The following is a 115,343-nucleotide window of genomic DNA, read 5'->3' as shown; positions in this document are numbered from 1 at the left end:
CACCGCGTACGCGATGAGCACGCCGACCACGACGCAGCCGACGGTGGCGATCAGGCTCATCTGGAGCGAGTTCAGGATCGGCTGGAACGCCTCCGGGTCCGAGAAGATCGTGACGAAGTTGGCCGTGGTGTAGGCGGCCGGGATCACCTCGGTGGTCCAGGAGCCGTCCTCGGAGAACGCCACCAGGGCGATGGTCGCCACCGGGGCGAGCAGCACGGCGGTGGCCAGCAGCGACGCGACCAGCGCCGCCCAGCGCCCGAACGGGTTGGTGATCTCCCGCCGGTGGCTGGCCACGCCCTTGGACTGGGAGCGGTAGCTGCGCCGTCCCTCGTACCAGCGCATGCCGAGCAGGAACAGCACCGAGACCACACCGAGCACCGAGGCGTACGTGGAGGCCATCGGCAGGTCGCCGTTGGTGCGGTTGATGTAGATCTGCATGGTCATCGTCCGGTCCACCCCGAACAGCAGCGGGGCGGTGTACGACGCCAGCGAGGTCATGAAGACCAGCAGCGAGGCGGAGACCAGCGCCGGGGTGAGCATCGGCAGCAGCACCGTACGCCAGACCCGGACCCGCCCGGCCCCCAGGTTGTACGCGGCCTCCTCCACCGACGGGTCCATCCCAGTCAGCGCGGCCGAGGTGGCCAGGTAGAAGTACGGGTACATGGTGAAGGTGTGCACCACCAGCACGCCCGCGATGCCGCTGAACGGCAGCACCGGGTTCTCGGCGCCGAAGAGCTGCTGGAGGCCACGCGGCAGGATGCCGGTCTCGCTGTAGAGCAACTGGAACGAGATCGCCCCGATCAGCGGCGGCAGGGCCGCCGGCACCAGGATGATCGCCTCGATCAGGCCACGCCCGGGGAACGAGAAGCGCTTCAGCAGGAAGGCCATCGCCACACCGACGATCCCGCAGAGCAGCACGCTCGCCGCCGAGATGATCAGCGAGGTGACCAGGGCGGACCGGGCCACCCCGTCGCCGCTGAGGAAGGCGGTGTAGTTCGCCACCCCGTTCACGCCGACGCTCTCCGCGAAGGTGGCGAACATCGGCTGGACGACGTACCCGAAGAGGATCAGCGCCAGCGGGAAGACCAGCACGTACGGGAACCAGCGCGAGCCGGCGCCGCCGCCGAAGCGGTCGGCGAGCCGGCGGCGCGGGGCGCGCGGCGGCGTCGGGTCCTCGGTGACCGGTGGGACGGTGGCCGCGCTCGGGGTAACGGGGATGGTGCTCACGGGCGCACCACCCACATCCGGTCGCGGTTGAGCCGCAGGCCGACCTGGTCACCGACGGCGATGCCCGCCGGCACGTCCACGGCGGCCACCTGCACCGGCTCGCCGGCCAGGTCGACCACCAGGTTGGTGGCCATGCCGGTGAACTCCACCTCGGTGACCCGGCCGGGCAGCGCGTCCGGGTCGGTGGTCGTGGTCAGGGCGATGTGCTCGGGGCGGACCGAGACCAGGGCGGTCCCGCCCGCCGTCCGCCCGTGGCCGGTGGGCGCGCCGACGGTGACCTCGCCGCCGCCGGGCAGCCGGACCGTGACGGTCTGCTCGGCCGCGCCGACCACCGGCAGGTCGAGCACGTTGCTGCGGCCGATGAACCGGGCCACGAAGGCGTTCGCCGGCCGGTGGTAGATCTCCTGCGGCGCGCCGATCTGCTGCACCCGGCCGGACTGCATCACCGCGATCCGGTCCGACATGGCCATCGCCTCGGCCTGGTCGTGGGTGACGTAGATGGCGGTGGTGCCGGCCTCCTGCTGGATGCGGCGGATCTCGGTACGGGTCTCCTCACGCAGCTTGGCGTCGAGGTTCGACAGCGGCTCGTCGAGCAGCAGGGTGCGCGGCCGGATCACCAGGGCGCGGGCCAGCGCGACCCGCTGCTGCTGGCCGCCGGAGAGCTCGTCGATGCGCCGGTCGCCGTAGCCGGCGAGGTGCACCTGGCCGAGCGCCTCCTCGACCCGCCGCCGGGACTCGGCCCGGTTCACCTTGCGGATCTTGAGGCCGTACGCGACGTTCTGCGCCACGCTCATGTGCGGGAAGAGCGCGTAGTTCTGGAAGACCATGCCGGTGTCGCGCTTGTTCGGCGGCCGGCGGGTGACGTCCTCGGTGCCGAAGCGGATCCGCCCGGAGGTGGGGAAGTAGAACCCGGCCACCATCCGCAGGGTGGTGGTCTTGCCGCAGCCGCTCGGGCCGAGCAGGGTGAAGAACTCCCCGGCGGCGATGGTGATGTCGACGTCGTCCACGGCCGCGGTGTCGCCGCCCCGGGCGAAGCGCTTGCTCACCGACTCCAGCGTGACATCGATCATGAGGCCCTCTCCTTCGTGCGGTACGCCGCCCAGCCGGGCGCACCACTGACGGGCGGGTACGCCGGACCGGGTCGGCCCCGGTCCGGCGTCCGCGCGGTCAGCCCTTGTTCTTGATCTGGCTGTTCCAGTGGTTGATCCACTCGGTCTCGTTCTTGCCGATCACGTCCCAGTCGACGTCGAGCGGCTTCAGGTCGAGCTGGGCCAGCCACTCCGGCTGCTCGGCGATCTCCACCGCCGGGATCTGGAAGTACTCCTTGGCCAGGTCACCCCGGAGCTTGTCGTCGAAAAGGAACTCGAGGAACTTCTGCGCACCCTCGGTGTTGCCGCCCTTGACCGCGGCGAGGCCGTCGACCAGCACCGGCGCGCCGGAGGCCGGCATCACGTACCCGAACGGCATGTTGGACTGGTTGGCCTGGAGCAGGACGTCCTGGAGGTTCCAGGCGCTGAGCGTGCCCTGCTGCCGGGAGAGCTTCAGGTACAGGTCGGTCGGGTTGGCGGCGTACGCGCCGGTGTTGGCGTCGAGCTTCTTCAGCCAGTCGTAGCCGGGCTGCGGGTTGCTGCCGTCGGGCGACTGCCGCACGATCATCGCGGAGTAGATCGACCGCATGGTGCCTGACGCGGCCACGTCCCGGATGATGATCTTGTCTTTCCACTCCGGCTTGAGCAGGTCGTCCCAGTCCTTCGGGGCCTGCTCCGGGGTGAGCGCCTTGTTGTTGTACATGATGACCTCGGGCAGCAGGATCTCCCCGAACCAGCGGCCCTCGGCGTCCTTGTACTTGGCGTCCATCTTGCCGGCGAAGCTCGGCTGGATGGGGGCGAGCAGGTCCTCGGACGCGCCCGCGGAGAGTCCCTGCTGGGTGCCACCCCACCAGACGTCGGCCTGCGGGTTGGCCTTCTCCGCCCGGACCCGCTCCAGGATCTCCTGCGCGCCCAGGTTGAGGATCTCGACCTTGCCCTTGTACTCCGGGTACTTGGCGGTGAACTGCTCCACCACGTAGTCGGAGACCTTCTTGTCGCGGGCCGTGTAGATGGTCAGCTTCTCGGCGGTCGCGCCGCCGCCGGCCGCGTCGTCACCGCCGCCACTACCGCACGCGGTGCCGGCGGCGAGCACGGCGGCGAGCGCCCCGGCGAGGAGAAGTCGACGTCTCATGGGGTACCTCCGAAGGGGGTGATGGAGAACTGCTGGTCAGGGACTGGGAAGCAGGTGGGGCAGGCCGGCGGCGGCCGCGGAGAGCGCGTAGCTGACCGCGCCGTGCAGCACCGCCCGGTCGCCGAGCACCGCCCGGCGTACCTCGGTCGGGCTGGGCACGGCGGCGGCGACCAGCGCCTGGAGCCGGTCGACGGCGGCGTCGTCGAGCTGGGTGGCGGCCCCGCTGAGCAGCACCCGACCCGGGTCGACGACGCAGACGCAGGAGACGATCAGCCGGGACCAGGCGGTGAGCACCTCGTCCAGGTAGGTGGCGGCCCGACGGTCGGTCCCGGCCAGCTCGACCAGGGCGGCCACCGGTGTGTCCGGCCGCCGGCCGGGGGCCAGCGCGACCACCCGCTCGGCGATGGCGTTCTCCGACCAGCGGTCCTCGAACGGACCGATCCCGTCGTGGCCCTGGTCGGTCGGGTCCAGCGGCAGGAAGCCGACCTCGCCGGCCGCGCCGCCCGCGCCCCGGCGGACCTGCCCGTCGAGCACCAGGCCGGCGCCGATGCCGTCGGCGACGTGCAACAACAGCAGGTCGGCCACGTCGCTGCCGGCCCCGGCGGCGTGCTCGCCAGCCGCCATCAGGTTGACGTCGTTGTCCACGACCACCGGCACCCCGAGCCGCCGCTGCACCGACTCCCCTATCGGGCGGCCCTCGACCACCCCCACCGAGGGGGCGAGCCGGACCGCGCCGCCGGAGGAGATCCCGGGCGCGGCGATGGCCACCCCGCGCAGCGCCGGCAGGCCGTCGCCAGCCAGCTCGGGCACCGACCGGCAGACGGTGTCGACGATGTCACCGGTGAGCCGGACGGTGCGGTGGGCGACCACCGTGCCGTCACTGTCGGCGATCTCGCAGGTCAGCCGGGACGGCTCCAGGGAGACCGCGGCGACCAGCTCGGCCCGGGGGTTGAACTCCAGCATCGCCCGGGGACGACCGGCCCGGGACGCCCCGGGTCCCCGCTCGATCAGGTAGCCCTCGGCGATCAGCTCGCGGACCAACGGGGTGAGCGTGGCCGGACTCAGCCCGGTGAGCTCGGTCAGCTCAGCGCGGGAGAGCACCCGGACCTGGCGGGCGGTGGAGATCACGGAAAGCCGCTTGATCTCCTTCGCCCGCTCCCGGCTCACCGGGCTCGTCGGTGGCGTCACCACGTCACTCACACTTCCTTCCTACGGCGAACGAATTAACGAGTCAAGTAACGAAAGGGTCTCGACTCCCGGCGGGAGCCTTCACTGCCTGGGGAAACACAGCCTTGACGAGATGTCGACCAAGCGTGGCCGAGCCGGATGCTCCGGGTGATCATGGCCCGCTTGGCCGACTTTATTTCTTCCGCAAACAAAGAAAGACCTTGCAAAGCATTGACGGGCCGACTCGCCGGTCCCTAGCGTCACCGGCGAAGGCCTTCCAGTGTGTACGGATGCCCGTACCGCTGCGTACCCCGGTGTGGACCGCGCCCTGCCGCGCCTCCCGCCGACCGTCCCCCATCAGCCGTCCGAACGCGACCCCGCGTCGGTGCCGCCGTGCGCCCGACGCCGCCGGCCGCTGCCCGGACCCGCGCCCAGCGGAAGGATCCGCATGCGATTCAAGGCGTTCCTGTTACCCACCGCGCTCGCCCTGGCCCTCTCCGGGGCACCCGCCGCCCTCGCCGCCCCCGACGGCACCACCGACGCCAAGCCGACCGACGCGGTCGACCTGGACGTGCTCTTCGTCAGCGCCCACCCCGACGACGAGGCCGGCAGCCTCGCCACCCTCGGCCAGTGGAAGGAGAACTTCGGCGTCCGCTCCGGCGTCGTCACCATCACCCGTGGTGAGGGCGGCGGCAACGCGGTCGGCCTGGAGGAGGGCCCGCCGCTGGGCATCATCCGGGAGCGCGAGGAACGCACCGCCATCGGCCGGGCCGGGGTGGAAAACCTCTACAACCTGGACCGGGTCGACTTCTGGTACACCGCCTCCGCGCCCCTGTCCGAGCAGATCTGGGGCCACGACGACACCCTGGCCCAGATCGTCCGGGTGATCCGGCAGACCCGGCCCGAGATCGTCATGACCATGAACCCGTCGCCGACCCCGGGCAACCACGGCAACCACCAGCAGGCCGCCCGGTTCGCCGCCGAGGCGTTCCACGCCGCCGCCGACCCGAAGGCGTTCCCCGAGCAGCTCAGCGAGGAGGGGCTCACGCCGTTCCGGCCGGCGAAGTTCCTCCGTACCGGCGGCACCGGCAGTTCGTCGGCCGGCCCGGCCTGCGCGACCAGCTTCACCCCGACGGTCCCCACCGACCAGGTCTTCGGCGTCTGGGAGGGCACCCTCAGCAAGACCGGCAAGTCCTGGGCCGAGATCGAGGTTGACGCCCGCCGCGACTACGTCACCCAGGGCTGGGCGAACACCGCCGCCGCCCCGACCAACCCGGCACAGCAGCGCTGCGACTTCTACACGCTGGTCGACAGCCGGGTGCCGTACGACCCGGCGGACACCTCCCCCGAGGCGATCCTGCGCGGCTCGGTGCTCCCGGCCGTCAACGGCGGTCTCCCCGAGGACACCGAGTTCCACCTGACCGCCGACCGGTTCGACCTCACCCCCGGTCAGACCGTCGAGGTCACCGCCCACGTACGGGCCGCGAAGCGGGCGCTGACCACGCCGACGGTCGCCCTGCGCCTGCCCGAGGGCTGGACCGCCACGGGCTCCGGTGCGCTGCGCGGCGCGGTCGCCCCGGGCCAGGAACGCACCACCACCTTCACCGTCACCGTGCCGGCCGATGCCGACACCAACCAGCAGTCACTGCTCGGCGCGACCCTCACCACCGGCCAGGGCGCCGGCCGCACCGACCGGGCCGTCCGGGTGGTCGCCGACGTGCGGGGCACCCTGGAGCCGCTGCCCGAGGTCGGGATGTTCCGGGACTGGGCCGGCGCGGAGGGCTACCCGCAGCTCGACACCCTGATCAAGCCGGTGCTCACCCTCGGCTCCGGCAAGAGCCGCCAGGTCCGCGTCGACCTGCGCAACCACGGCACGACCCCGCAGAGCGGCAGCGTCACCCTCGGTCTACCCGCCGGCTTCACCGCCGACGCGGCGACGAAGAGCTACACCGACCTCGCCGCCGGGGCGACCGGCGCGGTCACCTTCACCGTGACCAACAGCGACCCATCGCTGCCCACCGCCAACGAGGGGGGCGAGAACGGCGACTACGGCATCACCATCACCACCACCAGCGGCTCCGGCACCAACGTCGAGACCGGCGCCCTGGAGATCGTGCCGACCAGCGAGGTCCCGCACGCCGGGCACGACCACGCCGTCGACGGCGAGGCCGCACCGGGCGAATACCCCGGCGAGGAACTGGACTTCTCCCGGATCTGGGAGGGTCAGGCCGTCACCGGGCAGGACGCCTCGGCGAAGGGTCGGATCGCGTACACCGAGGACGCGCTGAAGGTGATCGTGCAGGTCACCGACGACGTACTCGGCAAGAAGGTGGTGCCGCAGGACTGCAAGCGGCAGCGGCGAACCGACAGCGTCGAGATCATCGTCGACCCGAAGGGCGACTCCTCGGACACCTCCACCGTGTTCAAGGCCGGCATCTTCCCGATCACCGACGACCCGGCCAACGGCAACCCGCCGTGCTGGCAGCGCGACGCCGACAACCGGCAGGGCCCGGGCGCCCAGACCGCGCCGGGGATGACCGTGGTCAGCAAGGTCAGCGAGCCGTACACCGGCTACACCATCGAGGCGAGCATCCCGTTCGCGGTGCTGCCGGACGCGGTCGACCCGGCCCGGATGGGCTTCAACGTGCTGGTCTACGACTCGGACACCCAGGACCTCAGCTCGCAGTCCCGGCTGGGCTGGTCCACCTTCACCGGGGTGCGCGCCGACCCGTACCGGTACGGCCTGATGACCCTGCCCGGCTACACCCCGGGCGACCGGGAGCCGAGCAAGCCGGTCTTCCCGGACACCGCCGCCCGCAGCGTGCACAGCCCGCAGACCATCGCGCAGTCCGCAGTGGACGGGGTGGCCCCGGCCGCCGTGGCGAAGCTGCCCGAGGGGCACTGCGGGTGACCGACCAGCAGGTGACCCGGGACGGCGTACGGGTGACCCTGCGCGCCGACCGCACCGGCACGGCGTACCTGTACACCTGGGACGGTGACCGATCCCTCGGCAGCCACACGGTCGACCTGACCGCCGGCCGGTCGGTGACCGTCGTGGTGCCGGTCGCCGGTGGCACGCCGACGTCCCTGCTGGCCGCCTTCGAGGCCGGCGACGGAGCCCGGGCCGACCAGGTCAGCGTGCGCTGACCCGACCGACCCGGCAAGCACCGGTTGAGGTGGTAGGAGGGGTCCCCTGCTCACGTTTTCTGATGAGCAGGGGACCCCTCCTCACGCTTTTTGATGAGCAGGGGACCCCTGCTACCACTACAGAAACCGGCGGCGGGGTGTCGGTGCGGATCAGCGGAGGCGGTAGACGCTCACCCGGTCGTTGCGGAAGCGCAGGTCGGCGAGGTCGGCAAGCGCGGGGTTCTCCGGGGTGACCGAGCGGTCCAGGACCAGCCAGCGGACGCCGTACCGGTCGCGCAGCCCGGCCAGCCCGGCGGCACTGGGGGCGGTGAACGCCGCGTCGTTGGCGCGCAGCCGTTCCTGGTCCCAGAACGGGGCGTACGCGCCACCGGGCAGGCCGACCATCCGGGGGGCGAAGGACCAGCCCTCCACCAGCACGGCACGCTCGGCGTACCCGCTGAGCCAGAACGAGCGGGCGTCGCACCAGCCGTCCACCACCACCCGGCAGTGCACGTTGGTGGCGAGCACGTCGTCCGGAGCACTGTGCGCCTGCACCCAGCGGGCCGCCTCGACCCGGGACGCCGGCATCGGCACCACCGCGTACGCCCCGCCGTTGGGGTACCGCCGTGCGGCGGCGGCGTCCAGCACCAGCCCCGGTGCACCGGCCACCAGCGCGCCGGTGAGCAGCACCACCGCACCCCGTCGGGCGAGCGCGGGCCAGCCACCGACCAGCGCCGGCCAGAGCAGCGCCAGCACGATCGCCACCACCACCAGCGCGACCGCCCAGCGCAGCAGCGGCAGCACCGGCCCGTACGCCGGGCCGGGCTCCACGGTCGCCGGATACCGGAGCTGGATCACGGTGAGCAGCAGCGCGAACCCGGCCGCCCCGACCGCGAGCAGCACCCGCCCGCGCACCGGCAGCCCGGCCCGCTCGACCAGTTCGGCGTACCCCCAGGCGGACAGCAGCACCCCGAAGGCGAACCCGGCCCGGACGAAGTACTGGTTGCTGCTGCCCGGGTGCCCGACCAGCAGGTAGATCGCCGGCCCGGCGAGCGCGCCGCCGAGCAGGAAGAGCTGCACCGGCTCCAGCCGGCCCCGGCGCAACCCGACCAGGGCCGCCACGCCGGCCAGCCGGAGCTGGAGGTTCAGCAGGAACGCCACGGCCACGGCGACCCAGGTCAGCGCGGTGAGCGAGCCGGTCGACGGCACGTACGGGCGCAGCCCGGAGAACGGGTCGACGGTGACCCCATGGCTGACGAACCGGAACAGCACGGCGGTGGCGAACAGTTGCGCGGCCAGCGCCAGCCCGACCGCGCCGAGCAACCGGCGGGGCAGCCGGCGACGTACCACCAACAGCAGCACGGCGGTGAAGGCGAGCGCGCCCAGCGCCACCGGCACCGAACTGGCCTTCGCACCGGTGGAGGCGGCCAGGAACAGCGCGGCGAGCACCCACGCGCCCCGGCCCAGCGCCGGCACCGCGCTGCCCCGGGCCCGGCCGACGACCTCGGCGAGCGCGGCGATCAGGGGCAGCAGCAACACCCAGGAGTACGTCATCGACGGGCTGCCCCAGACGATGAAGGTGGCCTGGGTGCCGAAGAGCTGGCGGACGCCGTTCTCGTAGCCGAACTCCCCGACCGTGAACATCAGGGCCGCCGCGCCGACGCCCGCGTACGCCCGGCCGCTGACCCGCCAGCCGACCACCGCGACCAGTACGGCGGCGAGCGCGCAGAGCGCCGGTACGGCCAGCCGGAAGAAGACCGTGGGCAGGTCTACCCCGCTGACCAGACTGGCTGCCGCCAGGTGGGCGAAGCCGAACCAGTGGTAGTGCAGCGGTTCCCCGGCCACCTGCGGCACCTCGGGCGGCATCTGGTGGGTGGCCGCACCGGCCAGCGAGAGCTGGAACGCCAGGTCGATGTACTGGGCCTGTCCCTCACCGGTGGGGAGCACCGGGTTGCGACGCAGGAACGATTCGGCCACGTACCAGGTGAAACCGGCGACCACGGCGGCCAGCGACCACGCCCAGCCGGCCGGGACCGGGGTGTACCCGGTGACCCGCCAGTGCCGGCGCAGCCGGGGCACCGCCACGAAGGGCAGCACCACGGCCAGCGGCCAGAGCCACAGCAGGCCCGGTACGCCGAGCCCGGTGAAAACCGCCCAGCCGGCCAGCTCCAGCACCAGCCCGACGGCCGCGCCGACCGCCAGATCCTCGACCAGGGTGTGCGGGCGGGCGCGCAGCGCCCGGTAGACCAGCGTGCCGGGAAGCAGTACGGCGAGCAGCGCGTACCCGGTGAACCGGGCCAGGTCCACGGCGGGCGTGCCGGTGGCGAGCAGGACGACCGCGACGACCGCGTACCCGACCAGGGCCGGGGCGACGCGGACGGCGACCGGACGGCGGGTCGGCGCGACGCCCGACGGGGCCTCGGCGGCGAGCGCGGTCACCGCAGGCTGTCGGCCAGCGGGCCGACCGCGTCACCGGCGTCCGGGGAATCGACCGGGTCGCCGGACCGGGCGGCCGGTGCGTCGGGGTCGGCAAGCCCGTCGGCGGTACGGTGCGTGGCCCGGTCGGCGGTACGGTGCGCCGGCCCGTCGGCGGCGCTGTCGGCGGCCACCACGTACGCCGGGCGGCCCTGCACCACGGTGTAGATCCGGCCGACGTACTCGCCGAGCAGGCCGAGGCAGAGCAGTTGCACCGCGCCGAGGAAGAGGATCGCCACGTAGAGGGAGGGCCAGCCGTCGACCGTGCCGCCGAGCGCCCAGGCGACGACGGTGAAGACCACCAGCAGGCCGCAGACCGCCACCCCGGCGAGCCCGAGCCAGGTGGCGAAGCGCAGCGGCGCGGCGGAGAAACTGGTGACGCTCTGCGCGGCCAGTCCGGCCATCCGGGACAGCGGGTACTTGGTCTGCCCAGCGGCCCGCCGGTGGCGTTGGTAGGTGACCTCCCCGCTGGGGAAGCCGAGCCAGGGCACCACCAGCCGGAGCACCGGGGCGGGCTCGGGCAGGTCCCGCAGCGCCTCGACGACCGCTCGGCTGAGCAGCCGGAAGTCACCGGCCTGCGCGGGCACCTGCTTGCCGACCAGGCGACGCATCAACCGGTAGTAGCCGCCGGCGGTCCACCGCTTGAAGGGGCTGTCGGTGCTGCGGTCGGCCCGGACGCCGTAGACCACGTCGAGGTCGTCGGCGCGGGCCACGCGGAGCATCTCGACGATCGTCTCGGGTGGGTCCTGGAGGTCGGCGTCGATGCTGACCACGTACCGGCCCCGGGCCCGCAGCACCCCGGCGACCAGGGCGGCCTGGTGCCCGCTGTTGCGCCGCAGTCGGAGCACCCGCAGTTGCGGCCAGTCGGCGCGCAGCGCGGTCAGGGCGGCGGGGGTGCCGTCGTCGCTGCCGTCGTCGACCGCCACCACCTCGTACGGCTCGCCGAGGTCGGCCAGGACGGCGCGGAGCCGGCCGGCCAACGCCGGCAGGACGCCCTCCTCGTTGTACATCGGCACCACCACGGAGAGGACGGGCTCCGGTCGCGTCACCGCACTCGCCCCTGTTCACCCGCTCCGTCGGCGCACGAGGCGAACGCTACCAGCCGGAACCGCCCGCCGGGCCGGGTGCGCGGGCTGCCCCACGGCCTCACCGGCGACGTGCCGGTCGAGGTCCGCCGGGCCGGGCGCGCGGGCTGCCCACCGGGTCGGGTCGCCGTCCCCGCCGCCTGCACACCGGGCCGGACGCGCAGGGGCTGCCCCGAGCGCGGGGCGGACGGTCAGCGGGAGCAGGCCGGCGGGCGCAGGCCGGTCACCGACACCGGGGCCCGCCCGGTGGGACGGGCCTTGCCGGCCAGCACGGCGGCGAGCCCGGCCATCGACGCGCGGCTCGACGACCAGGTGGCCAGCAACGTCGGCGACTTCGCCTTCGCCAGCACGTACGGGGTGTCCATGGCGACCGTGACGTCGGCGTCGGCGCGCAGGTCGGCGGTGCCGTCGCCGTAGCCGACCAGGTGCACCACCGTGCCGCCGCTGGGCACCACCCGCACCCCGGCGGCGGTCAGCGCCTCGGTCAGCGCGGCCCGGGTCCGCTCCCGCCCGCCGGAGGCGGAGACGGTGACCGGCCCGGTGACCTTCGCGGTGCAGGAGCCGCGCAGCACGGTCACCGCGGCGGCGGCCAGCGCACGGGCCGCCTGGTCGTGGGCGTCGTCGCCCAGGGTGGACAGGTCCGGGGCGGGCCGGTCGGCCAGCCGGAACTTCAGGGTCAGCACCCGGGTGACCGCCTCGACCAGCCGGGTACGGGGCAGCGAGCCGTCGCGCAGCGCGGCGAGCAGCCCGTCGTAGGCCTGGGTCACGTTCGGCGGCATGAGGATCAGGTCGTTGCCGGCGTTGAGCGCCCGCACCGCCGCCTCGCCCGGCGGGTAGCGCTTCGCCGGGGCCATGTTCATCCCGTCGGTGATCACCACCCCCTGGAAGCCGAGCTGCCCCCGGAGCACGTCGGTGAGGAGCTTGCGGGAGAAGGTGCCCGGGGTGCCCGGGTCCACGGCCTTGACGTCGAGGTGGGCCGACATGACCGCCCAGGCGCCCGCGTCGATGCCGCCGGTGAACGGGGGCAACGCCCCGGTGTCGAGAACCTTCCGGGACTGGGTGAGCGCCGGCAGTTCGGCGTGCGAGTCGGCGGCGCTGTGCCCGTGCCCGGGGAAGTGTTTGAGGCTGGCCGCCACGCCCGCGCCCTGCAACCCCCGGACCGCCCCGCCGACCTGGGCGGCGACCCGCTTCGGGTCGGCGCCGAAGGACCGCGAACCGATCACCGTGCTGCGGGTGGCGAGGACGTCGGCGACCGGGGCGAAGTCCATGTTGATCCCCATGGCGGCGAGTTCGGTGCCGGCGGCCCGCCAGGCGGCCTCGGTGAGCGCCGGGTCGTCGGCCGCTCCGGCGGCGAGGGCGCTGGGGAGTTGGGTCACCCCGTCGGTGATCCGGGTGACCACGCCGTACTCCTGGTCGGTGCCGATCAGGAAGGGCGCGCTACCGGCCGGGAGCTTCCCGGCGGCGGCCCGCAGTCCGGTGGTCAGGCCGTGGACCTGCTTCGGGTTGTCGACGTTGGTGGTCTCCTGGTTGCCCGAGGTCGGGTCGTCGGCGGAGAAGCCGACCAGGATCAGCCCGCCGAGCCGGTACTTCGCGATCATCTCGGCCGGCGTGGACACCCCGGCCAGGGCCCGGTTGCCCTGGGCCGAACCGGCCGAGACGTCGGTCGCCGAGCTGCCGTAGGCGTACGGCATGAGCACCTGCCCGACCAGGTCCTCGTCGCGCAGCGTGGCCGCCAGCGCGGCCGCCCGGGCGGCAGGGTCCCCGGCCGGCGCCGGAGCCGCCGACGGCCCGGTCGACGGGGTCGCGGCACCCGAGGTCGCCGGGGTGGTGGGACGCTCCGCCGGACCCGTGCACCCGGTCAGGACGGCCAGCAGGGCGGACGCGACGCCGACGCGACGCAGGAGACTCGACACGCCTGCCATCCCATCAAACTCGCTCCGCCCCCACCAAATCCACCCCACTCCCCCCGTACCCGCCCATCCGTCCAGGGTGTGGCCAGGGACGGAGGCCGGCAGGACGGCCGGACCGGTCAGCCGACCCGGGTGAGCAGGGTCACCGGGGCGCCGTCGCCGGCGTAGCGGTACGGCTCCAGCTCCGCGTCCCAGGCGGTGCCGAGCGCCTTGTCCAGGGCATGGGCGAGCGCTTCCGGGCCCCGGGCGGCGGCCATGATGCTGCGCAGCCGGTCCTCGCCGAGCTGGATGTCCCCGGCCGCGCCCACGCTGGCCCGGAACAGCCCCCGGCCGGGCACGTACATGAAGCGTTCGCCGTCGACTCCGGGGCTGGGCTCCTCGGTCACCTCGTAACGGATCATGGGCCACTGCCGGAGGGCAGCGGCCAGCTCGGCGCCCGTTCCGGGACGGCCGGTCCACCCGCACTCGGCCCGGCGGGCACCGGGATCGACGGGTTGGGCCGTCCACTGGAGATTGACCGGCGCGGCGAGGACGCGCGCGATCGCCCACTCGACGTGCGGGCACACGGCGAGTGGGGTCGAGTGGACGTATACGACGCCACGCGTTGGCACGGTGGACCTCCCGGAGAGCGAGGTGCGTCTTCCCCTACGACCTCGATCAACAAGTGGTACCAGGACACACATGATGACTCCTGTGGCGGATGGTGCGCCAGGGAATCGGAAAATTCGCCACCGGAATAGCGCGACGCACGCGCGTCGTTGCTCTCGGCGACGGCAACGACGCCGCTCCACGACAGCCCCACCGGCGACGACGGTCGCCCGATCCGGCCCCGACCAGCGGTCGTGTGCCGACGCCGGCCGAGCCGAAGGGGCGGTCGTGTACAGTTCGCTTGGCGGCTTGTGCCGCCGCGCATCACCTCCGTCTCGGCGGCCCGTGCCGCCGGGCAGCACCTCGCGGCCCCGTCGCCGCAGGTGACCGCGGACTCGTCTCCTCCCCGGGGCCGTCCGCACCGCCCCCGGACGTTCCGTCCTCCCGTACGTCTTGCAAGGAGTACCTCCGTGGCGAGCAACACCTCTAAGACCGCGCGCGCGTCAGTCCGGGCCGGCCAGGCTGGCCAGGGTGGCGCCCTCAGCGTGCTGGGCGAGTTCAAGTACCTCATCCCGCTCAACGGCGGCAAGCACGCCTACGTGCGGAACCTGACCAACGGCAAGACCGCGCACCTGCGCACCGACTCCGAGGCGTTCGTCGAGGAGATCCGGGTGCTGGCCGCCGCCGGTCACGCCGCCAAGATCCGGGCGGAGATCAACAGCCTCAACGCCACCCACCCGGGCGACGGCTGGGACGCGACCGAGAAGCGCCTGGTCGAGGCCGGCGTCTTCGAGGGCTGAGCACCCCACCCCGCGACACCCCAGAGCCGCCCGCCGGATTCCGGCGGGCGGCTCTGTCCGTACCCGGGCAGGCCGGTCCTGCCTGCTCCCGACCGGCGTTCAGGTGGTTGCAGGGGGCCCTTCCTACCGTTTTTTGATGAGGAGGGGACCCCTGCAACCACCCGAAGCAGGCACCTTCCGGCCGGCCGCCCGGCCGCGAACGACATTCGCATCGGTAGATTTCTCACGGGACGCAAACCAGGAACGGCGATTCTTTCCCGTCCGGTGGTTCGCGTGGTGCCATGGCGGGTAGCCGGTGGTTACCGCCGGGTACCCCCCGCGCGGGGGGGGCCGGCCTGGGGAGGTGGCGATGCCGGAGGAGTTCGAGGTGCGGCTCCCGGACGGCGTACGGCTGCACGGGGAGACGACCGGACCGGTCGACGCCGAGGTCACGGCGGTCCTGCTGCACGGCTGGACGCTGGACGGACGAAGCTGGCACCGGCAGCTCGCCGGGCTCGGCCGGCAGCTCGGCGACCGGGTACGCCTGCTCACCTACGACGCCCGGGGGCACGGCCGGTCGAGCTGCATGGCGCTGCGGACGGCGACCCTGGCGCAGCTCGGCGACGACCTGGCGACCGTGCTGGACGAGGTCGCGCCGACCGGGCCGGTGGTGCTGGTCGGGCACTCCCTGGGGGGCATGACCATCATGGAGTACGCGCACCGTCACCCGGAGCACTTCGCCGCCCGTACCGCCGGGCTGGTCTTCGTGGCCACCACCGCCGAGGGACACACCCACACCGGGTACGGGCTCCCGCCCCGGGTCGCCCGGCTGATCCGACTGGCCGAGACCACCGGGGCCGGGGTACTGGCCCGGTGCGGCTCGTGGCGACCACCGCGCGCCCTGCTGCGCGCCCTGCGGCCGTCCCTGCGCTGGCTGCTCTTCGGCGACCGGTGCGACCCGACCGACATCCGGCTGGTCACCTCGGCGGTGGCCCGCGCCTCGCTCCGCTCGATCGGCGGGTTCCGGGCCTCGATCGGCGCACAGCACCGCCTGGACACGCTCGCCGAGCTCGGGGACGTGCCGGCGGCGGCGCTGGTCGGCGACCGGGACCGGCTGACCCCGCCACCGTGCGCGGAGTCGATCGCCGGGGTTCTGCCGACCACCGAGCTGACCGTCTGCCCCGGTGCCGGCCACATGCTGATGATGGAGCGCCCGGACGAGGTCGACGCGGCCATCGTCGCCGTACTCCGGCAGGCGCTGGCCGCGCCGGCCCCCAAGGCGGCGGCCGCCCCGGAGGCGTGACCTGACCCGGCGGCGGCCACCCCGGAGCCGTGACCCGGATCCGAACGGCGGCCGTCCCGGAAGCGTGACCAAGCTCCGGACGGCGGCCACCCCGGAGGCGTGATCGGACCCGCAGGCGGCCGTTCCGGAGCTGTAGTCCGGCCCGGCGGCGGTCGCTCCGGTGGATCCGGTCGCATCAGGTAGGCGGCATAACGGGAGCAATCACCCGCGATCGGGATCGCCTGCCTGCCGGTCGAGCCGCTGCCCGTACCCTCGGCCGGGTCAGGTCGGCGCGGGTCCGCGCGCCGTCCGCCACCGACAGCACAGGAGTTCGTGCGTGACCGACCAGACCACCCTCGAGCAGGAGATGGCCGCCGAGCAGCGGCATCTCGACCGGGTGTACGCCCGGCTGGCCGAGTTGCGGCAGTCGGCCGCCCGAGCCGAACGCGAGGGCTACCGGCTGGCCAAGGTGGGCAACTTCGGGGCGCTGGTCGAGCGGGACGCGATGGTCTTCCACGCCGCCCAGCGCCGGCACCTGCTCGACGCCGAGCACGAAGGGCTGGTCTTCGGCCGGCTCGACCTGCGGGACCGGTCGGTGCTGCACGTGGGTCGACTCGGCGTACGCGGCGAGAACGCCGAAACCCTGGTGGTGGACTGGCGGGCCCCGGCCGCGGCGGCTTTCTACCAGGCCACCCCGGCGCAGCCGCTGGGCGTGGTCCGCCGCCGCACCATCCAGTCCTCGGCCGAGCGGGTCACCCGAATCGAGGACGACCTGCTCGATCCGGCGGCAGCCCCGCCGGAGATGCCGGTGGTCGGTGACGGCGCACTGCTGGCCACCCTGTCCCGGGCCACCGGACGGGGGATGCGGGACATCGTCGCCACCATCCAGCGGGAGCAGGACGAGGCGATCCGCTCCCCCGGCTCGGGCGTGACGATCGTCTCCGGCGGTCCGGGCACCGGCAAGACGGCGGTCGCCCTGCACCGGGCCGCGTACCTGCTCTACTCCGACCGCAGCCGGTACGCCGGGGGCGGGATCCTGGTCGTCGGCCCGTCGACGGTCTTCGTCGAGTACATCGCCTCGGTGCTGCCGTCCCTCGGTGAGGAGACGGCCACCCTGCACTCGCTCGGCTCGCTCTTTCCCGGCATGTCCGCCACCCGCACCGACCCGCCGGACGTGGCGGCGGTCAAGGGTTCGCTGCGGATGCGGCGGGTACTGGAACGGGCCGCCCGGGACGCGGTGCCGGACGGCCCGGAGGAGCTGCGTCTGCTCTACCGGGGGCAGTTGCTCCGATTGAGCCGTGCCGAACTGGACACGATCCGCACCCGGGCGCTGCCCCGGGGCGCCCGCCGCAACGAGGCGCGCCGGGCCGGCTTCGACGGAATCTTCGCCGCGCTCTGGGCACAGGCCCGCAAGCTGGGCGTACCCGGCCTGCCCGAGCAGCGGCTGTTCGATGACGAGCTGGTCGACCGGACGGAATTCCGCGAGTTCCTCAAGGCGTGGTGGCCGCGCCTGCACCCGCGCCACGTGCTCGGCTGGCTGGCCCGGCCGGAGCGGCTGCGCGCGTACGCCCAGGGGATCCTCTCCGGCGCGGAGATCCGCGTGCTGACGGCGGCCTGGCGGACGCTGGACCGCGATGGGCTGACCATCGCCGACATCGCGCTCCTGGACGAGCTGGACGCGCTGCTCGGCCAGCCGATGAAGCCGGCCCGCCGCCGACGCGACCCGTTCCAGCTCGCCGGTGGGGTACGCGAGCTGAGCACCTTCGCGGACCGGCAGCGCGCCGAGCGGGCGGCGGCCCGGGAGCGCCCGGCCGACTACCGCGACTACGCGCACGTGGTGGTCGACGAGGCGCAGGACGTGTCGCCGATGCAGTGGCGGATGCTGGGCCGGCGGGGCCGGTTAGCCTCCTGGACGGTGGTCGGCGACCCGGCGCAGACCGCGTGGACCGGTGATCCGGTGGAGCTGACCCGGGCCCGGGAGCAGGCGCTCGGCCGGCGCAAGCGGCACGAGTTCACGCTGACCACCAACTACCGCAACTCGGCGGAGATCTTCGCGGTCGCGGCGGCCGAGATCCGTACGGTCCACCCGGATCTGCCGCTGCCGACCGCCGTCCGCTCCACCGGCGTGCACCCGGTGGAGCTGCGGGTGCCGGCGACGGAGCTGGCGGCCCGCACCGTCGAGGCGGTCGACGCGCTGCTGGCCGAGGTGGCGGGGACGGTGGGTGTGATCACTCCGGTGCCCCGCCGGGACGAGGTCGCCTGCTGGCTGGCCCACCTCGACTCGCCGCGCCTTCAGGTGGTGACCAGCCTCCAGGCCAAGGGCATGGAGTACGACGGGGTGGCGCTGGTCGCGCCGGGTGAGATCCGCGCCGACCCGGGTTCCGGCGTACGGACCCTCTACGTAGCCCTCTCCCGGGCCACCCAACGCCTCACCACCCTCGACCCGCTCGACTGACCTGCGCTGCCCCTGCCTCCCAAGGCGTTCAGCTGGTAGCAGGGGTCCCTTGTTACTCATTGATGAGTAACAAGGGACCCCTGCTACCTCCAGCCGCATCCGTTACGGGCGCCTTGCCGGCAGTTACTTGCACATATTGCGATGTGAACATACATTGGGTCGGGAGCGCACGGGGAACGGAGGGTGGGAGCGTGGGCGCAGGTCATGACCACCACGGCGGGCTCGCACACGCTGCGGGACGACACACCGGCCGGCTCTGGGGCGCGTTCGGCCTGCTCGCCACCCTGATGGTGGTCGAGGCGGCGACCGCGCTGAGCACCGGGTCGCTCGCCCTGCTCTCGGACGCCGGCCACATGTTCACCGACGTGCTCGGCATCGGCATGGCCCTGGCCGCGATCACCGCCGCCCGGCGGGCCGGCCGGGATCCGCAGCGCACCTTCGGCCTCTACCGGCTGGAGGTGCTCGCCGCGCTGGCCAACGCGGTCCTCCTCTCCGGGGTCGCGGTCTACGTGCTCGTCGAGGCGGTCCGCCGGTTCGGCGACCCGCCGGAGGTGACCACCGGCCCGATGCTGCTGGTGGCGGTGCTCGGCCTGCTGGCGAACCTGGTCGCCTTCGCGCTGCTGCGCCAGGGCGCGCAGGAGAGCATCAACCTGCGCGGGGCGTACCTGGAGGTGGTGGCCGACCTGCTCGGGTCGGTCGGCGTAATCACGGCGGCGGCGGTCATCGCGCTGACCGACTGGTGGTGGGCCGACCCGCTGGTCGCGGTGGCGATCGGGGTCTTCATCCTGCCCCGCACCTGGCGGCTGGGCCGGGCCGCGCTGCGGATCCTGGTCCAGGCCGCCCCGGAACATCTCCAGGTGGACGCGGTGCGCGACCGACTCAGCGCCGTACCGGGCGTGGTCGAGGTGCACGACCTGCACGTCTGGACGCTCACCTCGGGGATGGAGGTCGCCTCGGCGCACCTGACCACGGACCCGGCGGCCGAGGTCGGCATGGTGCTGGCCGCCGCGCGTACGGCGCTGCACGAGGACTTCCACATCGACCACGCCACCCTCCAGGTCGAGCCCGACGAATCGCCCGGCGTCTGCGGTCGAGTGGAGTGGTAATTAGGACAAACTTAAATCTCGGAGTATATTGTCCGGCTATGTCAGGTTTGTTGGTGTCATCTCGTGGGAGCGGTGTGGTCGCCGCTGCCCGTGCGGCACCGGCTTCGGTAGTCTCGGACCCGGTCACCGCCGGGCGGCGCCCTCCGGCGCCTGCGGTGGCCGCCGCCTAATCGCCCGTGACGGCGAGCCGGGGAACCATGTTCTTGGGGTGCATCCGCGTCAGCGGTAGGGATCTTCCGTCCCGAACCCGTCAGCTAACCCGGTCGGCGGATGACGGAAGGACATGTGCATGCCAGTAGTGGCACCCGTACGACGTACCGCCGCCCGGATGGCGGCACTGATCGCCGCGACACTCGCCCTCGGCGTCGCGGGCGCGCCGATCACCGTGGTTCCCGCCACGGCGGCCCCGCCGCTGACCGCCCGGGCCCCCGGTGACGATCCCGAGGGCGGCACCCCGGCACTGCGCGCCCAACTGGAGGCGGCCAGCAAGGGGTGGCTCGACGCCAAGGACGCGCTCGCGAAGTCGACCGCCCGGCAGAAGAAGATCAACGAACAGCTCACCACCATCGAGAAGGAACTGGCCGTCCGGGACCAGAAGGTCGGCGTGATCGCCGGCCTCGCGTACCGGAGCGGTCGACTCGGACCGGCCTCGGCGCTGCTGACCAGCGACTCGCCGCAGAACTTCATGGACCGGGCCGCCGCGCTGGACGCGGTCGCCGCCAACGAGGACCGCGAACTACGCGGCCTGCTGACCACCCGGGAGCAGGCCAACCAGACCAAGACCGCGCTGACCCGGGAGATCACCGAGCAGCGCAAGCAGGTCGCGGTGATGGAGAAGCGCAAGCAGCAGGCCGAGCGGGCGCTCTCCGTCGCCAACTCCAGCTCCAGTTCGGGCGGGAGTAGCGGCGGTACGACCCGGTCCGCCACGGCGAAGCCGGCACCGCGCAACGCCGACGGTTCCTGGCCGCCCGAGTCGTGCAGCGTCAACGACCCGACGCCCGCCGACGGCTGCATCACCCCGCGTACGCTGCACGCGCTCAACCAGGCCAAGGCGGCCGGCTTCACCCGGTATGTCTCCTGCTACCGCCCCGGCGGTTCGGGCGAGCATCCCAAGGGCCGGGCCTGCGACTTCGCCGCCCAGAAGAACGGCTTCGGCGGCGACGCCACCGGCGGTGACCGGACCTACGGCAACAACCTGGCGGCGTACTTCATCAACAACGCCGACCGCCTCGGCGTGCTCTACGTGATCTGGTACCGCCAGATCTGGCTGCCGAGCAGCGGGTGGAAGTCGTACAGCGGGGCGGGCGGCGACCCGTCCAGCGATCACACCAACCACGTCCACCTGTCGGTCTACTGAGCAACCCGACGCGGCCCGCCACCCCATCCGGGGGTGGCGGGCCGCTTGCTGTTCGACGCCCTGGCCGGGGGCCGGATCAGCCGCCGGGCAGAGCGGGACGCGGGGGTTCGGAGCCCGTTGACGGCGAGCAGCGTTGCTCAGCCGCCAGAGGCGGGGCCGGAAGCAGGGTTCGGAGCCCGCTGGCGGCGGGCGGGGTGGCCGGCGGGCCGGGTCAGCCGCCGGGCAGCACCTCGGGTTCGGGCGTGCCGGCCGTACCGGCGTAGTACGGCTCGGGCGCACCGAAGAGGCCGAGCAGGCCGGTCACCCAGAGCTGCCGGTGCACGAACCGGCTGGGCTCGGTGACGACCAGCTTGATCCCGCTGACCTCGGCGGTCTGGAACCCGGCAACCATCGCGCTGATGCCCACCGAGTCGATGAAGGTAACCAACCTCATGTTGAGCTCGATCCGTGTCGGGCGCCCCTTGGCGAGCACCTCGACAACGGCTTCGCGTACCTCGTACGCGGTGTCGACGTCGATCTCACCACGGGGGGCTATCTCCATGACGCCACCGGGCAGGACCGACTTCACAATCGACAGGCTCACGCGAGCACCTCCACTCGCCCGTCTCCGGGCGCCTCATCAGTACGCGGGCCGCGACCGAGAGTATTCCTCCGACAGCCTCGGTCGCCACCCCCGAGGGTGGGAAATTCGCAGATCAGGAGCGGCAAGTCGCCCATTTCCGACTCTCCTCCCCCGTTGACCCGCCGATCTCGACTACCGCGCACCACGGCCAAGGGTAACGGTCGCCCTCCGGCGCGCCGCGCAACCACCGCTCCGGGCGTGCCCACCCAGTGAGATCCGCCCCCAGCGAGCATTGACCGACCTGCCTAGCATCAGCCGGACAGAACCTGCCGGCGCTAACGAAGGAGCCATAGATGATCAAGCGACTACTCGGGCTGGCTGGTGTCGGCGCCCTGCTCGCCCTCGTGTTGGCCTGCGGCTTCGGCGGCGCGGGCGACGATGACGATGACGACGGCGACGACGACTTCGCCCGTGGCGTCGCGGTGGTGACGCTGCGCTGACCTCCGGCGCCGTCGGCCGGGGTCGGTCCCACCCGACGGCGGCCCGCACCGTCGGTGATCGACATCACCCGGCGGGTTTGCCGCCGGGCCCGGCGGGGCACCTGGTTGCCGCGTTCATCCGGCCGGGCGACGCGGACGGGTAGGCGCGCACCGCGCCGACCCCGACGCCGTGGCCTGCCAGGACCATCGACGCCGGTACCCCGAGGAGGTAGCCACGATGATCGGATCCACCCTGCTGGAACGTCGCAGCAAGCCCGAGCGGATCGCGGACCAGGCGTGGCGGCACCTGACATCCACGGTCAACTCGGCCGGGGACAGCGTGCGCGACACCGCGCGGTCCACCCGCCGCAACGGTCTGGCCTTCGCCGACGACGCGGGCGACCTGGTCGGCGCCGCCGCCGAGGAGGCCCGCCGCCGGGCGGTGGCCGCCTTCGACGCGCTCGCCGGACGCCGGGCCGCTCTGCCCTGGGCGCTGCTCGTCGGTGCGGCCCTGGCCGGCGCCGCGATCGGCTGGGCGGCCGGATCGGCGGCGCGGGCGATCGGCAACCGGAGCGAGCGCGACCTGGACGACGTCGAGTTCGTCGACGTCAACCGGCCCAGCTCGCCGGCCAGCCTGGACACCTGAGCCGGCCCGAACCGTCGAACCCCTGGCCATCCGGCCAGGGGTTCGTGCTGTCGCGCCGGACCCCGATGGCTGGTCGCGCGGACCCAGATGACTGGTGGCAGCGGACTCCGGTGGCTGTCCCGCCGGACTCAGATGGCGGTGATGTCCGCCGGGGCCCGTTCCGCCCGGGCCAGCGCCCGCAGCACCGCCGGCTGGCCGTGTCGCCGGACGGCGAGCCGGGTGAGCAGGTCGAACACCGGGTCGTTCACCTCGGCGGGCAGCTCCGGCGGGTCGATCCCGACGCTGACCGCCAGGTCGTCGGAGTGCACGGCGATCTCCAGCAGCCGGGTGACGAGGTAGTCGTCGAGGGTCAGCCCCCACCCGCCCGGCGGCACCGCCACCACCCGGTCCGCCGGGGCGTCGGCCAGGGCCGGGGCCAGCCCCGCCAGTACCGCCGTGACCTGCGCCAACAGGGGCTCCGGCCCGGCCTCGGCCAACTCCGCCCCGATCCGCCGGACGACGACGTTCACCTCCGCGTCCGGCTCGGCCTTGACCCACGGCACCCGGCCGAAGTGGGCCAGCAGGCCGATCGGCTCCCCAGAGGGCGCGGGCTGGTCGAGCACCGCCGGCACCCGGAGGATCTGCGCGCCCAGGTGGGCGGCGAGCCCACCGACCCGGAGCCCGTCGAGCGCGCTCGGCTCGGCCCAGCGCCGCACGACCGCCGGCTCGGCGATCAGGCTCACCGCCGAGCGCGCCGCGGTCAGGTATGCCGCCCTGGTCTGATTCATCGACGTTCCCCTCTGTCGCCAGCGCCATGATCGTACCGGCGGGCGGGGGAACGAGCGGCCGGGCACGAGGGGCGGCCGGTCCCGGACGCCGAACCGGTCCGGCCGGGTCCTGACCGGGCGGGGCCAGGACGTCGCCGCCCGGTTCCGGTCAGCCCAGGTGGTACACGAACCCATCGTCGACCTGCTCCCGCCGGATGCCGAGCCCGGCCACCGGCCGGGACGCGACGTCATGCCACGGGGTGCCCGCCGCGTATTCGGGCAGCACCACCACCGTCCGGATCCCCCGCTGGCGCAGGTACGCCACCGAGGGCGCATCCGGGAAGCTGAGACTGGCCGCGCGGATCTCGGCCTGGCTGGCCGGGGTGAACGAGGCCAGCCCGTTGACCACCCGGGGGAACCCGTCGGTCGACCAGAGCATCACGTGCAGTTCCCGGATACCGTCGCTGGGCAGTACCAGCAGCGGCCCGGTCACCCCGTGCAGCGCCGCCGGCTGCTCAGGCACCGGCACGTGCGGGGTCCGGTTCACCCCCTCCAACAGCACCAACACCAGCGGTACGACCAGCACCAGCCGCCCCCAACGGGCGAACCCCCCGGCGCCCGAGGCCCCGCCCGGCCCGGCGGCTCCGGCCGCCACGACCGGCGACGCGGGCTCGGCCGACGCGACCGGCGTGGCGGAATCGACCGGCGTGCCGGAATCGGCCGGGTCGACGGACGAGGCTGGACCGCCCGGATCGGCCGGTGGAGGTGGCGGGGGTGGCGGGGCCGGGTCGGTCGGGTCGCGGCTGAGCGCCCCGGCGGCGAGGAGGCCGAGCAGCAGGGTGGTCCAGAGCACCAGCCGGCCCGGGGTCCGGATGCCGTCCCAGCCCGGCACGTGCTCGACCAGCGTGACGTAGCCCGGATCCCCGTCGCCGAGGAACGTGGTGCCGGCCGCGAGCGCCATGCTGACCAGCACTCCGGCCAGCAGCAGCAGTCGGTGGCGCAGTCGCCAGGCGGAGAGGAAGAGCCCGGCGAAGGCCAGACCGAGCAGCACCACTCCGGGCAGCAGGGTCATTTCGTTGGGGAAACCGAGGGCCGCCCGGGCGGCGGCGTGCCGGTCGCCCCACAGCCAGCTCTCCGGCGGCGCGGTCAGGAAGCCGCGCCACGGCGGGGAGAACATCGCGATGTGCTCGACCGTGCGCCGCCCCTGCGGGTGGCGGGCCACCACCTCGAAGTAGGGCGCGGCCATCAGCAGGGTCACCCCGGCGAAGAAGACCCCGCCCGCCAGGTCGGCCAGGAGCAGGCCGCGCGGAAAGGTCGGCCGGGCCCGCCGCCAGGCCACCCAGGCGTAGCGGGCCGCCGCGGTCAGGCAGACCAGCGCCAGCACGTACGCGAAGGGCAGGCCGATGCCGAAACCCAGGCTGATCTGCCAGGCGGCGACCAGCCAACCGGCCGCGGCCCAGCCGGGACGGACCCGCTCCGGCCGGTAGCCGTGCCGCAGCGACCAACCGTGTCCCCGGGCCAGCATGGCCAGCGACAGCGCGATCCCTCCCACGGAGAGCACGTGCAGGTGCCCGGCCTGGGCGAGCTTCCACGGAGCGTACGCGAAGGCCGCCCCGGCCACCGCCGACCCGGCCCGCCCCGCCCCCACCTGCCGGGCCAACGCGTACGCCCCGACGAACGCCAGCGCGTGCACCAGCACGTAGAGCAGGTTGTAGCGGACCACCGCAGCCACCGGTCCGTCGCCGACCATGCCGAACGGGGCGTAGCCGAGCAGGGTGTCGGAGTACGCGTAGGTGTACGGCTCGGGGTGGAAGGTGTTCGAGTGCCAGAGGTTCGCCGGATCGGTCAGCAGCGCGTGCCCGCCCCAGGCGACCTGCCAGGCCTGGAGGGTCGGGTCCCCGGTGTCCTGCGGGATCGTCCCGGTCAGGTCCCGCAGCGTCGGCCAGGTCAGCACGGCCGCGAACAGTAGCGAGCCGAGGACCACGAGGGTCCACTCGTGCCGGGCCAGCCGCCACAACGCCCAGCCGGCCCGGACGCGGACCGGGGTGACCATCTCCCGTTCGGTGCTCATCCCCCGCCCTCGTCGCCGACCGTGGTTCGACCGATCCAGATCGTGCCGTACCGCCGTACGGCTGTCACCCCCGTCCCGCCCCTCCGATCCGGGTGAGGGCGGCTCACCCGCCGCGCGGGCAGCATCGCGGCCGGCGGACGAGAACCCGACGTACCGGCTGCGGAGAGGAGCCTTCCGATGGGCAGCGCCACGATCATCCGTACCGACCAGGACATCCAGGCCGACGTGCTGGACGAGCTGACCTGGGAACCCCGGGTGCAGCCGCACGAGATCGGCGTGACCGTCACCGAGGGCGTGGTCACCCTGAGCGGCTGGGTGGACGGCTACGCCAAGAAATGGGCCGCCGAACGGGCCGCCCACCGCGTCGCCCGGGTCCGGGCGGTCGCCAACGACCTGGCGGTACGGCTGCCCAGCTCCGCCCAGCGCACCGACCAGGAGGTCGCCACCGCCACCGTCCGGGCCCTGGAATGGGACGCCTTCGTGCCGCTGGAGGAGGTCGACGTGACCGTCGCCGAGGGCTGGGTGACGCTGCGCGGTCAGGTCGAGTGGGAGTATCAGCGACGGGCCGCCGAGCGGGCGGTGGGTCGGCTCACCGGCGTACGTGGGGTCAGCAACGGCATCGCCGTCCGCCCCCGCGCCACCGCCCCGGGCCCGGAGATCGCCACCGGCATCCGCCGCGCGCTGGAGCGCGGCGTCGCCACCGACACCGCCCGGATCTCCGTCGGCCTGTCCGGCCACACGGTCGTCCTGGACGGGGTGGTCCGCTCCACCGAGCAGCGGGCGGCGGCGGAGCGGACCGCCTGGTCCGCGCCGGGCGTGACCGAGGTGCGGAACCGGCTCGTGGTGGGGACCACCCCGCCCGGGTGAACCGGGCTCACCCGTCCGGCCGGCAGGTTGGGAGACGTGCCGGTCCGCGCCGGCCGCGCCGACCGGGCGCGGACCACCGGGCCGGGCCGAACCGGGAGGGGGTGAGCGACGCATGACCACGTCGCTCCAGGTCACCGACGCCCGCCTGCGGGTGCCGGTCACCGAGGCCGACCACGTACGGGGGCCGGCGGACGCGCCGGTGACCCTCGTCGAGTACGCCGACTTCCAGTGCCGCCACTGCGGCGCGGCGTACCGGAACCTGCGGGACGTGCTGCGCCAGCGGGACGGCCTGGTCCGGCTGGTCTACCGGCACTTCCCCATCGCCAACATCCACCCGTACGCGGAGAGCGCCGCCGAGGTCGCCGAGGCGGTCGGCCAACGCGACCGGTTCTGGGAGATGCACGACTGGTTGTACGAGCACCAGGACCAGCTCGACCCGGTGCACCTGACGGTCGGGGTGGAGCAGCTCGGTTTCCCGGCGGACGACGAGGTCAGCGCCGAGGCCCAGCACCGGCGGCACGCCGACCGGGTCCGGCGGGACTTCGTCGGCGGCATCCGCAGCGGGGTGACCGGCGTGCCGACGATGTTCGTCAACGACGTCTGCCACGAGGGCGGGTACGCCGTCGCGGACCTGCTCGCCGCCGTCGACCAGGCGGCCGGCGACTGAGCCGTCCACCTCGTGACTGCAGGGGTCCCCTGCTCCTCATAAAACGACTGCAGGGGACCCCTGCTACCACCCGAGCGCTCAGATCAGGTGGAGTTCGCGGGCCCGGCGGACCGCCTCACGGCGCCGGGTCGCGTCGAGCTTGCGGTAGATGTTGCGGACGTGCGTCTTGACGGTGTTCACCGACAGGGACAACTCGCTGGCGATCTCCACGTTGGACAGGATGCTCTGGAGATAACGCAGGATGGTCAGCTCCCGTTCGGTGAGCGGCTCGTCCAGTCCCCGCTCGGGCGCACCACCGCGCCGCGCCGGCTCACCGGTCGGGCCACCGTCGCGGAGCAGGTCGGCGACGAGCGTCCAGTGAGCGGTGCCGGAGTCGAGGTGCTCGGCGAGCAGGTCCCGGACCCCGGGGACGGCCCGGGTGAGTACCCGCCGGTGTCCGTCCGCCTCGGCCAGCTCCAGCACCCGTTCCACCGTCCGCCCGGCCCGGCGGGGGTCCCCGGCGTGCCGGGCGAGCAGGGCGTCGAGCAGGGCGGCGTCGAGGCGTACCGGTCGGGGCCACCGGTCGGCGTCCGGGGCGTCCCACCGGGGCAGGGCACGGCCGGCGGCGGCCGGGTCACCGGCGTACAGCTCGATTCGGGCCCGCGCGACGGCCAGCTCCGGGCCGACGGTCGACTCGTCGACGGCGGCCAGCAGCTCCCGGGCCGCCCCCGGATCGCCGCGCGCCGCGCAGTGGTCGACCTCGGCGGCGAGCAGCCGGTCGGTCACCGCCCGGGCGCGGGGACGGCCGGCGAGCAGGTTCCGCGCCCGGGCCAGGGTGGGCCGGACGGTACCGGGGTCGCTGCCGAGCTGCGCCCGGCAGTACGCGGCCACCGCCGCCGTCGTCGGGTCGTACCCGGGTCCGTCGGCCAGCGCCAGGTCCGCCTCGGCCGCGCCGGGCTGGTCGCGGTAGAGCGCGACCACCGCCAGCGCCAGGTACGCGTGGCTCCGGTCGGTCGGGGTGGCCGGCCCGCCGAGCGTCTCGCGGGCGTCCCGCTCGGCCTCCCGGAGCCGGCCGTGCCAGGCGGCGGCCAGCGCGGCCCGGCTGCGGCAGAGCAGCTCGGTGCGGGGTCGACCCGCCTGCCGGGCCCCGGCGGCCAGCCGGTCGAAGGCGGCCCCCGCCCCGGTCAGGTCCCCCTCGGCAAGGTCGGCGAGCGCGTCGGCGGTGCCGGCGACCAGGTGGCCGTCGGCCCGGTCACCGGCACCGGAGCGGGGGTCGTCGGCGGGCCCGGCCGGCGCGCCGGTGAGCGTGCGGAGGCGTGCGGCGGCGGCGCGTACCCCGGCGGGGTCACCGGTCAGCCGGGCCAGCGCGACGTCCAGCGCGGCGGCCAACCACCGGAGGCGGTCCCGGCGCGGCGCGGGAAGGTCGCGGGCCGCGGCGAGCGCGGCGCGCAGGTGGTCGGCGGCGGCGCGATCGGCGGCTCGGGCGCGGTCGACGGCCAGGGCCAGGGCCAGTTCCGGGTCCCGGTCGAAGCGGTCGGCCGGCGGGACGGTGGGCGGCGGCCCGGCCGGTTCCGGGTCGTACGGGACCAGCTCCGGCCAGTCGACGAGCACCAGTTCGGTGGCGTGGTCCCAGTCGCCGGCCGCGAGCGCGTGCCGCAGCGCCTCCGCCGGCCGGCCCTGCCCGGCGTACCAGCCGGCGGCCCGGGAGTGCAGCATCGGCAACTGCCTGTCGGGCAGCCGGGCCAGGTCGGCGCGGAGCAGGTCGGCCAGGAGCGGTTGGCAGCGGTACCAGCCGGGGCGCAGCCCGTCGGGCCGGAGAAATCCGGTGGACCGGGCGAGGTCGGCGAGGGGCCCGTCCCCGCCGGCCGACCCGACCAGTGCGGCGGCCAGGTCACCGCAGACCGTCCCGGCCACCGCGAGCTGGCGCAGCAGGTCGACGTCGGCGGCGGGCAGCTCGGTGAGGATCTCGTCGCGCAGGTACCCGGCGACGTCCGGCTGTTCCCCGCCGAACCCGGTGACCACGGCGGCCGGGTCGGCGGCGGAGCGGGCGGCCAGCGCGGCGAAGCACAGCCCGGCCGGCCAGCCACCGGTCCGTTCCCGCAGCGTCGGCACGGACGCCGGGGGCACCGCGACAGCGTGCGCGGTCAGCAGGTCGGCCACCTCGTCGGTGGTGAAGGCCAGCTCGTCGGCGTCGATCTCGGTCAGTTCCCCGCGCAGCCGCCACCGGTGCAGCGGCAACGCCGGATCGGTGCGCGCCGCGACCACCAGCCGTAGCCGCTGCCCGGCGTGCCGGAGCAGGAACTCCAGGCCGGCCAGCGCCGCCGGGTCGGTCACCCGGTGCAGGTCGTCGAGGACGAGGACGACCGGCTGGTCCCGCGCGGCGAGCGCGGCGGCGAGCCGTTCGACGGACCGGTCGGCCGGCAGATCCGCCGCGTCCAGCGCGACAGCGAGGTACGACCAGAGCCGCTCGGCGGTGTCGCCCACCTCGACGGAGAGCCAGGCCGACGCCGGTTCGGTGGCCCGAACCCAGGCGGCGAGCAGCGTGGTCTTGCCCCAGCCGGCGGGCGCGCGGAGCAGGGTGACCGGCCCGCACGTGCCGGTGTCGAGCCGGCGCAGCAGCCGGGGGCGGAGCACCACCGGCTCCGGCGGCGGGGGCGCGACCAGCCGGGACGCCAGCAGCGGCACGGTCGGATACTCCTCCGGCATCTGTCGTCCTCCCCCACGCTCCCCGGTCGCGGCCGGCGGTTACCCGGCCTCACGCCGTTCACCCCTTCCGGGGGAACCGGCTTCACCCGACCGGGGCGCAGGGTGCGGTCAGGGGTGGGTGGTAGCAGGGGACCCCTGTTACCGCTTTCTGCGTAGCAGGGGACCCCTGCACACAACACAGTGCCGGCGAGGGAAAGGCGGAGACAACCGTGGTACGCGCGAGACGGCCGGTGCCGGTGGGACGCTGGCAGGTGGTGACCGTGGATCGCCCGGCAGACGAGGTGCTGCCCGGCGGGCGGCTGCCGGAACCACTGGCCCAACTCGGCAACGGGGTGCAGGTGCGGGTGCGCCCGGCTCCGGGTGACCGGGGCACCGAGCTGGCCGCCCGCGCCCCGGACGGGCGGTTCGCGGGGATGGCCGCCCACCTGGTCGGCGACGACCCGGACCAGGTGCTCCGGGCCGCGCTGCGCGAGGTGCGGCAGCGTACCGAGACCGGCGAGCCGCTGCGGTGAGGGCGCTGTGCTGGCAGGGCGACCGGCTGGCCGTCGCCGAGGTGCCCGACCCGGAGCTGCGCAACGGGCACGACGCCATCGTGCGGGTCCGGTGCAGCGCCACCTGCGGGGCCGACCTGCACCTGATCGACACCGGGGCACTGCGCCCCGGTGACGTGCTCGGGCACGAGTTCCTCGGCGAGGTGGTGGAGGTGGGTCCACGGGTGCGCCGGCACCGGGTCGGGGACCGGGTGGTGGTCGCCTCGGTGGTGGCCTGCGGCCGGTGCCGGTACTGCCGGGAAGGGCTGCACTCCTGCTGCGACAACGGCAGCGTCGACCCGGTGACTGACGAGCTGGCCTGGGGCCAGGCGCCGGCCGGCTGCTACGGCCACCCGTCGGCCGGTGGCGGCTTCGCCGGCAGCCACGCCGAGTACGTCCGGGTGCCGTACGCCGACGTCGGCGCGTTCACCGTGCCGGACGGGGTGCCCGACGAACGGGCGGTGTTCGCCTCGGACGCCGCGCCGACCGGTTGGACGGGGGTGGACGTCGGCGGCGTACGCCCCGGGGACGTGGTGGCGGTCTGGGGCGCGGGCGCGGTCGGTCAACTGGTCGCCCGGGCGGCGCTGCTGCGGGGCGCGGAGCGGGTGGTCGTCATCGACCGGTACGACGATCGGCTGCGCATGGTCGAACAGCACTCCGGCGCGGAGACGGTGCACTACCACCACGCCGATGTCACCGCCGAGCTGCGGGAACGCAGCGGCGGGCGGGGCCCGGACGTGTGCGTCGAGGCGGCTGGCTCAGTGGACGGCTCCCGGTCGCTGACCGACCGGCTGCGCCGCGCGCCCCGTACCCCGCTGGCGTTGCGCGAGGCGGTGCACGCCTGCCGTAAGGGCGGCACCGTGGTGGTGCTGGGCGACGTCACCGGCTTCGTGGACACCTTCCCGGTCGGCGCGGTGGTGCGCAAGGAGTTGACCGTACGCGGGGCACGCCCGCACGGACCCCGGCACGTCCCGACGCTGCTGGACCGGATGGCCCGGGACGAGCTGCGCACCGAGTACCTGGCCACGCACCGGCTCCCCCTCGAACAGGGGCCGGAGGGGTACGACCTGTTCCGGAACCGGACCGACGGCTGCGTCCGGGTGCTCTTCACCCCCGGCTGAGGTGCCGTTGACCTGGAGGGTTTGTGTTGCGGCGAGCGCCCTGGTCAGATGATCGAGGTTCGGCCCGGCCCGGGCAGCAGGTCAGGAGATCAGGTGATCCTCGAGAACGTGGCGTTCCCCGCTGGTCAGCACTGCGAGACCACCGCGCTCGGCGCCCTGCTACGCCACGAGGGCCTCGACCTCTCCGAGCCCATGCTGTTCGGCCTCGGCGAAGGTCTGGGCTTCGTCTACTGGGACGCCAGGAACATGGACTTTCCGTTCCTCGGCGGCCGCACCAAGCCGACCACGATCATCCGGACCGTGGCCGACCGGCTGGGCCTGACGCTGCACGTCCAGGAGACCGCCTCGCCCCGTAAAGCGTGGGAGAACGTCGCCGCCGCGCTCGCCGCCGGACGCCCGGTCGGCCTGCAACTGGACTGCTACCACCTGGACTACTTCACCACGAAAGTCCACTTCGGCGGCCACGTCGTCGCGATGTACGGCTACGACGACACCCACGCCTACCTGGTCGACACCGCCCAGCAGGGCGGCACCGTGACGACCACGCTGACGAGCCTGGCACAGGCCCGCAGCGAACGCGGACCGATGACCGCCCGCCACCTCTCCTTCACCGTCGCCAGCCCCGGCGGTCGGCCCGACCTGGGCGACGCCGTCCGGACGGCCATCCGCAACAACGCGCAGACCTTCCTCAACCCGCCGATCGCGAACCTCGGCCACCGGGGCATCGGCAAGGCGGCCCGGCAGGTGACGCGGTGGCTCGACCGCGCGAGCGACCCGTCCCGCGACCTGCCGCTGGCCGCGACGCTGATGGAACGCGGCGGAACCGGCGGCGCGCTGTTCCGCACCATGTACCGCGACTTCCTCGCCGAGTGCGCCACGATCGTCGACGACGACAACCTCCGCCTCGGGCACCAGTTGTACGCCGAGATCGCCCCGCGGTGGACCGAGGTCGCCCAGCACATCGCCGCCGCCGGGGAAACCGGCGACCCAAAGCAGCTCACCCGGGCCTCGGCGATCCTCACCGAACTCGCCGACCGGGAACGCGCCGCCATGCAGACCCTGGCCGCCGTTCGCCCCGACTGACCCGGCTGGCGCCGTTCGCCCCGACTGACCCGGCTGGCGACGGACGCCCCGCCCTGTCGGCCAGGCCCCGCCGCAAACCCCCTGTCGGCCAGGCAGCCGTCGCGGGCGGGCGCGGTGGACCGGCGGGTGGGAGACTCGTCGGATGCCCGATCCCCGCCCGTACGACCTCGTCCTGTTCGGCGCGACCGGCTTCACGGGCGCGCTGACCGCCGCGTACCTGGCCCGCGCCGTACCGGCGGGGTTCCGCTGGGCGCTGGCCGGCCGTAACCCGGCGAAGCTGGCCGGGGTACGCGACCGGCTCGCCGCCACCGACCCGGCGCTGGCCGACCTACCGCTGCTGACCGCCGACGTCACCGACCCGGACTCGCTGCGCGCGGTGGCGGAGAGCAGCCGGGTGGTGGCCAGCACCGTCGGCCCCTATCTGCGGTACGGCGAGCCGCTGGTCGCGGCGTGCGCCCGCGCCGGCACCGACTACCTGGACATCACCGGCGAGCCCGAGTTCGTCGACCTGATGTACCTGCGACACCACGCCGAGGCGGTACGCACCGGCGCCCGGCTGGTGCACACCTGCGGCTTCGACTCGATCCCGTACGACCTGGGGGTCTGGTTCACCCTCAAGCACCTGCCGACGGACGGGCCGGTCGCCGTCGACGGGTTCGTCCGGGCCGGCGGGAAGTTCTCCGCCGGGACGTACCACTCCGCGTTGACCGCGTTCGAGCGGTCCGCGCAGATGAGCCGTACGGCGCGGGAGCGCCGGGCCGCCGAACCCCGGCCCGAGGGTCGCCGGGTCCGGGCCGTACCGGGGAAGATCGGTCGCCGCGCGGACCTGGGCTTCTGGGCGGTGCCGCTGCCCACCATCGACCCGCAGGTGGTCCGCCGCTCGGCGGCGGCCCGACCGGAGTACGGCCCGGACTTCACCTACCGGCACTTCGCGGCGGTGAAGCGGCTGGCGACCGTGCTGACCAGCATGGTCGGCCTCGGCGCGGTGGTGGGCCTGGTGAAGGTGCCGCCCGCCCGGCGGTGGCTGCACGGCCGGTTCGCCTCCGGGCAGGGGCCGACGCCGGAGCAGCGGGCGAAATCCTGGTTCCGGGTGCGGTTCGTGGGCACCGGCGGCGGCCGGCGGGTGGTCACCGAGGTCTCCGGCGGCGACCCTGGGTACGACGAGACCGCCAAGATGCTCGCCGAGTCGGCGCTCTGCCTGGCGCTGGACGACCTGCCGGCCACCGCCGGGCAGGTGACCCCGGTGACCGCGATGGGCGACGCGCTGCTGGAACGCCTGGTCCGAGCCGGCATCACCGTCCGGGTCGTCGACGGCCCCACACCGGCCGGCGGCGCTGCTTCGGCCGATGGTGCCGCGCCGACCGACGGTGCCACACCTGCCGACGGTGCTGCTTCGGCCGGCGGTACCGCTTCGACCGGGGGCGCGGTCGTCGACGGCGCCGAACCGCCCGGCGGCGGGGTTTGACCCTCGACCAGGTCGAGGGACCAGCATCGGTGCCCGTGGAGAGGGAACCGCTCAGCATCGGCGAGCTGGCCCGGGCCAGTGGCCTGACGGTGAGCGCGCTGCGCTTCTACGACCGGGCCAGGGTGCTGGTGCCGGCGTGGGTCGACGCGCACACCGGGTACCGCTGGTACACCACCGACCAGGTGCGCGCGGCCCGGCTGGTCGCCGGACTGCGCCGGGTGGGGATGCCGCTGGCCGGCATCACCGCCGCCGTCGCCACCGCCGACCCGGCGGTGGTGCACGGGCTGCTCGACGCGCACCTGCGCCGGCTCGAGGACGGGCTCGCCGACGCCCGCCGTGAACTCTCCCGGATCCGTGCCCTGCTCGATCACGAGGAGACCGCCATGACCACCCGACTCACCCTGCCCCGCACCGCCCTGGCCGCCGCGTTCGACGCGATCCGGTTCGCCGTCGGCACCGACCCGGAGCTGCCCCAGCTCGCCACCGTCCTGGTCGACGTCGGGGCGGACACGCTGACCCTGGTCGCCACCGACCGGTTCCGGCTGGCGGTGGCCGGCGCGCCCGCCGTCGTCACCGGCCCGTCGGTGCGGGTGCCGGTGCCGGTCGAGGTCGCCGACCGGATCCGGGAACTGCTCGCCGCCGACCCGGCCGGGGAGGCGACGCTGACCGTCGACACCGACGGCGTCACCGTCGAGATCGACGGCGCACGGGTCACCGGGCAGCCCGTCGACGTCGAATACCCCGACCACCGGCGGCTGGTGCTGGACCGGGTCGCCGCCGCGCCGGCCCGCCGGGCGACGGTGGACGTGCCGGCGCTGCGGGCCACGCTGGGCGGTGCGCCCACCGTCGTCCGCGAGCACAACGGGACGCGGTACGAGGTGACCGTGCTGAGCGTCGACGACCGGGGCGGGCTGACCGTGGTCGGCGACGACGCCCCGGCCGGGGACGACGTGCGGATCGGGGTGAACCGGGAGTTCCTGCTCGACGCCCTGGACGCGGCGGACCGGGGCCAGCTCGTGCTGGAGCTGGACGGGCCGATCACCCCGCTGGCCGTACGCCGTCCCGACGACGAGCTGACCTTCTCCCTGCTGATGCCGATCAAGCTCTGACCGTCCTGCTTGTGCCACCGTTTTGGCGATATCGGGGTTTCCGACCGGCGTGATGCCCCGATATCGCCGATACGGCGGCGGGACGGCGGACCGTCGGCCGGGCGTGCGAGGGCGCGCCCGGCCGGTGGGGGCCGCGACGGTAGCATCTGGTGGTCCCACCTGACGTCCCGGACGGAGGCGTACGAGCAGCATGCTCGACATGGAGTTGATCCGGAAGGATCGGGAGGCGGTCGCGGTCGCGCTCGCCAAGCGGCTCGATCCGGCCGAGGTCACGCGTGCCCTCGACGAGATCCAGCAGCTCGACCAGGCTCGACGCGCCCTGATCAGTGAGATCGACGCGGAGCGGCAGCGCCGCAAGGCCGAGGCGCGGGCGTACGCGGCGGCCAAGCGCGCCGGCACCGAGCCCGAGGTCGCCGCCCCCGAGGCGGGCCGCAAGCAGCTCGCCGAGCTGGAGGCGGAACTGGACGAGGTGCAGTCCAAGCTGCGCTCCCGGATGAGCGAGCTGCCCAATCTGCCCGCCGACGACGTGGTCGCCGGGGGCAAGGAGGCCAACCAGGTCGTCAAGGTCTTCGGTGCGCCCCCGGCGATCGAGAAGGTCCGCGACCACGTCGAGCTGAGCCGGATGCTGGGCCTGGTCGACCATGAGCGCGGCGTCAAGCTGGGCGGCTCCGGCTTCTGGATGTACACCGGGCTCGGCGCCCGGCTGGAGTGGGCGCTGATCAACTGGTTGGTCGACCGGAACATCGAGGCCGGGTACGAGTTCCTGCTCCCGCCGCACCTGCTGCTGGACACCGCCGGCTTCGCCGCCGGGCAGTTCCCCAAGTTCTACGACGACGTCTACCACCTCGACCGGGAGTCCGCCCCGCGTGGACAGTTCCTGCTGCCGACGTCGGAGACGGCGATCCTCGGGGCGTACCAGGACGAGATCCTCGACCCGGCGAAGCTGCCGCTGAAGGCGTTCGCCTACACCCCCTGCTACCGGCGGGAGTCGGCCGGATCGCACTCCGACGAGCGCGGCACCGTGCGGGGCCACCAGTTCAACAAGGTGGAGATCTTCCAGTTCACCCTGCCGGAGCAGGCCGACGCGGCGCTGGAGGAGATGCTCCTGCACGCCGAGAGCCTGGTCGAGGCGCTGGGCCTGCACTACCAGCGCAGCTTCCTCGCCGCCGGGGACTCCAGCGCGTCCATGCGCAAGACCTTCGACATCGAGGTCTGGATGCCGAGCACCGGCAAGTACAAGGAGGTCTCGTCGGTCTCCTGGGGTGGCGACTACCAGGCCCGCCGCGCGGCCATCCGGTACAAGGAGCCCGGCGGCAAGCAGACCCGGTTCGTGCACACGCTGAACGGGTCGGCGCTGGCCACCAGCCGGCTCTTCCCGGCCATCCTGGAGCAGTTCCAGCAGCCCGACGGCTCGGTGCTGGTGCCCGAGGTGCTCCAGTCCAAGCTCGGCACCGACCGTCTGGTCCCGTCCGGCCGCTGACCTTCCCGACGGTCCCCTGCACCCGGCCGGGTGCAGGGGACCTCTTCGTTCACACCGAAGACGTCACTGGTTCGGTCCCAGCGACACAGCGCAGAAGAGGCACCCTCGACAGAGGGTGCCTCTTCTGGAACAGCTGACCAACGGTGCGAAGGTCAGAGGTTGCCGCCTACCAGTTGCAGTTGCCGGCCGGGATCCAGCCGTCCTGCCCCGGCGCCTCGGCCCCGTGGCCGTAGTACCAGGTCCCAATCTCACTGCCGCCGTAAATCGAGTGAACGCGGAAGCCTCGCCCGGGGCTCAGGGTGCGGAGGGGGTTGCCCCAGGGCTGGTCGCGCAGCCAGGTGGCCTGGTTGGTCACGCAGATGTCACCAGGGGCATCGCTGGCGACGGCCGGCGCGGACGCCACCGCCGACCCGGCGGCGACGACGGCCATGACCGCCAGCACGCGTACAACGTTGCGCTTCATGCGCTTCCTCTCGATCAGATGCCTTGCGAGCCAACCGATTATGCCCAGCGGCCCTGACATGACAAGTCGGAGCAGTCCCGACTGCCTGCCGTGCCCGCTGTTTGCCCGGCAGAGCGAGTCGACAAAGGACACCCGAACTGACAGTCAGGGCTGATGCTGCTCTCGCCTCGCCAAGACGAAGTCCGCATAGTCATCCCCGGCAACCCCGTGATTGACCCACCGATGCGGGGCAGCCCCAGTGCCCCGCTCCGCCAGTTCCAACGCTTCGGCCGGGTCTTCAACGTGGCCGATCATGCGGCCAACGCCCGTGTCGTCTTCGTCTTCGGGGTCCAGGGGCGGAAACACGGACAGATCGCGGTAGTGCTCGTCGTCCAGATCCTGTACGTCATGGACGGACACGTTGTAGCCGTCCTGCCAGGGCCAGACCGAGACCCAGCGGATGCCTCGGACGCCCGCCAGCGTGATGGGTCCGACGAACTGCTCAACGCCTTTCCTGCGGCCGAGAGCGCCGAAAACGGACGACCGGGTGAGGTACCGCATGCTCGGAGACTATCCGGATGCCGTGGAATCGAGATGGGTGACGAACTGGGTGACAACCGGAGCGCGCAACCACGGACGTCCGCGAACGTAGACGGATCATCTCCGCAGGCGGCGGCCAGCCGAGCAGATCCCGCGTCCACGATCGTTCTTTCGGGTGAGGAGGGTCTGGCGCCGTGGCATTCGTGCACGCGCTGAACGGGTCCGCGCTGGCCACCAGCCGGCTCTTCCCGGCCATCCTGGAGCAGTTCCAGCAGCCCGACGGCTCGGTGCTGGTGCCCGAGGTGCTCCAGTCCAAGCTCGGCACCGACCGTCTTGGTCCCGCCGGGCCGCTGACTCCCGCTGACGACCCGAGGTCCCCGGCAGGCAAGCCCTGCCGGGGACCTCGTCTGTCAACTCAGCAGTTCGGGATGTCGACGCCGTTGTTGTCCTTCGCCACGTCGTTGCCCCAGCGGGTGAGGTAGTACGCGGACACGTACTGTCGGGCCGGTCCCTCGTCGGGGTCGGTCAACAGCCACCAGTGGTTGTAGGCCGAGCCGTTGGAGACCACGCGTCCCCAGACCCGGCAGTACACGTAGTTGGTTCCGGCCCACAGGGTGCCGGTCCGGGTGGTGGAGGTCGGTGAGGCGTAGACCCCGGCGCTGGTGAAGGTGTCGACCCAGTACTTGCCCGGCGTGGTCGAGCCGCCACCGTAGAGGCGGATGGCGCCGTAGTAGTCGCCGTGGCTGTAGAGGGACGTGACCCGGACGTACCCGCCGGAGTACGGAGCCTCGACGATCTGGCCCTGGCCGAGGTAGATCGCGACATGATGGATCGTGCTCGCGCTGTAGCCGAAGAAGACCAGGTCACCCGGGAGTAGTGGCGCGGTGCCCTGGCCGGCGTTGAACCTGGCGACGGCCCTCGACGACTGGTACTGCTGGCGACTCGTCCCGTTGATGACGTCGGAGCCGACCGCGAGGTAGTAGGCGTAACGGACCATGCCGGAGCAGTCGAGGCCCCGGACGTTGCAGTCGTTCGGTGCGCCGTTGGCCGGATCGCAGATGCCGTACGAGGGACCGGGGGTCGCGCCGTGCCCGCCACCCCACGAGTACGGGGTGCCGAGCAGGCCACACGCCTTGTTCACCGCCGCCTGCGCCTGCGGGGCGGCACCTGAGGAGAGGACACCGCAGGTCGCCGCGTGCGCGGGCGGCGAGGCGGCGGTGGAGGCCAGGGAGCCGGCAGCCGCCAGCAGTACGACCACGAGCAGTCGTACGACGGCTCTGAGCCGGCGTCGATGAGCTGGAGGCGGGGGATCACGTCCATCGGGACCTCGCAGACAGGGTGGCTGGGCTGGCAAAGGCCGAAGCAATCAACTTTTATCGATGGTTAACGTTATTCGGCCCGACGCACAAGCTCCTATGGCGACACATGTCACGCGGCGTCCGCGGATTGTGTCCCAACCTGCCATTGCGATTCGCGGGCGGTCTGGGCGCCCCCGGCGCCCCAGCCACGATCACCCAGCTCGCCAACACCATCGTCAGCAGCTGAGGGAATCGCCGAGCCGTTTGAGGGAGTTCCAGGACAGAGCGCCCAGGACTTACAAGCGAGGGGTCGGTTACTCCGTTTTCGGAGGTGGTGTGAGCCAGGCGAGGGGTTGTCCGGTCAGTGCGGCGTCGACGAGGCGCTGTGCCGACGTGGTCTTGAGCGCGGCGCGGGAGCTGTCGATCCAGCGTTGGACGTTGCCGATGCCCTGGTGGCGGTATTCGACGGCTTGGACGAGGCATTCGAGTTTGTCGGCGTCGCGGGCGACGACGGCTTCGAGGGTTTCGCCGGCTTCGTATTCGGCGACAGCGGCCATGATCGTCTCCGCCACGGCGGGTGGGCAGTCGGCGACCTGGTCTGCGGTGACGGTGGTGTTGGGCGCGGTCGTGAGGTAGCGCTTGGCGATGTGGGGGATGTCGGTGACGCGGGTTTCCTGGGTGTCGTGCAGGACGCAGAGCATCGTCACCCGGGCGGGGTCGGCCCCCTCCATGGCGGCGAGGATCATCCCGATCAGGGCGGTGCGGTGGGAGTGCTCGGCGATGGATTCGGGGTGCTTGACGCCGGCGAACCACCAGCCGGTGCGGGCCGCGCGTTTGAGGACGCCAGTCTCGAAGATGAACCTCATCGCGGCGGCATCCTGGTCGTCGCTCATCTGCCCGTCCCTGTGCCGGTGATTCCTTCTGTCCGCAGGCTGTAGACGATAGACGTTAGTTCCTGCCGGGACTGTGCGGAGATCCGGTCGCTGTCGAGGATGGCGGTGGCGTGGTCGGCGAGGGTCTGTCCGGTGGTGGGGTGGTCGTGGACGAGTCCGCGTCGGGCGGTGAGTAGTGCCCACAGGTTGTGGATGTTGAGGTCTACGAAGGGGTGGTTGGCGTCCAAGCGTTCGACCAGGTGACGGAGGAGTCGGGTGCCGCGCCAGTCGGTGTTGGTGGTGGGCATGAAGGAGTCGTCGGGTTGGCGGTAGGGGATCTCGCCGACCCAGTAGGCCGAGTAGTTGAGGGCGGCCCGTTGGCAGGCGTCGTCGGGGTGCGCGCGGGCGATGAAGTCCCGCAGCGGTTCGGGGTCGCCCTGGTTGGCCAGGGACGTGACGACGGAGCGGGCGTCCGGCCACAGCGGTGACCAGGTGTGGAAGGTCGTCACCCGGTGTGTCTTGCGGGCGTTGCTCTGGGCGAGCCACGCGGCGGAGGTACCGGTGGGGTCCATGCCGGCGAGGAAGCATGCCTGCCGGTGGAGTAGCACGTTCGGGTGGCGCTGGTCTGCGGCGCGTTCGGCGAGGACGTGCAGGTTGGTGAAGAAGGCGCGTTGTTCCTCGGCGCAGAGGGTGGGGCCGGTGGCTACGGGACCGCGTCGACGGTGGGGCGTCGGGAGACTTTTGATGAAGGTGGGTGTCTGGCCGAGGACTGCCCAGAGGATCAGGTCGGACAGTCGGTGGGTGAGTACCGCGCAGCCGAGGGGCTGTCCGGTGATGTCTGCCCGCTCGATCTTCGGGTCGATCAGGGCGGCGAGGATGGCATCGGCCTCGGCGGCGTCCGTGACGGCGTCGAGCAGTATCGGGTTCGCCCCGCGACTGCCGAGCCTCTGGCGGATCCGGACGGCTTGACCGAACGGGACGGCGAGGAACGGCCGCCGTCCTGACTCCCAGCTCTGAACGGTCGCGCGGTCGACGCCGAGTTCCATGCCGAGCTGTTCCTGGGTCAGGGGGATGGATTCCCGAATCAGCTTCAGTAGGTAGCCGGTGACATCGCCGCGCGTCGGGGCGGACCGTTCGAACTGCGTCATCGACATCCCTACGTTGACCGGCAGTCGACGTTTGCCGTCTTGGACAGCGACGTGAGGGGACCCCTGAGCAGCTCATTCGTACTGCGGGTGAGTTCAACGATCGCCGCAGTGATCGTAGCGTCACGGTTACTGAATGTGCCAGGCATGGTCCGTCGGTAAGGCCGGGCTGTTGCTGAGGGAAGGGTGTTGTTCGGTGACGACGCACGAGCCCGCCCCACCATGGTGGACCTGTCGGGGCTGCGGCTGCTCCTGGCCCTGTCTTATTCGAAAACGGGAGTTGTTCGCCGAGTTCGACAAGGCTCCACTGTCCCTGTCACTTTACCTCAGTGGGCAGTTGGTGCGGGCGGCGGAAGACTTGCCCTGGGTGCCCGCCGGGGTTCTGCATCACCGATTCCTCGGGTGGGTCGGATGAGCGTGAACCGGCCGGAGGCTCTTCCGATCGGCCGGCGGGTGGCGTACTGGCGGGGGCGGCGGAAGCTGTCGCAGCAGGTGTTCGCCGATCGGCTCGGTAAGTCGAAGAGCTGGGTCGACAAGGTGGAGCGGGGCGTTCGCTCCCTCGACAAGGTGTCAACCCTTCAGGACATCGCCGCCGTACTACGGATCGACGCGGCAGTGTTGCTAGGACGCGGTGTCCAGTCCGCCAAGGTGGCCGAGCGGACCGTAGATGTGGAGCGCATCCGGGCAGCGTTGTCCCGGTACGAGATTCCGCTCGGCAGGCCGGCGGGCCGTCGTCCCGTCCTGTCCGTCGACCGGGTGGCCAGAGAGGTCGCGCACGCGTGGACGACCTTCCAGTACGCCCGCTATCCGCAGTTGATCGATCTGGTACCCGACCTGCTTGCCGACACGCAGCGCACCCACGCCCGTGATCCGGTGGCGGGTCGGGTGCCGCTGGTCGAGGCGTACCGAATCACCGCCGCACTGCTGGTCAAGCTCGGTGATGCCGACCTGGCCTGGGTGGCCGCCGACCGGGCGATGATCGCCGCCACCGGCGACCGGACCCTCGTCGCCGCCGCTGCCGTACAGCTCGGGCAGGTGCTACGCGAGTCGGGGCGGGCGAGGGAGGCGACGTCAGCGATGCGGGCCGCCGCGTACCGGATCGCCCCACCCGTCATCGAGTACGGCACCCCACCAGAGCTGTCCCTCTGCGGAACCCTGCTCGTCCAGGCCGCCCTGGCCGCCGCCCACTACGGGGACGATGCCGCCGTTGCCGAACTGCTCGACGAAGCCGCCGACCTCGCCGAACGAGTCGGCGACGGGCACGACCACCACCGGACCGGGTTCGGACCCACCGCCGTGGACCTGGCCCGTACCACCGCAGCCGTAGAGCTAGGCGACGCCCGCGACGCGGTGACCTGGCACGAGAAAGCCACCCAGCGGGACGGCTGGCGATCGCTGCCCGCCGAGCATCGCGCCGCGCACCTGATCGACGCCGCCCACGCGTACCTACAGGCCGGCGACCCGATCAACGCCGGGCGGGTCCTGGTCGACGCCGAGCGAATCGCGCCAGCCGAAATCCGCCACCGGCCAGCGGGTAGCGACCTGCTTGCCCAGGTCGCCCGCGACCCCAACGCCCCGGCCACGGTCGTCCAACTCGCCGACACCCTCGGGGTGGGCTGAACGGTGACCGGCCCGCACCTGTCCCTGGCCCAGATCCGCAACCGGATCATCCTCACCGCCCGTGCTGTACTCCGCCAGCACACACCCGGACCCGACGGCCGCTGTCCGATCTGTCGGACGACAGCTTGTGCGGTGGCCACCGCCGCCCACAATGTCCTCCGCGCCGCCGAGGACGTACGGCAGAGAAGCACAACCCCACCAGATGACCTGGGTTCGAGTCCCTGGCAGCGCAATTGATCAAGGCGCTGGCCTGGCGGTCCATGACGGACACGGGCCCCTCTTGCGTCCATTGTGGAAAGACTTCGCCGGCCGCGCTGGCGGGGTGGCCTGCCCCGACCCGTACGGATATGATCGGCGCGCATGATCGGGTTCGGGGTGCGGTATTTCATCGGGCCGATTGGCGGCAGGCAGTCGCCAAGTTTCCGACACGTCGCCGGCCCTCTACCACTGTTGGAATAGTGACGCCGGGCATCGACCTGTCGGTGCCGGGGGTTCGGCCGCGACCCGAGGAGGCCTCGTGCCGGAAGTGACCCTGTCCGCAGGCACCATCGACTACGACGACACCGGAGGCACCGGGCCCGTTGTCGTGTTGCTGCACGGAGTAGCGATGGATGCTTCCCTGTGGCGCAACGTGGTGCCGGCCCTGGCCGCGGACTACCGCTGCATCACGCCGACCCTGCCGCTCGGCGGTCACCGTCGGCCGATGCACCCCGACGCCGACCTCAGCATGCACGGCATGGTGAAGCTGGTCGCGGAGTTCCTCGACGCGCTCGACCTGCGCGACGTCGCGCTGGTCGCCAACGACTGGGGCGGGCCGCAGGTGCTCATCGCCGACGGGCTCGCGGACCGGGTCGGCCGCCTGGTGCTGTCCTCGTGCGAGGCGTACGACAACTACCCGCCCGGCGAGCCGGGCAAGTCGCTGTTCCAGATGTCGAAGGTGCCCGGCGGGCTCATGGTCGCCGCCACCGCCCTGCGCTTCCGACTGCTCCAGCGGCTGCCCACCACGTTCGGCCTGATGGCCAAGCGTCCGGTGCCGCGCGACGTCATGCGCCGCTGGTCGCAGCCGATGCAGACGGATCCCGCGATTCGCCGTGACCTGCGCAAGTACGTGCTGAGCGTCCCCGACAAGGCGGAACTCGCCGACATCGCCAAGCGCGCCGTCGCGTTCGAGGGGCCGACCCTGATCGTGTGGGCGACCGAGGACAAGGTCATGCCGGTCGAGCACGGCCGTCGCCTGGCCCGCGAGTTCCCCAACGCCGAGCTGGTCGAGATCGACGACTCGTACGCGCTCATCCCCGAGGACCAGCCGGCGGCACTGGCCGACGCGCTGCGCGAGTTCCTGCGCCGGACCGACGACGCGGACGGGCGCGGGCAGGCGCCGCAGTGACCGGCGGGTCCACTGCCGGCCGCGCGGTCAGCATCGCGGGGGTCGGCGCCTACCTGCCGGAGAAGGTGGTGGGCCTGGACTTCTTCTTCGACGGGCCGCCGCCGGACGACCCGATGCTGCACAGCCCACTGGTCGGGCCGCCACCGCTGCGCCACCACGTCGCACCCGACCAGCGGGCCAGCGACATGATCTACCGGGCGGCGACGCCGCTGCTCAAGCGCCTCGGGATCGCCGCCACCGACATCGACATCCTGCTCACCAACGTGCTGGTGCCCGACGAGCTGTTCACCGGGTGCGGAGCCGAGACCGCCGCGCTGCTCGGCTGTGCCCCGCCGTGGACGATCGACCTGCACAACACCGGCTGCGCCTCGTTCGGGTACATGATGCGGCTGGCCGGCGTGCTGATCTCCACCGGCCAGGCGCGGACCGCCCTGCTGGCCAACGTGCAGAACGCCGGCGGTCAGATCTTCAGCCAGTCGCAGGTCCGCCTCCTGCCGCAGGCCCGTACCCCGGGCGACGGGTGCGGGGTGGCGGTGCTCACCGCCGACGACCGGTCACCGCTGCTCGGCACCGCCGTGCGGAACACCCCGTCGGCCGCGGCTGACCTGCGCGTCGGCGCCGAGGGCCGCAAGTACTGGGAGCCGGGGACCGGGCAGGTCGACGTTCGGTTCGACCCGAGTCGTACCCAGGAGACCCTCGCCCTCGGCAACCGCGTGGTGCCCGAGGTGGTCCGTGAGCTGTGCGAGGACATCGGCGTCAAGGTGACCGACATCGATGTGCTCGTCACCAACCAGCCCAACCGGACCTTCCTGCGCAACTGGCGCGACGACCTCGGCATCCCGCCCGAGCGGCACGTGGACACCTACGACACCCTCGGCAACCTCTACGGCGCGGGGCTGCCGGTGAACCTGGACCACGCGCTGCGCGGCGGCCGGGTCCGTCCCGGCGACCTGGTGGTCGTGGCCGGGTTCGCCCACGCCGGGGACTTCGCCGCCGCCGCCGCGTTCCGCTGGCAGGCCAACGCCTGACCTCGCCGCCGGGTTCCGGGAGGGCGGAGCCTGACCTCGCCGCCGCGTTCCGCTGGGATGCCGCTGCCTGACCCCGCTGCCTAAGCGAGGTCAGGCAGCGGGGTCGGGCGGCGGGGTCAGCGCCGGTCCGGGCCGTCGTCCCGCCCGGTCAGCCACTCGTCGACCGCTGCGGCGGTCGCCTTCACGTCCTCCTGGAGCAGCGAGAAGTGGTCACCGGAAACGGCAGCCACCGCGCCGGCGACCTGCCAGCGGGGCCACCGGCCCGAGCCGTCGGTCGGCTCCGCGTGCACCAGCAGCGTGGGCACCGGGGCCGGTTCGGCCGTCCAGCCGTCCAGCGCCCGCAGGTAGCCGCCCATCGCGAGCACCCCGTCGTCGTCGATCGACAGGTACTCGTGGTCCAGGTTCAGGATCGCGCCCATCGCCCAGGCAAAGGTGTCCGCTTGGTCGGCCCGCCCCGGCTCGAACGTGTCGAGCATGACCAGCCCATGGGGGGCCCGGGGAGTGCCGGCAAGCCGGCCCGCCACGCCCTGCGCCAGCACTCCGCCGATCGAGTATCCGACCAGCAGGAACTCGTCCGGACCGGCGGCGTGCAGGACAGCGGCGCACAGGCTGTCCATCAGCGCGTCCCAGTCGCGGGGCAGCGGTTCCCCGGGACCGAACCCGGGTAGCTGCACCGCCGTCGTCCGCCGCCGGGTCGGCAGGGCCGCCGCGAACCGGGCGAACTGGTGCGGCCCTGACCCGGCGAGGAACGACGGCAGACACACCAGGGTGGGCCCCGGCCCGTCGGAGATCAGTACGCTCACCGGCGCCGGGCCCGCCGACGCGGTGGCGTAGCTCGGGCGGTAGCGGGCGGAGTCGCCCAGCCAGCGCACCGCGCGCGGCAGGTCGTCCGCGCCGGCGGCGGTACGCAGCATCGCGGTGAACGGCCCGGTCCCGCTCACCGGTTCCGGCCTACCGCCGAGTGCGGGCTGGCCGCCCGGCAGGAGGTCGCCGCCCAGCACAGGCCCGCTGCCCAGTGCGGACCCGCTGTCCAACACAGGCTCGCTGCTCGACGCGGGCTCGGCGCCGAGTGTGGGTCCGCCGCCCGACTCGGGTCCGGTCGGGCGGCCGAGCCGGGACCAGAGGTGGTCGGTCAGCCCGTCCAGCGTCGGGTGCTCCACGAGCGTGCGGGCCGGCAGGTCGAGGCCGGTCGCCCGGGCCAGCCGCCGGTGCAGGTTCACCGCGCCCATCGAGTCGAAGCCGAGTTCGAGCAGCCGGCGGTCGCCGGGGACCGCCGTACCCGGGGAGTGCCCGAGCACGGCGGCGGCCTGGCTGGTGACGAGCGCCGCCACCGCCGCCCGGTCCGACAGCGAGGTGGCCGGTACGAGGTCGTCCTCGGCCGGGCCGTCTTCCGAGGACAGCCCGTCGTCGGCCGAGGACAGCCCGACGCTGGCCACCCCCGCCGGCCGGGTCGCCGGCCAGAACCGCCGGTGCTGGAACGGGTAGGTGGGCACTGGCGCCGGGCGGGGCTGGTCACCGCGCAGCACCTGCGGCCAGTCCAACTCGACCCCGGCCACGTCGAGTTCGGCGGCAGCGGTCAGTACCGACTCGACCTCCGGCCGCCGGGCGCTCAGCGTCGGGACCAGCAGGGCGTCTCCGCTGTCCGGCAGACAGTCCCGCACTGCAGGGGTCAGCACGCCGTGCGGGCCGAACTCCACCCAGGTGCCCGCGCCCGCCGCGGCCAGCCAGCGCACCCCGTCCAGGAACCGGACCGTGCCACGGACCTGCCGCGCCCAGTAGCCGGCGTCCGGGTTGGTCAGCGGCAGCCCGGTCAGATTGGACACCACCGGCACCCGGCCGGCGCCCGCCGACACACCCTCGATCTCGCGCTCGAACGCGGTGAGCATGGGGTCCATCTGCGGAGAGTGGAACGCATGGCTGACGGCCAGCCGTTTCGCCCGCCGGCCCTGGGCCTTCAGCCGGTCGACGATCGGGTCGAGGGCCTCGGGGTCGCCCGACAGCACCACCGACTCCGGCCCGTTGACCGCCGCCACCGCCACCCGGTCGGCGACCCCCGCGATCAGCTCCGCCGCCTCACCGGCGTCCGCCTGCACCGCGACCATCACCCCGGCCCCGGGCAGCGCCTGCATCAGCCGCGCCCGCGCGCTGACCAGCCGGGCCGCGTCGGGCAGCGACAGCATGCCGGCGACGTGCGCGGCGACCAGTTCCCCGATCGAATGCCCGAGGGCGAAGTCGATGCGCAGGCCCCAGCTCTCCAGCAGCCGGAACAGCGCCACCTCGACCGCGAACAGCGCCCGCTGGGCGGTGCCCGTCCGGTGCAGCAGCTCCGCCCGCGCGGACCCGGGCTCGACGGCCAGCGCCAACCGAACCGGCGGGTCGTCGCCGTCGCCGTGGTGATGGGCGTCCAGCGCGGCGCACGTCTCCTCCAGCGCCTCGGCGAAGACCGGGTACCGCCGGGCCAGCTCGCGGCCCATCCCGGCCCGCTGACTGCCCTGCCCGGTGAACAGCGCCACCACCCCACGGCGGGGCGCACCGGCCACGCCGAGCGCGCCGTCCTCGGGATACCCGCCGGCGGCCACCTCGTCCAGTGTGGCCCGCAGCTCGGTCCGGTCGGCCGCGACGAGGACCGCCCGGTGCGCCATCCGGGTACGCCCGGCCGCCAGCGCGTGGGCGACGTCCACCAGTGGCGGTTCCGGCTCCTCGGCCGTTCCCGCGAGCCGTACGCGCAGCCGGGCGGCCTGCTCGCGCAGTGCGGCGGCCGAGCGGGCCGACAGCAACACCGGCACCGGGCCGTCGGCCGCCGACCGCTGCGCCGGTTCCGGCGCGGGTGGCGCCTCCTCCAGGATCAGGTGCGCGTTCGTACCGCTGATCCCGAACGACGACACGGCGGCCCGGCGCGGCCGTGGACCGGCCGGCCACGGGCGCGCCTCGCTCAGCAGGGCCACCCCGCCGGCCGACCAGTCCACCCGGCTGGTCGGCTGCTCGGCGTGCAGCGACCGGGGCATCCGACCGTGCCGCAGCGCCAGCACCGCCTTGAGCACTCCGGCGACCCCGGCGGCGGCCTGGGTGTGGCCGAGGTTGGACTTCACCGAACCGAGGTACACCGGCGCGTCGGTCGGCCGGTCCCGTCCGTAGGTGGCGAGCAGCGCCCCCAGCTCGATCGGGTCGCCGAGGCTGGTTCCCGTCCCGTGGCCCTCGACGAGGTCGACGTCGGCCGCCGTCAGGCCGGACGCGGCCAGCGCGGCCCGGATCACCCGCTCCTGGGCCGGCCCGTTCGGCGCGGTCAACCCGTTGGACGCGCCGTCGGCGTTGACCGCGCTGCCCCGGATGACGGCGAGCACCCGGTGGCCGAGCCGCTGCGCGTCGCTCAGTCGGGCCAGCGCCAGCACCGTCCCGCCCTCGGCCCAGCCGGTGCCGTCGGCGCCCTCGGCGAACGAGCGGCACCGACCGTCCCGGGACACCCCGCCCTGTCGGGAGAACTCGGTGAACACGCCGGGAGTGGCGAGGAGCGTCGCGCCGCCGACCAGGGCCAGGTCGCACTCGTCGCGGCGCAGCGCCGCCACCCCGAGGTGCGTGGCGACCAGGGACGACGAGCACGCGGTGTCCACGGTGACCGCCGGTCCGTGCAGGCCGAGGGTGTAGGCGATCCGCCCGGCCGCCACTGACGCCGCCGCCCCGATGCCCCGGTAGCCGCCCAGTTCCGCGTCCGCGGCCTGGGTCAGCCAGCCGTAGTCCTGGTACATCAGCCCGGCGAACACGGCGGTGCGCGAGCCTGCCAGCGAGTGCGGGGCGATGCCGCTGTCCTCGACCGCGCTCCAGGCCAGCTCCAGCAGCAGGCGGTGCTGCGGGTCCATCGCGAGCGCCTCGCGGGGCCCGATGCCGAAGAACTCGGCGTCGAATCCGGCGGCGTCGGCGAGGAACCCTCCGGCGTGGGCGTGCGAGCTGCCCGGCCGGTCGGGGTCCGGGTGGAACAGCGCGTCGAGGTCCCAGCCCCGGTCGGTGGGGAATTCCCCGGCCACGTCGCCGCCGGTGTCGAGCAGCCGCCACAGGTCGGCGCGGTCGTGGATCCCGCCGGGGAACCGGCAGGCGGTGCCGATGATCGCGATCGGCTCGTCGGCCCGGTCGCGTAGCTGCCGCAGACGTCGGCGGGAGTCCTGCAACTCGGCGGTGACCCGCCGGAGGTACTCCAGCAGGGTGTCGTCGTCAGTGCCGCTCACGCCAGCCCCCAGGAGTCGATCAGGTTGATCAGGTCGGCCCGGTCCGCCGTGGAGATCCGGTCGGCCAGGGCGTCGTCGGTCCCGGGTTCGGCGGGCCCGGCGGGTTCGACTGCCGTGAGCAGGCCGCGCAGCCGGGCGGCCACCCGGGGTCGGTCCGGTGCGGCCAACCCGCCGAGCAGGACGGCCAGCCGGTCCAGCTCGGCGTCGACGTCCGCCGCCCCGGCGGGCGCGTCCAGCTCGAGCCCGGCCAGCAGGAAGGCGGCGATCGCGGCGGGTGTCGGATGGTCGAACACCACGGTGGTGGCGACCCGCTGCCCGGTGACCCGGGACAGCCGGTTGCGGAACTGCACCGCGAGCAACGAGTCGTACCCCAGTTCCTTGAAGGTCAGGTCGGGGCGCAGTCCGGCGCTCGACGGGCGGCCCAGCACCGCGGCCACGGTGTCGAGCACCAGCTCCTCCACCACCGCCGCGCGGTTCTGCTCAGGCACGCCGCGCAGCCGTTCGGCGAGGCTCGGCCCGGTGTCGGCCGGCCGGACGGCGGCCGGCACCAGCCCGCGCAGCACGGACGGGAGCAGCCCGGCCGCCGCCTGGGCCCGCAGCTCCGCGCGGGTGAAGCGAGCCAGCACCACCACCGGCTCAGTGGTGCCGAGCGCCCGGTCGAACAGCCGTAGACCATCCGTGGTGGACAGTGGTGCGATCCCTGCGGCGGTGACCCTGGCGCGGTCCGCGTCGCGCGACTGCCCCGCCATCACCCCGGTCTCGCCCCACAGGCCCCACACCTGCGAACCGGCCGGCAGGCCTGCGGCGTGTCGGCGGGCCGCCACCGCGTCCAGCACGGCGTTGGCGGCGGCATAGTTGCCCTGCCCCGGCCCGCCGAGGGTGCCGGCGACCGAGGACAGCAGCACGAACGCGTCGAGGTCCAGCGACGCGGTCAGCTCGTCCAGCAGCAGCGCGGCGTCCGCCTTGGGGCGCAGCACCCGGTCGAGCCGGTCGGCGGTGAGTGCGGTGACCAGCCCGTCGTCGAGCAGGCCCGCCGCGTGCACGACCGCGCGTACCGGGCGGTCCGCCGGCACACCGGCGAGCGCGGCGCGGAGCTGTGCCCGGTCGCCGACGTCGCAGCGGACCGCGTCCACGGTGGCGCCGGCCGCGGCCAGGCGGCCGGCCAGCCCGGCGTACTCCGGGCTGTCCGGCCCGCGCCGGCTCAGCAGCAGCAGGTGACGTACGCCGTACGCGACGACGAGATGCTCGGCGACGACGGCACCCAACCCGCCGGTTCCACCGGTGACGACGACGGTGCCGTCGGTACGCAGCACCGGCCCGTCCGGTGCCGGACCGGTCACCGGCACCAGCCGGGGCACGTACACCGCCCCGGCGCGGATCGCGAGCTGCGGCTCGTCGTCGGGCAGCGCCGTCGGGAGCGGCTCGTCGACGCCCACGTCGATCAGCAGGACCCGGCCGGGATTCTCGCTCTGCGCCGACCGGACCAGGCCCCACACCGCAGCCGCAGCCGGATCCGGTGCCTCCCCGGGCGTCACGGCGACCGCGCCGGAGGTGACGACGGCCACCTGCGCGCCCACGGACTCGTGGCTCAGCAGCTTCTGGAGCACGGTCAGGGCCCAGCCGGTCGCGGCCCGGACCCGGGCCGTGGGGTCGGCGTCCGGGAAGGTGGGCAGCCGCTCGACGGATGCCGGTGGCGTCGACGGAACCGTCCCGGCAGGACCCCAGGCCAGCCGGTACACCGGGTCCGTCGGCCGGCCCAGCGCGGCGGCGGTCACCGGGCGGGCGGTCACCGAGTCCACGCTCACCACCGGCGCACCGGTGTCGTCGTAGCCGATCAGGGCGGCCCGGGTAGGCTCCGCCGCCGTCAGCCGCACCCGCAGGGCCGCCCGTCCCGGCCGGTGCACCCGCACCCCGGACCAGCGGAACGGCAGGTACGTCTGGTCGTCGCCGGGCAGCCCGACGTGGAACGCGGCGTCGAGCAGCGCCGGGTGCACCAGGTAGCGCCCGGCGGTGTCCGCGGTCTGCGGGTCGAGGGCGACCTCCGCCAGCCGCCCGGCCCCGTCGGTCCAGGCGGCCCGCAGCCCCCGGAACGCCGGACCGTACTCCAGCCCACGGTCGGCCAGCGTGTCGTAGAGCCCGTCCACCGGCAGTGGCGCTGCGGCACCGGGCCACGGTGCCGGGTCGGCGGACAGCGGTGGCCCGGCCCGGTCCACCGAGCCGGTCGCGTGGCACGTCCAGCCCTCGGGGTCGAGCGGATCCGCGTCGGCCGGTCGGGAGTGCACCGCGACCGGGTGTTCCCCGGCGTCGTTCGGGCCGCCGACGGTCACCTGCACGTGTACGGCGGAGTCGGTGCACACCAGTGGCGTCTCGATGGTCAGCTCCGCCAGCCGGTCGCAGCCGATCGCGGTGGCCGCGTACAGGGCCAGTTCGACGAACCCGGTTCCGGGCAGCAGCACCGACGAGTGCACCGCGTGATCGGTCAGCCAGCCGGGCTGCCCCGGCTCGATCCGGCCGGTGAACACCCAGCCGCCGCCGTCGGCGAGCCGCGTCGCAGCGCCGAGCATCGGGTGCGTCGACGGGCCAAGCCCGGCCGCCCCGGCGTCCCAGCCGGTTGGCCGGGCCGCCACCCAGTACCGGCGGCGCTGGAAGGGGTATCCGGGCAGCGGCACCCGGGACGGGTCCCCGGGGCCGGTCAGTGGGCTCCAGTCGACCGGCACCTGCGCCGTGTCGGCGTCGGCCAGCGAGCGGGCGAACCGGTCCAGCCCGCCGTCGTCGCGGTGCAGCGAGCCGATCAGGACCGGCCGGTCCTCGTCCGGGGCACCGACCGCGTCGAAGATCTGCTCCATCGGCACCGACAGCACCGGGTGTGGGCTGATCTCCACGAACGTCCGGTACCCGGCGTCGATCATCCGGCGGACGGTCTGCTCGGCGAGGATCGGCTCGCGCAGGTTGCGGTACCAGTACTCGCCGTTCAGGGGGGCGCTCGTCGGATCCAGCGGCCCGCCGGTGACCGTGGACCAGAACTCGGCGTCGCCGGCCGCCGACCGCAGTCCCCCGAGCGCCCCGGGGAGCCGGCCGCGCAGCGGCTCCATCCCGGCGGAGTGGGACGCGTAGTCGACCAGGATCGGGCGGGTCCAGACGTCCTGCGCCGCGCAGCCGGCGGCGAACGCCGCCACGTCGGCCGCGTCGCCGCTCACCACCGTCGACCTCGGCCCGCTGAGGCCGGCCACGGCGAGGCTGCTGCCGGCATCGGCGAGTAGCTCGCGGACCCGGTCGGCCGACTCGGCGACCGACAGCATGGCACCGCCGCCGGCGATTTCGGCGATCATCCGGCTGCGGACCGCCACCACCCGGGCGGCGTCGCGGACCGACAGCGCGCCGGACGCGCACGCGGCGGCGATCTCGCCCTGGGAGTGGCCGACAACGGCGTCCGAGACGACCCCGTACGACCGCCACAGCTCGGCGAGGGACACCGCCACCGCGAACAGCAGCGGCTGCGTCACGTCGACCCGGTCGGCGTCGGCGGCGCCCGGCTCACCGCGCAGGACGGCGTACGGCGCCCAGTCCACGTGGGGCAGCAGGGCGTCGACGCACTCGGCGAACCGGGCCGCGAACGGCGGGGCGGACTCCAGCAGGGCGAGCGCCATGCCGCGCCACTGGGCGCCCTGACCGGGGAAGACGAAGGCGGTCCGGCCGCTGCGGCGCGGCACCCCGACGACGGCGTTGTCGGTCGGCCGACCGGCGGCGACGGCCTCGAGGCCGGCGAGCAGCGTGGGGCGGTCGGCGCCGAGCACCACCGCCCGGTGCGCGAACCGGGCGGGGGCGCGCAGCAGCGCGGCGGCCACGTCCACCGGCCGGTGCTCCGGCGTGTCGGTGAGCAGGTCTCGGATGTCGCGGGCCCGGTCGCGCAGTGCTCCGGCGGACCGCCCGGCCAGTACCAGCGGCACGACGGCCGGGTCGGCGGACGCCGTCGCGGCGGGCGGACCGTCGGACGGTTCGACCGGTGGTTCGGCGACGATGACGTGGGCGTTGGTGCCGCCCACCCCGAACGCGGAGACCCCGGCCCGCCGGGGGCGTGACCCGTGCGGCCACGGCACCGGGTCGGTGAGCAGCGACACCGCCCCGCCGGACCAGTCGATCTTCGTGCTGGGACGGTCGACGTGCAGCGTTCGCGGCAGGACGCCGTGGTGCAGCGCCTGGATCAGCTTGATCAGCCCGCCGACACCGGCCGCGGCCTGGGCGTGGCCGATGTTCGACTTGAGCGACCCCAGTCGCAGCGGGCGGTCGGCGGGCCGGTCGGTGCCGAAGACCGCGATCAGCGCCTGCGCCTCGATCGGGTCCCCGAGCACCGTGCCGGTGCCGTGCCCCTCCACCGCGTCAATGTCGGCGGCGGTCAGCCTGGCGTCGGCCAGGGCCTGGCGGATCACCCGCTGCTGGGCCGGCCCGTTCGGCGCGGTCAGCCCGTTGGACGCGCCGTCGGAGTTCACCGCGCTGCCCGGGAGCAGCGCGAGTACCCGGTGGCCGTGGCGTCGCGCGTCGGAGAGTCGTTCCAGCAGTACCAGCCCGACACCCTCGGCCCAGCCCGTCCCGTCGGCGGTGTCGGCGAACGACCGGCACCGCCCGTCGGTGTTGATGGCGCCCTGCCGGGTGAACTCGACGAACAGTTCGGGGGTGGCCAGCACCGCGACCCCGCCGGCGATCGCCAGCGACGTCTCGCCGCGCAGCAGCGACCGGCGGGCCAGGTCGATGGCCACCAGCGACGACGAGCACGCCGTGTCGACGGTCATCGTCGGCCCTTCCAGGCCGAACGTGTAGGAGAGTCGGCCGCTGGCGGTCGCGCCGGCCGTCCCGATGCCCCACAGCCCCTGTAGCTCGTCCGGACCGGACTTGGCCAGCGGGGCGTAGTCGTGAGTGCTCAGGCCCACGAAGACGCCGGTCCGGGAGCCGTGCAGGGTCTTCGGGTCGATGCCGGCGTCCTCCAGCAGCGACCAGGTGCTCTCCAGGAGCAGCCTCTGCTGGGGGTCCATCGCGGTGGCCTCGCGGGCGGAGACGCCGAAGAACTCGGCGTCGAAGCCGGCCACGTCGTCCAGGAAACCACCGGCCCGGGCGATCGTCGTGCCGCGCCGGTCGGGGTCGGCGTCGGTGAGCGCGGCCAGGTCCCAGCCCCGATCGGTGGGCAGCGGCGACACCGCGTCCACCCCGTCGGCCACCAGCCGCCACAGCCCGGCGGGCCCGGTCACCCCGCCCGGGTAGCGGCAGGCCATCCCGACGACCGCGATCGGGTCGTCGACCTGGTCGGCGACGGCGGCGTGGTCGGCCGGTGCCGCCGGGGCCTCGGCGAAGCCCAGCCGGTCGAGCACGTGCGCCGCGACGGCCCTCGGGGTCGGATGGTCGTACAGCAGGGTCAGCGGCAGCGTGTCGCCCAGTTCGACGGAGAGCATCCGGGTCAGCTCGACCGCGGCCAGCGAGTTGTAGCCGTAGTCCAGGTAGGCGCGGTCGGGGTCGACCGCCGCCGCGTCCCAGCCCAGCAGGGCCCCGGTCAGCTCGCGGACCATGCTCAGGACGAGTTCGGCGCGGCGGGCCGGTGGTTGCGCACCGATCCGGGTGACGAACGGCGTGGGTTCCGGGTGCCGGTCAGCCACGGGCGCTCCTTCTTGGACGCTCACACCAGCTCAGACAGGCGCGCAGCGTAGCAGCCCGGGGCGATGGTCCTGGGGCACCGACCTGGCCGAGTGACCATGGCGGAAATCCGTTGGTGACAGACCGGCGGGCCGGGGCTACCCTCACTGTCGATATTGGCCGGTGTGCAGCGTCACCGGCGGCGACGCGAGGTGAGGGTGGCTGATGACCGTATCCACCTCAGCCGCGCCCGGACCGGCGGACGCCGTACCGGATCTGCCGCGTCAGGTCGACGTCGTCATCGTCGGCGCGCGGTGTGCCGGTGCCCCGTTGGCCACCCTGCTGGCCCGGGCCGGGCGCACGGTGGCCCTGGTCGATCGGGCCGAACGGATCGGCAACACCCTCTCGTCGCACATCATGCAGGCCGACACCCTCCGTTTCCTGGACCGGCTCGGCGTCCTGCCGGACGTCCTCGCCACCGGCGCGCCGCCGTTCGTCGCGGCCGACACCCGGCTGGAGGACTTCCACGAGCTGCTCACGTACCCGGGCGCCACGGACGGCCCCGGCGGCGGGATCTGCGTACGCCGGCAGGTGCTCGACCCGTTGCTGCTGGCCGCCGCCCGCCGGGCCGGGGTGCGACCGGTGCTCGGCGCCAAGGTGACCGACCTGCTGACCGGCGACGGCCGGGTCACCGGGGTGCGGCTGCGTACCGCGGCCGGGCCGGTGGAGATCGCCGCGAAGCTGGTGGTCGGGGCCGACGGCCGACAGTCCACCGTCGCCCGGCTGGTGGGGGCCCGCCGGTACCACGTGGTGCCCGGCACGCGTGCCTACCACTGGAGTTACTTCGCCGACGCGACGCCCGCCGGGCCACCGACGTTCGTCTTCCACCGCTGGGGCGACCAGTTCGTCCTCGGGGCGCCGGCCGACAACGGCCTCTACCTGGTCGGTACCGCGCACACCCTGCCCGCCGGCGGACCGGCCGGCCACCGCTGCACGGCCGAGGACTTCCTGGCCGACGCCACCTCCTGCCCGCCCGTGGCGCAGGCCCTCGCCGGAGCCCACCGGGTTGCCGGGATCTTCGGCCTGACCGGGTTCGAGGGATACTTCCGGGACGGCGCCGGGCCCGGGTGGGTGCTGCTCGGCGACGCCGGCCACTTCAAGGACCCGGCCGCCGGTCGGGGCATCGGGGACGCGTTCCGGCAGGTCGACGCCCTCGCCGCCGCCCTGCCCGGGGTGCTCGACGGGCCGGTGCGGGACCTCGACGCCGCCACCGCCGCCTTCGCCCGGTGGCGCGACCGGGAGTTCCTCGCCCATTACTGGGTCGGCTCGGACCTGGGCCGGGCCGGCGAGGTCCCGACCTTCCTGCCGGAGATCATCCAGCGGATGACGGCCCGGGGTCAGGGATCCGACCTGCTGGCCGTGCTCAGCCACGACGTACAACCGGACACGGTACTCAGCCCCGGTCGGGCCGTCGGCGCGGTCGGCCGGCTGCTCGCCGGTGGCCGGGTGCCACGGCGCCGGGTCCTCGCCGAGTTCGGTGCCGCCCTGGGCGACCAGTTCCACCGGGCCCGCCTGGTCCGGCGTCCCCGGCACGAAGCTGCCACCGCCCCGACGGTGGTCGCCGGGGCATCGACCGGAGGTTACCGATGATCCGCTCCGACGCGCTCGACGTGCCGGACGTCGACCTGAGTTTCAGCCAGACGGTGCCCTGCTCAATGGCCCACCGCAGGGCCCTCGGCGAGGTGTTCGTGGCCGACTCCACACAGGTCGACCGCGACGAGTTCGTCCTCGCCCTGCAGATTCCCCGGGCACACAGCCTGTGGGGCGACCGGCGGATCGACTGTCACGACCCGTTCGCGATGGGCGAGGCGGCCCGACAGGCCACCTTCGTGCTGGTCCACCGGTACCTGGGCATCCCCCGCGAGCAGCCGTTCACCCTGCGGAGCTTCACCCTGCGGGTGGTCGACCTCACCGCGTTCGCCGACGACCGGCGGACCCCGCTGGAGGGCCTGCTCCGGTACCGCGCCCGCAACCGGACCGGGCTGTCCACCGGGGTCGGCGTGCTCACCCTGCGCGGCGAGCTGTTCCTGGCCGGTCGGCTCGCGATGGAGGTCGTCGCCGAGGTCGTGGGGATGTCGCCCGACGACTACGAGGTGATGCGGGCGTTCCAGCGGGCCCGGCAGCCGGACAGTGTGCCGGCAGCGCCGGCGCCGACGGTGCCGCCCGCGCTGGTGGGCCGCTACGACGAACGCAACGTCGTGATCGGTGCCCCGACCGACGGCGAGTCGGGCGAGGTGCGCTGCCCGCTGGTCCTCGACGAGGGGCACCCGTCGTTCTTCGACCACTCCTACGACCACCTGCCCGGCCCGGTGGCGGTCGAAGGGCTACGCCAGACGGCGGTGCTGGCGGCGACCAGGGCCGGTGCGCTGCCCCATCCGGTCAGCGTGGTGACCGGCTGCGACGTGGCGTTCAGCACGTTCGGCCAGCTCGACCATCCGCTGGAGTGTGTGGCCCGGGTCAGGGGCGTGACGGTCGACGGCGCCGTCGACGTGGCGGTCGCCATGTACCAGTTCGACGAGCAACTCATCGACGGAACGATCACCCTCGTGTCCTGGCCGGTGGTCCGGTGACCGCCGGGCGGTCGGCCGGTCCGGGGCCGGGTGACGGAGAGGCAGGTGGCGGTATGACGCCCACGGCGGGAGACGGCCCGACGGTCGCGGTGGTGGGCAGCGGGGCCAGCGGGCTCGCTGCCGCGTTCCACCTGCACCGGCTCGGCCATAGGGTCGAGGTGATCGAGGCCGGTGAGGTGCCGGGTGGCCGGTTCGGGATCGACCGGCTCGGCGACAAGCCGGTGATGACCGGCGGCAAGAACATCGGCCGCCGGTACGACCTGTTCCGGGCGTTCACCGAAGCGATGGGCGACCATCCGTACATGCCGTTCGGGATCAACGCGTCCCGGGTCGAGAACGGGCGGGTGCTGACCCTCGACAGCGACCGGCGGCTGCGCAGCCTCGCGCACTTCGCCCGGATGGGTTCCCCGCGCGACATGCTGCGGCTGGTCCGGCTGGCCCGCGCGATCCGCGCGGACCGCGCCAACGGCTACCTCGGCTCGCCGCTGTTCACCGAGCTCGCCCAGGCCAACGACCACGAGCCGCTCAGCAAGCAGTTCGGGGAACGGGTGACCCGGGTGCTGCTGCGACCGATGGTCATCCGGAACAACGGGGCCGAGCCGGACGAGGTGTACCTGGGGACGTTCGGTACCAACCTGGCGATGCTGCTCGACACGTACGAGCAGCTCGACCACGGCATCGAGCCGGTGCTCGCCGCCTTCGCCGAACGGGTGCCCGTCCGGCTGAACACCACCGCCGTGGCCCCGGTGGTGCGGGACGGTGACGTGGTGGGGCTGCGGCTGAGCGAGCGCGGCGGGCCGGTGCAGACCCGGGAGTACGCCGCCGTGGTCCTGGCCACCACCGCCCATGCGGCGGCGGACATCCTGCGCGGCGAGTTCCCGGCGTTGGCCAAGCGGCTCGCCGAGCCGACGTACTTCCCGTCCACCGTGGTGCTGGTGGAGTACGACCGGCCGTTCTTCCGCACCGACGTGCGGGCCCTGGCGATGGACGACGGCCCGTGCACCAACGCCGGGTCGTACGGCATGGACGAGCGGCACATCGTGCGGTACACGTTCAGCGGGCGGCAGGGTCGGGCGCGGGAGCTGACCGACGACCTGGTCGCCGCGTGGGTGGACGACGCGGAGCGGCGGGTCAGCGGGCACCTCGGGCTGACCCCGGGACGCCGGGTCCGGTCCGTCGTCCGGCACTGGCCGGCCGCCTACTGCGGCTACACGCCGTTCCACGGGGAGTTCCTGGCCGGCGTGCACCAACTGGTCGGCGACGTGCCGAGCCTGGCGCTGGCGGGTGACTACCTGCGGGGCGTGTCGATCGAGGGCTGTTTCCGGGCCGGGCACGAGGCCGGCGCGCGGATCGCGGCGCGGCTCGCCGAGGGGCGGCCGTGACCCGACCGGCGGGGTCGGCCGTGGTGACCGGTGCCTCGTCGGGCATCGGCACCGCGCTGGCGCGCCGGCTGGCGGGGCAGGGGTACGACCTGGTGCTCGTCGCCCGCCGCGCCGACCGGCTGGCGGCGCTGGCGGCCGAGCTGCGCGAGACGTACCGGGTGGCCGTGGACGTGCGCCCGGTCGACCTCGCCGACCGGGCGGCGCGCGGCGCCCTGGCGACGGAGCTGACCGAACGGGACATCGCCGTGCTGTGCGCCAACGCCGGCTTCTCCAGCTGCGGTCACCTTCGCGACCACGATCCGGCGCAGCTGGCCCGCGAGGTGGAGGTGAACGTCGTCGCGGTGCACGAGCTGACCACCGCCGTCCTGCCGGGCATGCTGGCCCGCGACCGGGGTGGCATCCTGGTCACCGGCTCGACCGCTGGCGAGCAGCCGGTGCCGATGGCGGCGACCTACGGCGCGACCAAGGCGTTCCTCAACTCGTTCACCCAGGCGTTGCACGAGGAGCTGCGGGGCACCGGGGTGCGCTGCACCCTGCTGGCGCCCGGGCCGGTGCGCACCGAGCTGTACGACGTGGCCGGCGTGCCGGGCATCCGGAAGCACCGCTGGCTGCGCTGGCTGACTGCGGACCAGGTGGCGGCGGCGGGCCTGGCGGGCCTGGCCGCCGGCCGGCGGGCGGTTGTCCCCGGGGTGGTGGCGAAGGCGCAGGCGTGGTCCGGTCGGCACCTGCCCCGGTGGCTGCTCTTCCCGGCCATGCGCCAGTCGGTTCTGCCGCTGCTCGTCCCGGCCGACCGCCGGCCGGAGCCTCGGGACAGCGTCCTGTCCTGACCGCCCGACGCCCTGGTCATGGCGTCGTTGGCCGATGAGCCGCGCTCACCTTCACCCGCCGACGGCCGGCAGGTCTTGCAATCGTTGCAACCACAGTGGACAGCAGAGATGCATGTCCATGCGTTGACGCCCACTGCAAGGCGCTTGTAACATTTCCGAAACCTTTCAGAGCCGCTGCAAGAAGCGGCACCGCAATCCTGGCGCGTCCACCATCCGTCCCCCCGTACCCCCGTCAGGAGTTCAGGATGCTTCGACGTCGACGCCGTTCGGCGCTGCTGGCCGTGGGCCTGCTCGCCGGCCTGCTCGCGCCGGTCACCGTGGCGGCTCCCCCGGCCACCGCGACCCCGTCCGGCAGCAAGAAGGTCATCGCCAATCTCTGGGAGTGGAACTGGCCCTCGGTGGCCAGCGAGTGCACCACCGTGCTCGGCCCCAAGGGCTACGGGTACGTCCAGGTCTCCCCGCCCCAGGAGCATGTCCGGGGCAACCAGTGGTGGGTGGCCTACCAGCCGGTCAGCTACCGGATCGAGTCGCGCAAGGGCACCCGCGCGCAGTTCCAGTCCATGGTGAACACCTGCCACGCCGCCGGGGTCAAGGTGATCGTGGACGCGGTAATCAACCACATGTCCGGCCAGGACGCGGGCGGCACCGGCTGGGCCGGCTCGTCGTACCAGCACTACACCTACCCGGGCAACTACCAGTCCCAGGACTTCCACTACTGCGGGCGCAACGGCAACAACGACATCGCCAACTACGGCGACCGGTACGAGGTGCAGAACTGCGAGCTGGTCAACCTCGCCGACCTGAAGACCGAGTCGGACTACGTCCGGACGCGGCTCGCCACGTACCTCAACGACCTGCTCTCCCTCGGCGTGGACGGCTTCCGGATGGACGCCAGCAAGCACATGCCGGCCGCCGACATCGCCGCCATCAAGGGCAAGCTCTCCCGCTCGACGTACATCGTGCAGGAGGTCATCTACGGCGCGGGTGAGCCGGTCCTGCCCACCGAGTACACCGGCAACGGCGACGTGCACGAGTTCCGCTACGGCAAGGACCTGGCCCGGGTGTTCCGCTCCGAGCGGCTGGCGTACCTGAGCAACTTCGGCGAGGGCTGGGGTCACCTGCCCAGCAACGTCTCGTCGGTCTTCGTCGACAACCACGACACCCAGCGGGACGTCGGCGGCGTGCTGACGTACCGGGACCGGGGCATCTACGCGCTGGCCAACGCCTTCATGCTCGCCTGGCCGTACGGGTCGCCGACGGTGATGTCCAGCTACACCTACACCAACCGGGACGCCGGCCCGCCCTCGGACGGCAACAACAAGACCCTGAACACCACCTGTTACTCCGGTTGGGAGTGCGAGCACCGCTGGCCGGTGATCGCCAACATGGTCGGCTTCCGCAACGCCACCGAGGGCGCCGGCGTCTCGAACTGGTGGGACAACGGCTACCAGCACATCGCGTTCAGCCGGACCGGCAAGGGCTTCATCACGATCAACGACGAGGACTTCGCCGTCAACGGCCGCTCCTACTACACCGGGCTGCCGGCCGGCCGGTACTGCGACGTCATCCACGGCACGTACGACAACGGCTCGTGCAGCGGTCCGGTGATCACGGTCGACGCCAACGGTTGGTTCGCCGCGAACGTCCCGGCCCACGACGCGATCGCCATCCACGTCGGCGCACGCCTGTCGTAGCGATCCCGCGCCTGTCGTAGCGGTCCCGTCTCTGGACGGGCCCGCAGACTCCCTCCCCAGCGCCAGCCCGGGAGGGAGTCTTCGCGTTCCGGACCGGGTGCGGGGGCATGCTCCGGGGCTGGTCGGGTAACAGTCGCCCATGAGGGCGAGTTTCCGGCTCGGCCGGGTCGCCGGCGTGCCCGTCGGCGTCAACTGGAGCGTCCTGGTCATCTTCGCGTTGATCGCCTGGGCACTGGCCGCGCGACAGTTCCCGCGCGCCTACCCCGGCGAGCCGGGGTGGGCGTACGTGTTCGCCGGGCTGGCCGCGGCGGTGGTCTTCTTCGTCGGTCTGCTCGCCCACGAGGTCGCCCACGCGGTGGTCGCGAAGCGCAACGGGCTGGGCGTCGAGGGCATCACCCTCTGGCTGTTCGGCGGGGTGTCCGAGCTGAAGGGCGACGCGCCGAACCCCGGCGCGGAACTGCGGATCGCCGGCATCGGGCCACTGGTCAGTCTGGTCATCGGCGTCGTCTTCGGCGGCGTCGCGGGCGTGCTCGCCCTCGCCGGGCTGCGGGGGCTGCCGGTGGGCGCGCTCTCCTGGCTGGCCGGCATCAACCTCCTGCTCGCCGTCTTCAACGTGCTGCCGGCCGCACCACTGGACGGCGGACGGCTCCTGCGGGCGGCGGTCTGGAAGGCCACCGGTGACCGGACCCGAGCCTCGGTGGTGGCGGCCCGCGCCGGCTGGGCGCTGGGCGTGGTGCTGATCGGGCTGGGCCTCTGGCAGTTCCTGGTCGGTGCCGGCATCGGCGGACTCTGGCTGGTGCTGATCGGCTGGTTCCTGATCGGGGCCGCCAGCATGGAGGAACGGCAGGCCAAGGTCGGTTCGGCGCTGCGCGGCGTACGGGTCGCCGACGTGATGACCCCGCAGCCGCAGACCGCCTCGGCGGAGATGACCGTCAGCGACTTCGTCGACCACCACCTCTTCGCGTACCGGCACTCGACGTTGCCGCTGACCGAGGAGGGGCGACCGGTCGGCCTGGTCACCCTGGACCGGGTCCGGCACGTCCCGGCCGGCAGCCGGGGCGCGACCACCCTCGCCGAGGTGGCCTGCCGGGCCGACGACCTGGTGCTGGCCCGACCGGAGGAGCAGTTGACCGACCTGCTCCCCCGGCTGGGCGAGTGCACGGACGGCCGGGCGTTGGTGGTGACCGACGGACACCTGGTCGGGATCGTCTCACCGAGCGACATCAGCCGGGCGGTGCAGCGCAGCAGCATGCGCGAGCAGCTCACCGGCCGGCGCTGACCCCGCTGGCGGGTCAAGCAGTCCGGACGGGTTGGGGGCGGCGGTCCAGCCACCACTGCGCGGCCAGCAGCGGCAGGGTCCAGCCGAGCCAGGCGGTCGCCCCGGCGACCAGCCAGCTCATCAGCTTCTCGTCGCCGTAAAAGGTCGTCTCCAGTTGCGGGTAGAGCAGCAGGAAGAAGACCACACCCCAGATCCGGTTCGTGATGATCGAGACGGTCAGCGCGAAGCTGCGGACCATCCACCGGCGGTGGTCGGCGAACCGGCGCTGCCGTGCCCGCCGCCAGCCGACCATCGTGCAGATCAGCCAGAGCGGGGCCATGATCATGCCGCTGGCCTGGGCAACCGGCCCGAACGGGGTGACCACGCCGAGGTAGAAGCCGATCACGCCGGCCGGGAGCACCCCGGCGAAGACGTAGAGCCGGCCGATCCGCCGGTGGGCGGCCGGGAAGCGCTGCCGGAACCACGGCCACACCTGGAACCAGCAGGCCAGCGTGGCCACCGAGGCGAACAGGACGTGCGCGACCAGCAGCGGGTGGTAGAGGGGCGCGCCCTCCGGGGGCGTCACCCGCGACTGCGCCGGGTCGAGGCTCAGGTACGGGGGCAGGGAGAAGGCCACGAACAGCACCAGCACCACCCCCAGCGGCGCCATCCAGGGGCGACGCCACCACCGGCGGGGTCGGGTGACGGGTGCCCGGCTGGCCCGGCTGGTCCGGCTGGTCCGGCGTGAGCCGGGATCCGGCCCGGCCGGCGTCGTACCGGCGGGCGGAACGGTTCGCGTCGTACCGGCGGGCGGATCTGTCCGCGTCGTGCCGGCGGGTGGGGCGGTTTGCGTCGTGGCAGCGGCCGTGCCGGACGCGGTGGTCCGCGCCGTGTCGGCGACGGTGGTCGGCGCGGGGGTACGCGTCGTATCGGTATCGGCCACGGTGGGCTCCTCGTCGACAGGAAGAAGGGGTGCTACCGCCGAGGGTGGGCGTCCGCGCTGACCGGCCGCGCACCGGACGCTGACCGCCAACCACTGCTGCGGTCAGCGGCACCCGGTCAGGCTGTCGGTCAGTGGCACCCGGTCAGCGGTGTGCCGCCACCGGGTCAGGTCCCCAGCAGATCGCGGAGGACGGCGCTGCCCTCCTCGTAACGCAGGGCGGCCCCCCGGGCGAAGGCGGCGTGGTAGCCGTCCTCGCCGAGCGCCGTCCGGGCCCCGTCGACCACCACCGCGACGTCCCGGCTGGCGGTCACCCGCAGACCGCGTACCGCCGTGGCGACCCCGAGCAGCCACGCGGCCCGTTCGGCCGCCCCGTCGTCCAGCAGCGCACCCGCCAGGCCCTCGGCCGCCTCGGCGATGTCGAGCCCGTTGTGCTGGTGAAGCGCGACGCCGAGCGCCTCCCGGTGTCGGCGGTGGGCCTCGGCGAGGTCTCCCCCGGCCTGCGCCACCCGGCCCAGCGCGGTCAGGGCGGCGGCCCTGACCCCGGCCCACATCCAGCCCTCCGACGCCAACCGGGCCAGTGCCTCCGCCTGCCGGCGGCGGGCCTCGGCCAGGTCGCCGGTCAGCCGGGCCACCTCGCCGAGGCCCCAGAAAACCTGGGCCATCGTCGCCGACACACCACCACGGCGGGCGAGGTCGGCGGCCCGGTCGTACTCGGCGCGGGCCGCCTCGGGGTCGCCCAGGCGCAACAGCCGCTCGGCCCGCCGGCAGTGCAGGTCCGCCATTTCCTCGTACGCCCCGAGCGGCCGAAGCAGTTCCAGGGCCTCGTTACGCAGAGCCAGGCCCTCGTCTTCCGCGCCCCGCCAGGCGGCGATGGTCGCCAGCCCGTCCAACGCCTGCGACACACCCCACCGCTCCCCCACCGACCGGAACCCGGCCAGCGCCCGCCGCAGTTCCGACTCGGCCGTGTCGACGTCGGCCTCGAAGAGCGCGAGGAAGCCGTTGCCGAAGTCGCCGAGCGCCCGTGACCACGGGTCCGTGCCGATCAGCCGGCGCCGGTGGGGCAACTCCGCGCCGGGCGGCCCGGCGAACTGTGCCCAGAGCACGTTGAAGAAGGGCTGCCGGGGCGGGCCCACCATCGCGTTCGTCAGGTCGGTGGCCCGTCGTGCGTGCTCGGTCAGCCCGGCCCCGGCCTCGCCGTGCGCGGCGTGCACCACACAGAGCACGTACTCCTCGACCAGCTCGGCGGGCGGTTCCGGGCCGACCGCGCGGAGCAACTGCTCCGCCAGCGGCGCGATCTCACCGCGCAGCCCCCGCAGGTACCAGTAGGCGCTCAACGCGCCGACCAGCCGCAGCGCCAGCGGCGGCTCGGCGACGACCGCCCAGCGCAGCGCGGCGTCCAGGTTGCGGTGCTCGGCCCGGAGCCGGCCCAGCCAGTCGACCTGCTCCGCCCGATGCAGGTAGCCGTCCGCCGTACCGGCCAGCCGGAGGAAGTACCGGGCGTGCGCCCGACGGGCGGCGTCGTCCTCGCCGGCCTCGGCGAGCCGTTCGGCACCGAAGCCGCGCACCGTCTCGAGCATCCGGTACCGGCCGGCGGTGTGCTCGACCAGGGACCGGTCCACCAGCGCGCCGAGCAGTTCGGCGGTGTCCAGTTCGCACCCGCGCTGGGTGGTTGCAGGGGTCCCCTCCTCGGCAGAAAACGGTAGGAGGGGACCCCTGCTACCACCCCTGCAACCACAACCACCCCTGCAACCACAACCGCACACCTGCTCGGCGGCGGAGACGGTCGCCCCGCCGGCGAAGACGGTCAGCCGGCGCAGCAGCACCCGTTCCGCGTCGCTGAGCAGGTCCCAGCTCCAGCGGACCACCGCGTGCAGGGTCTGGTGCCGGGGCGCGGCGGTCCGGTCGCCCCGGGACAGCAACCGGAACCGGTCGTCCAGCCGGGCCGCCACCTCGGCCAGGGGCAGGGCCCGTACCCGCACCGCCGCCAACTCGATCGCCAGCGGCAGGCCGTCCAGCGCGGCACAGATCCGGCGTACCGTGTCGACGGTGCCGGCGTCGAGGACGAAGTCCGGGCGTACCGCGGCGGCCCGGTCGGCGAACAGGCGCAGCGCCGGTGCGGTCAGGGCGGCCCCGGCCGTCGCCTCCGGGGTCGGCACGGGCAGCGGGGCCAGCGGGCAGAGCAGTTCCCCGGTGAGGCCGAGCGGTTCCCGGCTGGTGGCCAGGATCCGCAGCTCGGGGCAGGCGGTGAGGAGGCGGCGTACGACCGGCGCGGCGTCGGCCAGGACGTGCTCGCAGTTGTCGAGCACGAGTAGCACCCGCCGGTCCGACAGCGCCGTGACCAACCGGGCCACCGCAGGATCGGCACCATCCGACAGCGCCATGACCAGCCGGGCCGGCGGCGGATCGGTACCACCGGCTGGCAGCCCGGTGTCTCCCGACCCGACTCCGGACTCGCGCAGGCCGGCGCCGGAGTGGTGCGGGCCGGAACGGGACGGGCCGACCCCGGAGTCGCGCAGGCCCAACCCGGGATCGCGCAGGCGGAGTCCGGAGTCGCGCAGGCCGAGCGCGTCGAGCAGGACCGGCGCGACCCGCGCCCCGGCCGGCAGTGGGGCGAGGTCGACGAAGCAGACCTCCCCGGCCCGCCGGGCGGCCGTCTCGACCGCGAGCCGGGTCTTGCCGACACCGCCCGGACCGGTGACGGTGACCAGCCGTCCCGCGTCGAGCCGCCCCGCCACCCGGGCCAGGTCGTCCTCGCGACCGACGAAACTGCTGAGCTGGGCCGGCAGCCGGGCCGGTGGCGGGGGCACCGGGTCGTCGCGCTCGTCGCGCAGCACCGCGAGGTGCACCGCGGCCAACTCGGCGCCGGGCTCGACGCCGAGTTCGTCGGCGAGGGTACGCCGCAGGTCGGCGTAGACCTGCAGCGCCTCGGCCGACCGGCCGGTGGCGTGCAGCGCCCGCATGAGCTGCCCCCGGGGGCGTTCCCGCAGCGGGTGGGCGGCGATCACCTCCCGTAACGCGGCGACCGGAGCCGTCGGTTCTCCGGCGACGAGCGCCACCTCGGCGTACTCCTCGACGATGCCCAGCCGCAGCTCGGTCAGGCGTACGACCTGCGCGGCGGCGAACGGCGCGGCGGTCACGTCGGCGAACGGCTCGCCCCGCCAGAGCGCCAGCGCCTCGCCGAGCAGGTCGACCGCGCGGGCCGGCTCCCCGGCCGCGAGGGCCTGCCGGCCGGCCCGGTGGAGTCGGGTGGCGCGGTGCAGATCGACGTCGTCCGGGTCGACGGCGAGCCGGTACCCGGCCGGGTGCGCCTCCACGGTCGGGCCGGTGCCGGCGGCGCGCAACGCCCGGCGCAGCCGGGAGACCTGGGACTGCAACGCGTTCGCCGCGCCGGCCGGCGGGTGTTCGCCGTGCAGCCCGTTAACCAGCCGGTCGGTGCCGACCACCCGCCCGGCGTCGAGCAGGAACAGGGCGAGCAGCGCCCGCAACTGCCGCCCACCCAGCGGCACTGCCGCACCGTCGGCGGTACGCGCCTCGACCGGACCCAGGATGCCGAAGAACACGGCCCGATTCTGGCCTACCCGGTCCCGTCAGCGACCGTGCCCGGTCCCGCATGGATGTCGCGGCGTCAGCGCGGGAGGTAGCGGTCCAGCAGCTCGTTGCGGAACTTGCCGGTCGGGTCGGCGGTGACCATCGCCGCGACCGCGTCGGCGAATCGGGGATACGCGGCGGCCACCGCCGCCGGAGCGAGGTCGAAGACCTTCCCCCAGTGGGGACGGGGTGCGAACGGGGCCAGCCGCTCCTCGACGGCGGCCACCACCGGGGCGACCGCCCCGGCGTCGGCGATCCAGGTGAAGTGGATCGACAGGGTGTCCCGGTCGTACTGGGGGCTCAGCCAGAGCTGGTCGGCGGCGACCGTCCGCAGCTCACAGACCTGCAACACCGGAGCGATCCGGTCGCGGACCCGGTCCAGCGCGGCCAGCGCCTCGGCCGCCGCTGCCCGGGGGACGTGGTACTCGGACTGCAACTCCGCCCCACTGCTCGGGGTGAAGCCGGGCCGGAAGTGCGGCAGCCGCTCGTGCCAGGGGCCGGACACCCCGAACTGCTCGGTGCAGGTGTCACCGGGCAGGCCGGGCACCGGGTGCCGGGGTGTGTCGGCGGCCGTCGCGCCGAGCCACCGGGCCGGCGGTGGGTCCTGGTCGGCCCGCTGCTTGCGCCAGACCTGGTGGAACCCGGTCCCCCGCCAGTCGGTGAAGAGGCTGACGCTGTACGCCGACGCGAACGCCTCGTCCATCGCCTCCCGGGGCAGGTCCAGGTGGACGTACTGGCGGACGTCGAAGGTCGGCAGCAGGGCCAGGGTCAGCCGGGTGACCACCCCGAACGCGCCGAGGCCGACCACCAACGCGGCGAAGCGCCCGTCGGTGGAGTCCACCCGGACCAGGTCGCCGGCGGCGGTGACCAGTTCCACGGCGACGACCGAGGTGGCCAGGTTGCCGTTGCGCTCGCCGGAGCCGTGGGTGGCGGTGGCGACCGCCCCGGCGACCGAGATGTGCGGCAGGGAGGCGAGGTTCGGTAGCGCGTACCCCTGCTCGTGCAGGCGCGCCGCGACCTCGCCGTACCGGAGTCCGGCCGCCACTGTGGCTGTGCCGCGCGTCCGGTCGACCTCGACGGTGGGCGGCAGGCCGTCCACCGCGACGAGGTCGCCGGTGGTGTCGGCGAGCCGGTTGAACGAGTGCCGGGTGCCGACCGGCCGGATCCGCCGGCTCGCCGCGACCAGGGCACGCAGCTCGTCGACGGAGGTGGGGCGGTGTCTGCGGGCCGCCGACCAGGTGACGTTGCCGGCCCAGTTCCGCGCCGGCACTCCGGCGTGCGGTGTGCCGACCCGGTTTTGCGCGGGCACCCCGGCGTGCGGCGTGCTCGCCCGGAACTGGGCCGGCACCCCGACGCGCGGCGCGACCCGGGGTTCGTTGTCTGCCATGACCCCTCCCCTGGGCTCAGAGCTGCGGCATGACCTCGGCGGCGACCAGGTCCAGGTGGTCCAGGTCGGCCAGGTCGAGCACCTGGAGATATATCCGCTGCGCGCCGACGCCCGCGTACCGGCCGATCTTGTCGACGATCTCGGCGGGTGAGCCGGCGAGCCCGTTCTCGCGCAGTTCGTCCGCGTCGCGGCCGATCGCGTCGGCCCGCCGTCGCACCTCCGCGTCGGTCCGGCCGCAGCACAGCACCAGCGCGTTGGACCAGCGCAGCTCCGCCGGGTCCCGTCCGATCGCCGCGCAGGCGGCGCGGACCCGGCCGAACTGGGCGGCTGTGTCGTCGACCGAGACGAACGGCAGGTTGAACTCGTCGGCGTAGCGGGCGGCGAGCCGGGGCGTACGCTTCGCGCCCATCCCCCCGATCAGGACCGGCGGCCGGGGCGACTGCGTCGGCTTCGGCAGGGCCGGGGAGTCGATCAGGGTGTAGTGCTTCCCGGAGAAGTCGAAGGTCTGCCCGGTCGGGGTCTGCCACAGGCCGGTGATGACCGCGAGCTGCTCCTCGAGCCGGTCGAACCGCTCGGCGAGCGGCGGGAACGGGATGCCGTACGCCTGGTGTTCGGTCTCGAACCAGCCGGTGCCGACGCCGAACTCGACCCGGCCGCCGCTCATCGCGTCCACTTGGGCCACGGTGATGGCGAGCGGTCCGGGCAGCCGGAAGGTGGCCGCGGTCATCATCGTGCCGAGGCGGATCCGGCTGGTGTCCCGGGCCAGGCCGGCCAGGGTCGTCCACGCGTCGGTGGGGCCCGGTTCCCCGCTCACGTCGCCCATCTTCAGGTAGTGGTCGGAGCGGAAGAAGGCGGCGTATCCGGTGTCCTCAGCGCGGCGTGCCACGGCGAGCAACTGGTCGTAGCTGGCCCCCTGCTGGGGTTCGGTGAAGACGCGCAGTTCCATGCGCCGAGCATAGAACCGGCCGCTGACCTGCCAGGCCGTACCCGAGCGGAGTTCGGTGGGCGGGCGCCGGGACCGCGCCCGCCCACCGGTCACACCGTGGCCCGCGCCGGTTGGAAGCCGCGCAACCGGAGGCTGTTGGAGACCACGAAGACCGAGGAGAGCGCCATGGCCGCGCCGGCGATCATCGGGTTGAGCATGCCCACCATGGCCAGTGGCAGGGCGCAGATGTTGTAGGCGAACGCCCAGAAGAGGTTGCCCTTGATCACCCGCAGGGTGCCCCGGGAGAGGTGCAGCGCGTCCACCGCCGCGAGCAGGTCCTCCCGGACCAGGGTGAGGTCCGACGCCTCGATGGCGACGTCGGTGCCGCTGCCCATCGCGATGCCCAGGTCGGCCTGGGCCAGCGCCGCCGCGTCGTTGACCCCGTCCCCGATCATGGCGACCGTCCGTCCCTCGGCCTGCAACTCCTTGATCACCTGGACCTTCTCGGCGGGCAGCACGTCGGCGATGACATCATCGATCCCCAGTTCGTCGGCGACGGCCTGGGCCACCCGCTCGTTGTCCCCGGTGAGCAGCACCGGCACCAGGCGCAGGGCCTTCAGCTCGGCGACCGCCTGGGCGCTGGTCGCGCGGACCGTGTCCGCCACCACGAAGACGCCCTTGACGACGCCCGCCCAGCTGACCAGGACCGCGGTACGTCCGGCCTGCTCGGCGGCCTGCCGGGCCTCGTCGAGTGCCGCCGGGATCGCCAGGCCGGCCTCGGTCAGCAGCCGGGACCGCCCGACCAGCGTCGGCCGGTCGGCGACGGTGCCCCGGACGCCGAGGCCGGGCAGGTCGGTGAAGTCGGTGACCGGCAGCAGCCCATCGGGGTCACCGGCTCCGGCCACGATCGCCCGGGCCACCGGATGGTCCGAGGCGGACTCCAGCGACGCGCCGACCCGCAGCACCTCGTCCCGGTCGGCGTCGCCGACGACCACCTCCAGCAGACTCATCCGGCCGGTGGTGACGGTGCCGGTCTTGTCCAGCACGACGGTGTCCACCTGACGGCTGTTCTCCAGGATCTGTGGACCCTTGATCAGCACCCCGAGCTGGGCGCCCCGGTTCGTCCCGACCAGCAGGGCGGTGGGGGTGGCCAGGCCGAGCGCACACGGGCAGGCGATGATCAGTACGGCCACCGCGAAGGCGAAGGACGGCGAGCCCATCCCGGTGCCCAGCCAGAAGCCCAGCGTCCCGACGGCGAGCCCGATCACCACCGGTACGAACACCCCGGCCACCTGGTCGGCCAGCCGCTGCACCGGCGCCTTGCCCGACTGCGCCTCCTCGACCAGCTTGGCCATCTGCGCGAGCTGCGTCTCCGCGCCGACCCGGGTGGCCCGTACCACCAGCCGTCCGCTCCGGTTGACCGTCGCCCCGGCGACCTCGTCCCCCGGTGCGACCTCCACCGGCACGGACTCCCCGGTGAGCATCGACGCGTCGACGGTGCCGTTGCCCTCCTCGACCACCCCGTCGGTGGCGATCTTCTCACCGGGCCGGACCACGAACCGGTGCCCGACCACCACCCGGTCGACGGGCAGGCGGACCTCCACCCCGTTCTGCAGGACGGACGCCTCCTTCGCGCCCATCTGGAGCAGCGCGCGCAGCGCGTCCCCGGCGCGGCGCTTGGCCCGCGCCTCGAAGTAGCGGCCACTGAGGATGAACATGGTGACCCCGGCGGCGACCTCCAGGTAGATGCTGGCCGCCCCGTCGGTCTGCGACACGCTGAGCGAGAACTCGTGCCGCATGCCCGGGGTGCCGGCGATGCCGAAGAAGAGCGCCCAGACCGACCAGCCGAAGGCGGCCAGCGTTCCCAGCGAGACGAGGGTGTCCATGGTGGCCGCACCGTGGCGCAGGTTCACGAACGCCGCCCGGTGCATCGGCCAGCCGCCGTACACCACGACCGGTGCGGCCAGGGTCAGCGACAGCCACTGCCAGTAGGTGAACTGCCAGGCCGGGACCATGGCCATCGCGATCACCGGTACGGAGAGCGCGATCGACACCAGCAGTCGCTTCCGCAGGTCGTCCAGCGGATCCGCCGGTGCGACGCCGCGTTCCACCTCCTCGGGTGGGGGCGGCACCTCGGCGGTGTAGCCGGCCTTCACCACGGTGGCGATGAGGTCCGCCGGGGTGAGGTCGTCGGGGAACGCCACGCTGGCCTTCTCCGTCGCGTAGTTCACCGTCGCCTGGACCCCGGGCAGCCGGTTGAGCTTCTTCTCGATCCGGCTCGCGCACGCCGCGCAGGTCATGCCGCCGATGACAAGGTCGATCCGGTTCGCTGCGGGAGACACGTCGGGGGGCGTGGCGACGCTCATCGCGCCACCCCCATCGGCGATCCGGCCGGGGCCGGCGCGAGGGAGACGGTGACCTGCCCGGCCGACATCATCATGTCGTGGCCGTCACCGCTCTCCGCCGGGGTGCTGATCGGGCCGATGAGCCGGCCGATGATCAGCGTCACCGCGAAGATCACGAGCAGGACGAGCAGGTAGGTGCCGAGTCGCCAGATCGCGTTCATCCCAGGTCCTTTCCGCGGGGGCCGTCGGCGTCGGCCGCCCGGCCGTTCGGGTCGTCGTCGGGTCGGTGTCCGCCGCGCTGCTCCGCACCCACGCCCGCGAGGGCCCGGACGTCGTCGGCGGGGGGCAGCGGTGCGACACAGACGTGCAGGCGTCCGGTCAGGGGATGGACACCGAGGTGGGCGCGGACGCCGAACACCGACGCGAGCAGGGCCGGCAGGAGCACCTCCGTCGGGGTGCCGGCGGCCCGGACCCGGCCGTGTTCGAGCAGCACCAGCCGGTCGCAGTACGACGCGGCGTGGTCCAGGTCGTGCAGGGCGGTCAGCGTGGTCAGCCCGAGCGAGCTGACCAGTTCCAGCAGTTCCAGTTGGGCCCGGACGTCGAGGTGGTTGGTGGGCTCGTCCAGGATCAGCAGTGGCGCCTGCTGGGCGAGGGCCCGGGCGAGCAGCACCCGTTGCCGTTCACCGCCGGAGAGCGTGGTGAAGACCCGCTCGGCCGCCCACCCCATCCGGACCCGGTCGAGCGCCTCGTCGACGATCCGGCGGTCCCGGCCGTCCTCCCGGTCGAGCAGCCGCTTGTGCGGCGTACGCCCCATCACCACCACGTCACGGACGAGAAAGTCCGCGTCGATCGCGTGGTCCTGGGCGACCGCGGCGCGACGGCGGGCGACCTCCTGCGGGCGGAGCTTCCACAGGTCGTCCCCGTTGAGCCGAACCGCACCGGTGGCCGGGCGCAGGACCCGGTAGAGCGTACGGAGCAGAGTGGACTTGCCGCTGCCGTTCGGGCCGATCAGACCGACGATCTGTCCCGGTTCCACGGTCAGGTCCACGTCGCTGACGATCGGCCGGCGGTCGATGTGGACCGACACGCCTTCCACTGTCACCCGCATCAGGTCACCGCCCCTCGTGCGTTACGGCGCAACAGCCACAGGAAGAAGGGCGCGCCGATGGCCGCGGTGAACACGCCGAGGGGGTACTCGTTCGGCGGGTCGACGGCCCGGGTACCCAGGTCGACCAAGACGAGGAAGAGGGCACCACCGAGCGCGCTGAGCGGCAGCACCCGGCGGTGGTCCGGGCCGATCACGAACCGGACCATGTGCGGGATCATCAGACCCACGAACCCCACCCCGCCGGCCACCGCCACGGACACCGCCGTCAGCAGCGCCGACACCGCCAGCAGCATCAGCCGGAGCCGGTGCACACCGACGCCCAGCGCCGCCGCGCTCTCGTCCCCGGTGGCCAGGGCGTTGAGGGCCCGCCCCTGGAGGATCAACCAGACCATGGTGACGGCGATCACCGCAGCGGGGATGCCGAGTTGCCCCCAGTTGGCCCCGGCGACGCTGCCGAGCAGCCAGAACATGATGCCGCGCAGCTCGTTGGGATTGGCCCGCAACTGCACGTAGCTGGTCGCTGCGGTGGCGAGGTAGGAGACCGCGACCCCGGCCAGCACGAGCCGGGTGGCGGCCAGCCGTCCGGACCGTTGGGCGAGCAGGAACACCGCCGCCAGGGTCGCCAGGGCGGAGACGAAGGCAGCCGCCGCCACGCTCGCCCCGGCCAGCGCGGCGGACCCGAAGGTGAGCACCAGGACCGCGCCGAGCGCGGCCCCGGAGGAGACCCCCAGGACGTACGGGTCGGCGAGCGGATTGCGGACCAGCGCCTGGAGGCAGACGCCGGCCACACTGAGCCCTGCTCCGGTGACGGCGGCGAGCAGCACCCGGGGGGTACGGAAGTCCCAGACGATCTGGTTGCGGATCGGATCGAGGTCGGCGGGGTCACCGAAGAGGTTGACGCCGACGATCCGCCACACCTCGTCGACCGGGACGGCGACCGTGCCGACGGAGATCGCCACCGGCACGGCCAGCACCAGGCCGACCGTCACCACCGCCAGCGCCAGGGCCGCTCGGGATCGGGCGTGGCGCCGCGACGGGAGCGGGCCGGGCGGGGTCGCCGGGTCACGGGTACGGAGGTCGGTGCTCAACCGCGCACCGCCTTGGCGATCTTCTCCACCGCGTACACGTTCGACGGCCCCGGGTACGCCCCGTCGCCGATGGCGACGAAGGACCTCGTCTTCGACGCGGACCACTGCGGGAACGCCTTGAACAGCTTCTCCGCTTCCTCTTCGGGGCGTTCGTCCCGGGTGAACAGGCCCAGGACCAGGATGTCCACCGGGGTGTCGGCCAACTCCTCACGGCTGAGCGCGGCCATCGCGGCGGTGCCCCGCCCGGCGAAGGGGCTGACGCCCCCGGCGGCGGCGACGACGTCGTCGGCCACCCCGGTGGAGAGCACGGCCGGCACTCCCTGTGCCGTCATCATCGACATGCCGGGAAACGCGACGATCATGTTCTTCCGGGGTTGACCCGCCATGCTCGTCCGGACCGCCGTCACCCGCTTGCGCAGTCCGTCGACCACCGTGGCGGCGTGCTGCGGGACGTCGAAGATCTCCCCGAGGGCAGTGAGCGTCTCGAACCCCGAGGTGATCGACTGCGCGGTGAACGCGCGCTTCTCGGCCTCGGTGGCGTCGGCCTTGCCGTAGGCGCAGTGGAACGGGGGAACCCAGGAGGCGATGCCGGCCCGACTGAGCTCCTCCCGGGTGGCGAAGCCGGATCTGGCGTCGAAGCCACCGGACCAGGCGGACACGACCAGGTCCGGCTTGAGCGCGAGAACCTGTTCCCGGGGCACGTCGAAGTTCGTGTTCATCTTCAGCCCGCCCTTGGGCAGGCCCTGCACCGCCGCGGGCATGCCGGGGTCGTCGAGCACCCCGTACGACTGGGCGTTGGCCAACACCCGGTCCTGGAGCCCGAGCAGGACAAAGTACTGCGCCTCGGCCACCGACGTGCCGTTGAGGATGAGCACCCGTTGCGGGGCTTTCTCGAAGCGGAGCTTCACGCCGCAGTTGTCGACCTCGAGCGGGTAGCTGGTCCGCCCTTCCGCAGGCACCGTCGTGTACGTGGAGGGCGCGGTCACCGCCGGCGCGTTCGGCGTGGGACCCGAGCCGTCAGGCCCGCCGGCCGCGCTGTTGCCACAGCCGGCCAGGGCGACTGCCAGTGCCACCACCCCCGCCAGGGACGGCAATTTCGCTCTCCAGATCATGATCGATGAACCCCCAAGGTCACTTTCATCGCCACATCAGCCATGACGTATGAGTTCCGGCTGTCGCCCATTGGTCGAACGGGTGCGGGGGAAAGTTCCCACGGTGGTTTCCTTCCCCCGATCAGGTGAGCCGGCCGGGCCAATCGGAACCGACCGCATTCGAGGCCGGGACGACGCCCCGTCTCGACCGGAAAAGTTCCGTCGGTTTTCTGACAGCAGGAACGGATGTCCGCTACCTCGACGAACTCCGTTCGGGCACCGGCTGCCGGCCCGGATCGACGGTGGCGGAGCGGTTTCGGGCCCTTCGCCACCAGTGCGCGCCCAACGTCAGGGCACCGCAGCCGGCGGCGAGTACGCCCACCGCCAGTGCCGTACGCATGCCGGTGTCCGAGTAACGGTCGACCGCCCAGACGGTGGTGGCGACCGCCGGCCCGAGGGCGAACCCCAGGTTCCGGGCCAGTTGGATCGTTCCGCCCGTGGTCGCGATCAGAGCACGTGGGGCAGCGGTCATCACCATCGCCTGGACCGGCCCGCCGTACAGGCCCATCCCGATCCCGGCCAGCGCGAGCCGCCAGACCACGTCGAGGGGTTCCCACCCGGGGGACAGCGGTTGGACCAGCAGGAGGCCCACGGTCACCACGACCGCGCCCACCGCGCCCGCCCGCCAGGCGCCCCAGCGGTCGGCGAGCACGCCACCGACCGGACCGGCCACGCCCATGCCGACGGCGAAGGCGAGCATGGTGAGCCCGGTCGCCTCCGGTCCGACGTCGACGACGTCGCCCAGGTAGAACGGCAGGAGGAACTGCATCACGGCGAAGCCGAGGGCGAGCAGCAGGACGGCGACGTGGCCGGCGAAGACGCCGGAGACGTTCAGCAGGGTCGTCACCGGCCGGCTGGCCGGCATCCGCCACCAGAGCCCCATGACCACCGCAGCGGGGAGCAGCAGCAGGAGCCACTCCGGGCCAGCCTCCGCGGTCCTGGTCAGGGCGACCAGCAGCACCCCCGCCCCCACCGCGAGCAACGCCGCCTCGGCGAGCCAGTGGCGGTCCGGCACGGCCAACGGCCCGTCGTCGGGCATCGCGAACACCCCGACGAGAACGATCGCGACGGCGACCGGAACCACCGCGAAGAAGACCGGTCGCCAGCCGGCCACCCCGAGCAGCAGCCCGCCCAGCGGTGGACCCGTCACCGCGCCCAGCGGTCCGAGGGTGGCCAGCACGCTCATCGCCCGTCCCCGTGCTTCGGGACGGACGGCGAGCGTGGCCAGCACCGGCATGAGGGCGAACATCACCGCCGCGCAGACGCCCTGGGCGACCCGCGCCGCCACGAGGAACCCGATGCCCGGCGCGAGCCCGGCGGCGGCGCTGGCGACGGCGAACCCGCCGACGGAGACGACGAGGGCGACCCGCTTGCCCACCCGGTCCAGCCACCGTCCGGCTGGCAGCACCAGGGCGACCACCGGCAACAGGTAGGCCAGGACCGTCCACTGGGTGAGCGCCGGATCGCTGCCGAGGTCGTCGCGGATCGCCGGCAGCGCCACGTTGACGATGCTGGTCTCGAGCATCGCGACGAACACCACCGCCCCCGCGGCGTAGACCAGCAGCCACCTGTCCCGAACCGGAGTCACGGGCTGTCCGCTGCCCCGCGATGGCACTGGTGGGCGGCTTTCCCCGTCTTCCGCATCAGTTCTCATACGGTACTGGTCGTTCCGGAGTGGCCTGCGGTTCCCGACGAATGCGACGACAGACGTCGATGATCGCCAGTTCCTTCCCCACCGGCTGTCACCGCAACTTCGCCGAGCCCGGACCAACGGCCGACATCCGGGGAACGGACGGCGTAATTGCTTGTTCGGGCGCACGGTCGCCCGGTCAGGGCAAATAGTTCCCAGCCATTTCTTCAGGACTGAGAAGATGCCGCACTACGGACCGACCGGCGGCGCGACAGGAAGATCCCGTGTCGACTCGCCGCTCGTCACCGCACCGCTCGTCGACCAAATCGACATAGATCTACATCTATCGCCGTCGATGATCCACCCGCGTCGTCCGTCGCGGCGGAAAAGTTCCCGCGTGTGATTAACTCGTCACGCATCGCTCAAGATTCACTGAGTGACCGCTCCATGATTGAGCGTTACATTCAGTCCTCCGGGCGGGCTCGCCGTGGGGTGCACCGGCCGTTGCATGGGCGATTGCCCGAAATGTCCATACCCGCCTACGCCAGAGGGGAAAACATGTGCGGAATCACCGGCTGGGTCTCCTTCGACCGCGATCTACGGTCGGAGCGCCAGGTGCTCGACGCGATGGTCGCCACCATGGCCCCCGGGGCCCGGACGCGGGTGGAACGTGGCTCGATGAACACGCCGCCATCGGCCACCGCCGGCTCGCGGTCATCGACATCGTCGGTGGACAGCAGCCGATGGCCGCCCGGGTCGCGGATGCCGAGGTGGTGCTCACCTACAGCGGCGAGGTCTACAACTTCGTGGAACTCCGGGACGAGCTGCGCCGGCTCGGCCACCCCTTCCGGACGCAGAGCGACACCGAGGTGGTGCTCCGGGCCTACCTCGAGTGGGGCGAGGCGATGGTGCACCGGCTCAACGGCATGTACGCCTTCGCCGTCTGGGACCAACGTCGCCAGTCCCTGATCCTGGTCCGCGACCGACTGGGCATCAAGCCCCTGTACTACGCCACGACCGCCGGCGGGGTGGTGTTCGGTTCCGAGCCGAAGGCGATCCTGGCGCACCCCGAGGTCGAACCCCGCGTCGACCTCGACGGCATCCGTGAGGCGTACAGCCTGCTGTTCAACACCGGGCCCTCGGTCTGGGCGGACATCCGGGAGGTGCTGCCGGGGTCGATCGTCCGGCTGGACCGCTCGGGTCTGACCCAGCGGACGTACTGGCAGCTCGAGGCCCGCCCGCACACCGACGACCTGCCCACCACCCTGGAGCAGGTGCGGCACCTGCTCACCGACAGCGCGCACCGCCAGCTCGAGGCCGACGTGCCCCGGTGCACGCTGCTCTCCGGCGGGCTGGACTCCACCGTGCTGACCGCACTGCTCAACCGGGAACTCCAGCGGACGGAAGGCGCGGAGGACCGGATCCGCTCGTTCGCCGTGGACTACCACGACCAGCAGGAACACTTCACCGCGGACGTCCTCCGCTCCAGCCCCGACGCGCCGTTCGCCCGGGAGGCGGGCGAGTTCATCGGCTCGGACCACCACACCATCCTGCTCGACCCGGACCGGCTCCTCGACCTGGAGAACCGGCAGGCCGTCGTGGTGGCCCGCGATTCGCCGATCGGCGTCGGGGACATGGACACGTCCCTCTACCTGCTCTTCGGTGAGATCAGGCGGACCTCCACGGTCGCGCTCTCCGGGGAGGCCGCGGACGAGGTCTTCGGCGGGTACCCCTGGTTCCACTCGCCGGAGACGATCGCCGCCCAGACGTTCCCCTGGCTGCTGGTCACCAACGACCGGCAGGCCATGCCCCTGCACCCGGACCTCTCCGCCAAACTGCGGCTACGTGAGTTCCAGGAGGACGCCTACCGCGACTCCATCGCGGCCGTCCCGGTGCTCGACGGGGAGACGCCGGAGGACCGGCGCATCCGGGAACTGCTCCACCTCAGCCTCACCCGCTGGCTGCGGCAGCTCCTGCACCGCAAGGACCGGCTCAGCATGGCGGTGGGCCTGGAAGTCCGGGTCCCCTACTGCGACCACCGGCTGGTGGAGTACGTCTTCAACGCGCCGTGGGCGATGAAGACCTTCGACGGTCGGGAGAAGAGCCTGCTGCGCTCGGTCGCCACGGGCCTGGTGCCCCAGTCGGTGCTCGACCGGCTCAAGAACCACTACCCCTCCACCCACGACGTCCGGTACAACCACGGCGTCCAGCAGCAGGCCGCCGATGCGCTCAAGGACCCGCACAGTGCCCTGCGGGAGATCGTCGACGTCAACGGGATCCAGCCGGCGCTGGAGGTGCCGCCGGAGAAGCTCGGCTGGGGCCACCGGCTCCGCCTGGAGCGGGTCATCGACCTCTCCCTCTGGCTCGGGTACTACAACCCCACCCTCGTCCTCTGAGCCCGCCGCCGACCTGGAGACACCGATGACGTCAGAGCAGGCCTATCCGCTCTACGGGCCGGAGTTCAAGCGCTGCCCGTACGGCACCTACCAGCAGCTACGTGACAAGGGCGAGGTCCATCCCGTCGAGTTCCCGAGCGGCGTGCGGGGTTGGCTCGTCACGGGTTACGAGGCGGCGGTGCGTACCCTGACCGATCCCCGGTTGGGCAAGAACCACGACCTGGGTAACGACGCCTGGCGCAGTCTCGCCGCCATCATGCCGGAGCCGCAGCACTCACAACTCCAGGTCCACCTGCTGCACCAGGACCCGCCCAAGCACACGTTCATGCGGCGGTTCGTCACCGAGGCGCTCAACCCCCGACGCCTCGAGGCGCTCCGGCCGCAGTTCCAGGCCATGGCCGACGAACTCCTCGACGACCTGGCCCCGGTCGGGCACGGTGACCTGGTCGAGAGCTTCAGCGCCAGGTTCCCGTTCCTGGTGCTGAGCACGGTGATCGGCCTGCCGCCCCACCTCGCGCGGAGGTTCCGGCGGGAGTGGTGCCGGGTGGTCCAGCCGGTCGGCCCCAAGTCGCCGCACCGCGCGCACTACATCGGCCTGCTGCACGGCCTCCAGGCGTACATCGCCGAGGTGGTGGCGGACCGGCGGGCCGATCCCGGCGACGACCTCCTCGCCAGGCTGGTCGAGGCCAACGACGACGGCCGGTTGAGCGACGAGGAACTCGCCTCGATGATCTTCCAGCTCCTGGTGGCCGGGCAGGAGCCGATGACCAACCAGATCAACACCGCGATGGTGGCCCTGCTGACCCATCCGGAGGCGCTGGAGCAGCTCACCGCCGATCCGTCCCTGCTGCCGCGCGCCGCCGAGGAGCTGATGCGATACGACAGTGCCTTCGAGCTGACCACCTGGCGGTTCTTCGGGGAGGACGCCGACCTGTTCGGCACCCGGATCCCCGCCGGTGACTCGGTCATCGTGTCCCTCGCCGCCGCGAACCGGGATCCGGCCCGGTTCGACCGGGCGGACGAACTCGACCTCACCCGCTCGCCCAACCCGCACATCGCCTTCGGGCACGGCATCCACTTCTGTCCGGGCGCCGGGCTGGCCCGCACCGAACTCCAGATCGCGCTGGAGACGATCCTCCGTCGCCTGCCGCACCTGAAGCTCGCCGCGGATCCGGGCGAGCTGGGTTGGATTCCGGCCGTCCTCGGTCGGGGTGTCGAACGTCTGCCGGTGACCTTCACCGCGACACCCTGAACCACCGGGTTCCTCTCCACGACCGTCCCACGCGGCCGACCCCGGTCGGCCGCGGGCGAGCGCGCGCCCTCCCGAGCCACTGGGTCACCCAGGCCTGACGGTCGTCGGCTCGGGCCCTCCCCTTCCGTAGCGTGATGTCAGCTGGGAGAAGACCATGCCACGCTCCACCCCCACCGTGTCGCAGGGCCACGCCCCGGGCAGCGACACCGCCGAACTGATCTCGAACGTGATCCTGCGCTTCCTCCTGCCCCACCGCCGGTCCGAGGCCGGCGAGCACGCGCACACCGACTGTTTCGCCGAGCAGCTCGGGGCGATCCGGCACTTCGTCGACCGGCAGGAACCGATCCTGTTCACCCTGCCGGCCTTCCCGTGCAAGTCACCCAACCGCCGCAAGGTCCTCGGTCACCTGCCCGACATGGGGGAACTGCTCTCCCTACAGTTCCTCAACCAGCTCTGCGACCAGGTCGCCAAGGTGCACACCCCCGGGGCGCGGATGCTGCTCTGCTCCGACGGGCACGTCTTCGGCGACCTGATCCGGGTGCCGGACGACCACATCACCGAGTACGGCGACGAGATCCAGGCGATGGTCGAGCGGCACGATCTGTCCCACATCGAGGCGTTCAGCCTCCAGGACGTCTACGCCGGGTACGACTACGACGGCAAGCGCAAGCTGCTGACCGAGCAGTACGCCCAGTCGCTGGAGAGCCTGCGCGACGAGGTCCGCTCCGACGAGAAGACGCTGAGCCTCTACCGGGGTATCACCCGGTTCCTGGTCGAGGACGTCAGCGAGTGGCACGACAGCAAGGCCGCGCTGCAACGGGACTGCCGCCAGCGGGCGTACGGCGTGATCCAGCGCAGCCGGGCCTGGGGCGACCTGATCGCCGACCACTATCCGGTGTCGGTCCGGCTCTCCATCCACCCGCAGCCCTGCGGGGCGGCCAAGTTCGGCATCCGGCTGCTGGAGATCCGGGACATGTGGCTGACCCCCTGGCACTCGGCAGCGGTGCTGCGGACCGACGGCCGCTTCGCGCTGCTACCCCGGGCGGAGGCCGAGAAGGCCGGCAAGCTGGTGTGCCGGGACGGCCGGCCGAGCCACTACGTGGTCGACTCCGCCGAGTGACCACTGCGGAGCCGGTGACACCTGTGGAGCCAGTGACACGTGTGGAGCCGGTGACCCCGGTGGAGCCGGGTGGCCGGGATGCCGACCGCCCACTGGTCGAGCGCTACCGCACGATGCTGTTCGACCTGGACGGGGTGGTCTATCGCGGTGCGGTCGCGGTGGACCACGCCGCACCCGCCCTCGCCGACCTGGCCCGGCGTGGACGGGACCGGATCTTCGTCACCAACAACCCCGCCCGGACGCCGTCCGAGGTCGCCGCCCTGCTGGACCGGCTCGGGGTCCCCGCGTCGGCCGCCTCGGTGGTCACCTCGGCACAGGTGGCGGCGGCGATGACGGCGGCCACCGTGCCGCCCGGCTCCCGGGTGCTCGCGGTGGGCGGGGCGGCGGTGCTGGCGGCCCTGCGCCAGGAGGGACTGACCCCGGTCCGCACGGCCGCCGACGATCCGGTGGCGGTGGTCCAGGGGTCGGCCCCCGAGGTCGACTGGCGTCAACTGGCCGAGGCGTCCTACGCCGTGGCATGGGGGCTGCCCTGGATTGCCACGAACCTGGACCTCGCGGTGCCCCGGGAGGGCGGCATGGCGCCGGGCAACGGCGCCCTCGTGCACGCCGTCACGCTGGCGACCGGACGCGTGCCGCTGGTCGCCGGCAAGCCGGAGCCGGCGATCTTCGAGTACGCCTGCCGGCGCGGACCGGGTCCACACGTGATGGTCGGTGACGGGTTGGCCACCGACGTCGAGGGGGCCCACCGCAGCGGCCTGGACAGTGTGCTCGTCCTGACCGGGGTCACCGGCGTCGACGACCTGCTCGACGCGCCACCGGCGCACCGGCCGACCCACGTCGTCACCGACCTGCGCGGCCTCTTCCGGGCTCCGCCGCCGATCCGGGGCTCGGACGACGGACACACCTGCGGCCCCTGGCACACCCGACGGGAGGGGAACGAGATCGTCCTGGCGGGCGGTCCCGGGGACCGGGCCGACGGCGTACGGGTGCTGTGCCAGACGGTGTGGGCCGCCCGGGACGAGGGCCGTCCCGCCGTCGTCGGTGCCCGCTCCCGGGACCTGCTGCGCCCCCGGCAGCGGGAGAGCCTGCGGAGGTGATGTCGACTCACGATGGAACCGGAAGGGCACCGGGAACGACTCCTACTCGAATGGCCTGAGTAGAGGAGTTCCGAATGCCCCGATGGTCCGGCCCGGCCGGCCTGGTGATCCGACAGGTGGCAGCGGCGATGGCCGCCGTGGCGGTCGCGCTCGCGGTCTCCGCGACCCCGGCCAGCGCGCACGCCCGACTGGTCGACGCCAGCCCCGCCGACGGCACCACCCTCTCGGCCCCGGTGGAGACGGTCGAGTTCACCTTCGACGACCGCGTCCGGGACCGGTTCGTCACGATCGTGGTCGCCGGGCCGGAGGGCCGGTCGTACCTGCGGGGCGGGGTCGAGGTCGACCAGTTCCGGCTCCGCCAGCCGGTGTACCCGACCGGCTCGGGGTCGTACCGGGTCGCGTGGCGGGTGGTCGGCTCCGACGGGCATCCGGTGCAGGGTGAGTTCCGGTTCCGGGTCGCCCTGCCGCCCGGTCAGGAACCGACGGTCCGGCCCCCGGCGGAACCCGCCGACGACTCGACCACCCGGTCGGGCACGCCCTGGGCGCTGGTGGCCGGCGGCGGGCTCGTGCTGCTGGCGGCGGCTGTGGCGCTGGGGACGCGGCCCCGTCGGGCGGCGCGGCGGCTCCCCCGGTGACCCGGGTCGAGCAGCGTCCGGTCGACCCGCCGGTGGCCGCCCGACGCGGCGTCCCGGTCCCCGTGCTGGTCGCCGCGACGGTTGCCGTCGCCGCCGTCGTCCTCGCCGGCGCGCTGCGGTACGGCGGCGGGACGGACCGCGAGCAGATCCTCGGCCTGCCCGACGGTGGCGCGGTCACCGCCTGGGGGCTTCCGGTCGCCCGGGCCCTGAGCTACCTCGGGGCGGTCCTGACCGTCGGTTGGACGGTCGCCGCCGCGTTCCTCCTGCCCGGGCTGGACCGGCTGGTCGGTCCGACCGGGTACCGCCTGCTCCGCCGGGCGTCCTGGTCGGCGGCGCTCTGGCTGGTGGCGACCGTGGTCGCGCTGCCGCTCACCGCCTCCAGCCTGCTCGGCCAGCCCGCCGACCAGGTCACCACGGTCACCGTGCTCAGCCTCGCCATGTCGGTGTCGCAGGGGCAGGGACTGGTCGTCGCGGCGGCCATGATCGCCATGGTGCTCGCCGCGACCCGCTGGGCGATCACCCGTACCGGCGTCGCGGTCACCGCCCTGCTGGCCGTCGCGGCGACCCTCCCGCCGGTGCTGACCGGGCACTCGGCGGGTTCCGGCAACCACGCGATCGCGGTCAGCAGCGTCGGCATACACACCGCGGCGACGGCCCTCTGGGTCGGTGGCCTGGCCGCGCTGCTCACCCTCCCCGGCACCCGGGACCTGCCCCGGGCGGCCCGCCGCTACAGCACGCTGGCGCTCTGGTGCTTCGTGCTGATGGGACTGAGCGGGGTCGCCAACACCGTGCTCCGGCTGTACCGGCCGGACGAGTTGTGGAGCACCCGGTACGGGGCGCTGGTGCTGGTCAAGGCAGTCGTGCTGGTGGCGCTGGGTGGCTTCGGGGCCGCCCACCGGTCCCGTACGCTGCCCCGGCTCGCCGTCGACGGCGCGCGGGCGTTCCGCCGGCTCGCCGCGATCGAGGTCCTGGTGTTCGCCGGGATCGTGGCCGTCGGCGTCGCGATGTCCCGGTCCCCGGCGCCGGTCACCGTCGACCCGGCCGAGCCGGACGTCTACACCGAACTGCTCGGCTTCCCGCTGCCCGCCGCCCCGACCGTGGCCCGGCTGCTGGGCCAGCCGGTTCCGGACGCGTACTTCCTGCTCGTCGCCGTGATCGGCGGGGGCCTGTACCTCGCCGGCGTCCGTCGGCTGCGGCAGGCCGGTCGGGCCTGGCCGGCGGCGCGTACGGTCAGCCTGCTGGCCGGCATGCTGGTGCTGGTCGCGGTGACCTGTCTGGGCTTCGCCCGGTACGCGGCGGTGACCCACGCCCACCACATCGGCCAGCACCTGGCCCTGCTGGTGCTCGTCCCGCTGCTGGTCAGCGGTGGAGCGCCCGGCGCGCTGGCCGGGGCGGTGCTGCGGTCCGGGCCCACGCCCGACCTCCCCGGGGCCCGCGAGTGGTGGGAGACGCTGCGCCGCAGCGGCCCCGCACGGGGCCTGGGCCATCCGGTCACCGCGGTGGTCGCGTTGGTGGCCTGTCTCTACCTGCCCTACGTCGCCCCGGTGCTGAGCTGGCTGATGCAGCGGCACGTCGGGCACCTGGGGATGCTCACCGCGTTCCTGTTCGCCGGCGGGGCGGTCGCCACCGTGCTGCGCCACCGGCCCCGGCGGGTCGTCGCGGCCGTGCTGGCGGTCACCACGGCGGCGCTGGTGCTCTTCGCCGTCCTGGTCCGGCGCAGCGACCGGCTGCGGTCGGCCGACTGGTTCGACCTGGTCCGCCCGGACTGGGCGCCGACCCCGGCCGCCGACCACAAACAGGCGGCCTGGACGGCGCTGGCGGGCGCGGTGGTGCTGGCGGTGGCCGGTCTGGTCCGGCTCACCCGAACCGCCCCCGAGCCGGCCGGCGACGTCGAGGGCCCGGCGCCGGCCAACAGAGACGAGCAGCCGACGCCGGCCAACGGAGACGAGAGCGCGGTGACGACCGGCGAGCGGCCGGGGTGAACACGACGGCTCCCCGTCGAGGGACGCGCATCCTTCGACGGGGAGCCGGTGGCAGTGCTCGGTCAGCCCGGCTTGACGGCGGTGTAGACGCCGTAGTGCATGACGTCCTTGTCGTACGCCTGCTTCATCAGCGGGACGGAGTTGAGGAAGCGGAAGATGTCCGCGCCCTTGGCCCGCACCAGCTTCCACACGTACGAGGGGTCGCGCATCAGCGGCTTGACGATGTCGGCCGACAGTGCCCAGGTGGCCCGGACGTTGTCGGTCCAGTCCGCGGTCCGCACGTCGGTGTAGCCCAACTCGCCACAGAGCTTCGCGTAGTGCTCCAGCGGCAGCACGTGCGAGATGGCGAAGTCGCGGTAGAGCCGGCGCAGCAGCTTGACCTCCTTCGGGTCGAGCTGGTCGTCGCGGCTGGTCCAGGTGGCCACCACGAGCCGGCCGCCCGGCTTGAGGATGCGCAGGTTCTCCGCGAGGTAGGCCCGCTTGTCGGGCATCAGCTCGCAGCTCTCCATCGACCAGACGACGTCGAAGGTGTCGTCCGGGTAGTCGGTGTGCATGGCGTCCAGCACCCGGAACGACGTACGGTCGGCGACGCCGGCCCCGGCGGCCTTCTCGGTGGCCCGCTTGACCTGCTCGTGGCTGAGCGTGATGCCCTCGACCGTGCAGCCGAGGTCGGCGGCGAGCATCACCGCGGACGCGCCGATGCCGCAGCCGCTGTCGAGCACCTTCGCGCCCTCCGGGATGCCGCCGAACCGCATCAGCTCCTGGCTGGTGCGCCGCTGTGCGACGTCCCGCGACACGTGGGGCGCGTCGAGGTCCCAGTAGCCGTGGTGGATGTGCTCGCCCCACAGGTCCTCGTAGAGGTCGACGAGCTTGTCGTAGTGGTCACGCACGGCCCGGTGCAGGTCCTCGACCGAACCCTCCTGGCTCAGCCCGGTGTCGGTGGTCTGGGTGCTCACGTGGCGCTCTCCTTGTCGCGAAGGGGGTGGGTCAGGCACTGGGAACCAGGCGGGCCGCGGTGCCCCGGCCGGCGAAGTCGGTGACCTGGCCGACCAGGATCGTCAGCCGGCGCATCAGCCGGGCGTCGGCACGGATCGCCGCGTCGACGTCCTCGAGGGCGGCCAGCTCGATCGAGTTGACGGCGACCGCCATCGGCGTGACCCAGCCGCGCAGCGACGTCACCGTGGTACGCAGCGCGGCGACCGCGGTCGCCGCGCCGTGCTCGCTCCAGCCCACGGCCACCGATCCGACGACCTTCCCGTCGAGGTAGGCCGGCCGGTCGGCGGCCAGGTCCTCCAGGTGGTCCAGGGCGTTCTTGACCAGGCCGGACATGCCGCCGTGGTAGGTGGGGGTCACCACGATCAGCCCGTCGGCCCGGCGCACCGCCGCCAGCAGCTCGGCGGCGGCCGGCCGGCGGTGCGGGGCACCGGGCTGGTAGAGCGGCATCTCCAGGTCCGCCGCGGTGAGCACCGTGCAGCGGGCACCGCGGTCGGCGGCGAGGTCGGCGCAGGCGCGCAGCACCCGCTCGCTCACCGACCCCGGCCGCAGCGACCCGCCGAGCAGTGCCAGCTCCACGCCGGTCACGGAATCGATCCGGCGGCCACCATCGCGGCCACCTGCGGGCGCTGCAGCTTCCCGCTGGAGGTCTTGGGCAGGGTACGGGGGGCGACCACGACCACCTTCCCGGGGCGTACGCCGGTCCGGTCGCTGACCGCGCGCTCGACGGCGCGGGCCGTCTCGGCAAGCCGCTCCGGGTCCCGGTGGTTCTTGCTCTCCACCACCAGCACCATCCGTTCGGTGCCGCTGCGCGGGTCCGGTACGCCGACCGCCACCGCCCCGCCGGCCCGCACCCCGTCGACGGTCTCGGCGGCCCGCTCGAAGGTCTGCGGCTGGTAGTTCCGGCCGGCCAGGATGATCAGGTCCTTGCTCCGCCCGGTGACGAAGAGTTCGCCGTCGAGCAGGAAGCCGAGGTCGCCGGTGTCCAGCCAGCCGTCGCGCAGTTCGAGCAGCGGGTCGGCGGGACCGTTGAGGTAGCCGGTCATCATCGAGTCGCTGGCCACCAGCAGCCGGCCGACATGCCGGTCGGGCAGGTCGACGTCGTTCGCGTCGGCGATCCGGATCTTGGTGCCCGGCACCGGGATGCCCGAGGAGACGTAGTGGTGGGTGTCCTCCGGCGACTCCGGGGCCGACGCCCGGCCCTGCTCGGCCATCGCGGTCCGGGAGACCGGCTCGCTCCGGGGCGGGGTGCCGACCGGCGAGAAGGTCGCGGCGAGGCCGAGTTCGGCCATGCCGAAGCAGGGCCGCAGGTGCTCCGGACGGAAGCCGAGCGGCTCGGCCACCGCCAGGAAGTCGCGCAGCGTCGTCGCGTCGACCACCTCCGCCCCGTTGAACGCCGCCCGCCAGCAGCTCAGGTCCACCCCGGTCAGGTCGACCTTCCGCCCCACCGCGGCGACCAGCCGGTACGCGAAGTTCGGCGCGGGCGAGAGGGTGGCCCGGTACCGGTGGATCAGCCGCAGCCAGCGGTCCGGACGGGTGCCGAAGGCCAGCGGCCGGATCAGCACCGACGGCAGGGAGAGCAGGAACGGCGTCATGGTCGCCCCCACCATGCCCATGTCGTGGTGCAGCGGCAGCCAGCTCGCCATCACGTCGCCGTCGCAGAACGGGCCGCCGAGGCCGATCGCGGAGGCCGCGGCGAGCACCGAGCGGTGGCTCAGCACGATGCCCTTCGCCGCCGAGGTGGTGCCGGAGGTGAACTGGATGAAGGCGGGCTCCTCCGGGTCGGCGTCCAGCACCGGGTCGGCGACCACCCCGTCGCCGAAGGGTGGGCTGATCACCGCGACGTCCAGCCCGGCGAGGGCCTCGACGGTGGCCTCCCGTAGCTCCTCGTCGCAGACCAGCACCGAGGGCTGGGCCACCGCCACGATGTGCCGCACCCGGTCCAGCCAGAGCTGCTTGCGGCCGGCGCTCAGCGGCGGCTCGAGTACTGACGGAACCGCGCCGAGCAGTTCCGCCCCGAACAGTCCGGCCAGCAGCGGGGCCGAGGTGTCCAGGCAGAGGCAGACCCGGCCGCCCCGGCGCAGCCCGGCCGCGGCCAGGGCCGCGCCGGCCGCGTGCGCCCGGTCGAGCATCCCGGCCACCGTGATCCGCTGGTCGGCCTCGGGCTCGTCCGGCAGGTAGTAGGCGACCGCCTCGGGCTGCCGGCGCGCCCGTTCCACGAGCGCGCCGGCCACTGTGCCGGCCGGGGTGAGCCGGGCGATCCCGGCGGCGGGGTCGGGGGTGAAACCCCGCCGGTCGGGGTGTACCGCGAGGGCGGCGCTGGTGGCGCTGTCGATGCTCATCACGGGCTCCGATCAGGGGAATAACGAACCGATCAGGGAATGACGAACGGGAAGTCGTTGCGACCCATCTCCCGGGCCGCGTCGATCACCGCGTCACAGATGGCGTCCACGTCGGCGTCGGAGTGCGCGTCGCCGGTGTAGAACATCGGCATGCTCAGCGTGTAGACGCCGCGCTTACGCAGCATCAGGGTGAGCACGGCCGGGCCGAGCGGGTTGGCCGCCGCACCGAAGTCCCGGTAGGTGTCGTAGGAGTCCCGGGCGGTGAAGCCGAAGGTGCCGGCGAAGGCGCCGAAGCCGAGCAGTCGCAACGGGATGCCGGTCTCGGCGCGGAAGTCCGCCAGCCGCGACTGCACCCGGGCCACCTTGGCCTCGGTCCGCTCGTAGAAGGCCGGGCCCGCGTCCCGCAGCATGCTCAGCGAGGCGTACGACGCGGCGATCGACAGGTGGTTGCCGGAGTGGGTGTTGACCACGAAGGTCTTGCTGCCGATGTCGGTCAGCGGCATGCCCGAGGTGTGCGCCGCCTCCAGCAGTTCCGCCTTGCCGCCGATGGCCGCCAGCGGCAGCCCGAGACCGGAGACGACCTTGCCGTAGCAGTGCAGGTCGGCGGGGATGTCGAAGTGGCCGGCCGCGCCCGCGGTGCCGAACCGGAAGCCGGTGAGCACCTCGTCCAGGATGAACGGGACCTCGAGTTCCTGGCAGCGCTGCGCGACCTCCCGCAGTTCCGGGATGGTCTGGTCGGTGAACGGCCAGGACTGGCAGGCGGCGTCGGCGATGACGCAGGCGAGATCGTCGGCGTACTTCTCGATCAGCTTGCTCGCGGCGGCGGCGTCGTGCGGCAGGATCAGCATCTCGAGCTGCGGCACGCCGGTGAAGGCGGTCAGCGGCTCGATGCCGTCCGAGCCGATCTCCGGGAACGGGTTCACCTTCGGGTGGCCGTGCGCGAAGAACGAGGTGTTGTGGGCGGCCACGTCGCCGGTGCCGTGCCAGCAGCCCTCGAACTTGGCGACCAGCCGCTTGCCGGTGTACGCCCGGGCCAGCCGGGTGGCAATGGCGATGGCGTCGGTGCCGGAGTTGAGCAGGGCGAACTTCTCGCAGTGCGGGATCAGTTCCTTGAGCAGTTCGCCGAGCTTCAGCTCCAGCGGGTTGAGGTAGCCGTTGCCGGTGCCGCGCAGCGCCTGCTCGCGGACGAACTCGACCACCTGCGGCGGGTTGTGGCCGAACAGCGACTGCCCGCCGAAGCCGAGGTGCGAGTCGATGTACGTGTTGCCGTCGACGTCGGTGAGCCGGCTGCCCTGGGCCTCGGCGACACCGAGCGGGAACATCGGCGCGTGGAAGGGCAGGAACACGTGGTTGGTGACCACGTGCTCCCGCACCTCCTCGGCCAACGCCATGGAGTTCTGCTGCCGCTCCGTCAGCTCGGCGAAGAGGTCGCCCACCCAGGGCTGGGACATGACATCGGCGAGGATCTCGGCCGGGGTACGGGTGTCAGGGGTGCTGTCGGCGATCGTCATTGGCGTTGGCCCATCCGTGTTTCGAGGAGTTGTGTGATCAGGCCGGGAGGACGAACGGGAAGCCGTGCTTGTCCAGTTCCCGGGCGGAGTCGAGGACGGCGGCGAGCACTTCCTCCACGTCCGCGTCGCTGTGCGCGTCGCCGGTGAAGAACATCGGCAGGCTGAGCGTGTAGATGCCCCGACGACGCAGCATCAGGGTCAGCAGGAACAGCCCGATCGGGTTCACCGCCGCGGCGAACTCGCGGTAGTCGTCGTACGACTCGCCGGCGACGAAGCCGAACGAGCCGATGAAGTCGCCGAAGCCGAGCAGCCGCAGCGGGATGCCGGTCTCGGTACGGAAGTCGGCGAGCCGGTTCTGCACCGTGGCGATCTTGGCCCGGGTGCGCTCGTAGTAGGCCGGGCCGGCGTCGCGGAGCTGGCTCAGCGAGGCGAACGAGGCGGCCAGCGAGAGGTGGTTGCCGGCGTGCGTGGTCTGCACGCAGGTCTTGCGGCCCAGGTCGGTCAGGGGCAGACCGGTGGTCTGCATGTGGTCGATGATGTCGGCCCGACCGGCCACCACGGACAGCGGCAGGCCGAGACCGGTGACCACCTTGCCGTAGCAGTACAGGTCGGCCGGGATGTCGAAGTGGTCGGCGGCGCCGGAGATCCCGTAGCGGAAGCCGGTGAGCACCTCGTCGAGGACGAACGGCACCCGCAGGGTCTTGCAGCGCTCCGCGACCGCCTTGATCAGCGGGACGGTGTGCTCGGCGTACGGGAACGACGAGGAGACCGCCTCGCCGAGCACGCAGGCCAGCTCGTCGCGGTGCTTCTCGATCAGCGCCAGCGCGGCAGCGGTGTCGTTGGGCAGGACGAGCAGCTCGGTCTTCGGGGCCGGCGCGACGCCGGTGAGCGAGGGCAGCGGCGCGATGCCGTCCTCGGTGACCTCCGGGAAGGGCTGCGTCGGGTGGCCGTGGTACCAGAAGGCGGTGTTGTGCGCGGCCAGGTCGTGCACGCCGTGCAGGGCGCCCTCGAACTTGGCCACCAGCCGACGGCCGGTGTGCGCCCGGCAGAGCCGGATGGCCGCGTTGGTGGCGTCGGTGCCGGAGTTCAGGAAGGCGAACTTCTGGCAGTGCGGCAGGATGTCCTCGAGCAGGTCGACCAGTTGCAGCTCGGTGAGGTTGAGGTAGCCGTTGCCGGTGGAGCGGCCCAGGTGCTCCCGGACGTGCTCGACCACTGCCGGCGGGTTGTGCCCGAACAGCGCCTGCGCGCCGAAGCCCAGGTGCGAGTCGAGGTAGGTGTTGCCGTCGATGTCGGTGATCCGGCTGCCGGCCGCCTCGGCGACGACCAGCGGGAACTGCGGCGCGTGGAACGGCCAGAAGACGTGGTTGGACGCGGCGCGCTCCCGGACCTGGCCGGAGACCTCGATCGACTGGCGCTGACGCTCCCCGATCTCGGTGAACATGTCGATCACCCAGGGCTGGGTGAGCAGTTCGGCGACCAGGTTCTCGGTCGGGTTGGGGGTGGCCATGGGCCGACTCCGTTTCTCGTGGTTCTCGGGGTGGGCGGGCAGGATCGGAAGCGGGCCGGGTCCTCAGAAGCGGACCAGGGCGGATTCCATGGTCAGGCCGGGTCCGAAGGCCATCAGGACGCCGTACTCCCCCGGCTTCGGGCGGGACTCGCGGAGGATCTGCTCGAGGATCAGCAGGACCGTCGGCGAGGAGCAGTTGCCCCAGGAGTTCAGGATCTCCAGCGACGGACGCAGCGCCGCAAGGGGCAGCTCCAGCCGGTCGCCGACGAAGTCGATGATCTTCGGGCCGCCGGGGTGGATGCCCCAGTGCGCGACGTCGCCGACCGAGAGTCCGTGCGGTTCGAGGAGCCGGCCGACGAAGGGCCGGATCGTCTCGGCGAGGTAGACCGGCACGTACGGCGAGAGCGTCATCCGGAACGCGTCGTCCATGACCTTCCAGGTCATCGCCGCCGAGGTCTCCGGGTGGGTCTCGGTGTGCGTGCCGAGGACCACCAGCCCCTCGGCCGCGTCGACGTCACCCTCCACCGCCTCCAGCAGGAGGGTGGCCGCGGCGTCACCGAAGAGGCCGGTGACCACGACCTGCTCCTTGGTCGCCTCGGGGCGCAGGTGCACCGAGCAGACCTCGGCGCAGGTGACCAGGGCGAGCTGGTCGGGGCGGCCGGCGAGGGAGTCCAGGGCGACCTTCAGGCCGTTGAAGGCCGCGTAGCAGCCCATGTGGCCGACGAAGGTGCGGCGCAGGTTCTTCCGCAGGCCGAACTCCTTGGCCAGCAGCATCTCCGGGGTCGGGCCGGCGTAGCCGGTGCAGCTCACGAAGGTGTAGCTGCCCACCCGGTCGGTCTCGACCCCGTCGAGCACCCCGCCGACGGTCTCCCGGCCCATCGCCAGGACGCCCTGTTCCCACGCCTCGATCCGGGCCTGCATGCCGGGCCAGCCGTCGCCGTAGTGCTCCTTCGGTGGCCAGAGCATCCGGCGCTGGTTGACCTGGGTGCTCATGAAGAGCTTCTCGGCGTCCGGCACCTCGGCGTAGAGGTTCTTGTAGAAGGAGTCGAACATCTCCCGTTGGGAGATGGCCGGGCCGGCCTGCGCGGTGCGTAGGCCGACGATGCGCGCGGGCCGGGTCGGGTCCGTCGCGGTGATCACCCCGACACGCTCCCCGACTCGACCGCCTGGCGGATCGCCTTGACGAAGCCCCCGGTGACCTCGTCACTCTCCTTCTGGGCGAACGGCTCGATCAGCACGATCACGACCCGGGCCACGTCGACGGACGCCTCGGAGCGGGTGTCGATCTCCAGCACCTGCTCCTCCGGCGTCGGGCCGTCGGTGATCCGGAAGGTGCCCCAGGAGCGGAAGTTGGACTCGCCCACCGGCTCCCAGGTGATCGCGTCCGGGTCGGAGGTGTCGAACTGGGCGGTGTACTCCGGGGTGAACCGGACGACCCCGTTGGAGACCTCGGCGAGCCGGTAGTGGTACAGGTTGTCGCCGACCTGGGTCAGCTCCTCCACACCCGGCATGAGCTTGCCGGTGCCGACGACGTCGAGCATCACCTTGCGCAGCTCGTCGCGGCTGGTACGGATGACCGCGTCGCGCTTGGTCTTGGTCCTGATCCAAACCATGTGTCAGCTCTCCTGGGACTTGACGGCCTGGCCGATGTAGCTCACGGCGGTGGACGTGGTGAGGTGGAAGGGACCGACCGCCCGACCGCGCAGCGTGGCGGGGACGAGCTTGTGCGGCGGCGCCACGGGCTCCAGGCCCTTGATCTCGGTGAGGTCGAGGCCGTGGTCGGCGAAGACGGCGCGCAGCTCGTCCGGGCGGATGAACATCTTCCAGTTGTGCGTGCCCGGGTAGACGATCTTGAGGATCTTCTCGGAGAGCACGATGGCCTTCAGGTAGCTGGCCGCCGTGCGGTTGATCGTGTCGAACACGACGATGCCGCCGGGGCGCAGCACCCGGGCGATCTCGGCCACCGCGCCGGGCAGGTCGTGCAGGTGCTCCAGCACGTCCGAGATGACCACCAGGTCGACCGCGCCGTCCGGCTTCGGCAGCTCGTACGCCGAGCCGACCTGGTAGTCGACGGTCACGCCGTTGGCCGTGGCGTGCCGGCGGGCGGTCTCGATCGAGCCGGCGGAGAGGTCCACGCCGGTGACCGGGTAGCCCAGCGCGGCCATCCGCTCGGAGACCAGCCCGCCACCGCAGCCGATGTCGAGCACCCGAATCTGCGAACGGTCCTCGCCGAACGCCCGCCGGGCGGCCTCGTCGAAATAGGTCACCCGGGACGGGTTCATGTCGTGCAGGGCGCGCAGCGGGCCACTCGCGTCCCACCACGAGTCGCCGACCTCGTGGTAGTACTCGTTGTCGATGGCGACCGCGTTCGGGTCGAGCGCGGTCAGGTGCCGGTCGTTGCCCGCCATCACACCCACCTCGGGGTCTCGTCCGGGTCGATGCCGACGGCGGCCTTGCCGACCAGTTCCCGGGCCAGCGATCCGGAGACCGGGGCCGGGGTCGCCTTCAGGTCGTGCCAGAGCTGGCCGATCCGGGCCGCGCCCTCGGCGTCCGCGCCGACCAGGTCGTACGCGGCGGAGACCACGGCCTCGGCCTCGGCGGCCAGGAAGATCCCGGCGGTGCACGCCTCGGCCAGCGCGGCGGCGTCCTCCCCGACGGCCCGGCCGGCCTGCCGGTCCAGCAGCGCGGTCATGGTGTCCAGCGAGCCGCGCATCCGGGCCACCGCGAACTGCGGGCCGGGCTGCCGGGCGGCGTCACCGGACTGCCGGACCCGCTCGACGGCGACCGCGTACGCCCGTTCGGCCAGGCCGAGCTGGACGGCGGCGTGGTGCAGCACCGCCTCGGCCCGCCCGGCGGCCAGCGCCGCGCCGAGGGCGAAGGCGGTCGCCCCGCAGCCCTGCGCGACGGTCCGCAGCGCCTGCCGCCGCTGCCCGCCGTCGCCGAGCGCGTCGGCGGTGACGCCGGCCGCGTCGAGGGCGGCCAGGTTCTCGGCGACCAGGTCACCGGCGTCCACCCGGCCGGCCCGGCGCTTCTCGAAGTCCACGGCCAGGTCGGCGGCCGCGCCCACACCCGCGCTCGACATTGCGGTCCCCTCGTTGGTCGTCGTGGTCATCCGGCTCACCCGACCCAGCGCGGCTCGGCGAAGATCGGCACGTCCAGGGCCAACTTGCCGGCCCACTCCAGGACGACGTCGGTGGCCGGCGGCACCAGCAGACCGGCGACGACGTCCCGGTACATCCGCTGGAGCGGGTCGCTGGTGGCCAGGCCGGAGCCGCCCTGCACCTGCATGCCGATGGTCACCACCTCGTGCGCGAGGCGGGTGACGGTGGTCTTCATGACGCTCATGTCGATGTAGTGCCGCAGCGGGTCGACGTCGTCGTGCTCGGCGTGGATCGCGGCCTCCAGGTGCGCCCGCGCGGCGGCGACCCGGGCGGCCATTTCGGCGATCTTGAACTGGATGCCGGGCAGGTGCGCGTTCGGCTTGCCGATCACGCTGATCACCCGCTGCCGCTGGGTCCGCACCACGTGGTCGAGGGCCGCGCGGGCGATGCCGACGAAGCAGGACGCGAAGCTGCACCAGGCCCAGTGCACGCCCGACATGAACAGCAGCGGCAGGTTGCCCCGCTCCCCCACCATCCACTTCTCGTCGATGAAGAGGTCCTCCAGGGCCAGCGAGTGGCTGCCGGTGGCCCGCATGCCCGCCGCGTCCCACTCGGCGGTGACCCGGACCCCCTGCTCCGGCTTGGGGATCAGGAAGGCCATCGGCTCGGGCAGGCCGCGGTCGTCGGTGATGGCGGCGGAGAGGAAGAGGTGCGTCGCGCCCGGGAAGCCGGTGAAGAAGCCCTTGCGGCCGTTGAGGACGAAGCCGCCCTCGACCTCCTCGGCCCGGGTGGTCGGGTGCCACCAGTTGCCGCCCACACCGGGCTCGCTGAACCCGCCGGAGATCACCGCGCCGTCGCGCACCGCCTGGCAGGCCCACTCGGCGCTCGGCCCGCCGAGCCGGGCGATCATGGCCAGACCGTGGACGTGCATGTTGACCGCGAAGGCGGTCGACGCGCAGCCACCGGCGAGAATCTGCTGCGCCTCGCAGAGTTCGGCCAGGCTGGCGCCGTCGCCGCCGAACTCCGGCGGCACGGTCATCGCGGTGTAGCCGGTGCGGACCAGCTCGGCCATGTTCTCGTGCGGGAAGCTGAGGTCCCGGTCGTGCTGGGCCGCGTTCTCGGCGAACGTCGGCGCCAGTTCGTGGGCCAGGGCCACGTAGTCGGTACGGGTCACGGCTGCCGTGCTCATCGCTTCTCCTCCCCGGCCGCGGCACGCGAGCGGGCCAGCAGCTCTGCCATCGATCCGACGCTGTCCACCTCGGAGGACATCGCGTCCTCGAGCCAGCGCAGCAGGTCGAAGTCCGGGTACGCGTCACGGATGCGGGCGGCCAGTTCGACCAGGTCCAACGAGTCGAAGCCGAGGTCCCGGGTGATCGACGATTCCGCGCGGATCTCCTCGCGGCGCAGGGTCGGCTTCACGGCCACCAGATCGTCGACGAGCGTGCGCACGTGTTCATCGAGGCTGATCATCGGCCCTCCCCGCCGTAGGTGATAAGGTCGCAGCGAAGATCCTGAATCTGGCAAGATCTTCCGACCACGTGTGCGTCGCTACCGAGCACGTGGATATCTCCGATCCGTAACAGGGAACGCCTGCGGAGGTCGACGCAGCGGGCGGAGCGCCCTTGGGCGTCACACTCCCGGACGGGCGACCTCGGCCGTGCTGGCCTCGCCAACGGGCTTGAATGGTTCGACTGTCCACTCGCGAATCACTCAAGGATCACTCGAGGATTCCTCAACAATCACTCAGGGTGCATCGTGTCCAGGGTGGACGGTTACCCAAAGTAGTTGTACGCTCTCGGCTTCAGCGAGTCATCACCACAACCCGAGTCAGATACGAGATCCTCCTGGGCGGCGGTCGCGTGGGTCGGTCGCCCCGTCGAGAGGGACCAGGGAGCGCAACGTCAGTGAATGCCGTCGTCCGTTTCTCCATAGCCCGTCCGAAAACCGTCATCGCGATCTGGATCGTGCTCGCCGCGATCTGCGTACCACTGATGATCGCCCTCACCGGCGCCCTGAAGGCCGGTGGCTTCGACAACCCCCGGGGCGAGGCCGCCGCCGGACAGAAGGTCATCGAGCGCAGCTTCAACGAGGCGCCGGAAAGCCTCCAGGTCGTACTGACCAAACCGGACGGCGACGTCACCGCCGACCTGGCCGAGGCGACCCGGGTGGCCGAGGAGACCCCGCACGTGGCCTCGGTGCAGGACTACCGGCAGGACCCGAAGTGGCTCTCGGCGGACCGGCACACCACGTTCCTTCAGCTCGGTTTCCGCATCGACAAGTCGACCATCCAGCACGAGATCGACGGCCTGCGTGAGCGGATGACCGAGGCGATGCGGGACCGTGGCGTCCAGGTGCGCGTCACCGGCGCCCAGGCCCTCGACTACGACCTCAGCGTGCAGTCCGAGAAGGACGCAGTCACCGCCGAGATGATCGCCTTCCCGCTGCTGATCGTCGTACTGCTGGTGGTGTTCCGCTCGGTCGGCGCGATGCTGCTACCGATCGTGGTGGCCGGCCTCGCGCTCGTGGTCGCCTCCGCGATCGGCTACCTGATCACCTTCATGACCGACCTCTCCACCCTCTACACCAACGCGGTGTCGCTGATCGGTATCGCCGTCGCGGTCGACTACTCGCTCTTCATCATCAAGCGGTACCGCGACGAGCTGGTGGCGGGCGACACGTACGTGCCGGCGCTGCGCACCGCGATGCGGACCGCCGGGCACGCGGTGCTCTTCAGCGGCCTCGCCGTGGTGGTGGCCCTGCTCGCCCTCTTCATCCCCCGGATCATGGTGTTCAGCAGCATGGCCATCGCGGGCGTGGTGGTCACCCTGGTCGCCCTGGCCATGTCCATGACCCTGCTCCCGGCCGCGCTCACCGTGATGGGCCGACGGATCAACTGGCTGTCGCTCAAGCCGCGCGCCGCCCGGACCACGCAGGGCAGCGGCCCCGGCCTGCTGACCCGGCTCCAGCGCAAGCCCGCCCTGACCCTCGCCGTCCTGGTGGCGATCTTCGGGGTGATGGCCTGGCCGATGAGCGACATCCGCCTCCAGTCGCCGGTGGCCAGCGCGACCATCCTGCCCGAGGAGACCGACTCCCGGCAGGGCATCGAACGGCTCCAGGCCGCGCTGGAGTTCCGCAACCTCTTCCCGGTCCAGATCGTGGTGAGCGCGCCGGAGAGCACGTCGCCGGCCACCCTGCTCGACGCCGTACGCAAGGTCAACGAGACGGTCCGGGAGCAGCAGGGGATCGACACGGTCACCGACGTGACCAGCATCGGGCTTCCCGCCGAGGCGGTCACCGCCGCCGTCGACGGCCAGTCCGCGGCGCTGCCGCCCGAGGCGAAGGCCGGCTTCGACCAACTCTGGGGCGCCGACGGCGACCGCCGGGTCAGCCGGGTCGTGGTCATCCCCAGCTCCGACCCGGACAGCGACGCCGCCCACGACCTGATCCACGACCTCCGCGACGAACTGCCCGGCGCCGTCCCGGACGGGGTGCGCGTCCAGGTGACCGGGGCGACCGCCACCGGCGTCGACTTCGACGAGGTCCTGATCAACACGCTGCCGGCCATCCTCATCGCGGTCGCGCTGATCACCATCGCCCTGCTGGCCCGCGCGTTCCGCTCGTGGCTGCTGCCGCTGCTGGCGCTGGCGCTCAACGCGCTGGTGGTCGCGGCCAGTCTCGGCCTGCTGACCACGATCAGCCAGAACTGGCTCGACCAGCGGATCGACAGCACCACACCGGCGCTGGTCTTCGCCATCATGTTCGGGCTGAGCATGGACTACATGGTCATCATGATCTCCCGGATGCGGGAACACTACGTCGAGCACGGCGACCACCACGCGGCGGTCACCGGCGGGTTGCGCGACACCGCCGGCCTGGTGAACGGCGCCGCCCTGATCATGGTGGCGGTCTTCGCCTCGTTCCTGGTGGCGAAGGTCAGCGTGGTCCAGCAGCTCGGCCTGGGCCTGGGCATCGCGGTCATCCTGGACGCGGTGGTCATCCGGCTGCTGGTCATGCCGGCCGCGCTGAACCTGATCGGCCCGCGCGTCTGGGGCCGCGCAGCGCAGCGCGCCACCGGCGGCGAGCGCAGCCCCGACGCGGAGCCGGTGCCGGCCACCTGACCGACTCCCGCCGGGACTGAGTCCCGACCAACCTCGCTTCACCACTGTTCGCCCGTCGCCGGTAGTTCTGGCCCACCGCCAGGACTACCGGCGACGGGCATCTCAGCGCGGCGGGAAACGCCAACGCCCGTTCCGGTGGCGCACCCCGGTGAGGTCGAGTAGCTGCCGAAGCCGGTGAGCGAGGACCGCCGCCTGCACCGTGGAAAGAACGATCTCCTGGCACCCGTCGTCCTCGCTGACCCGCATCGTCACCATGGGTGCCACGGCCATCCCCGGTACGTCCCCCGCGACCAGTGCGACGTCGGCCCGCACCACCTCGGGTCGCCCGGTATCGACAGGCAATCGCCGGGAGCGGTGCTGCCTGCGCTCCCGACAGCCATCACGGCCACACCATGACGGATGGTCAGCGGGGCTTCGGACGGCGAGGCTGCCGGTGGCGTAGCGGTAGACGTGGCCACATGGCCGCTCGATGTTGGGGGCCAGCACCACCGGGTGCGCCGACCATCCCCCACCACCCATCACGGCGATCATGGACGGGGCATGGTGCTGACACGCGTAGGCCGTTCCGTCGAGGGAGCCCTCGCTGTAGATCTCCAGGCGAACGCTGGCCGGCCCTCCACAGCCGGGCAACGGCGGCAGGATCGGCAACCCTGTCACCGCCCGTCGGTGGTGCTGCCTGGAACGAATCCCGTGATCACCATGCCTCCTCGCCAGACGTCCCCGGCATGCCCGGACTCTGCGGAATGCCAACCTGGAGCACCATCAAAGCCAAATACACGCTTACGCAGTAAGCCAAATAAAGTCAGCATGATTTGGCCAACCGTCTAGCGGATGGATTTGGCCAAGATCGATGGTGGAACGATCGGGGGGTGGCAGACGACCTGACAGCAGCGGTCAGGGCATACGAGGACGCGCGGGCAGCAGTCACCGACGCGCAGGCGGAAGCCGACCGGATCGTCGCCGCCGCGAAGACCGACGTGGTCACGGCCCGGGCACGTCTCGCCGATGCGATCGTCGCGGCGGCCCGGAACGGCATGCGCCAGGTCGACATCGTGCGGGCGACTGGATACACCCGCGAGCGGGTTCGGCAGATCCTGCGAGCCGGCGGAGTCGAGGCCGACTAACTCGGACGACCCAGGGTGCCCGCTGCGGGACCCCACCGACCCTTACAAGCAAACGGCACGGAGCACGGATGGGCTGCGACTGCGCAGGCGGCAGAGCCTCCATCGGATGGACCTCGACGTGGTGGCGGGACCAGACTTACCCGGACAGCGCGACTGGCGGGCAGTAGACCGCCAAGCCCCGACCACGCACCCCATAGACACCCATGGCCATCAACCAGAAATCAAAAATCCGGTTGCGGTCCCATTTGCGGATGGGGTTCGAAAGTATACAACCGTTGGCCGACACACACATCACCCCCGACATCACCAACCATTTTCACCTTCGCAGACATCGGAGGATTCAATAACACTGCACGCCTCACGGAAAACCAAATCGCCGAAATACGGGCCGGAACATCCGCCGCTAGGCACTCAATAGTCGTCGAGCCCGTCCCGACACGGTCCTCCGGCCTGACAACGCCCGCCATACAGCGAACAATGCACACGGTACGCCCTGAAGCACCTCTAGAATCTCCTGGACCTCCAAGGCCCCACTAGCGTCCATACGCGGACTCCTCAACGAACTGAGCGAACGGTCCGGAGACCCGACTCGTCGCACTCGCCATCAACCGAGGGATAGATCTCAAACGCCGGACTGCTCGAAGGAAAGCCTTCGGGAAAGAAGGACATTCGCAGTCCATCGACAAAGACTGCATGGAGAAATGATGCAATCCCGCCCTCGAAGCTCAACCACTCCGATCGGCTCGGATTGTTAATCGTTAGACCCCAAGAGGCCGAGTGTTCGGCTGGCATCATTACCCACGAGATGACGTCGCCGTCCTCAGTCCGAGCAACTGGCTGCAGCTGTTCAGGAGCGTGCCGAATCGTCCTTCCCGTTTCGATCTGAGCCTTGATCCGCTCGCGGTACTTTTCCCCAAAGGAGCCTATGCGGATTGGCTCGAATCGGGACTTGGGCTGCAGCACGTGCAAGAAACCATCGAAGCAGCCCGGGCCGTAGGCGTCGACGAGCCACGTGTAGTCCTGCGGCACGGCGAATCCCAGCCGGCGCTCAAGCTCGCTCCAGAGGTCGAAGCGGGAAGAGCGGCCTATTGGCGGCGGGATAACCGCCAGCAGCTCTTGAGACTTGGTCACCAGTCCTCATCTCCAACGCCAGACATTATTCCTTCCGACCATCAGCCAAGGAAGCACCTCCACTTTCAAGGCATCCCTCCGGCAGCTAAGAAGGTTAGATGTCGCACTAGGGCGATAGCGTGACCCCCGGTCAGATGGCACGCAACCCACCTTGACCCCACGCTATCGTGGATATCCATTAGGTGAGTGGATTAAAGCAAACTACCCGCCGAGGAAAGTCCTTAGGGAATATGTTCATTCGAACACGACGAGAAAGAACGGCCTCCAGCCATTCCACCATCCCGCCGTCATACTCTTCCCAGAGCGGACCGCGAGGCTCCCCCAACGCAACGCTCCACCGATCCGGCTCATCGCGCCGCCCCATCACCCAATAGGCCACATCACCGTTCTCAGAGCGACCAAAGGATAACAATTCAGCAGGCCGCCTCGGAAGCGAGCACCCCCTCTCAGTCAAGTATTCCAGCGCCCAATTAGTGCGCCCATACTGGCATTCCAAGTCCACTCCCTTACGAGAGGAATGGGGGCAGAAGACATAGAAGAATCCCCCGAATGAGCCGGGGCCGTAATTTTCGACCAACCACTTATAGTCCGACGGGAGCGAAACCCCCATTCGAGACTCGATTACACCCCAGTCCACCGCTGTTGCTGCGCGACTAGGTTGTGCCACCACCTGACGAAACGACTCAGCGTTGAACATCATTCACCGTGCCCAAAAAGTCCAGCCGGGTTGGATATGGTGTCTGGCAGGCGGCGCGGCTTCGGTCACCTGGACCACCACCCAGCGGTTCCGCCGAAATTGCGGCATCCGGGTGACGGGGATACCGCAATTTCGGCGATGGAGGGGAAGGCGCGGCCGGGAAAGGGGAACCCCCGGCCTACCCAAGCCGGGGGTTCCAGGTTTCCGCCCAAGTCGCACGTCGGACGCGTTTAAAGCCGTGGAATCAATCTAAACGTTCGTCGCCTCTACCATTGGGCTACCGCGCCATGCTGAGAGGCGCGGGCAGGATTCGAACCTGCACTGAACGAGCCCAACCACGGCTGCTCCATCCGACGATCGGCGGTAATGCTGAGTCTGGAGCGAGAGTCTGAACTTGAAGGGGCGGCCTGCCTCTACCAATTGGGCTACCCCGGCTCGGGAGCCGGGGGCAGGAGTCGAACCTGCACTGGACACGTCCCGCTCAGTCTGACGTTTCAGTCTCAGCTTCTTCGCGCTCTCGCGCGTCCCTCCGCGCTCCCACGGAGGGAGTCTTCGAGGCTACCCGAACAGGTAGCCGAACACCCGCTCACCGGCCTTCTGGTCCTCCACCTCGGTCATGTTGGCCTGCTCGCGGGCGAACTTGACGGCCTGCTGGAGCTTGGCCACCCGCTCGCGCAACTCCTTGACCCGGGTGGCGGGCAGGGCGCCGGAGAGCTTCACGGTCGTCCAATAGCCGACCGGGACGTCCTCGGTGTACACCTCCACCTGGGCGGGGTGCTTCTCGGTCGCCTCGGCCTTGACGTGGTTGCGCATCACCTTGCGGCTGCGCACCGTCTTCACCGGGTCGGAGGCGTACGCCCCGGCGGCGTCGTTGAACGTCCAGGTCTCGGCCGGGTCCAGCACGGGCAGCTTGTCGACGAAGGCGTACAGGTCGACAAGCTGCTTCTCGAGGAAGAGCAGGTACGTGACCGGCACGTCGGCGAGGATCGTCCGGCCGTCCACCACCACGTCGGCCTTGGCCCGGGTGTTCGCGACGTCCTGGGTGAGGACGAGGTCGAAGAGCCGGGTCAGCGACTTGGACACGTCGCCGATCACGTCGGTGGCCGACACCTGGACCCGGGTGGACTCCGGCGGAAGCTGCTCACCCTCCTCGTCCTTCGGCTGGTAGCTGCGGGAGATGCCGGACAGCATCGGCGCCTTCTGGATGTTGCGCTGGGCGTCGACGAACTCCCGGGTGGTCTGGGCCTTCACGCCCTTGGTGACCGCGATGATCTGGTTGAGCTTGGCCATGCCGATCTTCCCTTCAGACGGCCAGGACGCTACCAGCGAGCGTCCACGGCAGACGACCGGGTTTCGCCGCGCAACTGCCGACCGGCGGACAGCGGACAGCGGCTCGGGCAGCGTCCCTCCAGCGACGTTGCGGGCAGTCTCGGCTGTATGCCATCGCTATCTTGGTCCGGTGATCGAGATCCTGGACAGCCTCGATGTCCTTGCCCAGCCCGTCCTTGATCTCCGGACGCTGACCCTCGCCGGGATTCGCTACGGATCGAACGCAGCTGACTCCATCGACCGAGAGCGGATCGAACAGGTCACCCTCTCCCCGATCGTTCACAGGGGGAAGAGCGGCACCGGCATCGAAGCCGAATACTACGGCGCAGACGGCCAGCGGCTCACTCTCGACGAGGTAGTCGCCAGCGTCATCGACGATCACGGCATGCTGCACACTGCTGACAAAGTCAGCTACAAGATCGCGGGTGGAAGGGTGGTCGGCTTCGCGTTGTACGGCGCGGAGCGGGGCGCGCTGGCCTACTTCAGTTCGCTGCGGTCGTACGAGCAGTTCCTTACCGCGTTCGGGACACCCGACAGCGTCGAACGCCATGAGGGCTTTGGCGAACTGCTGGGATACCGCAACTACTACTGGGGCTCGAAGAAGCAGGCGTACTGGGACAGCTGGGACGGCCGGTTGTCGTCCGTGAATCTGGGCGACTACGACGGTAACCACGGGCCTAAGCCAGCGTCCTGAGCTTCGATGGCTACATGCGGTCCGGGGCGGCGATGCCCAGCAGGTACAGGCCCTGGTGCAGGACTCGGGCGGTGAGGTCGCACAGCGCCAGCCGGCTGTCCCGCACCTCGCCCTCGGCGCGCAGGACCGGGCAGTGTTCGTAGAAGCCGCTGAAGGTGGCGGCGAGGGTGTGCAGGTAGCCGGCGAGCCGGTGGAACTCCAGGTTCTGCTCGACGCCGGTGACGACGGTGCCGAACGCGGCCAGTTCGAGGGCGAGGGCGTGTTCGGCTGGGTGCACGATCGAGATCGGGGTCGCGGTGAACTGCTCGATCCCGGCGCGACGGAAGATGGACCGGATCCGGGCGTGGGCGTACTGCAGGTACGGAGCGGTGTTGCCGTCGAGGGCGAGCATCCGTTGCCAGTCGAAGACATAGTCCTTGATCCGGTCGGTGGACAGGTCGGCGTACTTGATGGCGCCGATGCCGACCGCGCGGGCAACGTCGGCGACGGTGGCTTCGGGGAGGTCGGGGTTCTTCTGCCGGGCCAGTTCGGCGGCCCTGGTCACGGCCTCGTCGAGCAGTCCGACAAGTTTGATCGAGCCACCGGCCCGGCTGCGCAGCATCTTGCCGTCGGAGCCGAGGATCGAGCCGAAGCCGATGTGTTCGGCCTTCGCTGGCGGGGTCAGCCATCCGGCCTGCCGGGCGACCGCGTACACCATCTCGAAGTGCTGCCGCTGCGGCAGCCCCACGACGTAGAGCAGTCGGGTCGCGCCAAGATCCCGGGTCCGGTGCCGGATCGCCGCGAGGTCGGTGGCGCCGTAGCCGTATCCGCCGTCGCGCTTACGCACGATGATCGGCAACGGCTGCCCGTCGCGCCCCGTGAAGCCCTCGGGGAAGACGCAGGCGGCGTCGCCGCTGTCCCGCAGCAGCCCGAGCCGGTCCAGTTCGTCGGTCACCGGAGCGAGCATGTCGTTGTAGTAGCTCTCGCCGTGGAAGTCCTCCTCGGTGAGCAGGACGCCGAGCTGGTCGTAGACGGTGAGGAAGTACTCCTCCGACTCGGCCACCAGCAGCCGCCACAGCCGTAGGGTCAGCTCGTCGCCGCTCTGCAGGGCGACCACCCGCCGCCTGGCCCGCTCCTTGAAGGCGTCGTCGGTGTCGAACTTGACCCTGGCCGCCTTGTAGAACGAGTCCAAGTCGCCGACGGACAGTTCGTGGGCGGCCTCCGACTCGCCCAGGTCGAGCAGGTGCTCGATGAGCATCCCGAAGGGGGTGCCCCAGTCGCCCAGGTGGTTGGCCTTGATCACCCGGTGTCCGAGCCACTCCAGCAGCCGTACGGCGGCGTCACCGATGACGGTCGACCGGAGGTGCCCCACGTGCATCTCCTTGGCCACGTTCGGCGCCGAGTAGTCGATGACCACCGTCTCGGCAGCGGCGCTCACCGCGACGCCGAGCCGGGTGTCGACGGCCATCCTCGACAGCAGCGCGCCGAGAGCCGGGTCGGCGACCGTCAGGTTGATGAACCCCGGACCGGACACCTCCACAGCCGAGCAGAGGTCCGCCAGCTCTGCCTGACCGAGGACCTCGGTGGCGATCTCCCGGGGCGGGCGGCCGAGCCGACGTGCCAGGGACAGGGCGGCATCGGACTGGTAGTCCGCGTGCTGCGACCGCCGCACGACCGGATCGACCGGCCCGCCGGCCACGACGGAGAACGCCTGCGCCAGCCGGTCGGCCAGCAGCTTTTCAAGATCCATGAAAGGTACGCCAATCTCGCTCCGATCCGCCTCGGGCAGGGAGGCGGATCTTCCGGAATCGTTCAGGGAGCGGATCGATCGACGACCAGTTACCGGCGGATCGATCCGCCGGACGCGAAGGGGTCAGCTGAGGCGGTCGAGTGTGGCTCGCAGGCGAGCCAAGGTTCGCTCACGTCCGAGGATCTCGATCGACTCGAACAGCGGCAGCCCGACAGTGCGGCCGGTCACTGCGACCCGCACCGGCACCTTACCGAGCTTGAACCTCCGCACGGACAACAGGCTACCGAACCACCTCCGCCCAGCCCGACCAATATCCGGGTCGGAGCTTCCGGGATGCAAGGACTGCTAGATCAAGATGATCATGACGGGTACGGGCGAGGGCCGCCGGCGTGCTCTCCCCCACCCGGCTGGCGGCGCGCAGGTGGCGCAGGAAGTGCCGGCGGGTGGTTTCCTGGCGTCAGCAGGGGAAGACCAAGATCACACGTGGCCTCTGGGCTGGTGGGGCGGACGGGACTCGAACCCGTGACCGAGGGATTATGAGCCGATCGGCTACCCCCATACTGAGCTGCGGTGACACAGATTGTCCGGGTTCATGTTGTGCGTTCCGTGACTCTGTCGACCCCAAGTGGACCCGTAAGGCTTGATCCGTGTCCCCATGGGGACGATGATCTGTCCCCATGGCGAGCATCGAGCGACGAGGGGACTCCTGGCGGGTCGTCTGGCGGTACGACGGCCAGAAGCAGTACACCTCGTGGCCTGCCGAGGAATACGCCAACGAGGCGAAATCGATCGTCGAGGGCCACCGAGGGCGCATCACCGCCGACCGCGTGTACACGGATATGGGCATTCCCACGGGGGATTCCAATTCCCCTGCCGATGATGGCATCACTCTGAAACAGTGGTGCGAGGAATGGCTACCGTCGAAGACTCGCATCTCACCTGGAACGCGAGAGCGGTACGAACAACAGCTCCGCGACAGAATATACCCCGCCTTCGGCGACACTCCCCTGCCTCAGCTCACGTCGGTCGCTATCGGCACCTGGCTAAACGAACTACGCGCCAGCGGGATGAGCCAGAAGACGGTGACCCGCTACTACTCGCTGCTGCACACCGCGCTCACCGCTGCCATGCGCCACGGGCACATCAGCGTGAACCCGTGCCACGGCACAGACTTCATCCGGGATCAACGGGCCGACGACGACACCGGTGAGCACCACGCGGTCTACCTGACGCCGCAGCAGTTCGAGCTGCTGCGTGCCCAGTTTGCCAAGCAGTGGCATTCGCTGCTGGATTGCATCGTCGAAACCGGGCTCCGCTGGTCGGAAGTGACCGCCTTGGCCGCAATGCACCTCGTGCCGGCCACTGATTCCTCGGGGCCGAGGTTGAGGGTCTGGCGGGCGTGGAAGGAGGCAAGCGGCAAGCGGTACTTGGGCACGACGAAGGGCCGGGCCAAGCGAGTTCTTCCAATCGGCGACGACCTCTACCGCACACTCACCAAACTCGTCGAGGGGCAGCCGCCAGAGACGCTTATCTTCCGGGATGACAAGGGTGCCCTGGACTACGACCGGATGTACGACCAGGCGTGGAAGCCGGCCCTTCTCCGGGCCCGTCTCTGCCCCACTCACCCACCGACCGGCGAGGGTGAGCGCCTGGAGGGCGCGCGCGGTCGGTGCCGAGACTACGGCGGTACGACGTGGGCGGGGCAGCCGTGTGGCGCCCGGGTTGTCGACGACACGACGCGGTGCGCGGCGCACTACGGCCCCCGGGTCGGATCGGTGTCGGACTGCGACTGTCCCACCGTGCTGCACTCCGCGCCGTCGTGGCACGACCTACGGCACACGTACGCGAGCTGGCTCTTCAGCGACCCCCGGATGACTCCCCTGGCCATCTCGCGGCTGCTTGGTCACCAGCAGCTCGCCACGACGAGCGAGATCTACGGGGACCTGATGCCGCAGGCGATCGACGCTGCGGTGGACGCGGTGGCGGACGCTCGTAAGTCGGCGCGACCGGATTAGGACGCCTGGCGCCCCTGATCCTCGCCGCCGCCTCCGGTGATCAGGTCGATCACGCCGAGGATGACCGCCCTCTGCTGGTCGTTGAGGTCTGGGTCGTTCAGGACGGCTTCGCGGGCGCTGATCCGGCGTTCCGCCGGGGACGGCTCGCCCTCGGCCTGGTCCGGTTCTCCGGGTAGTCGGCCGGCGAGCCGGTGCGCCTCGTCGTTGTCGATGTCGAGCGCCTTGGCGAGGGAGTTAACGACCCGGGCAAGCGGTGGCCGCTTGCCCTTGGCGAGGCGGTCGATGGTGGTACGGGCGATGCCCGAGCGTTCTTTCAGCTCGTCGTCCGTCCAGCCGCGCGTGGCCTGCTCGGACCGCACTCGCAGCCAGAAGGCGTAGGCAACACCCCGTTCGCTCATGTGCAGGTTGTAGCACGTCCGCACGATCCGGACATAGCCCCAGCTCATAGGCGCTGCTAGAGGCCCGTCACTGCAACTTGCACCGTAGCGTCTTGCATCGTCTTGCCGTGTCGTCTAACGTCTTGAATCGCACGGACACGCTACGATTCGATGCAAGGTGGTGAGGGTGCGGGTGGAGACGACGGAGCAGTACCTGACCGTCGACGAGGTCGCGAAGAGCTTGCGGGTCTCCCGCTGGAGCATCGGCCGGTACATCAAGGCCGGCGCGCTCACAGCGATCAAGGCCGACGGCCCAAACGGCTCGATCCGCATCCCGCTCTCCAGCCTCACCGCCTACCTCGAGGCCCACACCGTCAAGGCGGAAGAGAGGACGGGATGACCCAGGCACTGCCCGAGCTCCACCTGCTGGAGGAGGTCGCGGAGCGGTATCGGCTGTCGCTGATCGGTCTCCAGCGGAAGGCCCGGAAGCGGGCGTTCACCCACATCAAGATCGGCAAGCAGCGCTACCTCACCGGCGAGCAGGTCTTGGAGCTACTCCAGGGCGCAACGGTCACGAGCGCGACGGCGAGCCAGCGCGAGCAGGACCTCGCTGGGACGGCGGAGCGGGTCGCCCGCCGCCGGCCCCGCACCAAGACGAGCTGAGCCCCCGGCCGCGGCAACGGCAGAGGGCTCGACACCCGGACAACACGGATCCCTGAAGAGGAGATGTCCAGATGCACGACCAGCCTATCCCGACGATCATCCCGGCCGAGCCGGACACCACCCCCGACCTGACCCCCGCCATCGCCCTGCTCCGCAAGCTGTTCGCCGCCGGCTGGAAGGCGGACCACAGCTACGAGATCGCCGACGACGCCACCGTCTACGGCCTGATCCACCCGTCGGGTCGGGAGGCCAGCGCGGTCGTCTACCCGGACGGACAGCACACGGTGACCCTGTCCGGCCTGGACCTCGGCCAGGTGGTGGGCGCGGTGACCGGTGCCGGGCTCGCCCCGGACAGCGTTCAGCCGGCCTGCCTGAACCTGCTCACCCCGGGACACGGGTGCACCGGAACCCCGGAGCCGGGCGGCCTGCACTGCGCCGACTGCATCAAGGCCGACTGGTGGCTGTCCCTCGCCGCCGACCTGCGCACGATCGCCGAACGGGCCGCCGCCCTCGCCGGCACGGACACGCCGCCGGTCTTCGGCCCCTACCTGGGCATCTACACCAGCTACGTCGAGTCCGACGCGGACCGCGCGGTGCCGGTCGTGGACGCCCTCGCCGCCGCTTTCGGCACGACGGCCCTGACCCAGACCGAGGGGCGGGGGAACAACCGGAGCACCGAGCGGAAGATGAAGGCGACGCTCGGCAAGGTTCGGGTGGCGGCGGCGGCGCGGATGCCGAACCCGCCGACGCGGCAGGAGAAGCTCCGGTCGCGCGTCGAGCTGGAGGCGGAGAACGCGAAGCTGCGCGCCGCGCTCGAGGCCACGCAGGGCGGTGCCGGTGACCGCCCCCACCATCGACGTCGACGCCCTCCAGGCCCGCATCGCCTACCTGGAGATCCGCGAGGCGCACCTCGAGCAGCGGCTCGCCGAGCGCACCTGGCAGGCCACCACCGACCCGCTCACCGGCCTGTACAACCGGCGCTGGCTCGAGGAGACCTGGCCGGCCGAACGGCCCGCCGGCCTCGCCGTCGCCCTGGTCGATCTCGACCACTTCAAGGACATCAACGACACCCTCGGCCACGCCGCCGGAGACGCCGCCCTGGTCGCGGTCGCCGCCGGGCTGCGCCTGTACGGCACGGCGGTCCGGCTCGGCGGCGACGAGCTGCTGCTGCTCGCCGCACCGGACATGCTGGCCGACCTGGTGACGTCGTGGCCGGTGGACCTGCCCACCGGGCAGATCACGGTCACCGGCACGGTCGGTGTCACCACCGCGCTGGCCGATCTGGCGGAGACGCTGCGCCGGGTCGACGTGGCGATGTACGACGCGAAGCGAACCGGTCGGGCCTGCGGCAGACGTGGTACCCGGAGCTGGACGCCACGGTGCCGGCTGGCACGGGCCGCCGTCGGGTTCGGGACGTGGCCGCCGCATGGCCGGGCGAGCAGCCGATGCCGCCCGGACCGGCCCGGCCCATGCCGGCCCCGACCCAGCCGGCCCGGCGGGACGACGACGAGCCCACCCAGCCGACCGCCTGATCACCGTGGACGCCCTGCCGTGCGGGCACATCGCCGGTGACCTGCACGACGAGGAGTGCGCGTACTGGGTCGGGGTGTCGCTCGGCTGGTACCCGGCCCCGGAGGCGTACCTCGCTGGAGGGCCGCCGCGTGATGGCCGTCGCCCTGGCTGTGCCCTGGTCGTCGTCGCCGTGCTCGCCGGTCTGCTCTGGCCGCCGACCGGGACCGCCGCGACGCGCAGCCGAGAACCGCGAGCTGCGGGCCGAGGTGGTGGCCCTGCGTCGGGCCGCCATCCGGAGCACCGCCGCCGCCCTGCTCACCCCCGACGACATCGCGGCCATCGAGACCTACGCCAACACCCACCGAGAGGACGGACCCCGGTGATCCACCTCGACGCCCCACCCAGCAGCAGCCCACCGTCGTGCCGGCCCCCACCGTGGGCCGGCCCCCGACGGCTACATCGGCCGCCACCGGGCCAGCCACGGCCGGCGCGGCGAGCGCACCTCATCGACCGGCCCGTGCCCGGCGACTGGTCGCCCCTGCACCCGGCCGACCGGCAGGCCCTCGCCCCCGGCTGTGGGCCACCCGGCAGCTCCCGGCCGGCCCGGACGACCGCACGGCCGGCTCCGCCTCGACGACATCCAGACCGCGCGTACCGAAGGACCCAGCGCATGACACCCTGAAGACCCGCCGCCGACGGCCGTGTCCCGTGGCCGCTCATCCTCATCGAGGGCGCGAGAAGTCCGGCAAGTCCTGGGCCTGCGCCCAGTTCTCCACCTCCCGCGATCGGCCAGATGTACTGGATCGACCTCGCGAGGAGCCGCGACGAGTACGCGCCATCCCGGCGCGAACTACCTGTCGTCGAGCACAACGCACCTGGGCGCAGATCCAGGGCGCTGTCGACGCCGTCAAGGCCGAGGCCGCCCGCGCGGCCGCCGCCGTGAACCGCCGGTGGTGCTGTCATCGACTCGATGACGCCGATGGGACCTGCTCAAGGACTGGGCCTCCGACAAGGCCCGCCGCCGCCACGAGGTCAAGTCCGGAAGTACAACGCGAAGCCCCTCGGCCCGGACGAAGAGCCGAAGAATCTCGATGACCTGTGAACGAGGCCGGTGCGCCACCGCAAGCTGATGACCACCCTGATGACCTTCCCGGCATCGTCCTGCTGACGGCCCGCGGCAAGGAGGTAGCCGCCTCGACGACGCCGGCAAGCCGATCGAGCGTCAGCGCGAGTACCGGTCGAGCCACAAGACGCTCGGCTTCGACGTGTCGTGCTGGATCGGCTGGACCGGTCGAAGCCGGCACGGTGATCGGTCCGTCGGTGCACGTCGGTATCCGCCCGGCTACGACGACCGATCGAGCTGGCGCGGAACTGGACGGTCGAGAACATCTTCTTCGACACGCTGCAATGCGCGCCGCCGAGGCGCACGTCCGGACCTGGTCGCATGCAGCCGGCCGAGCCGGACGACGACCGTCCCGTTCCGGCCGCCGCCAAACCGGCCGACCTCCGGCGCCCGCTGCCCTCTCGCGGCCGCCACCGGTCTGCTTCACGACCTGCGCAGGCCAGCGACGAGACCGGGCTCCGCGGGTGTGCGGGCCGCCGCGAGCGTCAACGAGGGCCGGATCAGCCCGCCGAGGCCGAGCACATCCAGGCCGTGGAAGGCCCGGAAGAACGAGTTGTTCCCGCCGGCGAAGAACCCGGGCAACGACCCGCAGCGCCGGAAGATGTTCGCCCTCCTCGGCCAGCCGACATCACCGACCGGGACGAGCGCCTGGCGTACGTCAGCGACATCGCCAACCGGCCGGTCGGCAGCACCAACGACCTCACGGACGACGAGGTGGCCGGGTGATCGAGCGGACCGAGTCGTTCATCGCCCAGCAGACCCCGCCCGCGCAGCGCGAGATGGAGATGGCCGGATGAGCCATACCCCCACGGACGAGCAGGCCGCGATCATCGAGGCCGCCCGCACCGGCGACGACCTGACCATCGAGGCCGGTGCCGCACCGGCAAGACGTCCACCCTGAAGATGCTGGCCGCGACCGGGCGAACCGGCGTGGCGCCTACCTGGCCTACAACAAGAGCATCGCCACCGACGCGGCCAAGGAGTTCCCGAGCAGCGTCACCTGCAAGACGGCGCACTCCTTCGCGTACGGGCGGTTGCCGGCAGTACGCCCACGGCTCAACGGGCCCCGCATTCCGGCTCGGCAGGCCCGATCATCCTCGGCCTGAACGAGCCGTGAAGCTCGGCGAGACGATGCTCGCCCCTCAGCAGCTCGCCCGCCTCGTCGGGGAGACGGTGCAGCGTTCTGCTACTCCGACGACCGCGAGGTCCAGCGGATGCACGTGCGCTGGTCAACGGCCTCGACCGGCCGGCAGGCAGAGCTGGCGAAGTACTGATCCCCATCGCGCAGAAGGCGTGGGACACCGACCTCACCCAGCTCGACGGCCGGCTGCGCTTCACCCACGACATGTACCTGAAGATGTGGATCCTTGCCGACCGGTGATCCACGCCGACTACGTGCTGTTGGACGAGGCGCAGGACTCCAACCCGGCCGTCGCCGGCCTGGTGTCGCGGCAGCCGGCGCAGCGGATCCTCGTGGCGACCGCGCGCAGGCCATCTACGGCTGGCGGGCGCGACCGACGCCATGGCCAGCTTCGACGGCCGCCGCTTCCAGCTCAGCCAGTCCTTCCGGTTCGGGCCGGCGGTCGCCGCGGAGGCGAACAAGTGGCTGTCCCTGCTGGAAACGCCGCTGCGGCTGACCGGGTACGACCGGATCCCGTCCGGTCGGCCCGTTGACGAGCCGGACGCGATCCTGTGCCGGTCCAACGCGGGCGGTCCTGCGGGTCATGGACGCCATCGACCAGGGCCGCCGGGTCGCGCTCGTCGGTGCGGCACCGACATCCGGCGGATGCGAGCCGCCCAGCGTTGCAGGCCAAGCTCCCGACGGATCACCCGAACTGTTCGCCTTCCAGAGCTGGCGGAGTCCAGGAGTACGTCGAGCACGACGCGAGCGGGTCCGACCTGCGGTGTTCGTGCGGCTGATCGACAAGCACGGCACCCGCGAGGTGATCCGGTGTGTGACGCCCTGGTGGATGAGGACCGCGCGGACGTGTGGTCAGCACCGCGCACAAGGCAAGGGCGGAGTGGGGTCGGTGCTGATCGCCGACGACTTCCCGGAGCCCGCCAGCAGGAGGACGACGCACCGGATCGCCGAGGACGAGGCGATGCTGCGTACGTCGCGGTGACCCGGGCGCAGCGGCAGCTCGACCGTACGGCTGGCCTGATCGACCGGTACGCCGGCCCGGCCGGTGCGGCGCCGGTGCCGCGGCCCGCGTGGCCGGAGTCCGCATCATGCCGGACGCCCGACCCGATCGACGCCGGTGGCGCGAGATCGTGATTGCCGCCGGTGCGGCTGCACCGAGAACAGCCCGTGCCCGCGGCTGCCAGTGGGCGACCGACGAGGAGCAGATCGCTGCGGCCTGGAGCCGATGCACGGCGACCTGTGCATGCCTGCCTGCCCGGATCGTCGAGCGGGAGCAGGAGCGGGCTGCGGCCGACCAGAAGTCGCGCTGCAACTGCTTCCTGTGTAACCCGGCCATCCGCGCCACCTGGCCGCCCCGCTGCCGCCGGAGCGTCCCGTGGTGAGTACGCGCGCTTCAGCCGCCGGACCCCGCCGGCCTGTGCGGGCACACCAGCAGATCTGGCGGACTGGCAGACTACTCCTACGACCCGCGCAACCCGCGTGAGGTGGCGGCGGCCAGTTGATGGACGCCCGCACCACGCACACGGAGCGCGCGAGGCGTGGACCGCTACAACCAGGGCCAGATGACCTGACGGAGCGGATCTGCCGTCTGGTGAGTCTCCGCAGTGCGGCCGGCGTGGTGTCCGGTGGCTGAGGTCATTCCGCTGTTCCCCGGGCCGGCACCACGCCGGCCCCGCCGGCCGCCTCGCCTCCGGCCGACCTCGACGCATCGGCGAGCGGTACACCGCCTACGTCGAGGCCCGCGACTCCGAGCCTGGACGGTCAACCTCTACGCCCGGCTCTGCGCCGACGACATCCCGGCCCTGCGCGACGAGATCCACCACCTGGAGCGCTCCGCCGGGAGCTGGCCGACGAGCTGACCGATCCGGGCGTGCGTGATGGCACTCCCACGCCCTCGAGCTCATGTCACCTGCGGGCACGTCCGGCCTGCCACCGCGCTGCCTGAAGTGGGCGAGAAGTCCTGGAGGCTGCCGCACTGCACCACGTGCGCCACCTTCACGGCCGGCGCCGCGCCGCAACCGTGCCCGGACCGAGGTGCTCACCGCCTACGATCGTACGCCTGCCGGGCCTGCGTGCCGTACACCGGCCGTACGGCGACCACGATGCGCCGCTGACCCGGTCACCGTGACATCACCGTCCGGGCTGGTGTCCGTGAGCCGCCGCACGATCGCACGATCCGCCGCCCCGACCGCACCCTACCAGGAGTCCGACCAGACGCCCGGCTGCTGCCACCGGTGCCGTCTCCCCGAGCCAACGGGTGCACGACCAGGCCCGTCGCCCCCTCGAGGCCGACCGCGATGCCGCCCAAGCCGAACAGCTACGCAGGATCGGAGGAGACCAGTGACCGCCACACCGGACTGTCCGGCCCGCAGGCACGCACCGCCAGCGCACGCCGCCACCAGCGCTGCTGCTGCCCCGAGGCCATCGCCGCCGCCAAGCGCCAACCATCGCGGCTACCTGAGCCGCGCTACATCCGAGGTCCATCAGCAACCAGCGCGCACCCAGACACGGCTTCGACGAGTCGTCGTGGACCGGGCGTCGACGGTCCGCGACCGCGCAGATGACCCTGCCGGAGATTCACGCCGCGATCGACCGACTCACCGCACGCGGCGAGTCCGCCCGGGATCGCTAAGCGGCTCGGCGTCACGACGCGCACCGTCACCCGCCAGCGGCCCGCCGCCGCGCCTCCATCCGGACCGGCTGATGAACCGGGCCGAGCTGCTCCAGGCCGTCATCGCCGAACGGTGGCCGCGGCCGGAGGAGATCGCCCGGGAGCACCCAGAGCACACCGCCTACCGCCGCCGGGTCCTGCTCGTCGCCATGGCCACCCGGCACGACCAGACGAGGAGAACCATCGTGACCACCACGACCATGCCCCGCCTGCCCCGTGAGCTGACCAACGGCGGGTCGTCCGTCGCCGTCCGGCTGCCTTCGTGCTGGCTCCGTCGCCCACCGGCCGACGTACGTCCAGCGGCCCAACGGGAAGTTCGTCTTCGGCAAGGAACAGAGGTCCTCCGTCCCGGTGGCCGCGTGCGCCCAGGACGACGACGAGTGCTCGCTGCTCTCCGCCGCGTGGGCGGACCACCGCGGCGCCCAGGCGTGCACCGAGGACGCCTGCTGGCCGGACGCCGAGCCCCGCTGACCGTACGGTCCGGGCCTCACCTCCCCGGGGCCCGGACCGCCACCCCGACCGACTAGTACCAGCAGATCAGGAGCACCGGGTGAGCTACCAGGCCGTGCAGTGGGCCCTCGACGAGGCACCCATGCTGCGCACAAAGGCCGGCCTGCCGGACACGACGGCCCGCGCGGTGCTCGTCGCCCGTGCCGAGCGTGCCGACGAGT

Annotated in this window: 88 protein-coding genes, 4 pseudogenes and 1 riboswitch (1 of these 93 running past the window's edge); of the genes and pseudogenes, 45 read left to right on the top strand and 47 right to left on the bottom strand. The window is 72.4% G+C overall.

The annotated features are described in order from the left end of the window. From GA0074692_RS00685 to GA0074692_RS00670, 4 genes are all read right to left on the bottom strand, one after another. On the bottom strand, positions 1-1,227 hold the 5' portion of the coding sequence (locus tag GA0074692_RS00685; protein ID WP_245730045.1) for an ABC transporter permease. It extends 567 nt beyond the left edge of the window; 1,227 of the gene's 1,794 nt are visible here — the first part of the coding sequence; the start codon lies at positions 1,225-1,227; its stop codon lies off the left edge, out of view. Continuing rightward, on the bottom strand, positions 1,224-2,297 hold the full coding sequence (locus GA0074692_RS00680; protein WP_091638570.1) for an ABC transporter ATP-binding protein: 1,074 nt from the start codon (positions 2,295-2,297) through the stop codon (positions 1,224-1,226). Before GA0074692_RS00680 ends, GA0074692_RS00685 begins: the two co-directional genes overlap by 4 nt. A gap of 97 nt (positions 2,298-2,394) precedes the next feature. After that, positions 2,395-3,447, bottom strand: coding sequence for an extracellular solute-binding protein (locus tag GA0074692_RS00675; RefSeq protein ID WP_091638569.1), 1,053 nt, complete (start codon positions 3,445-3,447; stop codon positions 2,395-2,397). Positions 3,448-3,483: 36 nt separating this feature from the next. Further along, complete coding sequence (locus GA0074692_RS00670) at positions 3,484-4,647, bottom strand: ROK family protein (protein WP_091638568.1); 1,164 nt, start codon at positions 4,645-4,647, stop codon at positions 3,484-3,486. A 415-nt stretch (positions 4,648-5,062) separates the two neighbouring features. Here GA0074692_RS00670 and GA0074692_RS00665 point away from each other — a divergent pair, with 415 nt between their 5' ends. Beyond that, entirely contained in the window at positions 5,063-7,525 is a 2,463-nt protein-coding gene (locus GA0074692_RS00665; RefSeq protein WP_091638567.1) for a sugar-binding protein, read from the top strand. Continuing rightward, positions 7,522-7,761: a hypothetical protein gene (locus GA0074692_RS00660; protein ID WP_091638566.1), complete on the top strand. Its 240-nt coding sequence runs from the start codon at positions 7,522-7,524 to the stop codon at positions 7,759-7,761. The genes GA0074692_RS00665 and GA0074692_RS00660 overlap by 4 nt, the downstream gene beginning before the upstream one ends. A gap of 150 nt (positions 7,762-7,911) precedes the next feature. Here GA0074692_RS00660 and GA0074692_RS00655 read toward each other — a convergent pair whose 3' ends face one another. The 4 genes from GA0074692_RS00655 to GA0074692_RS00640 form a co-directional block, all read right to left on the bottom strand. Beyond that, positions 7,912-10,179, bottom strand: a complete 2,268-nt coding sequence (locus GA0074692_RS00655) for a hypothetical protein (RefSeq protein WP_091638565.1) — start codon at positions 10,177-10,179, stop codon at positions 7,912-7,914. Then, positions 10,176-11,264, bottom strand: a complete 1,089-nt coding sequence (locus GA0074692_RS00650) for a glycosyltransferase family 2 protein (protein ID WP_281198754.1) — start codon at positions 11,262-11,264, stop codon at positions 10,176-10,178. The genes GA0074692_RS00655 and GA0074692_RS00650 overlap by 4 nt, the downstream gene beginning before the upstream one ends. A gap of 227 nt (positions 11,265-11,491) precedes the next feature. Next, positions 11,492-13,222 carry a glycoside hydrolase family 3 protein gene (locus GA0074692_RS00645; protein WP_091638564.1) on the bottom strand — a complete coding sequence of 577 codons (1,731 nt, stop codon included), beginning with the start codon at positions 13,220-13,222 and terminating at the stop codon, positions 11,492-11,494. Between the two features lie 107 nt (positions 13,223-13,329). Next, entirely contained in the window at positions 13,330-13,821 is a 492-nt protein-coding gene (locus GA0074692_RS00640) for a DUF3145 domain-containing protein (RefSeq protein ID WP_091638563.1), read from the bottom strand. Positions 13,822-14,268: 447 nt separating this feature from the next. Here GA0074692_RS00640 and GA0074692_RS00635 point away from each other — a divergent pair, with 447 nt between their 5' ends. The 5 genes from GA0074692_RS00635 (at position 14,269) to GA0074692_RS00615 (ending at position 20,777) form a co-directional block, all read left to right on the top strand. Beyond that, complete coding sequence (locus GA0074692_RS00635) at positions 14,269-14,598, top strand: hypothetical protein (RefSeq protein WP_091638562.1); 330 nt, start codon at positions 14,269-14,271, stop codon at positions 14,596-14,598. Between the two features lie 349 nt (positions 14,599-14,947). After that, a complete protein-coding gene (locus GA0074692_RS00630; protein ID WP_091638561.1) occupies positions 14,948-15,880 on the top strand; it encodes an alpha/beta fold hydrolase in 933 nt (310 codons plus the stop codon). A gap of 316 nt (positions 15,881-16,196) precedes the next feature. Then, complete coding sequence (locus GA0074692_RS00625) at positions 16,197-18,314, top strand: HelD family protein (RefSeq protein ID WP_091638560.1); 2,118 nt, start codon at positions 16,197-16,199, stop codon at positions 18,312-18,314. 191 nt (positions 18,315-18,505) lie between these two features. Further along, the gene (locus GA0074692_RS00620) at positions 18,506-19,420 is read left to right on the top strand and encodes a cation diffusion facilitator family transporter (protein WP_091638559.1); all 915 of its coding nucleotides are present in this window, start codon (positions 18,506-18,508) and stop codon (positions 19,418-19,420) included. Positions 19,421-19,573: 153 nt separating this feature from the next. Further along, a riboswitch (cyclic di-AMP (ydaO/yuaA leader) is annotated at positions 19,574-19,705 on the top strand. A gap of 13 nt (positions 19,706-19,718) precedes the next feature. Continuing rightward, positions 19,719-20,777 (top strand): coiled-coil domain-containing protein, encoded by a 1,059-nt coding sequence (locus tag GA0074692_RS00615; protein WP_483819086.1) that lies wholly within the window; start codon positions 19,719-19,721, stop codon positions 20,775-20,777. 211 nt (positions 20,778-20,988) lie between these two features. Here GA0074692_RS00615 and GA0074692_RS00610 read toward each other — a convergent pair whose 3' ends face one another. Continuing rightward, positions 20,989-21,360, bottom strand: coding sequence for an STAS domain-containing protein (locus tag GA0074692_RS00610; RefSeq protein ID WP_091638557.1), 372 nt, complete (start codon positions 21,358-21,360; stop codon positions 20,989-20,991). 332 nt (positions 21,361-21,692) lie between these two features. Between GA0074692_RS00610 and GA0074692_RS34475 the strand changes: the two genes are divergently transcribed. Beyond that, positions 21,693-21,839 (top strand): hypothetical protein, encoded by a 147-nt coding sequence (locus tag GA0074692_RS34475; protein ID WP_176738245.1) that lies wholly within the window; start codon positions 21,693-21,695, stop codon positions 21,837-21,839. Between the two features lie 217 nt (positions 21,840-22,056). Next, positions 22,057-22,464 (top strand): hypothetical protein, encoded by a 408-nt coding sequence (locus GA0074692_RS00605; RefSeq protein ID WP_091638556.1) that lies wholly within the window; start codon positions 22,057-22,059, stop codon positions 22,462-22,464. 128 nt (positions 22,465-22,592) lie between these two features. Here the strand turns inward: GA0074692_RS00605 and GA0074692_RS00600 are convergent, their stop codons facing one another. Then, entirely contained in the window at positions 22,593-23,231 is a 639-nt protein-coding gene (locus GA0074692_RS00600) for a maleylpyruvate isomerase N-terminal domain-containing protein (RefSeq protein ID WP_091638555.1), read from the bottom strand. 148 nt (positions 23,232-23,379) lie between these two features. Beyond that, a complete protein-coding gene (locus GA0074692_RS00595; protein ID WP_176738244.1) occupies positions 23,380-25,281 on the bottom strand; it encodes a hypothetical protein in 1,902 nt (633 codons plus the stop codon). Between the two features lie 177 nt (positions 25,282-25,458). Here GA0074692_RS00595 and GA0074692_RS00590 point away from each other — a divergent pair, with 177 nt between their 5' ends. Together GA0074692_RS00590 and GA0074692_RS00585 are read left to right on the top strand one after the other, a co-directional pair. After that, positions 25,459-26,148: a BON domain-containing protein gene (locus tag GA0074692_RS00590; protein ID WP_091638554.1), complete on the top strand. Its 690-nt coding sequence runs from the start codon at positions 25,459-25,461 to the stop codon at positions 26,146-26,148. A 112-nt stretch (positions 26,149-26,260) separates the two neighbouring features. After that, positions 26,261-26,815, top strand: a complete 555-nt coding sequence (locus GA0074692_RS00585; protein WP_091638553.1) for a DsbA family protein — start codon at positions 26,261-26,263, stop codon at positions 26,813-26,815. Positions 26,816-26,893: 78 nt separating this feature from the next. Here the strand turns inward: GA0074692_RS00585 and GA0074692_RS00580 are convergent, their stop codons facing one another. After that, positions 26,894-29,500 carry a winged helix-turn-helix domain-containing protein gene (locus GA0074692_RS00580; protein ID WP_091638552.1) on the bottom strand — a complete coding sequence of 869 codons (2,607 nt, stop codon included), beginning with the start codon at positions 29,498-29,500 and terminating at the stop codon, positions 26,894-26,896. Positions 29,501-29,709: 209 nt separating this feature from the next. Here GA0074692_RS00580 and GA0074692_RS00575 point away from each other — a divergent pair, with 209 nt between their 5' ends. The 6 genes and pseudogenes from GA0074692_RS00575 (at position 29,710) to serS (ending at position 36,288) form a co-directional block, all read left to right on the top strand. Then, entirely contained in the window at positions 29,710-30,012 is a 303-nt protein-coding gene (locus GA0074692_RS00575) for a hypothetical protein (RefSeq protein ID WP_425413321.1), read from the top strand. Next, positions 30,009-31,151 carry an alcohol dehydrogenase catalytic domain-containing protein gene (locus GA0074692_RS00570; protein ID WP_091638550.1) on the top strand — a complete coding sequence of 381 codons (1,143 nt, stop codon included), beginning with the start codon at positions 30,009-30,011 and terminating at the stop codon, positions 31,149-31,151. The genes GA0074692_RS00575 and GA0074692_RS00570 overlap by 4 nt, the downstream gene beginning before the upstream one ends. A gap of 93 nt (positions 31,152-31,244) precedes the next feature. Then, positions 31,245-32,234, top strand: a complete 990-nt coding sequence (locus tag GA0074692_RS00565; protein ID WP_091638549.1) for a BtrH N-terminal domain-containing protein — start codon at positions 31,245-31,247, stop codon at positions 32,232-32,234. Positions 32,235-32,376: 142 nt separating this feature from the next. Beyond that, positions 32,377-33,540: pseudogene (locus tag GA0074692_RS00560) on the top strand (saccharopine dehydrogenase family protein); the annotation flags it as partial. A gap of 194 nt (positions 33,541-33,734) precedes the next feature. Beyond that, on the top strand, positions 33,735-34,808 hold the full coding sequence (locus GA0074692_RS00555; protein WP_091638547.1) for a DNA polymerase III subunit beta family protein: 1,074 nt from the start codon (positions 33,735-33,737) through the stop codon (positions 34,806-34,808). Between the two features lie 190 nt (positions 34,809-34,998). Beyond that, on the top strand, positions 34,999-36,288 hold the full coding sequence (gene serS / locus GA0074692_RS00550; protein ID WP_091638546.1) for a serine--tRNA ligase: 1,290 nt from the start codon (positions 34,999-35,001) through the stop codon (positions 36,286-36,288). Between the two features lie 166 nt (positions 36,289-36,454). On the opposite strand, the gene GA0074692_RS00545 is transcribed toward serS, so the two are convergent. Both GA0074692_RS00545 and GA0074692_RS00540 read right to left on the bottom strand, forming a co-directional pair. Then, complete coding sequence (locus tag GA0074692_RS00545) at positions 36,455-36,751, bottom strand: hypothetical protein (RefSeq protein WP_091638545.1); 297 nt, start codon at positions 36,749-36,751, stop codon at positions 36,455-36,457. Positions 36,752-36,895: 144 nt separating this feature from the next. After that, entirely contained in the window at positions 36,896-37,291 is a 396-nt protein-coding gene (locus GA0074692_RS00540; RefSeq protein ID WP_091638544.1) for a hypothetical protein, read from the bottom strand. 176 nt (positions 37,292-37,467) lie between these two features. Between GA0074692_RS00540 and GA0074692_RS36810 the strand changes: the two are divergent. Further along, positions 37,468-37,611, top strand: a pseudogene (locus GA0074692_RS36810) (serine--tRNA ligase); the annotation flags it as partial. Between the two features lie 74 nt (positions 37,612-37,685). Here the strand turns inward: GA0074692_RS36810 and GA0074692_RS00530 are convergent. The 3 genes from GA0074692_RS00530 to GA0074692_RS00520 all read right to left on the bottom strand — a co-directional run bounded on the left by GA0074692_RS00530 (position 37,686) and on the right by GA0074692_RS00520 (position 40,588). Beyond that, positions 37,686-38,528: a C40 family peptidase gene (locus GA0074692_RS00530; RefSeq protein ID WP_141725099.1), complete on the bottom strand. Its 843-nt coding sequence runs from the start codon at positions 38,526-38,528 to the stop codon at positions 37,686-37,688. Between the two features lie 354 nt (positions 38,529-38,882). Then, entirely contained in the window at positions 38,883-39,461 is a 579-nt protein-coding gene (locus tag GA0074692_RS00525) for an HD domain-containing protein (protein ID WP_091638541.1), read from the bottom strand. Further along, positions 39,458-40,588, bottom strand: coding sequence for a helix-turn-helix transcriptional regulator (locus GA0074692_RS00520; protein ID WP_091652237.1), 1,131 nt, complete (start codon positions 40,586-40,588; stop codon positions 39,458-39,460). Before GA0074692_RS00520 ends, GA0074692_RS00525 begins: the two co-directional genes overlap by 4 nt. 408 nt (positions 40,589-40,996) lie before the next feature. On the opposite strand from GA0074692_RS00520, the gene GA0074692_RS00510 reads away from it, so the two are divergent. The 3 genes from GA0074692_RS00510 to GA0074692_RS00495 all read left to right on the top strand — a co-directional run bounded on the left by GA0074692_RS00510 (position 40,997) and on the right by GA0074692_RS00495 (position 44,620). Continuing rightward, on the top strand, positions 40,997-42,205 hold the full coding sequence (locus GA0074692_RS00510; RefSeq protein ID WP_091652228.1) for a helix-turn-helix domain-containing protein: 1,209 nt from the start codon (positions 40,997-40,999) through the stop codon (positions 42,203-42,205). 517 nt (positions 42,206-42,722) lie between these two features. Continuing rightward, positions 42,723-43,592 (top strand): alpha/beta fold hydrolase, encoded by an 870-nt coding sequence (locus tag GA0074692_RS00500; protein WP_091638539.1) that lies wholly within the window; start codon positions 42,723-42,725, stop codon positions 43,590-43,592. After that, positions 43,589-44,620, top strand: a complete 1,032-nt coding sequence (locus GA0074692_RS00495) for a 3-oxoacyl-ACP synthase III family protein (RefSeq protein WP_218106508.1) — start codon at positions 43,589-43,591, stop codon at positions 44,618-44,620. The genes GA0074692_RS00500 and GA0074692_RS00495 overlap by 4 nt, the downstream gene beginning before the upstream one ends. A 116-nt stretch (positions 44,621-44,736) precedes the next feature. Here the strand turns inward: GA0074692_RS00495 and GA0074692_RS00490 are convergent. Beyond that, positions 44,737-48,822: pseudogene (locus tag GA0074692_RS00490) on the bottom strand (type I polyketide synthase); the annotation flags it as partial. Between the two features lie 11 nt (positions 48,823-48,833). Continuing rightward, positions 48,834-54,479 carry a type I polyketide synthase gene (locus GA0074692_RS00485; RefSeq protein ID WP_091638537.1) on the bottom strand — a complete coding sequence of 1,882 codons (5,646 nt, stop codon included), beginning with the start codon at positions 54,477-54,479 and terminating at the stop codon, positions 48,834-48,836. A gap of 202 nt (positions 54,480-54,681) precedes the next feature. Between GA0074692_RS00485 and GA0074692_RS00480 the strand changes: the two genes are divergently transcribed. From GA0074692_RS00480 to GA0074692_RS00455, 6 genes are all read left to right on the top strand, one after another. Next, complete coding sequence (locus GA0074692_RS00480) at positions 54,682-56,106, top strand: NAD(P)/FAD-dependent oxidoreductase (protein ID WP_091638536.1); 1,425 nt, start codon at positions 54,682-54,684, stop codon at positions 56,104-56,106. Beyond that, positions 56,103-57,086: an AfsA-related hotdog domain-containing protein gene (locus GA0074692_RS00475; RefSeq protein WP_091638535.1), complete on the top strand. Its 984-nt coding sequence runs from the start codon at positions 56,103-56,105 to the stop codon at positions 57,084-57,086. The genes GA0074692_RS00480 and GA0074692_RS00475 overlap by 4 nt, the downstream gene beginning before the upstream one ends. A 53-nt stretch (positions 57,087-57,139) precedes the next feature. Beyond that, positions 57,140-58,468, top strand: coding sequence for a protoporphyrinogen/coproporphyrinogen oxidase (locus GA0074692_RS00470; RefSeq protein WP_091638534.1), 1,329 nt, complete (start codon positions 57,140-57,142; stop codon positions 58,466-58,468). Then, positions 58,465-59,295 carry an SDR family NAD(P)-dependent oxidoreductase gene (locus GA0074692_RS00465; RefSeq protein ID WP_176738243.1) on the top strand — a complete coding sequence of 277 codons (831 nt, stop codon included), beginning with the start codon at positions 58,465-58,467 and terminating at the stop codon, positions 59,293-59,295. Before GA0074692_RS00470 ends, GA0074692_RS00465 begins: the two co-directional genes overlap by 4 nt. Positions 59,296-59,540: 245 nt before the next feature. Further along, positions 59,541-60,989: an alpha-amylase gene (locus GA0074692_RS00460; protein ID WP_091638533.1), complete on the top strand. Its 1,449-nt coding sequence runs from the start codon at positions 59,541-59,543 to the stop codon at positions 60,987-60,989. A 139-nt stretch (positions 60,990-61,128) separates the two neighbouring features. Beyond that, on the top strand, positions 61,129-62,268 hold the full coding sequence (locus GA0074692_RS00455) for a site-2 protease family protein (RefSeq protein ID WP_091638532.1): 1,140 nt from the start codon (positions 61,129-61,131) through the stop codon (positions 62,266-62,268). Between the two features lie 13 nt (positions 62,269-62,281). On the opposite strand, the gene GA0074692_RS00450 is transcribed toward GA0074692_RS00455, so the two are convergent. The 10 genes from GA0074692_RS00450 to GA0074692_RS00405 all read right to left on the bottom strand — a co-directional run bounded on the left by GA0074692_RS00450 (position 62,282) and on the right by GA0074692_RS00405 (position 76,370). Further along, positions 62,282-63,190 (bottom strand): DUF2306 domain-containing protein, encoded by a 909-nt coding sequence (locus GA0074692_RS00450; RefSeq protein WP_245730042.1) that lies wholly within the window; start codon positions 63,188-63,190, stop codon positions 62,282-62,284. Positions 63,191-63,354: 164 nt separating this feature from the next. After that, a complete protein-coding gene (locus GA0074692_RS35190; protein ID WP_218106507.1) occupies positions 63,355-66,750 on the bottom strand; it encodes an AfsR/SARP family transcriptional regulator in 3,396 nt (1,131 codons plus the stop codon). Positions 66,751-66,815: 65 nt separating this feature from the next. Then, on the bottom strand, positions 66,816-68,048 hold the full coding sequence (locus tag GA0074692_RS00440; RefSeq protein ID WP_091652216.1) for an FAD-binding protein: 1,233 nt from the start codon (positions 68,046-68,048) through the stop codon (positions 66,816-66,818). Between the two features lie 133 nt (positions 68,049-68,181). After that, positions 68,182-69,111 carry an LLM class F420-dependent oxidoreductase gene (locus tag GA0074692_RS00435; RefSeq protein ID WP_091638530.1) on the bottom strand — a complete coding sequence of 310 codons (930 nt, stop codon included), beginning with the start codon at positions 69,109-69,111 and terminating at the stop codon, positions 68,182-68,184. A gap of 89 nt (positions 69,112-69,200) precedes the next feature. After that, complete coding sequence (locus tag GA0074692_RS00430; protein WP_091638529.1) at positions 69,201-71,456, bottom strand: heavy metal translocating P-type ATPase; 2,256 nt, start codon at positions 71,454-71,456, stop codon at positions 69,201-69,203. After that, positions 71,453-71,656: a hypothetical protein gene (locus GA0074692_RS00425; RefSeq protein ID WP_091638528.1), complete on the bottom strand. Its 204-nt coding sequence runs from the start codon at positions 71,654-71,656 to the stop codon at positions 71,453-71,455. The genes GA0074692_RS00430 and GA0074692_RS00425 overlap by 4 nt, the downstream gene beginning before the upstream one ends. Beyond that, entirely contained in the window at positions 71,653-72,522 is an 870-nt protein-coding gene (locus GA0074692_RS00420) for an ABC transporter ATP-binding protein (RefSeq protein WP_245730040.1), read from the bottom strand. Before GA0074692_RS00420 ends, GA0074692_RS00425 begins: the two co-directional genes overlap by 4 nt. Before the next feature lie 20 nt (positions 72,523-72,542). Next, entirely contained in the window at positions 72,543-73,631 is a 1,089-nt protein-coding gene (locus tag GA0074692_RS00415) for a FecCD family ABC transporter permease (RefSeq protein ID WP_091638526.1), read from the bottom strand. Further along, positions 73,628-74,743 carry an ABC transporter substrate-binding protein gene (locus tag GA0074692_RS00410; protein ID WP_091638525.1) on the bottom strand — a complete coding sequence of 372 codons (1,116 nt, stop codon included), beginning with the start codon at positions 74,741-74,743 and terminating at the stop codon, positions 73,628-73,630. The genes GA0074692_RS00415 and GA0074692_RS00410 overlap by 4 nt, the downstream gene beginning before the upstream one ends. A 232-nt stretch (positions 74,744-74,975) precedes the next feature. Then, on the bottom strand, positions 74,976-76,370 hold the full coding sequence (locus GA0074692_RS00405) for an MFS transporter (RefSeq protein ID WP_218106506.1): 1,395 nt from the start codon (positions 76,368-76,370) through the stop codon (positions 74,976-74,978). 602 nt (positions 76,371-76,972) lie between these two features. Between GA0074692_RS00405 and asnB the strand changes: the two genes are divergently transcribed. The 6 genes from asnB to GA0074692_RS00375 all read left to right on the top strand — a co-directional run bounded on the left by asnB (position 76,973) and on the right by GA0074692_RS00375 (position 84,894). Further along, positions 76,973-78,808, top strand: a complete 1,836-nt coding sequence (gene asnB / locus GA0074692_RS00400) for an asparagine synthase (glutamine-hydrolyzing) (RefSeq protein ID WP_218106505.1) — start codon at positions 76,973-76,975, stop codon at positions 78,806-78,808. 25 nt (positions 78,809-78,833) lie between these two features. Further along, positions 78,834-80,060, top strand: coding sequence for a cytochrome P450 family protein (locus GA0074692_RS00395; RefSeq protein ID WP_091638523.1), 1,227 nt, complete (start codon positions 78,834-78,836; stop codon positions 80,058-80,060). A gap of 154 nt (positions 80,061-80,214) precedes the next feature. Next, positions 80,215-81,180, top strand: a complete 966-nt coding sequence (locus GA0074692_RS00390) for an L-tyrosine/L-tryptophan isonitrile synthase family protein (RefSeq protein ID WP_091638522.1) — start codon at positions 80,215-80,217, stop codon at positions 81,178-81,180. A gap of 32 nt (positions 81,181-81,212) precedes the next feature. Continuing rightward, a complete protein-coding gene (locus GA0074692_RS00385; RefSeq protein ID WP_218106504.1) occupies positions 81,213-82,277 on the top strand; it encodes an HAD-IIA family hydrolase in 1,065 nt (354 codons plus the stop codon). Positions 82,278-82,351: 74 nt separating this feature from the next. Beyond that, positions 82,352-82,912 carry a copper resistance CopC family protein gene (locus GA0074692_RS00380; RefSeq protein WP_091638521.1) on the top strand — a complete coding sequence of 187 codons (561 nt, stop codon included), beginning with the start codon at positions 82,352-82,354 and terminating at the stop codon, positions 82,910-82,912. Next, positions 82,909-84,894, top strand: a complete 1,986-nt coding sequence (locus GA0074692_RS00375; protein ID WP_091638520.1) for a cytochrome c oxidase assembly protein — start codon at positions 82,909-82,911, stop codon at positions 84,892-84,894. Before GA0074692_RS00380 ends, GA0074692_RS00375 begins: the two co-directional genes overlap by 4 nt. Before the next feature lie 62 nt (positions 84,895-84,956). On the opposite strand, the gene GA0074692_RS00370 is transcribed toward GA0074692_RS00375, so the two are convergent. From GA0074692_RS00370 to GA0074692_RS00320, 11 genes are all read right to left on the bottom strand, one after another. Beyond that, positions 84,957-85,850, bottom strand: a complete 894-nt coding sequence (locus GA0074692_RS00370; protein ID WP_176738241.1) for a methyltransferase domain-containing protein — start codon at positions 85,848-85,850, stop codon at positions 84,957-84,959. Between the two features lie 31 nt (positions 85,851-85,881). Next, entirely contained in the window at positions 85,882-86,475 is a 594-nt protein-coding gene (locus tag GA0074692_RS34470) for an NADPH-dependent FMN reductase (protein ID WP_176738240.1), read from the bottom strand. After that, on the bottom strand, positions 86,472-88,229 hold the full coding sequence (locus GA0074692_RS00360; protein WP_091638517.1) for an AMP-binding protein: 1,758 nt from the start codon (positions 88,227-88,229) through the stop codon (positions 86,472-86,474). The genes GA0074692_RS34470 and GA0074692_RS00360 overlap by 4 nt, the downstream gene beginning before the upstream one ends. 32 nt (positions 88,230-88,261) lie before the next feature. Beyond that, the gene (locus GA0074692_RS00355) at positions 88,262-89,740 is read right to left on the bottom strand and encodes an aminotransferase class III-fold pyridoxal phosphate-dependent enzyme (RefSeq protein ID WP_091638516.1); all 1,479 of its coding nucleotides are present in this window, start codon (positions 89,738-89,740) and stop codon (positions 88,262-88,264) included. A 37-nt stretch (positions 89,741-89,777) separates the two neighbouring features. Continuing rightward, the gene (locus GA0074692_RS00350) at positions 89,778-91,247 is read right to left on the bottom strand and encodes an aminotransferase class III-fold pyridoxal phosphate-dependent enzyme (RefSeq protein WP_091638515.1); all 1,470 of its coding nucleotides are present in this window, start codon (positions 91,245-91,247) and stop codon (positions 89,778-89,780) included. Between the two features lie 63 nt (positions 91,248-91,310). After that, entirely contained in the window at positions 91,311-92,387 is a 1,077-nt protein-coding gene (locus GA0074692_RS00345) for a type III polyketide synthase (RefSeq protein ID WP_218106499.1), read from the bottom strand. After that, the gene (locus GA0074692_RS00340) at positions 92,384-92,860 is read right to left on the bottom strand and encodes an SRPBCC family protein (protein ID WP_091638514.1); all 477 of its coding nucleotides are present in this window, start codon (positions 92,858-92,860) and stop codon (positions 92,384-92,386) included. Before GA0074692_RS00340 ends, GA0074692_RS00345 begins: the two co-directional genes overlap by 4 nt. A 3-nt stretch (positions 92,861-92,863) precedes the next feature. After that, positions 92,864-93,655, bottom strand: coding sequence for a bifunctional 2-polyprenyl-6-hydroxyphenol methylase/3-demethylubiquinol 3-O-methyltransferase UbiG (gene ubiG / locus GA0074692_RS00335; protein ID WP_091638513.1), 792 nt, complete (start codon positions 93,653-93,655; stop codon positions 92,864-92,866). Beyond that, positions 93,655-94,359 carry a hypothetical protein gene (locus tag GA0074692_RS00330; protein ID WP_141725098.1) on the bottom strand — a complete coding sequence of 235 codons (705 nt, stop codon included), beginning with the start codon at positions 94,357-94,359 and terminating at the stop codon, positions 93,655-93,657. The genes ubiG and GA0074692_RS00330 overlap by 1 nt, the downstream gene beginning before the upstream one ends. Before the next feature lie 5 nt (positions 94,360-94,364). Then, entirely contained in the window at positions 94,365-95,537 is a 1,173-nt protein-coding gene (locus GA0074692_RS00325) for an acyl-CoA dehydrogenase family protein (protein WP_091638511.1), read from the bottom strand. Beyond that, positions 95,534-95,818 carry an acyl carrier protein gene (locus GA0074692_RS00320; RefSeq protein WP_091638510.1) on the bottom strand — a complete coding sequence of 95 codons (285 nt, stop codon included), beginning with the start codon at positions 95,816-95,818 and terminating at the stop codon, positions 95,534-95,536. Before GA0074692_RS00320 ends, GA0074692_RS00325 begins: the two co-directional genes overlap by 4 nt. A gap of 434 nt (positions 95,819-96,252) precedes the next feature. On the opposite strand from GA0074692_RS00320, the gene GA0074692_RS00315 reads away from it, so the two are divergent. Further along, positions 96,253-98,466, top strand: coding sequence for an MMPL family transporter (locus GA0074692_RS00315; protein ID WP_176738239.1), 2,214 nt, complete (start codon positions 96,253-96,255; stop codon positions 98,464-98,466). A 102-nt stretch (positions 98,467-98,568) separates the two neighbouring features. Here the strand turns inward: GA0074692_RS00315 and GA0074692_RS00310 are convergent, their stop codons facing one another. Then, entirely contained in the window at positions 98,569-98,778 is a 210-nt protein-coding gene (locus GA0074692_RS00310; RefSeq protein ID WP_176738238.1) for a hypothetical protein, read from the bottom strand. 557 nt (positions 98,779-99,335) lie between these two features. On the opposite strand from GA0074692_RS00310, the gene GA0074692_RS00305 reads away from it, so the two are divergent. Further along, positions 99,336-99,590, top strand: a complete 255-nt coding sequence (locus tag GA0074692_RS00305; protein ID WP_091638507.1) for a hypothetical protein — start codon at positions 99,336-99,338, stop codon at positions 99,588-99,590. Between the two features lie 555 nt (positions 99,591-100,145). Here GA0074692_RS00305 and GA0074692_RS00300 read toward each other — a convergent pair. The 3 genes from GA0074692_RS00300 to GA0074692_RS00295 all read right to left on the bottom strand — a co-directional run bounded on the left by GA0074692_RS00300 (position 100,146) and on the right by GA0074692_RS00295 (position 102,708). Continuing rightward, positions 100,146-100,721, bottom strand: coding sequence for an SMI1/KNR4 family protein (locus GA0074692_RS00300; RefSeq protein ID WP_091638506.1), 576 nt, complete (start codon positions 100,719-100,721; stop codon positions 100,146-100,148). Positions 100,722-100,899: 178 nt separating this feature from the next. Then, positions 100,900-101,418: an SMI1/KNR4 family protein gene (locus GA0074692_RS36805; protein WP_176738237.1), complete on the bottom strand. Its 519-nt coding sequence runs from the start codon at positions 101,416-101,418 to the stop codon at positions 100,900-100,902. 558 nt (positions 101,419-101,976) lie between these two features. After that, the gene (locus tag GA0074692_RS00295) at positions 101,977-102,708 is read right to left on the bottom strand and encodes a DUF7873 family protein (RefSeq protein WP_091638505.1); all 732 of its coding nucleotides are present in this window, start codon (positions 102,706-102,708) and stop codon (positions 101,977-101,979) included. Positions 102,709-102,877: 169 nt separating this feature from the next. Here GA0074692_RS00295 and GA0074692_RS00290 point away from each other — a divergent pair, with 169 nt between their 5' ends. Beyond that, the gene (locus GA0074692_RS00290; protein WP_091638504.1) at positions 102,878-103,441 is read left to right on the top strand and encodes a hypothetical protein; all 564 of its coding nucleotides are present in this window, start codon (positions 102,878-102,880) and stop codon (positions 103,439-103,441) included. A gap of 10 nt (positions 103,442-103,451) precedes the next feature. Here GA0074692_RS00290 and argS read toward each other — a convergent pair whose 3' ends face one another. Next, entirely contained in the window at positions 103,452-105,170 is a 1,719-nt protein-coding gene (gene argS, locus GA0074692_RS00285) for an arginine--tRNA ligase (RefSeq protein WP_091638503.1), read from the bottom strand. A 123-nt stretch (positions 105,171-105,293) separates the two neighbouring features. Further along, positions 105,294-105,437 (bottom strand): annotated as a pseudogene (locus GA0074692_RS34465) (glutamate--tRNA ligase); the annotation flags it as partial. 410 nt (positions 105,438-105,847) lie between these two features. Between GA0074692_RS34465 and GA0074692_RS00280 the strand changes: the two are divergent. Then, positions 105,848-107,185 carry a site-specific integrase gene (locus GA0074692_RS00280; protein WP_091638495.1) on the top strand — a complete coding sequence of 446 codons (1,338 nt, stop codon included), beginning with the start codon at positions 105,848-105,850 and terminating at the stop codon, positions 107,183-107,185. Here the strand turns inward: GA0074692_RS00280 and GA0074692_RS00275 are convergent. After that, positions 107,182-107,631, bottom strand: a complete 450-nt coding sequence (locus tag GA0074692_RS00275; protein WP_091638494.1) for a helix-turn-helix domain-containing protein — start codon at positions 107,629-107,631, stop codon at positions 107,182-107,184. The genes GA0074692_RS00280 and GA0074692_RS00275 overlap by 4 nt on opposite strands. 118 nt (positions 107,632-107,749) lie before the next feature. On the opposite strand from GA0074692_RS00275, the gene GA0074692_RS00270 reads away from it, so the two are divergent. From GA0074692_RS00270 to GA0074692_RS33685, 8 genes are all read left to right on the top strand, one after another. Next, a complete protein-coding gene (locus GA0074692_RS00270) occupies positions 107,750-107,962 on the top strand; it encodes a helix-turn-helix domain-containing protein (protein ID WP_176738223.1) in 213 nt (70 codons plus the stop codon). Beyond that, positions 107,959-108,225, top strand: a complete 267-nt coding sequence (locus GA0074692_RS00265; protein ID WP_091638492.1) for a hypothetical protein — start codon at positions 107,959-107,961, stop codon at positions 108,223-108,225. The genes GA0074692_RS00270 and GA0074692_RS00265 overlap by 4 nt, the downstream gene beginning before the upstream one ends. 837 nt (positions 108,226-109,062) lie before the next feature. Then, complete coding sequence (locus GA0074692_RS00255; RefSeq protein ID WP_176738236.1) at positions 109,063-109,797, top strand: GGDEF domain-containing protein; 735 nt, start codon at positions 109,063-109,065, stop codon at positions 109,795-109,797. Between the two features lie 89 nt (positions 109,798-109,886). Continuing rightward, entirely contained in the window at positions 109,887-110,120 is a 234-nt protein-coding gene (locus GA0074692_RS00250) for a hypothetical protein (RefSeq protein ID WP_176738235.1), read from the top strand. 1,061 nt (positions 110,121-111,181) lie between these two features. After that, positions 111,182-111,586 carry a hypothetical protein gene (locus GA0074692_RS35535; protein ID WP_245730039.1) on the top strand — a complete coding sequence of 135 codons (405 nt, stop codon included), beginning with the start codon at positions 111,182-111,184 and terminating at the stop codon, positions 111,584-111,586. 146 nt (positions 111,587-111,732) lie between these two features. After that, entirely contained in the window at positions 111,733-111,966 is a 234-nt protein-coding gene (locus tag GA0074692_RS33695) for a hypothetical protein (RefSeq protein WP_141725095.1), read from the top strand. Between the two features lie 1,123 nt (positions 111,967-113,089). Then, positions 113,090-113,383, top strand: coding sequence for a hypothetical protein (locus GA0074692_RS34460; protein ID WP_176738234.1), 294 nt, complete (start codon positions 113,090-113,092; stop codon positions 113,381-113,383). Positions 113,384-113,626: 243 nt separating this feature from the next. Beyond that, positions 113,627-113,860 carry a hypothetical protein gene (locus GA0074692_RS33685; RefSeq protein ID WP_141725094.1) on the top strand — a complete coding sequence of 78 codons (234 nt, stop codon included), beginning with the start codon at positions 113,627-113,629 and terminating at the stop codon, positions 113,858-113,860. The last annotated feature ends 1,483 nt before the right edge of the window (positions 113,861-115,343 follow it).

This window comes from Micromonospora pallida, assembly GCF_900090325.1.
Lineage (GTDB): Bacteria > Actinomycetota > Actinomycetes > Mycobacteriales > Micromonosporaceae > Micromonospora > Micromonospora pallida.
The sequence above is the reverse complement of the archived record's forward strand: the minus strand, read 5'-3'. Positions and strand labels throughout refer to the sequence as shown.

Bases quoted from the DNA above. Each gene is read 5' to 3' on its own strand.
- GA0074692_RS00595 (WP_176738244.1), bottom strand. From the start codon at position 25,281: ATGAGCACCGAACGGGAGATGGTCACCCCGGTCCGCGTCCGGGCCGGC.
- GA0074692_RS00325 (WP_091638511.1), bottom strand. From the start codon at position 95,537: ATGAGCACGGCAGCCGTGACCCGTACCGACTACGTGGCCCTGGCCCAC.
- ubiG (WP_091638513.1), bottom strand. From the start codon at position 93,655: ATGGCGGGCAACGACCGGCACCTGACCGCGCTCGACCCGAACGCGGTC.
- GA0074692_RS34460 (WP_176738234.1), top strand. From the start codon at position 113,090: ATGCCGGACGCCCGACCCGATCGACGCCGGTGGCGCGAGATCGTGATT.
- GA0074692_RS00480 (WP_091638536.1), top strand. From the start codon at position 54,682: ATGACCGTATCCACCTCAGCCGCGCCCGGACCGGCGGACGCCGTACCG.
- GA0074692_RS00265 (WP_091638492.1), top strand. From the start codon at position 107,959: ATGACCCAGGCACTGCCCGAGCTCCACCTGCTGGAGGAGGTCGCGGAG.
- GA0074692_RS00525 (WP_091638541.1), bottom strand. From the start codon at position 39,461: ATGAGCGACGACCAGGATGCCGCCGCGATGAGGTTCATCTTCGAGACT.
- GA0074692_RS00340 (WP_091638514.1), bottom strand. From the start codon at position 92,860: ATGGTTTGGATCAGGACCAAGACCAAGCGCGACGCGGTCATCCGTACC.
- GA0074692_RS00360 (WP_091638517.1), bottom strand. From the start codon at position 88,229: ATGAGCATCGACAGCGCCACCAGCGCCGCCCTCGCGGTACACCCCGAC.
- GA0074692_RS00585 (WP_091638553.1), top strand. From the start codon at position 26,261: ATGACCACGTCGCTCCAGGTCACCGACGCCCGCCTGCGGGTGCCGGTC.
- serS (WP_091638546.1), top strand. From the start codon at position 34,999: ATGCTCGACATGGAGTTGATCCGGAAGGATCGGGAGGCGGTCGCGGTC.
- GA0074692_RS00430 (WP_091638529.1), bottom strand. From the start codon at position 71,456: ATGAGCGTCGCCACGCCCCCCGACGTGTCTCCCGCAGCGAACCGGATC.
- GA0074692_RS00510 (WP_091652228.1), top strand. From the start codon at position 40,997: ATGAGCGTGAACCGGCCGGAGGCTCTTCCGATCGGCCGGCGGGTGGCG.
- GA0074692_RS00665 (WP_091638567.1), top strand. From the start codon at position 5,063: ATGCGATTCAAGGCGTTCCTGTTACCCACCGCGCTCGCCCTGGCCCTC.
- GA0074692_RS34475 (WP_176738245.1), top strand. From the start codon at position 21,693: ATGATCAAGCGACTACTCGGGCTGGCTGGTGTCGGCGCCCTGCTCGCC.
- GA0074692_RS00680 (WP_091638570.1), bottom strand. From the start codon at position 2,297: ATGATCGATGTCACGCTGGAGTCGGTGAGCAAGCGCTTCGCCCGGGGC.
- GA0074692_RS00355 (WP_091638516.1), bottom strand. From the start codon at position 89,740: ATGACGATCGCCGACAGCACCCCTGACACCCGTACCCCGGCCGAGATC.
- GA0074692_RS00455 (WP_091638532.1), top strand. From the start codon at position 61,129: ATGAGGGCGAGTTTCCGGCTCGGCCGGGTCGCCGGCGTGCCCGTCGGC.
- GA0074692_RS00590 (WP_091638554.1), top strand. From the start codon at position 25,459: ATGGGCAGCGCCACGATCATCCGTACCGACCAGGACATCCAGGCCGAC.
- GA0074692_RS00425 (WP_091638528.1), bottom strand. From the start codon at position 71,656: ATGAACGCGATCTGGCGACTCGGCACCTACCTGCTCGTCCTGCTCGTG.
- GA0074692_RS00350 (WP_091638515.1), bottom strand. From the start codon at position 91,247: ATGGCCACCCCCAACCCGACCGAGAACCTGGTCGCCGAACTGCTCACC.
- GA0074692_RS00645 (WP_091638564.1), bottom strand. From the start codon at position 13,222: ATGGCAGGCGTGTCGAGTCTCCTGCGTCGCGTCGGCGTCGCGTCCGCC.
- GA0074692_RS00380 (WP_091638521.1), top strand. From the start codon at position 82,352: ATGCCCCGATGGTCCGGCCCGGCCGGCCTGGTGATCCGACAGGTGGCA.
- GA0074692_RS00395 (WP_091638523.1), top strand. From the start codon at position 78,834: ATGACGTCAGAGCAGGCCTATCCGCTCTACGGGCCGGAGTTCAAGCGC.
- GA0074692_RS00630 (WP_091638561.1), top strand. From the start codon at position 14,948: ATGCCGGAGGAGTTCGAGGTGCGGCTCCCGGACGGCGTACGGCTGCAC.
- GA0074692_RS00470 (WP_091638534.1), top strand. From the start codon at position 57,140: ATGACGCCCACGGCGGGAGACGGCCCGACGGTCGCGGTGGTGGGCAGC.
- GA0074692_RS00475 (WP_091638535.1), top strand. From the start codon at position 56,103: ATGATCCGCTCCGACGCGCTCGACGTGCCGGACGTCGACCTGAGTTTC.
- GA0074692_RS00320 (WP_091638510.1), bottom strand. From the start codon at position 95,818: ATGATCAGCCTCGATGAACACGTGCGCACGCTCGTCGACGATCTGGTG.
- GA0074692_RS00410 (WP_091638525.1), bottom strand. From the start codon at position 74,743: ATGATCTGGAGAGCGAAATTGCCGTCCCTGGCGGGGGTGGTGGCACTG.
- GA0074692_RS00540 (WP_091638544.1), bottom strand. From the start codon at position 37,291: ATGCGGTACCTCACCCGGTCGTCCGTTTTCGGCGCTCTCGGCCGCAGG.
- GA0074692_RS00520 (WP_091652237.1), bottom strand. From the start codon at position 40,588: ATGACGCAGTTCGAACGGTCCGCCCCGACGCGCGGCGATGTCACCGGC.
- GA0074692_RS00580 (WP_091638552.1), bottom strand. From the start codon at position 29,500: ATGCCGGAGGAGTATCCGACCGTGCCGCTGCTGGCGTCCCGGCTGGTC.
- GA0074692_RS00390 (WP_091638522.1), top strand. From the start codon at position 80,215: ATGCCACGCTCCACCCCCACCGTGTCGCAGGGCCACGCCCCGGGCAGC.
- GA0074692_RS00460 (WP_091638533.1), top strand. From the start codon at position 59,541: ATGCTTCGACGTCGACGCCGTTCGGCGCTGCTGGCCGTGGGCCTGCTC.
- GA0074692_RS00605 (WP_091638556.1), top strand. From the start codon at position 22,057: ATGATCGGATCCACCCTGCTGGAACGTCGCAGCAAGCCCGAGCGGATC.
- GA0074692_RS00275 (WP_091638494.1), bottom strand. From the start codon at position 107,631: ATGAGCTGGGGCTATGTCCGGATCGTGCGGACGTGCTACAACCTGCAC.
- GA0074692_RS00280 (WP_091638495.1), top strand. From the start codon at position 105,848: ATGGCGAGCATCGAGCGACGAGGGGACTCCTGGCGGGTCGTCTGGCGG.
- GA0074692_RS00600 (WP_091638555.1), bottom strand. From the start codon at position 23,231: ATGAATCAGACCAGGGCGGCATACCTGACCGCGGCGCGCTCGGCGGTG.
- GA0074692_RS00545 (WP_091638545.1), bottom strand. From the start codon at position 36,751: ATGAAGCGCAACGTTGTACGCGTGCTGGCGGTCATGGCCGTCGTCGCC.
- GA0074692_RS35535 (WP_245730039.1), top strand. From the start codon at position 111,182: ATGCAGCCGGCCGAGCCGGACGACGACCGTCCCGTTCCGGCCGCCGCC.
- argS (WP_091638503.1), bottom strand. From the start codon at position 105,170: ATGGATCTTGAAAAGCTGCTGGCCGACCGGCTGGCGCAGGCGTTCTCC.
- GA0074692_RS00675 (WP_091638569.1), bottom strand. From the start codon at position 3,447: ATGAGACGTCGACTTCTCCTCGCCGGGGCGCTCGCCGCCGTGCTCGCC.
- GA0074692_RS00435 (WP_091638530.1), bottom strand. From the start codon at position 69,111: ATGGAACTGCGCGTCTTCACCGAACCCCAGCAGGGGGCCAGCTACGAC.
- GA0074692_RS00295 (WP_091638505.1), bottom strand. From the start codon at position 102,708: ATGGCCAAGCTCAACCAGATCATCGCGGTCACCAAGGGCGTGAAGGCC.
- GA0074692_RS00330 (WP_141725098.1), bottom strand. From the start codon at position 94,359: ATGACCACGACGACCAACGAGGGGACCGCAATGTCGAGCGCGGGTGTG.
- GA0074692_RS36805 (WP_176738237.1), bottom strand. From the start codon at position 101,418: ATGTTCAACGCTGAGTCGTTTCGTCAGGTGGTGGCACAACCTAGTCGC.